The sequence below is a fragment of the Streptomyces sp. NPDC043726 genome, assembly GCF_056436565.1.
On record NZ_JBWKCI010000003.1, the window covers coordinates 169,843 to 281,935 of the forward strand.

Here is a 112,093-nt window from a genome sequence, read left to right on the forward strand (position 1 = left end):
CTTGAATGGCCCGAACGGACTATGGGTAAGCGGCAGATCACCCGGGGGAGTGAGCTGGTGACATGCGTGATCATCCCGGCAAACCGGGACAGTTCTGTTGAGTCACAACGGGCGCCAGGTGACACACAAGGCGGATTCGGACACGCCCCCATCAAAAACTTGATGGCCGACCGGAACGATTCGGGGTCGCCGGACGTATTGATACGTAGCCCTACTGCTGTGACAGTTGAGAGCAGCTTAGGCCAAGGCATATACGCGTGTCCGGCGAATGAGAACGTAGGCTGCCCTCATGCCAAAGAAGCGCTCGGGCGGTGGTCTGTCGCCAACGCAGCAGGCCGCCAAGTTCCTCGGTGTCAGTGTGCTCGCCGGAGCCGTCCTGGCGGGGATCGCCCTGCCGGCGGTCGGTGCGCTGGGGCTCGCCGCCAAGGGCTCGGTCGAGAGTTTCGACGAGCTCCCCGCGAACCTCAAGACTCCTCCGCTGAGTCAGCGCACGTCGATCCTGGACTCCGAGGGCGGCACGATCGCCACGGTCTACTCCCGCGACCGCACGGTGGTGGACCTCAAGGACATCTCGCCGTACATGCAGAAGGCGATCGTCGCGATCGAGGACGCCCGCTTCTACCAGCACGGCGCGGTCGACCTGAAGGGCGTCCTGCGCGCCCTCAACCGCAACGCGCAGAGCGGCGGGGTCGCCGAGGGCGCCTCCACGCTCACCCAGCAGTACGTGAAGAACGTCTTCGTCGAGGAGGCCGGCGACGACCCGACGAAGGTCGCGCAGGCCACCCAGCAGACCCTCGGCCGCAAGATCCGCGAACTGAAGTACGCGATCCAGGTCGAGGAGGAGCTGGGCAAGAAGAAGATCCTCGAGAACTACCTGAACATCACCTTCTTCGGCCAGCAGGCCTACGGCGTCGAGGCCGCCGCCCAGCGGTACTTCTCCAAGTCGGCGAAGAACCTGAAGGTCCAGGAAGCGGCCCTGCTCGCCGGCATCGTCCAGTCGCCCTCGCGCTACGACCCGGTCAACGACGAGGCCGAGGCCACCAAGCGGCGCAACACCGTGCTGCAGCGGATGGCCGACGTCGGCGACATCTCCCAGGGCGAGGCCGACAAGGCCAAGGAGAAGCCGCTGGGCCTGAAGGTCAGCAAGCCCAAGAACGGCTGCATCACCGCCGTGAAGGGCGCGGGCTTCTTCTGCGACTACGTCCGCGCGGCCTTCCTGAGCGACCCGGTCTTCGGCAAGTCCAAGGAGGCCCGGGCCAAGATCTGGAACCAGGGCGGTCTGACCATCCGGACCACCCTCGACCCGCAGGCCCAGGAGTCGGTCCAGCAGTCGGTCAAGGACCACGTCTACCAGAGCGACGAGGTGGCGACCGCCGCGACCATCGTCGAGCCCGGCACCGGCAAGATCCTGGCCATGGGCCAGTCCCGCCCGTACGGCTTCGGCAAGAACGAGACCCAGATCAACCTCTCGGTCGACGCGGCCATGGGCGGCGGCGCGGGCTACCAGCCCGGTTCGACCTTCAAGCCGATCGTGGCCGCGGCGGCGCTGGAGGGCGGCATGCCCGCCAACAAGGTGTACGGATCGCCGTACCAGATGGACTACCCGACCCCGGTCCAGGCCTGCGACGGCAAGATCTGGGACGAGAAGGGCGTCCCGCTGGAGAACGAGAACAGCTCCGAGGTCGGCCCGTACGACATGCGGGAGGCGACCGCGAAGTCGGTCAACACCTACTACGTCGAGATGATCAGCGAGATCGGCATCTGCCCGGTCACGGAGATGGCCGAGAAGATGGGCGTCGAGCGCGCGGACGGCGACAAGATGCAGCAGGCGCCCTCGATCGCCCTCGGCACCCAGGAGATGTCCCCGCTGACGATGGCGAACGGCTACGCCACCTTCGCCGCGCGCGGGATGTACTGCACGCCGATCGCCATCGAGTCGATCAGCCGGCGGATCGGCGGCGAGACCAAGTCCCTCGAGGTCCCCAAGTCGACCTGCTCGCGCGCGATGTCCGAGAAGACCGCGGACACCATCAACACCCTGCTGCGGGGCGTGGTCGAGGACGGTACGGGCCAGCAGGCGGGCCTCGGCGGCCGCCCGAGCGCCGGTAAGACCGGTACGACGGACGAGCGCTACGCCGCCTGGTTCGTGGGCTACACCCCGAACATGGCCGGCGCGGTCTGGGTCGGCGACCCCGCGCACAAGCGGAAGATGCAGAACATCACCATCGGCGGCGTCCCGCACGCCAAGGTCTTCGGTGGCCAGGTGCCCGGCCCGATCTGGCGCGACATGATGACCGGCGCGCTCGAGGGCTGGGAGGCCCCCGAGTTCAGCCTGGTCGACATCCCGCGCAGCGACCGGGGCGACGAGGACCGCGGCGACGACGAGGACAACGACAACGGCAACGGCGACGAGAACGGCAACAACGGCAACGGCAACGGCGGTCTTGTCGGCGGCCTCGTCGACGGCGGCACGAGCACCGGCGTCGACGGCGCCACGACCACGGGCACGGGCACGGACGGCGGCACGACCGTACCGACGCCGTCGTTCTCGATCCCCGAGGACTTCATCCAGGGCCAGACGAACAACGGGAACGGCAACGGGGGCGGATGGGGCTGAGCCCCGCGCCCCTCGCACGACCGCGGCCCCTTTCCCTCTTCTACGGAGGGGAAGGGGCCGCGGCTGTGTTGGGCCGTATGCCTGTGCTGGGCTGTGCCGGTGGGCTTGTACGCCTGTTCCGGTGGGCCTGTACAGCTGTGCCGGTGGGCTTGTTGTGCCGGTCGGCTTGTACGGCTGTGCCGGTCGGTTTGCCCCGCCGTTGAGCCGCGGCTGTGCCGTCGGTCAGCCCGCGAGGAGCTTCTTCACGGCGGCGGCGACCCGGCCGCCCTCCGCCTGGCCCGCCACCTTCGGGTTCACGATCTTCATGACCGCGCCCATGGCCCGCGGACCCTCGGCACCGCCCGCCTTCGCCTCTTCGACGGCCTGGGCGACGATCCGCTCCAGTTCCTCGTCGCCGAGCTGCTTGGGCAGGTACGCGGCGAGCACCTCGCCCTCCGCCTTCTCCCGCTCGGCGGACTCGGGACGACCGCCCTGCGCGAAGGCGTCGGCGGCCTCGCGCCGCTTCTTCGCCTCGCGGGTGATCACCTTCTGCACCTCGTCGTCGGAGAGCTCGCGCTTCTCCTTCCCCGCGACCTCTTCCTTGGTGATCGCGGCGAGCGTCAGCCGGAGCGTCGAGGAGCGGAGCTCGTCGCGCTCCTTGATCGCGGCGTTGAGGTCATCCTGCAGCTTCGACTTGAGCGTGGTCATGGGCACGATTGTCGCAGGTGCGGGTGAGCGGACGCCTGTTGATTTCCCGCGCGAGCGCTTGGCGGGCTGGGCGGGCAGGGGAGTTGGGGTGGCCGGGAGCGGAGTAGGGGGCGGCCCGGCACGGGAGTTCTGGGCGGCCCGGCACGGGAGTTGAGGGCGGCCCGGCACGGGAGTTGGGGGCGGTCTGACACGATGGAGGTATGCGCGCGCGATATGGAGTACCTCTGGGGATCGCGGCGGCTGGTGCCGCCGGACTGCTCTACTCGGCGGGTTTCGAGGCCCGCTCCTTCCGTCTGCGACGGGTGACGGTCCCCGTCCTGCCCGCGGGGATGGGACCGCTGCGTGTGCTCCAGGTCTCCGACATCCACATGGTCGGCGGACAGCGCAAGAAGCAGCGCTGGCTGCGCTCGCTGGCGGGCCTGCGCCCCGACTTCGTGATCAACACGGGCGACAACCTCTCGGACACCGAGGGCGTGCCGGAGGTGCTGGACGCGCTGGGCCCGCTGATGGAGTTCCCGGGCGCGTACGTCTTCGGTTCGAACGACTACTACGGCCCCAAGCTCCGCAACCCGGCCCGCTATCTGTTCGAGAAGGCGCAGGGGCGGCACGGCCTGAACGGCAACCCGCCGGCGGAGGGCGCGATCCACAACCCGTGGGAGGACCTGCGGGACGGCTTCGACACCGCGGGCTGGGTGAACCTCACCAACACGCGGGGCGTCCTGAAGGTCGACGGGGTGTCGGTGGAGCTGACCGGCCTGGACGACCCGCACATCAAGCGGGACCGGTACGCCGAGGTCGCGGGCGGCCCGTCCGGTACGGCGGACTTCTCGATGGGCGTGGTGCACGCGCCGTATCTCCGCGTCCTGGACTCGTTCACGGCGGACGGCTACCCCCTGGTCCTGGCTGGCCACACCCACGGCGGTCAGCTGTGCGTCCCCTTCTACGGGGCGCTGGTGACCAATTGCGACCTGGACACGGAGCGGGTGAAGGGCCTGTCGAGGCACACGGCGGAGGGCCGCACCTCCTACCTGCACGTCTCCGCGGGCTGCGGCACGAACCGCTACACCCCGTTCCGCTTCGCGTGCCCACCGGAGGCGACGCTGTTGACCTTGACGGAGAAGGTCTGAGGGAGCGGAGCCGGGGGCGGCGGGCGGCGAATGGGGTCGGCTCATGGCCGCCGAGTGCGCATGGGACCGGCCGTGGGTAACCCGCACGGACCGCCCGCATAGCCCCTTTTGTCCCCTCTGCTTAGCGTGAGGGACATGACCGCCCCCATACCCAGGGACATCCCGGACCTGCCCGCCGTGCCGGGCATCCCGGGACTGCTGCCCTCGCCCGTCCCCGCCACCGCCGTGGTGGACCCCGTACGCCGCCGGCTGGCCGCCGCCTTCCGCCTGCTGACCGCCCTGGCGGCGGCGGGGGCGGTGACGATCGACCTCGTCCTCGGCAGCCCGCTGCGCGTCCTGAGCTTCTTCACGATCCAGAGCAACATCCTGCTGGCGCTGGTCATGGTGTTCGCGGCACGACGGGCGTGGGCCGCCCGCAAACCGCTGCCGTCGGGGATCACGGGCGCGGCCCTGCTCTACGTCGCGGTCACCGGCCTGGTGTACCACCTGCTCCTGGCGAACGCGTCCAGCCCGTTCTCGATGACGGGAGAGACGGCACCGCCGACGGGCTGGCACGCGGTCACGAACGTCGTCCTGCACACGATCACCCCGATCGCGGCGGCCCTGGACTGGCTCCTGCTGACGGCACCGGGCGCCCTGCACCTGCGCCAGGCAACGGCATGGATGCTGTACCCCCTGACCTATCTGGCCTTCTCCCTCTCACGGGGTGAGCTCCTGGCGGAGGGCACGCCGGCCCGGTACCTGTACCCCTTCCTGGACGTGGGCCAGCACGGCTACAAGGGCGTCCTCGGCAACGCCCTCCTCGTCGGCCTCGCCATCTACGCCCTGGCGGTCCTCCTGATCGCCCTCGACCACGCCCGCCCGAACCCCGTCCGCCACCGCGCCCACCACCGCGCCAAAACCGGATTTCGTCTCCAGCCACCGGTGGGCTAAAGTAAACGACGTCACCGCGACGAGCGGCGACATCGGGGTGTAGCGCAGCTTGGCAGCGCGCTTCGTTCGGGACGAAGAGGTCGTGGGTTCAAATCCCGCCACCCCGACAGCTGAAACAACAGGTCCGCCGGCTACTCACATGAGTGGTCGGCGGGCCTGTTTTTGTTGGGGGGTGTGGAGGGTGGGGGCCGGGGAAGGTGGAAGGGATCGAGCTGAGGAGTTTCATGACCGACCCCGACGGGGAGCGCGATGAGTTGGAACGGTTGCGGGACGAGGTGCGTGATCTTCGTGCCCGGGCTCTGACGCATCCGCTGATCGCACACGCCCAAGGCATCGTCCAGGAGCGGTACGGCCTGCCCGACGGGGACAGTGCCTTCGCGCTCATGCGGCGGGCCTCGCAGCAGCACAACGTGCGGATGCGTACCCTCGCCGAGGCGCTGGTGACCCTGCCGCGGCCCGACGAGCGTGCGCCGCTGTGGTTCCCCCGGCGCGTCCGCACCGCCGAGCCGCCGCTGACCTACCCGGCCGCCCGGGAGTCCGGGACCGGCAACCGGGGCACCGTCCTGCGGGCCGTGCTGAGCCAGACGCTCGCCGTGATCGACACCCCGATGGGCAATGTGCAGCTCGCCGACCGGGCCCGGGGCGGGCTGCGCATGGAGGAGCACACGGGGCTCACCGAGGACTTCGTCGACTTCTTCGCCCACGTCGGCGTGGAGGGCACCTCGTGCGCCCAGGCTGCTCGGGACGTCGCCCAGGTCACCGTTCGGGACGTCGAGAGCGACCCCGTTTTCACCGAGCCGGCCCGGGAAGCCATCCTCGCGGCGGGCAGCAAGGCCTGTCACAGCGTGCCGCTCACCACCGCCGGCGGCCTGTGCATCGGCATGGTCTCGGCCCACCTCGACCACCGTGTCGAGAGCATGACGCCCGCCCAGTTGAAGGCCCTGGACGTGATCGGCGCGCAGAGCGGTCGCTGGCTCGCCTGGCACGACCGCACCGTGGTCCTGGGTGCCCTGGAGTATCTGCACTCCCTCGGCCGCCAGGCCGGACGGCGGCGCTGACCTCGGCCGATGTCTGTCACTGCCCCTCCCGCGCCCCGATCCGCGCCCGCCGGTCGGGGCCCCGAGCCGTTCTGAGGGGCCTGTTTCCACCGGCGTTCCAGGGATTCCCGAATGCCCCTCCAGGCCAGTCGACGAGGTTGAGTAGCGGCACGTCGATGTTGCCTGGCTAGGAGGGAGCGTCCATGGCCGGCTCGTTACTCAGGCCCGCCGGTACGTCCAGCGCCGTGCGGGAGGCCGTCGAGGTCGCCGGGCGGCATGCCGTCAGGGCGGACCGCGATCGACGGTTGCCCGGGGAGGTCGTCGAGGCCCTCGTCGTCGCCGGGGTCGCCCGGCACTTCGTGCCCGGTCGGTGGGGTGGGCGCGACGGCGGGTTCGAGGAGCTGCTCGATCTCGTGGCCGCCCTCGGAGAGGGGTGTACCTCCGCCGCCTGGGTCGCCTCCGTCACCGCCGGGGCCGCCCGGATGGGCGCCTGTCTGCCTGAGGACGGGCAGCGGGAGCTGTGGGGCGGGGGCGAGGGGGCCGACACGCTCGTCGTGGGAGCGCTCAACCCCGCCGGGCGGGCCGTCGCCGTCGGCGGGGGGTGGCGGCTCAGCGGGGAGTGGGGGCTCGTCAGTGGGGTGGACTTCGCCGACTGGGCGCTTGTGTGTGCCGTCCCCAGCGGGGGCGCACACAACAGCGGGGACGAACGCAACAGCGGGGGCGCACACAACAGCGGGGACGAACGCAACAGCGGGGACGAACGCAACAGCGGGGGCGCACACAACAGCGGGGACGCCCTCCCCAACGGGGGTGCGCTCTTCTTCGCCCTCCCCCGCCACGACTTCCACACCCGCGACACCTGGTTCAACGTCGGTATGCGGGCCACCGGCAGCAACACCCTCGTCGTGGACGACGTGTTCGTGCCCGCTCACCGCGGCGTCGCCCGGGACTCCATCTGGCGGGGGCTGGCCGTCGGGTCCGTCGCGCCCTGTCATACCGCGCCCTTGCGGACCATCAGCGGCACGCTGTTCGCCGCACCGGCGCTCGGCGCGGCGCGCGCGGCCGTGCGGGACTGGGCCGACCGGATGGCCGGCCGAGCGGCCCCCTCCCTCCACGCCGTACTCGCCCGGGCCGAGGGGGAGGTCGACAGCGCGGAGCTGCTGCTGCGCCGCGTGGCACGGGCGGCCGACGAAAGGGGCGACGGCACCCGCTCGCCCCGCGACTGCGCGCTCGCCGCGGACCTGCTCGTCGACGCCGTGGAACGGCTCTTCCGGTCCGCCGGATCCTCGGCGCAGGCGCAGGACGAGCCCCTTCAGCGCATCTGGCGCGATGTGCACTGCGTGGCCAGCCATGCCGCCCTGCGGTTCGAGACCGCGGGCGGTGCGCGGGGCGGCCAGCTGCTCGGCACCGCCGGCAAATCCGGCTGATCGGCCGCCACCAAATCCCAGAGAAGGGTGACAACGTTGCAGCGAGAGACCGCTCCGCCGTTCGCCGATCCTGGCCTCTACGCGGAGATCACCCAGTTCTACGCCTGGCACATGGCGCTGATGGACGATCAGCGGCCGGACGCCTGGGCCGACGCCTACACCGAGGACGCGGTGTTCGAGGAGCCGGGGCGTACCAACGTGCTGCGTGGCCGCGAGGCCATCCGGGCCTCCATCACCAAGCGCACCGCGGAGCTCGCCGCGGCCGGCACCGTCATGCGGCACTGGACGAGCAACCTGTCCGTCACCCCGCGGCCGGACGGCACCCTCAGCGCCCAGTACTACTCCCTGGCCATGCGGGCGCCCCGGGGAGAGCGGCCGGACATCTTCGCCCACGTCGTCTGCCGGGACGTGCTGGTCCAAGAGAACGGGCAGTGGCTCATACGGCATCGGCACGTCGGCATCGACGCCTTGGAGAAGTGAGGGGACATGCGGATCGGAATCGTGTTCTTTCCCACGGTGGGACCGGCCGACAAACCGGCCGACCAGTACTTCGACGAATGCCTGCGGCTCGTCGACCTGGCGGAGGAACTGGGCTACGACCACGTCAAGATAGTCGAACACTACTTCTTCACCTACGGCGGTTACAGCCCCGACGCCACGACATTCCTCGCGGCCGCGGCGGGCCGGACACGACGCGTCAGGCTCGGCACCAGCGCCACCATTCCGGCTTTTCAGCACCCCGTGAAACTCGCCGGAAAGCTCGCCATGCTCGACAACCTGTCCGGCGGGCGGCTCGACGCGGCCTTCGGACGGGCCTTTCTGCCCGACGAGTTCGAGGCGTTCGGCATTCCGATCGATGAGAGCCGTCGGCGTTTCACCGAGAATGTCGCGGCCATTCAGAAACTGTGGTCCGAGGAAAACGTCGTGTGGGACGGGGAGTTCCACCGGTTCGGGCCCGTCACACTGCTGCCCCGGCCCGTGCAGCGGCCGCATCCGCCCGTCTTCGTGACCACCGCGCAGAGCCTCGGCTCCGTCTCCGACGCCGCCCGGCTCGGCCACCACCTCCAGACGGTGCCGAACGCCATGTCCCGGGAGGCCCTGGAGGAGCGGCTGGAGCTGTTCCGCACGGAGTGGGCGGGGGCGGGCGAGCCCCGGATCCACCTCAGCTATCCGACCGTCGTGAACGAGGATCCCGAGGTCGCGCGCAAGGCCGGGCAGGCGGACGACGAGGCCAACACGGTGTCCTTCCGGACCGCGGTCGAGTCCTGGCGCACGGTGTCCAGTGAGGCGTATCCCGGCTACGGCAAGCTCGCCGAGAAGCTGGCCAAGGGCTCCGACTTCGAGGCCAAGGTGGCCGCGAACAAGCTGCTGGTGGGCACGCCGGACGCGGTGCGGGGCCAGCTGGAGACCATCGCCGAGTGGTACGGCGACGACATCACCCTCAGCCTGGGCGTCCACTCGGGGCATCTGTCGTACGACGACGCCGCCACCACCTTGCGGCTGCTCGCCGAGAGGGTGCTCCCGGGCCTCGCCGCCTGAACGCAGAGCCCGCTGAACGCAGAGCCGCCTGAACGCGGAAGTGCCGTCCCGGGGCAGCCACCAGCCCCCGGGACGGCACCGACCCGCACAGACCCGTCACACACTCAGCGCCGCACGGTCCAGCAGCGGCTTCCACCAGGACGGGTTGTCCCGGTACCAGGCGACCGTAGCGGCCAGGCCCTCGTCGAGGGAGATCGCGGGGCGGTAGCCCAGCTCCTCCTGGATCTTGCCGATGCTCAGCGAGTACCGGCGGTCGTGCCCCTTGCGGTCCTCGACCGGCCGCACCCGCTCCCAGCCCGCCCCGCAGGCCGCGAGCAGCCGCCCGGTCAGCTCGCGGTTGGTCAGCTCGGTGCCGCCGCCGATGTGGTAGACCTCCCCGGCCCGGCCGCCGCGCAGCACCAGTTCGATGCCGACGCAGTGGTCGTCGACGTGCAGCCAGTCGCGTACGTTGCCGCCGTCGCCGTAGAGCGGGACGTCCTCGCCCGCCAGCAGCCGGGTCACGAAGAGGGGGATGACCTTCTCCGGGAACTGGTGCGGCCCGTAGTTGTTGGAGCACCGGGTCACCACGACGTCCAGGCCGTGGGTGCGGTGGTGGGCGAGGGCCAGCAGATCCGAGCCGGCCTTGCTCGCGGCGTACGGCGAGCGCGGGGCCAGCGGCTGGTCCTCGCGCCAGGAGCCGGTGGGGATGGAGCCGTACACCTCGTCCGTGGAGACGTGCACGAAGCGGCCGAGGCCGTGCCGTAGCGCCGCGTCCAGCAGGACGCCCGTGCCGGTCACGTTGGTCGTGATGAACGGCAGCGCCCCGTGGATCGAGCGGTCCACGTGGGACTCGGCGGCGAAGTGCACCACCACGTCATGGCCGGGCAGTACGGAGTTGACGAGTTCCACGTCCCGGATGTCGCCCTCGACGAAGGTGAGACCGGGATGGTCGGCCACGGACCGGAGATTGGTGAGCGTGCCCGAGTAGGTCAGCGCGTCCAGTACCGTGACTTTCGGATCCGGGATCTTCGGAAATCGTCCCGAGAGTAAATTTCGCACGAAATGGGAGCCGATGAAACCGGCGCCGCCGGTGACGAGAATCCTCATGTTCGCAGAGACTGAGGACGTCGGCTCAATATGCGGTGGTGCCCAGCTCGGGCCGTAGTGGAATTCGGCTTTTCCCGTGTGCACCACGGCAGTTGGCGTGCCTATGCTGCCATACATGCGCGGCATACTTCTCGCCGGTGGCACGGGGTCGCGTTTACGGCCCCTCACCCAGGCGGTTTCCAAGCAGCTCATGCCAGTGTTCAACAAGCCGATGATCTATTACCCGTTGACCACCCTCGTCAATGCGGGGGTCTCGGAGGTTCTGATCATCACGACGCCCCATGAGCGGGAACAGTTCCAGCGCCTGCTGGGCGACGGTTCGCAGTGGGGACTCCGACTGGAGTACGCCGCCCAGGAACGCCCCGAGGGGATCGCGCAGGCCTTCCTGATCGGGGCCGATTTCATCGGCGACGACCCGGTGGCGCTGATCCTGGGCGACAACATCTTCCACGGCACCGGACTCGGCACGCAGTTGCGGTCCCGGCGGGAGATCACCGGCGGCTGGATCTTCGCCCACCAGGTGAAGGACCCGACCGCGTACGGCGTGATCGAGTTCGACGAGCAGGGCAGGGTGACCTCCATCGAGGAGAAGCCGGCCAAGCCCAAGTCCCCGTACGCCGTGCCCGGTCTGTACTTCTACGACAACGACGTCATCGACATCGCCCGCAAGCTGCGCCCCTCCGCCCGGGGCGAGCTGGAGATCTCCGACGTCAACGCGGAGTACATCCGGCGCGGCCGGCTCCAGGTCACCGTGCTGGAGCGGGGCACCGCCTGGCTCGACACCGGGACCTTCACCTCCCTGGTGGAGGCGGGCGAGTTCGTCCGGGTCCTGGAGGCACGGCAGCGGCTGATGATCGGCTGTGTCGAGGAGGCCGCCTGGCGCGCCGGGCTCATCGACGACACACAGCTCGCCCGGCTCGCCGAGCCGCTGCTGCAGAGCGGATACGGCCGCTATCTGCTCGAACTCCTCGAGCCCAACGCCCCGACTGCCACAGCCCATTAGGAGGCGCCGTGCGGATCCGACCGCTGTCGATCGAGGGGCTGTGGGAGATCACCCCCCAGCAACATGCCGATGCCCGGGGGCGGTTCATGGAGTGGTACCGCTTCGACCGGCTCGCCGAGTCGGTGGGGCATCCGCTGGACCTGCGGCAGGCGAACCTCGCGGTCTCCTCGCTCGGCGTGGTGCGCGGTATCCACTTCGCCGATGTGCCGCCCGGGCAGGCCAAGTTCGTGACGTGTCCGGCGGGTGCGGTCCTCGATGTGATCGTGGACGTGCGGGAGGGCTCGCCGACCTTCGGGAAGTGGGAGGCCGTACGGCTGGACGGGGAGACCCGCAAGGCCGTGTACATCTCGGAGGGGCTCGGGCACGGCTACTGCGCGCTGACCGACGAGGCCACCGTCGCCTACCTCTGCTCCGCCGTCTACGCCCCCGAGCGGGAGCGTGCCGTGCACCCCATGGACGCCGACCTGGACATCGACTGGCCGCGGCTCGGCGAGCCGTGCCTCTCCGAGCGCGACGCCGGTGCGCCCACCCTCAAACAGCTCGGCCAGGAAGGGCTGTTGCCCGACTACGCCGCCTGCCGGGCCTTCACCGCGTCCCTCGACACCCGAGCGAAAGAGGCCGCCTCATGAGCGCCGCCCCCGCCACCACGGACGTGGAACACCGCGCCGAGGTCGCCGCGCCGGCCGCGCTGGCGTACCGGCTGCTCGCCGACGTCAACCACGGCCCGCGGCTGTTCCCGAACATCGCGCACATGGAACGTTTCTCCAGTGAGGACGACGGCACCAAGGAACGCGTCGGCATCTGGCTCACCTCCGACGACCGCGTCTTCCCCTGGGTCGCCCTGCGCACCCTCCACGCCGACCGGCTCCGCGTCGACTACCGCCAGGAGACCACCCAGGCCCCCGTCGCCGACATGGGCGGCAGCTGGATCGTGGAACCGCTGTCGGAGCGGACCTGTCTCGTGCGGCTGCTGCACGACTACCGGCCGGCCTCCGACGACCCCGCCACCCTGGACTTCATCGCCGAGACGCTGGACCGCAACAGCGCCGCCGAGCTCGCCGCGTTCAAGGAGGCGGCCGAACGGGAGGCCGCCGACGAGCGGCTCGTCGTGGAGATCGAGGACACCGCGACGGTCGACGGCTCGGCCGCCGACGTGTACGAGTTCCTGGCGGACGCGGCGGCCTGGCCCGGGCGGATCCCGCACATCGTGTCCGTGGACGCGCGGGACGGCGGCGAGAACGTGCAGCTGCTGGACTGGGTCACGCACACCGAGAGCGGCGTGGACCACCCCTCCAAGGTCGTCCGCGTCTGCTTCCCGCGGGAGCGGATCGCGTACAAGCATCTGCTGATCCCGCCGCTCGCCGTCGTGCACACGGGCAGTTACGTCGTCGAGGGGGACGGGGACAAGACCCTCGTGGCCTCCCGGCACACCGTGGTCCTGGCCGAGGGCACCGACGATGTGCCGCGGGCCCGTGACTTCACCCGCCGCGCGCTGAGCACCAGCAGCCGCGAAGTGCTGGCCCGCGCCAAGGAGTTCGCGGAGCGCAGGCGGCACGGCGGGTGACGGTCCCGGAGCGGTCAGACGGTGAGCACCACCTTGCCGCGCACATGGCCGCCCTCGACCTCGCGGTGGGCTTCGGCGGCGGCCGTGAGCGCGTAGGACGCGCTGATCGGCAGCACCAGCTCGCCGGCCGCCGCGAGGCCCGCCAGTTCGGCCAGCACCTCGGCGGAACGGGCCCCTCGCAGCCGTACGATGCCGTGCTCGTCGGCCGCCTTCTGGTCCACGGTCGTACCGATCCGGGAGCGGTCGGCGACGAGTTCGAGCGACGCGTCCACGGCCTCCCCGCCGACGGCGTCCAGGACCACGTCCACGGGGGCGATGTCCCGGACGCGCGCGACGAGCCCCTCCCCGTAGACGACCGGTTCCGCGCCCAGGGACCGCAGGTACGCGTGGTTGCGCTCGCTCGCGGTGCCGATGACGCGCGCGCCGAGGCGCCGGGCGAGCTGGACCGCGACGGTGCCGACTCCCCCGGCCGCGGCGTGCACCAGCAGGGTGTCGCCGGCGCCGACCTTCAGCTCCCGCAGCGCGTTGTACGCGGTCTGCCCCACGGCGGACAGGGCGCCGGCCACCTCCCAGGACAGCGCCCCCGGCTTCACCGCGACCGCGTCGGCGGGGACCGTGAGGACCTCGGTGTAGGCGGCCATGGCGGTGAAGCCGAGCACCTCGTCGCCCACGGCGAAGCCGGTGACATCGGCGCCGACCTGGTCGATCACACCCGCGTACTCGTTGCCCAGCCGCTGCGGGAACGTGACCGGGACCATGCCCTCGAAGTCCCCGCGGCGCAGCTTCACGTCGACCGGATTGACCCCGGCGGCGCGGACCCGGACGCGCACCTCGCCGGGTCCCGCGGCCGGTTCCTCGAACTCCAGCGGGCGCAGTACCTCGGGACCTCCGTACGCGGAGAACGCGACTGCCGTGGCCATGTGGTGTTCCTCCCGTTGCCCATCCGGTCAGCGATTCCCAACCACCCTACGATGCTTGGCAGTTGAGGCGCTGGAGGTGCGTCTCGGAAGCGGGAGAGAGCCATGGCTGAGAAAGACGCCGGCGACAAGCTGGACGCGCGGCTGGTGCGACTCGGCGCGATCATCGTCTGCGGCGCGTTCCTCTCGGCGATGGACGCCACCATCGTCTCCGTCGCGCTGGACAGCATCGGCCGGGAGTTCGACGCGCCGCTCTCCTCGCTCCAGTGGGTCGCGGCCGGGTATCTGCTCGCGCTCGCGATGGTGGTCCCGGTCACCGGCTGGGCCGCGGAACGCTTCGGCGCCCGGCGCATGTGGCTGTTCGCGCTCTCGCTGTTCGTCGCGGCCTCGGCGCTGTGCGGCGCGGCCTGGTCGGTGGAGAGCCTGATCGTCTTCCGGCTGTTACAGGGCCTGGGCGGCGGCCTGATCCCGCCGCTCGCCCAGATCCTGCTGGTTCGGGCCGCCGGGCCGCAGCGGATCGGCCGGGTGATGACCCTGGTGAGCGTGCCCACCCAGCTCGCCCCGATCGTCGGGCCGAGCGTGGGCGGTCTGCTCATCCACGACCTGGGCTGGCGGTGGATCTTCTACGTCAATCTGCCCCTCGGCGCCGCCGCCCTCCTCTTCGCCTTCCTCGCCCTGGAGAAGGACACCCCCGGGCCGGGCACCCCGGGCCGGCTCGACGTGCTCGGCCTGCTGCTGCTCTCCCCCGGTCTGACCGCGCTGCTGTACGGCCTGTCCGTGCTGGAGGAGTCCCCGGACGGCTTCGGCTCCACGGAGGTGCTGGCCTACGTCGGCGGCGGTACGGCCCTGCTGGCGGCGTTCGTCGTGCGGGCCCTGCGGCAACGGGAGGTGCCGCCGGTCGTCGATCTGCGGCTGTTCGCCAACCGGGCGTTCGCCGTCTCCTCAGGGCTGCTGTTCCTGCTGGGCGCCGTCCTGTTCGGCGCGATGTTCCTGTTGCCCCTGTACTACCAGCAGGTGCAGGGGCACGACGCCCTCCAGGCCGGGCTCATGCTGGCCCCGCAGGGCGCCGGGACGGTGGTCGCGCTGGCGGTGGCCGGCGCGCTGGTGGACCGGCTCGGGCCGCGCTGGATCGTGCTGATCGGCATCGCGCTGACCCTCGTCGGCACCCTCGCCTTCACCCGGGCCGGCACCGACACCAGCGACGCGCTGCTGACCTGCTCGCTGGTGCTGCGCGGCCTGGGTCTCGGCGCGGTGGCCACCCCGCTGACCGCCTCCGCGTACCGCTCGCTGTCCCAGGAGGACGTGCCCCGGGCGGCCGGGGCGCTCGTGATCCTCCAGCGCATCGGCGGCTCCCTGGGCACCGCGGCCCTCGCCGTGCTCCTGCAGTCCCGGCAGGGCGGCGAGGAGCCGTCCGCCGCGGAACTCACCGACGCCTTCAACACCACCTTCTGGTGGACCGTCGGGCTCAGCGCGCTGGCCCTGGTCCCGGCGCTGTTCCTGCCCGGCCGCCCGCGTGAGGCCGAGGGCGCCCCGGAGTCGGACGACGGCTCAAGCCCCGCGTCAGCGGATTTCGAGCGGCGGCCGTAAGGCTGCGCGGCACCACACCGTACGAAGAAGGAGGGGCCGCCATGCCCGCCACCGCCACCCCGTCTCCCCGCGGCCGGACCCGCCGTCGCGCCCTGCGCACCCTGGCCGCCGCCGCACTGGTCGTCCCCTCGCTGCTCGCCGTGGGCGGCACCGCGCAGGCGGACGGCGAGGCGGCCAAGCGCTACTCGCCGGTCGGCACGTGGTCGGCCCAGGTGACCACCTCGATACCCAGCTCCGGCACCACCAGCTTCACCTTCCTCTCCGACGGAACCATGGGCAACGCCACCGACACCTGGTACCGCACGGGCCGGACGACGTTCTCGTACGACATCGAGCACCCGCACAAGGACGCCGCCGGGAACGTCGACGGCTCGGTCGTCGGGCACCAGGACGCCGTGCTGAGCGACAACGACCACTGGACCTCGCACGGTGTGTCCAAGGTCCTCGACCTCCAGGGCAATGTCGTGAGCAGCTTCACGGTGGACGTCGTCGCCACCCGCACCTCGTAACACCCCCCGAAGGACCCGGTGCCCCGAGCGCGACCCCCCTTCCCGCCTCGGGGCACCGCTCGTTCCCGCCCGACGAACGGAGTCCCGACCATGCGTGTGCTGTTCGCCTCCCCACCCGCCCTGGGCCATCTCTTCCCGGTCATCCCGCTGGCCTGGGCGCTGCGGTCCGCGGGCCACGAGGTGCTCGTCGCCTCCTCCGACACGGCGGTGGACGCTGCCGTGAAGGCGGGACTGCCCGTCGTCGACGTCTCGCCCGGCACCGACTTCGACCAGGTGTTCGGCGGTGGCCCCCAGCTCGCGCCGGACGAGCTGGCGCGGCAGATGAAGGTGCGCGGCCAGGCGATCGTGAAGGCGGGGGGCGCCACCACCCCGGCGATGCTGGAGCGGTTCGCGACCGTCAGCGACCTGATGGCGGAGGGCACGCTGCGGATCGCCGACCGGTGGCGGCCCGATCTGGTGGTCCACGGGCGGCTCCAGGGCGCGGGACTGCTCGCCGCGCGCCGGCTCGGGGTGCCCGCGGTGGAGCACGGGTTCGGGATGCTCCGGGAGGGCGGCTTCGCGGAGGGCTTCCTGCCGTATCTCGCCGCGTCCTTCGAGCGGCACGGCGTGCCCGTCGAACTGCCCGCGCACGCGGTCCTGCACGTCGGCCCGCCGAGCCTGATGCGGGGCGAGGGCGAGGGCTGGATGATGCGGTACGTCCCGTACAACGCCGGCGGTGAACTGCCGCAGTGGCTCACCGCGCCCCGGCCGCGGGCCCGGGTCGCCGTCTCGCTCGGCACCATCGTGCCGAGGATGCTGGGCACCGGCGGGCTGGAGAAGCTGCTGGGTGCCGCCGCCGAGACCGACGCGGACTTCGTCGTCACCGGCATGCGCGAGGACGACCTGCCGACGGTGCCGGACAACGTCCGTGTCGTGCGCTGGCTGCCGCTCAACGCGCTGCTGGAGCGGTGCGACGCCACCGTGCACCACGGCGGCTCCGGCTCCACCCTGACCGCGCTCACCTTCGGCCTGCCCCAGCTGCTGCTGCCGCACGGGGCGGACAACTTCGTCAACGCGGACGTCGTCGACCGGGCGGGCCTCGGTCTGTCCGTCGACCCGCACGAGGTCACCACCGACACCCTGGCCCGGCTGCTGACGGACCCGGAGTTGAGGGCGGCGGCCGGGCGGGTGGCCGAGGAGGTCGGGCGGCAGCCGTCACCCGCCCAACTGGTGGGCGAGCTGGAGGAGTTCGCGGCCCGCTGACACACGTGAGGGAGGGACCGACCGGCGTCGGTCCCTCCCCCGCGTTGTTCACAGGTTGTGGATGCCGCCGTCCACCAGCAGCACCACACCCGTGGAGTACGCGGCCTCGGCCAGCCCCAGCACGGCCTCGGCCACGTCCTCGGGCGTGCCGATCCGGCGCAGCGGCGCCCCCGCGGTGACGGCCTCGCGCGGCCCGGTGAAGTCCGCGGTCCAGGGCGTGTCGATCAGCCCCGGAGCGACCGCGTTGACCCGGACCTCGGGCCCGGCGACGTTGGCCAGCAGCCGCGTCAGATGGTTGATCGCCGCCTTGCTGACGGCGTACGGGATGGAACTGCCCGTCGGCTTGACGCCCGCGATCGAGGAGATGTTGACGATGGCCCCGCCGCCGTCCGCCTTGAGGTGCGGCATCGCGGCCACGCTCATCTGCCAGGTGCCGACCACGTTGACGTCCAGGATCTCCCGCCAGACGGCGGGCGAGGCGGCCTCGAGGTCGGCGTGCGGGATGAGCCGGGTGGCGCCGGCGTTGTTGACCAGCAGGTCGAGCCGGCCGAGCCGCTCCACCACCGTCTGGACGATCCGCGCCGCCTGCTCCTCCACCGCGATGTCGCCCTGGACGTAGACCGCTCCGGGCAGCGAGTCGGCGAGTTCCTTGCCCTCCTTGGGCGTGTTGCGGGAGTTGACCGCCACCCGGTAGCCCGCGGCGGCCAGGGTCCGGGCGGTCGCCGCGCCGATCCCGGAGGTCGAACCGGTCACCAGGGCGGCTCGCTGCGTCGACATGTGTGTGCCTCCTTGGGGAGTACGAGTCAGGCCGTGCCGTCGTGCGTGACCCGCCGGTACCGGACGAGCCAGTCCCCCTCGTGGCGGACCAGGGTGTCCTCGGCGTAGGTGCTCGCCGTGATCCGCGGCCGTCCGCCGCGCTCGGTGGCCATGGAGAAGGCGTAGTAGCGCGTCCGTACGACGCCCTGCTCGTCCTCCGGGTCCACTTCGAGCATGCCGAGCCAGTGGCGGCGGGTGATGCCCTCGGCGACGATCTGGTCCACCCGCTTCTGGGAGGCCACGGCGATGTTCACGCGGCCGGTCAGCGGTTCGGCCACGTTCTGGTCGAAGACGCCGTCCTCGGTGAACGTGTCCGCCCACTCCTCGACGGCGCCGTTGTCGAGCAGCCGCATCTGTCGGGCGTAGAACTGCTGGATCTGCTGGAACAGACTGCCCGTCATGGAGTGCTTCTCCCTCTTCTCGGCTGCCTGGCCGGCCGCGCGGAGGCCCTCGGTGTTCCGCAGAGACTGACACCGGGCTCTCAAGGTGAACTCGATTCATCGCACAGCGGCTGCCCCGACCCTTCCCCCACGACATCCACCTCGGAAGGGAGACCATTCATGAGGCTCGACGGAAGGGTCGCGGTCGTCACGGGCGGCACCAAGGGGCTCGGCCGGCGGATCGTCGAGGCGTTCGCGCGCGAGGGTTGCAAGGTCGTCGCGGTGGGCCGGGACAAGAGCGCCGGGGCGGACCTCGCGGAGGGCGCGGGCGAGGTGACCTTGCGCGAGGCGGACGTACGGGACCCGGAGTCGGTGAGCGAGCTGATGCGCGCGGTCGCCGAGTACTACGGCCACCTGGACGTCGTGGTCGCCAACGCCGGGGTCAGCCGTCCGGGTCCGGCGGCCACGCTCGACCCGGACCACTTCGCCCAGACGATGGCGACGAACCTCGGCGGTGTCTTCCACTGCACCCGGTACGCGGTGCCGTACCTGGAGGCGAGCGCGTTCGGCGGGCGGATCGTCAACCTGTCCTCGGCGCTGGCCACCCGCGTCGCACCGGGCGCGTCCGCGTACGCGGCGAGCAAGGCGGCGGTGGAGATGTTCACCAGGGTGACGGCGGTGGAGCTGGCGCCGAAGGGCATCACCGTCAACGCGCTCTGCCCGGGGCTGATCGACGAGGGCATGACCCGCTCGATCAAGGACAACGAGCGGGTCTGGGCGGTGTATCAGCCGAAGCTGGCCATGGGCCGGCTCGGCACCCCGGACGAGGTGACCGCCGCGGCGGTGTTCCTCGCGGGGGCGGAGAGCTCGTACGTGAACGGGCATGTGCTGGAGGTGAACGGCGGGCTCAACTGGTAGGACCCGCGACGGCCGGCGTGCTCGACGCCGGCCGTCGTGCGGGTCAGGCGCTCTCCGCCTCGGCGGCCGCGAACGCCTCGTTGACCACGGCCAGGAACTCGCGGGGTGTCTGCGCGATGGACGCGGCGTCCTCATTGACCTCGATCCGGTGCTCGCGCTCGATCCGGCCGGTGATCTGGAGCACGGCCAGCGAGTCGTACTTCAGCTCGATCCACGTCTTGTCGAGGATGTCGCCGTCCAGGTCGACGGACTCGTCCGCTCCGGCACTGTCCCGCAGCAGCTCGGTGAGTTGGGTGAGCGTGATTTCGTTCGGCATCGTCACTCCGTCTGTTGAAGTCGGTATCGCAATCTGCTGAGCCGTGTCTCAACCGGCGCGGCGGACCACCATCGCCGCGTTGAAGCCGCCCCGGCCGCGGGCCAGCACCAGGGCGGTGCGCAGCGTCGCGGGGCGGGGCCCGCCGGTCACCAGGTCCAGGGGCAGACCGGCGGCGGGACCGTCGACGTTGACGGTCGGGGGGATCACCTGGTCGCGCAGGGAGAGCAGGGCGGCGGCCAGGTCCAGGGAGGCCGCGCCCGAGGACAGCCGGCCCGTCATCGTCTTCGGTGCGGTGACCGGAACACCGTTCGGACCGAACAGCGCGGAAAGGGCGAGCGCCTCGGCACGGTCCGCGGCAATCTCGCCCGCGGCGTCCGCGAACACCACGTCCACGTCCCCGGCGGACAACCCCGCGTCCCGCAGCGCGAGTCCGGCCGCGTCCCGGAGCCTCGAGTCACCGCCGAGACCGGGCGCCGGGTCGAAGGTGGCCGCGTACCCGGCGATCGTCCCGTACACCTCGGCCCCCCGCTCCCGGGCGGCCCCCGCGTCCTCCGCGACCAGCAGGGCGCCCCCCTCGCCGACGACATGCCCCGAGGCGTCGGCGGAGAACGGCAGATAGGCGCGGGCCGGATCGGTGGCCGTGCTCAGCCGGCCGTCCGCGAGCTGCGCGGCCCAGCCCCAGGGGCACAGCGCGGAGTCCACCCCGCCGGTGACCACGAGGCGGATGCCCTTGCGCAGTTGCCGTCGGGCCTGGGCGACCGCGTCGAGCCCGCCCGCCTGCTCGGTCACCAGCACCCCGCTGGGTCCGCGCAGCCGGTGCCGGATGGAGATCTGGCCGGTGTTGACGGCGTAGAACCAGGCGAAGGACTGGTACGCGCTGACGTACCGCGAGCCCTTGCTCCACAGCGCCTCCAGCTCGCGCTGCCCGAACTCGAAGCCGCCCGCGGAGGCGGCGGTGACCACGCCCGCCGCGTAGTCGGGCAGCTCGGCGGTGTCGACACCCGCGTCGGACAGGGCCTCGTCGGCGACGGCGAGCGCGAGCCGGGTCATGTGGTCGGTCTGCGGCATCAGCCGCCCGGGGATGTGCTCGGCCGCGTCGAAGCCCCGCACCTCCCCGGCGAGGCGGGCCGGGTACTGGGCGGGGTCGAACCGGCTGATCTCCCGGATCCCGCTCTCCCCGGCCAGGGTCGCCCGCCACCACTCTTCCCGCCCGAAGCCGTTGGGCGCGGCCACCCCGATGCCGGTCACGACCGGGGGTGCGGTGGCCGGTCCGGCAGGCGTGGGCTCGGCGCGGGTCGCCACGTCCGTCATCGGGCGTCTCCCTTCTCGGGGCGGATGAGGACCATCGCGCTCTGGAAGCCGCCGAAGCCGCTGCCGACGCTGAGCACGGTGTCGGTGCGCTGCTCCCGGGCGGTCAGCGGGGTGTAGTCCAGATCGCAGGCCGGGTCGGGGGTGTGCAGGTTCGCGGTGGGCGGGATGACGTTGTGCTCGATGGTCAGGGCGCTGGCCGCGACCTCCAGCGAGCCGATCGCGCCGAGCGAGTGACCGATCATCGACTTGATGGAGCTGACCGGCGTCTCGTACGCGTGGCTGCCCAGGCTGCGCTTGAAGGCGGCCGTCTCGTGCCGGTCGTTCTGCTTGGTGCCCGAGCCGTGGGCGTTGACGTAGTCGACGTCCGAGGGGTCGGTCCGCGCCTCGTCGAGGGCGACCCGGATCGCCTCGGCCATCTCCTCGCCGTCCGGGGTCAGACCGGTCATGTGGTACGCGTTGCAGCGGGTGGCGAACCCGGCGATCTCGGCGTAGACGTGCGCCCCGCGCGCACGGGCCCGGTCCAGGTCCTCCAGGACCAGTACGGCCGACCCCTCGCCCAGCACGAAGCCGTTGCGGGAGGCGTCGAACGGCCTGGAGGCGGTCTCCGGCTCGTCGTTGCGCGGCGAGGTGGCCTTGATGGCGTCGAAACAGGCCATGGTGATCGGGGAGATGGGCGCCTCGGTGGCCCCCGCGATCATCACGTCCGCGCTGCCCTCCCGGATCAGTTCGACGGCGTGGCCGAGGGAGTCGAGCCCGGAGGTGCAGCCCGTGGACACCATGGACACCGGGCCCTGGGCGCCGGCGCGCCAGGCGACCTCGGCGGCCATCGACGACGGCACGAAGTAGTCGAAGAGATGCGGTACGGCGAGGGTGTGGTCCACCTGCCAGGTGGAGCCGCCGCGGCTGACGACGTCGTACTCGGTGTCCAGGCCCATCGTGCAGCCGACCGCGCTGCCGAGGGTGACGCCGGTGCGCAGCGGGTCGAGGCCCTGTTCGAGGCCGGAGTCCCGCAGCGCCTCGCGGGCGCTGACGAGGGCGAACTGCGCTGCCCGGTCCAGGCGTTCGGCCTCCTCGGGGGTGAAGCCGTGCTCCAGCGGGTCGAAGTCGGCCTCGGCGGCGATCCGGGACCTGAACTGGGTGGCGTCGAAGGTGGAGATGGACCGGGTGGCGGTCCGGCCGGAGGTGATCAGGGACCAGAACTCCTTCGTTCCCACCCCTCCTGGGGCGACCACCCCGATCCCGGTGATGGCGACACGACGGTTCATCGGCTGCCCTTCATAAGTGTCGGCTGCCCTTCATGAGTGAGTGCGCGCGTAAGACAGGCGGTGCACGTCCCGGCAGAGCCGGCCCAGCAGTTCGGGCAGGGCCGGGCCCCGCAGGAAGTGGTGGTCCCCGGTGACGGTCCGCTGCGCGTGGATCCCGTCGGCCCACGCCCGCCAGCCGGCCATCACCTCGGGACCGGCCACCGGATCCTCGGTGCCCGCGATCGTCACCAGCGGTGCGCCGAGCGGTCCGTCGGCGGCCCGGCGCAGTGCGCGGGCGAGCCGCAGGTCGTCCCGGATCACGTCCAGCGCCGTGCGCTGCCAGACACCGCGGCGCGGAGTGCCCGGCTCCACCGCGCCGAACGCCTCCAGCACGTCGAACAACTGGTCGTCGGGCAGCTCGCAGGCATCCGCGAGCGCGGACTCGGCGTCCGGCGGCGGACAGGCGCCCAGCACGACGAGCATCGGCGCGGTGCGGTGTACCCGCTCCAGGGCACGGGCCACGGAGTAGGCGATCAGCCCGCCCAGGCTGTGCCCGTACAGGATGTACGGCTCCTCGGGCGGCGGCCCGTGCTGCCGCAGCAGATCGGCGAACAGGCCCCGCGCACTGGTGACCCGGGCCTCCAGGCGCCTCGGGCCGCGTCCGGGGAGCAGCACCGGGACCGGCCGCGCCGAGTCGCCGAGCACCGTGGACCAGCCGCCGAACGCGGAGACGCCGGCACCCGCGTGGGGGAAACAGAACAGCTTCAGGCGCGCTCCCGCCGGCCGGGGAGGTGCCTCGGTGCGTGTCGTGATCCGGGAAGTACGGGTCATCGCCGCCTCTTGGGTCGTCGCGGGTCGGGTCAGTCTGGGAAGACGACCTCGACCACAGATGGAGCGGCAGTGGTGCCACGCCACAGCCGCGCCCGGCGTGAGGGACCGTCCGTCGTCCCCTGAGGCCCCTTCGAGCGCCCTTCCAGGAGCGGCTGTGAGCATCCCCGCGTTGTCGGGACCGTTCGGAGCACCGTCAGGAGGACGAATGTCGGAACAGGAGTCGCGGACCGCCGTGGTGACCGGCGCGACCAGCGGGATCGGCCTGGCCACCACCCGGCTGCTGGCGCGCCAGGGCTACCGGGTCTACCTGTGCGCCCGTACCGAGGACAGTGTGCTGCGTACGGTCAAGGAACTGCGCGAGGAGGGCCTCGACGTCGACGGCCGTCCCTGCGACGTCCGGTCCACCGAGGACATCCAGCGCTTCGTGCAGGCCGCCGTCGACCGGTACGGCACGATCGACGTGCTGGTCAACAACGCGGGCCGCAGCGGGGGCGGGGTCACCGCGGACATCGCCGACGAGCTGTGGCTGGACGTCATCGCCACCAACCTCAACAGCGTGTTCCTGATGACCCGTGAGGTGCTGAACACGGGCGGGATGCGCCACAAGGACCGGGGCCGGATCATCAACATCGCCTCGACCGCGGGCAAGCAGGGTGTGGTGCTCGGCGCCCCCTACTCGGCCTCCAAGCACGGCGTGGTCGGCTTCACCAAGGCCCTCGGCAATGAGCTGGCCCCCACCGGGATCACCGTCAACGCGGTCTGCCCGGGCTATGTGGAGACCCCCATGGCACAGAAGGTGCGCTCGGGCTACGCGGCCGCCTTCGACACCACCGAGGAGCAGATCCTCGCGAAGTTCCAGTCCAAGATCCCGCTGGGCCGCTACTCCACGCCCGAGGAGGTCGCCGGGCTCGTCGGCTATCTGGTCACCGACACCGCGGCCTCCATCACCGCCCAGGCCCTCAACGTCTGCGGCGGCCTCGGCAACTTCTGATCTCCGCAGAGGCTTTCGCGCGAGCGCACGGCCACAGGAGCTTCCCCGTCCGAAGACCGTCCGAAGCCCCGTCCGAAGACCGTCAGAAGACCCGTCCGAAGAGGTGACACCGATCATGACCGTACGCGAGGTCGAGCACGAGATCACCATCGAGGCCCCGGCGGCCGAGGTGTACCGGCTGATCGCCGATGTGGAGAACTGGCCCCTGATCTTCCCGCCCTCCGTCCACGTCCAGCGGGTGCCGCTCGCGGGGAACGAGGAGCGGATCGGGATCTGGGCCACCGCCAACGGCAGCGCGAAGAGCTGGACCTCCCACCGGGTCCTCGACCCCGAGGCGCGGCGCATCACCTTCCGCCAGGAGGTGTCCACGCCGCCCGTGGCCGCGATGGGCGGCACCTGGATCGCCGAGGAGCTGGGCCCGGAGCTGACCCGGGTGCGGCTGCTGCACGACTACCGGGCCGTGGACGACGACCCCGCCGGGCTGGAGTGGATCGACGAGGCCGTGGACCGCAACAGCCGGCAGGAACTCGCCGCGCTGAAGGCCAACGTGGAGCTGGCCACCGGCACCCCGGACCTGGTGCTGTCCTTCGAGGACAGCGTCGAGATCAACGGCTCGGCCAAGGACGTCTACGCCTTCATCAGCGAGGCGAACCTGTGGCAGGAGCGGCTGCCGCACGTCGCCAAGGTGGACCTCCAGGAGGAGACGCCCGGCCTGCAGGTGCTGCGGATGGACACGCTGACCAAGGACGGCTCGCAGCACACCACCGAGTCGGTCCGGGTCTGCTTCCCGCACCACCGCATCGTCTACAAGCAGACCACGCTGCCCGCGCTGATGGCCCTGCACACCGGGTACTGGCAGCTGGAGGAGGACGACCGGGGTGTCACCACCGCCACCTCCCAGCACACCGTGATCCTCAACACCGAGAACATCCCGGTGATCCTGGGCGAGGACGCGGACGTCCCGCAGGCCCGCACCTTCATCCGCAACGCCCTCGGCACCAACAGCCGGGCCACCCTGGGCCACGCCAAGAAGTACGCGGAAGACAAGGCCGGGCGGTGACTCCGCCGCTGGAGGACACCGGCGCCTTCCAGGAGTGGTTCGCCGACCGGCGGGCGGCGAACCACTACCGCGTCACGCGGGTACCGCTCGACGCCCTGGACGGCTGGCACTTCGACGCCACGACCGGGAACCTCGGGCACCGCAGCGGCGGCTTCTTCACCGTGGAGGGGATCGAGGCGTCCCTGGGCGGGGACAGCGGCACCTGGACGCAGCCGATCATCATCCAGGACGAGATCGGCATCCTGGGGATCCTGGTCAAGCGGTTCGGCGGGAAGCCGTACTTCCTGATGCAGGCGAAGATGGAGCCGGGCAACGTGAACACGCTCCAGCTGTCGCCGACGGTCCAGGCCACGCGCAGCAACTACACGCGCGTGCACCGCGGCAACGCGGTTCCCTACCTGGAGTACTTCGTGGACCCCCGGCAGGGCCGCCGGGTCTTCGACGCCCTCCAGTCCGAGCAGGGCTCCTGGTTCCTCGCCAAACGCAACCGGAACATGATCGTGGAGGTGCCGGAGAGCACCGAGGTGCCCGCGCACGACAACTTCCGCTGGGTGAGCCTGCCGCTGCTGAAGGACCTGCTGCGGATCGACAACGTCGTCAACATGGACTCCCGGACCGTGCTGTCCGGTCTGCCCTTCCTCCGCGACGAGCAGGACCGGGGCGGTCCGTGGCCGCACACGACGGCCGAGATCCTCAGCTGGTTCACCGAGGCGCGCAGCAACCACGTGCTGGAGCGGCGGCGCATCCCGCTGAACCAGGTGAAGGGCTGGAGCCGGGGCCCGGACCGCATCGAGCACGAGCGGGGCACCTTCTTCACCGTCCTCGGGGTCGACGTCGAGGCCAGCAGCCGGGAGGTGGCCCGCTGGTCCCAGCCGCTGCTGGCGCCGGTGGACCGGGGCGTGGTCGCCTTCCTCGGCCGGCGCACCGCACCGGACGCGGACTGGCAGCTGCTCGTGCACGCCCAGAGCGAGGCGGGCACCTCCGACGTGGTGGAGATGTCGCCGACGGTGAACTGCGTCCCCCAGAACTACGCGCACCTGCCCGCCGCACAGCACCCGCCCTTCCTGGACCAGGTGCTGTCCGCGCCGCCGTCCCGCGTCCACTTCGACACCGTGCTCTCCGAGGAGGGCGGCCGATTCCACCACGCGGAGAACCGCTACCTCCTGGTCGAGGTCCCGGACGACTTCCCGGCCGACGTACCGGACGACTACATCTGGATGACCCGCCGCCAGCTGACCGGCTTCGTCCGCTACGGCAACCACGTCAACGTCGTCGCCCGCTCACTGCTCGCCTGCCTCATGGACCAGGGAGACCCGGATGCTTGATCCCGTACGCCTGGGGCTCCTCGGCTGCGCCGACATAGCGACCCGCAAGGTCCTGCCCGCCCTGCCCTCGGTCCCCGGGACCGGGCTGCGGCTGGCTGCGGTCGCCAGCCGCAGCCCGGAGCGGGCCAAGGAAGTGGCCGCCCGCTTCGGGGCGCGAGCGGTGTCCGGGTACCCGGAGCTGCTCGCGGACCCCGAGGTCGAGGCGGTGTACGTCCCGCTGCCGCCCGCGCTGCGCGAGCCGTGGGTGCGCCGGGCCCTGGAGGCGGGCAAGCACGTCCTCGCGGAGAAGCCCCTGACCACGGTCCCGGAGGAGACGGCCGCCCTGGCGGCGCTGGCCGAACTGGCCGGTCTGGCGCTGATGGAGAACTACATGTTCGTCCATCACGCCCAGCACGCGTACGTACGAGATCTGCTGGCCGAGGGCGCGATCGGCGAACTGCGCACTGTCCAGACGTCGTTCACCATCCCGCCCCGCCCTGCCGCAGACCACCGCCTCCGCCCCGAACTCGGCGGCGGAGCCCTCCTCGACGGCGCGGGTTACCCGGTGCGGGCCGCGCAGTTCTTCCTCGGCGACGACCTCGCCGTGCTCGGCGCGAGCCTGAAACGGCACCCGGCGCACGGCGTGGACATCGCGGGCGACGCGCTCCTGCGCGGCCCCACCGGAATCACCGCCCAGGTCGGCTTCGGCATGGAGCACTTCTACACGGCCCGCTACCAACTCCTCGGCAGCACCGGCCGGATCACCGTGGACCACGCCTTCAGCACCCCCCGGGACCACCGCCCGCTGGTCCGCCTCGACCGCCAGGACCACCAGGAACTGCGCACCCTCCCGGCGGACGACCAGGTCGCGAACACCCTCGCCCGCTTCACCGAGGCCGTCCGCTCGGGCGGCCCCACCGGCATCGCGACGAGCGTCGCGCAGGCCCGGATCGTCGAGGCGATCCGAAAGTCCGCGGCCGGCCACCGATGAGTTCTCCGCCCGACCCCGGTCTACCCTCCGACCATCACACGCACCACGACAGGAGACGACCGACATGACCACCCCCGCCGTCAAGGGCCCCGCCAGCTACTTCCCCTCCATCGAGAAGAAGTACGGCCGTCCGATCGCGGAGTGGAAGGACCTGATCCGGAACTCCCCGCTCACCAAGCACATGGAGCTCGTCAACTGGCTCAAGTCCGAGCACGGTCTGGGCCACGGCCACGCCAACGCCCTGGTCGCCCACACCCTCGCCGAGTCCGGCTCCTGAGTCAGCTGTTCCAGGTCTCGTCGTACGGGTCCTGCGGGGCCCGCACCGGAACCGCCTCCGTCACCTCCAGGTACGGGACGGGGGCGCCGTTCACCGGGTCCTCGGTGGTGCGGGGGGTGTAGGTGCCGGTCACCCGGAGCCAGGTGTCCGGGCGGAGGACGGGCGGGACCTCTCCCGTCAGGGCGATCTTGACCGGCTGGGCGTCCGCCGCACAGCAGTTCAGGGTCATCCGGACCAGGTACGGGGTGCCGGAGGAGCCCGTGGCCACGAATCCCGTGATCTCCAGCCGGCGGCCCTTCAGGGTGCGGCCGTGGTCGTAGACCGCTCGGGCCGCGTAGTCGGCCACGGCCAGACGCAGGGTGCCGGTGGGCGGCAACTCGGCGTAGCCGTACGGCTTCTGCAGGGCCGTCCCGGCGCGTACGGCGCTGTAGGAGCCCAGAGCCGGCGGGGCGACCAGGATCAGGGCGAGGAGGGGCAGGGCCAGGAGCCAGCTGATGCGGGGCTCGGGGTGGTCGGCGTGGGCGGGGGCCCGGCGCTCGTACCAGACCGTCGCCAGCGCAGCGACGATCAGGACCACCGCCGACAGCAACAGCAGCGGACGCAGCCCTGACTTGACGTACCGCAGGTAGAGGTCGGTCGTCCCGGCGTGCAGCAGGGCCGCGCCCAGCAGGAACAGGAGCGCCGCCTGCGCCTGCCGCGTCACAGGAGCACCGCCCCGGTCAGCGCGGAGACCGCCACCGCCACCACGAAGGTCGCCGGGGCGAAACGCAGCGCGAAGGCGCGGCCGAAGGTGCCCGCCTGCATCGCGAACAGCTTCAGGTCGATCATCGGGCCCACCACCAGGAAGGTGAGCCGGGCCGTCAGGGAGAAGTGGGTCAGCGACGCGGCCACGAACGCGTCCGCCTCCGAGCAGATCGACAGCAGTACGGCGAGGCAGGCCAGGGAGAGGATCGCCAGCACCGGGCTGGCCGCGACCTCGCGCAGCCAGTTCTCCGGGACCGCCGACTTCAGGGTCGCCGCCGCCATCGCGCCGACCACCAGGAAGCCCCCGGCGTGCATCACGTCGTGCCGGACCGAGGACCAGAACGCGGCGCCCCTGCTCCGGCCGTCGTGGGACGGACGCGACGGCGGGCGCAGCCAGTCGGTGCGGCCGAGGCGCAGCCAGAGCCAGCCCATCGCGCAGGCCACCAGCAGACTCGCGACCAGCCGGGCCAGGACCATCTCGGGGTTGCCGGGGAACGCCACCGCCGTCGAGGTCAGCACGATCGGGTTGATCGCGGGCGCGGAGAGCAGGAAGGCCAGCGCGGCGGCCGGGGTCACGCCCCGGCGGACCAGCGCCCCGGCCACCGGCACGGACGCGCACTCGCAGCCCGGCAGGACCGCGCCCGCGGCGCCCGCCACCGGCACCGCGAGGGCGGGACGCGAGGGCAGGGCGCGGGCGAAGAACGACGGGGGCACGAACACCGCGATCGCCGCCGAGAGGAGAACGCCCAGCACGAGGAAGGGCAGCGCCTGGATCACCACGGCCACGAACACCGTCGTCCAGCTCTGCATCACCGGTGACGACAGCGCCCCGCGCAGCGGGTTCTGCAGCAGCACGGCGAGGACGAGCAGCGTGATGAAGGTGAGCGGGGTGCGGGTGTGGCGGTCGTCGTCCCGCTGGTCGGGGGGCCGGGTTCGGGTGATGGTCGCCACGGGTGGTCGCGTCCCTCCGGTGCGCTCTGTGCGGTCTTCCTCCCCTTTCTTACGGGGAGTTGGCGCCCATTGTTCAGATCCTTGCTGGAACCACCCGTCCCGGTGAGGCAGTCTTTCCCCTCGTGGGGAGCGTACCGAGTCAGGGTCAGCCGGGTGGTGCACCACCGGCGCACATGGTGGTGTGCGGCGACGACGGGCTCGCGCACCGGCTCGCCGCCGAACTCCGGGTCGTCTACGGCGAACAGGTCACGCTCGTCGTGCCGCCCGCCGAACGGGGGTTACTGCCGCCGGTGGTCGGACGGGCCCGGGCGGCTTCCGCCGCGCTGCTCGACCGGATGGTCAGTGCCGCCGTCGGCCGGGCCGGGGGCAACGGCACACCGTCGCAGCCCGACACCGAGCGCGTGGTCGAGGCCGCCGAGCTCACCGAGGCCGTGCTGGCGGACGCGGGCGTCGAGCGGGCCGCCGCACTCGCGCTCGTGTATGACGACGACGAGGCCAACATCCGCGCGGCCCTGACGGCCCGGCGCCTCAATCCCCGTCTCCGCCTGGTCCTGCGGCTCTACAACCGGCGGCTCGGGCAGCACATCGAGGAACTCCTCGACCAGGCGGCCGCGTTGGCCACGGGCGACGGGGTGACGGACGCCTCCACCACCGTGCTGTCCGACGCCGACACCGCCGCTCCCGCGCTGGTCGCCACCGCGCTCGTCGGCACCAGCAAGGTCGTCCAGACCGACGGCCTGCTACTGCGGGCGGTGGAACGCCAGCCCGCCGGACCCGGACAGGTGGCGGCACCCGGACTCGCCACGCTGGCACTGCTGTCCTCCCCGGGGACCGACGGGGAGCAGGAGCCGCGGTTGCTGCCCGACGAAACGGCGGTGCGGGAGGCGCGGGGGCGGGGAGCCGTCGTCCTGGAGCAGGTGTCGTACTCCGGGCCCTCCATGTCGGGCGGGCGGGGTGTCGTACCGGCGTTCGCGTCGCTGTTCTCGCGGCGGCTGCGGTGGTCGCTGGCGGGTCTGGTGGGCTGTGTCCTCGCCCTGGCGGTGGCGCTGACGGTGGTCACGGACGACCACCCGCTGCACGCCACCTACGAGACCCTCCTCGACCTCTTCGCGATCAACGAGCCCGCGCTGAACGAGTCCACGGGCCGGCAGGTGCTGCAACTCCTCTCCGGGCTGCTCGGTCTGCTGTTGCTGCCGGTGCTGCTGGCCGCCGTGCTGGAGGCGCTGGGCACCTTCCGCACCGCCTCCGCCCTGCGCAAGCCGCCTCGGGGGCTCGGTGGGCATGTGGTGCTGCTCGGGCTCGGGAAGATCGGGACGCGGGTGCTGACCCGGCTGCGCGAGCTGCACATCCCGGTGGTGTGCGTCGAGTCGGACCCGGAGGCGCGCGGGATGGCAACGGCCCGGCGGCTGCGGGTGCCGGTGGTGCTGGGGGACGTGACGCAGGAGGGCGTGCTGGAGGCCGCCAAGATCCATCGCGCGAACGCGCTGCTCGCGGTGACGAGCAGTGACACGACGAACCTGGAGGCCGTACTGGCGGCCCGGTCCGTCCGCCCCGACCTGCGGGTCGTGCTCCGCCTCTACGACGACGACTTCGCGACGGCGGTGTACCGGACGCTGCGCGCGGCACATCCGCACGCCTCGACCCGGAGCCGGAGCGTGACCCACCTGGCCGCGCCGGCCTTCGCCGGGGCGATGCTCGGGCGGCAGATCCTGGGGGCGATCCCGGTCGAGCGGCGGGTGCTGCTGTTCGCGTCAGTCGAGGTCGGCGGGCATGCGGAACTGGTCGGGCGGACGGTGGGAGAGGCCTTCCGGGCGGGGGCCTGGCGGGTGCTGGCGCTGGACACGGCGGCGGCCACGGAGGACGCGGCGGGCACGGACGCGGCGGGGCTGGTGTGGGACCTGCCCGACACGTACGTCCTGCGGGCCGAGGACAGAGTGGTGCTGGCCGCCACGCGGAGAGGGTTCGCGGAGCTGCTGGGGCGCAGGCGCCGGGAGCCGGCGGGGGCATGAGGGGGGTACGGCCGGACGTACCCCCCTTTCCCTTCCAGTTCCCTTGCAGCCCTTCTCCCTCTAGCCCTTCGCCAGATGCCGCTCAGCGAAGTCCAGCTCCAGTCTCACCTGCTTGATCCGCTCGTCCACGACCAGCGAACCGTGACCGGCGTCGTAGCGGTAGACCTCGTGGACCGCCCCCCTGGCCTCCAGACGCTTGACGTAGTTGTCGATCTGGCGGATGGGGCAGCGGGGGTCGTTCACACCCGCCGAGATGTAGACGGGCGCCTTGACCGCGTCCACGTACGTGAGCGGCGACGACGCCTCGAAGCGCTCCGGGACCTCCTCCGGCGTGCCGCCCAGCAGCGTGCGGTCCATCGCCTTCAGCGCCTCCATCTCGTCGTGGTACGCCGTGACGTAGTCCGCCACCGGCACCGCCGCGATGCCCAGCGTCCACGCGTCGGGCTGGGTGCCCAGGCCCAGGAGCGTGAGGTAGCCGCCCCAGGAGCCGCCGGTGAGGATCAGCCGGGCGGGGTCGGCGAGGCCGGACTCGACCGCCCATTCCCGCACCGCCGCGATGTCCTCCAGCTCGATCAGGCCCACCCGGTGCTTCAGGGCGTCCGTCCAGGCCCGGCCGTAACCCGTCGAGCCCCGGTAGTTGACCCGGACGACCGCGTAGCCGTGGTCCACCCAGGCCGCCGGGCCCGCCGCGAAGGCGTCGCTGTCGTGCCAGGTCGGGCCGCCGTGGATGTCGAAGACCGTGGGGAGCGGCCCGGTGGCGCCCGCCGGCTTCTGGATCAGGGCGTGGATCCGGCCGCCGGGGCCCTCCACCCAGACGTCCTCCACCGGGACCGAACCCGGGGACTTCATGCCCGGAGGGTCCAGGACGACCTTGCCCGTCGTCGAGCGGACCGTCGACGGCTCGGCGGCCGAGGACCACAGGAACTCGACCGTGCCGTCGGGACGGGCCGTCGCACCAGAGACAGTGCCCTGCGGGGTGGGGATCCCGGTCAGCTCATGGGTGGTGAGGTCGTAGCGGAAGAGCTCGCTGCGCGCCTCGTGGCTGTGCGCGACCAGCAGGCCCGAGCCGTCCGGGTACCACTCGGCGCTGACGTCGCCCGGCAGCTCCAAGGCCAGGTCCGTCTCCTCGCCCGTGACGACGTCCCAGACCAGCGGCTCCCAGCGGCCACGGCGCTGGTGGCCGACCAGGAGACGGCTGTCGCCGTCGACCGGGGCGAAGCCCAGCACCTCCAGGCCCAGCTCGACGGTGCCGCCCTTGGTGTCGTCCAGCTCGGCCACCGCCGAGCCGTCCGGGCGCAGCACCCGCAGCGCGGAGTGCATGGCGTCGCCGTGCTCGGTGTGCTCGACGGCGATCAGCGAACCGTCGTGGGAGAGATCGCCGACGCCCGCGGACTCGCGGTGCCGGTAGAGCTCGGCCGGGGGCTCGCCGAGGCGGGCGAGATGGATCGTCGTGCCCTCCTCGTCCGTGGAGCGGCCCACGATCGCCGTACGGCCGTCGCGGCCCAGGGCCAGGCCCGCGGGATAGGAGGGGTCCAGGCCCGGGGCCGCCAGCTCGTCCTCGCCGCCCGCGAAGGGCTGGCGGCGCCAGACGCCGAACTCGTCGCCGTCCTTGTCGTCGAACCACCAGATCCAGGCGCCGTCCGGCGAGAGCACGCCGTCCGTCGTGCCGTTCGGCCGGTCCGTCACCTGGCGCTGCTCGCCGGTGGCGCGGTCCCAGGCGTACAGCTCGTACGTCCCCGTCGCGTTCGACACGAACAGGGAGCGGTCCGGGGCGTCCTCCGCCCAGTCAGGCAGTGACACCCGCGGCGCCCGGAAGCGCTTCTCCCAGTCCGGCAGCTCCCGGCTCTGCTTCTGCTGATCCGGCGCGGCGGACCCGTTGCTCTCAGTCATGGCCCCATAGTGCCTGCCTGAGCCGACAATGCGCTGGCCCGGCCCTCAGCCTGTGGACAACTTCCCCCTGACCCCGCGGGCCCGGTGCCATCGGGGTGCCCGTACCGTGGTGGCGTGTACCGGTTTCTGCTGACGCCCCGTTGGTGGGGGATCAACGTCTTCGTGCTGCTCGCCATCCCCTTCTGCGTCTTCATGGGGTCATGGCAGCTGAGCCGGTTCGAGGAGCGGGTGGACGACCACCAGGGCGCCGAGGCGCGGGCCGCGTCCGACAAGCGGGAGGCCGCGCGGCCGGTGGCGGAACTGCTGCCGGTTAACAAGGCGACCGTGGGGAAGCAGGTCACGGCCACCGGGCGCTACGGCAAGCAGTTGCTGGTGCCGGACCGGGAGCTCGACGAGCGGCGGGGGTTCTACGTCCTCACGCTGCTGCGGACCGACGGCGGGGAGGCCCTGCCGGTGGTCCGGGGATGGCTGCCCGGGGACGCGGATCCCTCGAAGGTGCCGGCCGCGCCGACCGGTGAGGTCACGGTCACGGGGGCGCTCCAGGCGTCCGAGCAGCCCGGCGAGAACGGGGTGCCGGGCCAAGGGGGGCTGCCCTCGGGGCAGACCGGGGCGATCAGCGCGGCTTCCTTGGTGAACCTCGTGCCGTACGACGTGTACGACGCGTGGGTGACCCTGAACGACGGGGACGGGGACATGCGGGCCGTGCCGGCCGGCACGGCCCAGGGTTCGGGGCTGGATCTGAAGGCCTTCCAGAACCTCGGCTACACCGGGGAGTGGTTCGTCTTCGCCGGGTTCGTCGTCTTCATGTGGTTCCGGCTGCTGCGGCGCGAGGTGGAGTTCCTGCGCGACGCGGAGCTGGGGCTGGTGGAGCGGGAGGCCGAGGAGGAGCGGGTCACCGCCTGAGCGACGGCCGTAGGGGGCGCCCCCGCGTCCCGCTCACGCCCCCGCCAGTACCCCGGTCCAGTAGACCGTCCCCGCGCAGGCGCCCGAGATCGTGGTCTGGGCCGTGGGAGCCGCCGGAGCCGCGGTGTTGGACACCGTGACCGTGCCGTCCGTGCTGCCGTCCGCCCTGAGGAGCTGGGTGGACGTGCCGGTGTCGCCGCCGGTGGAGGTGCCCTCCGTCGTGGTGGAACTGTCCGTCGGGGTGGGGTCGGGGGTCGGGTCGCCGGGGTCGCCCGTCGTGCCACCGGAGTTCTCGCCGGTCGAGGGGCAGGTCTCCGAGGGGACCCAGGCGAACTTCACCTCGTACGCGGATCCCGGCTGGAGCAGCAGGGACGTCAGTTCCACGGACGGGTCGGGCAGGGCCGTCGCCGGGTCGCCGGAGATGTGGCGGGCCGTGGAGATCTTCGTCGGGTCCGCCGCGCCGCCGGCCAGCGCGCTGAGCGAGCCCGGGCTCGTGACCGTGCAGGCGTTCAGGGAGGAGTTGGTGAAGCGGAACGTGCCGTAGACCGTGCCGACCGCGTCCGGCGCGTCCGCGCCCGAGGCGGCGACCGCCAGCTGTTCCGCCGTACAGACGGCCGCGCCCGTCTCCGTCGTCGCCGACGGGTCCGCACTGCCGCCCGGGCCGGTGCTGCCGCCGTCGCCCTTGCCCTCGTTCTCCTTCTGCTCGCTCTCCTTGTCCGGGTCCTCGTTCGTGCCCGAGGACCCGCCGACCGAGCCGGAGCCGCCGTCGGGGTCCACGCCCTGACTGGCGCCGCCCTGTGCCTGGGTGCCGTGGCCCGCCATGGAGGGGTTGGCGCCCGGGCCCGTGGAGTTGGACACGTGCACCAGCGCCGGGACCGCCGTACCGACGAACAGCGCGGCCGCCGCCATGCCGACGAGGGCCTGCCGCTTGCGCGCCCGCCGCGCGGGCACCGCCCGCCGCAGATGCTCGAGCGTGCCGTCCCGCGGCTCGATCTCCTGCACCGCGTCCCGCAGCAGCCGTCGCAGATCCAGCTCGTCGGAGCCAGCCCCGGCCGAACCGGCCGGCCCCAGGGCGAGCGCCCGCAAGCGCTCCGGGCCGTCCGCTTCCGGCGTGGTCGTCCCACTGCCGCCCGAGCCGTGCGGGCCACCCTCGGCGGGGCCCAGGGCGAGCGCCCGCAGACGCTCCAGGCCGCTCGCCTCCGGCGTGGTCTCGCTGTCGTCGGCCTGCTCGGCAGGGGTCGCCGGGGTCGCCTCGTGCGGACCCTGGTCGTCGGGGTGGTGCCCGGTGGGGCCCTGGTCGTCGGGGCCGTGGTTCACAGTTCCGTTCCCAGCTTGCGATTGCTTCGGCGCCTGGTCGCGGCGCCGCCGTTCGTCGTGGTCCCCGCTCATGCCGGCGCCTCCATCGCGACCCGCAGCGCCGCGATGCCGCGCGAGCCGTACGCCTTGACCGAGCCGAGGGATATGCCGAGCGTCTCGGCGACCTGCGCCTCGGTCATGTCCGCGAAGTAGCGCAGCACCAGCACCTCGCGCTGGCGGCGCTGCAAGCCCTTCATGGCCTTGATCAGGGAGTCGCGCTCCAGCTGGTCGTAGGCCCCTTCCTCCGCGCTCGCCATGTCCGGCATCGGCTTCGACAGGAGCTTCAGGCCGAGGATGCGGCGCCGCAGAGCCGAGCGGGAGAGGTTCACCACCGTCTGGCGCAGGTACGCCAGCGTCTTCTCCGGGTCTCTGACTCGCTTGCGCGCCGAGTGGACGCGGATGAACGCCTCCTGGACGACGTCCTCGCAGGAGGCCGTGTCGTCGAGCAGGAGCGCGGCGAGACCCAGCAGCGACCGGTAGTGGGCGCGATAGGTCTCGGTGAGGTGGTCGACCGTGGTGCCGGCGGCCGCCGCCTCCTCGGCGTACGGCGCCTCGGAGCCGTCACGCTGACTGGGTATGCGGGCGGGCCGCGCTGCGGGCATGGGTGCGATCACCGGCATGCCGCCGGGCGTACCGGGCATGCGGGGTCTGCGGGAAGGGCGCGGGGGCCGTAGGGCCGTGCCGCGCGTCGCCGCATGGAAGTCGAGTACCTCTGCCACGCCTGTTGGACACGCTTCCCCCCGGGAGGGTTGTACGTGCCGGACGTCACTTTTGCGTCAGGCAGCACGACCGACGGTGCCTCACATGCACTCATGCGTCCCGCTCTTCCCCTATGTCCCATATGAACGGGCGTCCCCACGCCCTGTTCATGGCGTCCCCACGCCTGAAAACGCGTCCATCACACCCGCCGTAGGGCGACCGCAAAGACGCTCCCCGCCCTCCGCACGGTTGCGGAGGGCGGGGAGGAAATCTTCGAACGCCGAAGAGGTCCTGATCAAGTGGTACGGACCATCATCCGGCTCACATCTTTCACGCAGATCCTACAAACTTCGGCCACCCGAGCCCCCAGCTTTTCCGGCCACGGGCCGCCGTCACGCAAACTCCGCCGCCACCAGCTCGGCGATCTGCGCGGTGTTCAGCGCCGCCCCCTTGCGCAGGTTGTCCCCGCACACGAAGAGTTCCAGCGCCGTCGGGTCGTCCAGCGCCCGGCGCACCCGCCCGACCCAGGTCGGATCGGTGCCGACCACATCGGCGGGCGTGGGGAACTCCCCCGCCTCCGGGTTGTCGAACAGCACGACCCCAGGGGCCGTGGCGAGGATCTCGCGGGCCCGGGCGACGGTGACCTCGCCCTCGAAGCGGGCGTGCACGGTCAGGGAGTGCGTGGTGATCACGGGGACCCGCACACAGGTCACCGCCACCGGCAGGGAGGGCAGCCCGAGGATCTTGCGGGACTCGTCCCGCACCTTCATCTCCTCCGACGACCAGCCGTCCGCCCGCGGCGACCCGGCCCACGGCACGACGTTCAGCGCGACCGGCTCCGGGAACGGCCCGGTGTTGTCGCCGACGGCCCGCCGTACGTCACCGGGGTGGGTGCCGAGCTCCGTGCCCGCGACCAGCGCCAGCTGCTGCCGCAGCGTCTCCACGCCCGCCCGGCCCGCGCCGCTCACCGCCTGGTACGACGACACCACCAGCTCGCGCAGCCCGAACTCGGCGTGCAGCGCGCCCAGGGCGACGATCATCGACAGGGTCGTGCAGTTGGGGTTGGCGATGATGCCGCGCGGCCGCATCCGGGCCGCGTGCGCGTTGACCTCGGGGACGACGAGGGGCACGTCGGGGTCCATCCGGAAGGCGCCGGAGTTGTCGACGACGACCACGCCCTTGGCCGCGGCCACCGGCGCCCAGCGCTCGGCCACCTCGTCGGGGACGTCGAACATGGCGATGTCGACCCCGTCGAAGGACTCCTCCGACAGGGCCACCACCTCGACCTCCTCGCCGCGCACGGCCAGCTTGCGGCCGGCCGAGCGCGGTGAGGCGATCAGACGGATCTCGCCCCAGATGTCCGCGTGCTGGGACAGGATCTGGAGCATGACCGTGCCGACGGCTCCGGTCGCTCCCACGACCGCGAGCGTCGGCCGCAGGGACCCGGGCATCAGCGGCCGGTGCCGCCGTACACGACCGCCTCGTCGCTGTCGGAGTCGAGGCCGAAGGCGGTGTGCACGGCGCGCACGGCCTCGTTGACGTCGTCGGCGCGGGTGACCACCGAGATGCGGATCTCGGAGGTCGAGATCAGCTCGATGTTCACGCCCGCGTCGGACAGCGCGGTGAAGAAGTCCGCCGTGACGCCCGGGTTGGTCTTCATACCCGCGCCGACCAGGGAGATCTTGCCGATCTGGTCGTCGTAGCGCAGCGAGTCGAAGCCGATGCCGGCCTTGTTCTTCTCCAGGGCGTCGATGGCCTTGCGGCCCTCGGCCTTGGGCAGGGTGAAGGAGATGTCCGTCAGCCCGGTGGCGGCGGCGGAGACGTTCTGCACGATCATGTCGATGTTGATCTCGGCGTCCGAGATCGTGCGGAAGATCGCGGCGGCCTCGCCCGGCTTGTCCGGCACGCCGACGACCGTGATCTTGGCCTCGGAGGTGTCGTGCGCGACACCGGAGATGATGGCCTGCTCCACCTTCTGGTCCCCAATCGGCTGACTGCTGACCCACGTGCCCTGAAGTCCGCTGAAGCTGGACCGCACATGGATCGGGATGTTGTAACGGCGGGCGTACTCCACACACCGGTGGAGCAGCACCTTGGAGCCGGAGGCCGCGAGCTCCAGCATGTCCTCGAAGGAGATCCAGTCGATCTTCTTCGCCTTCTTCACCACCCGCGGGTCGGCGGTGAACACGCCGTCGACGTCCGTGTAGATCTCGCAGACCTCGGCGTCGAGGGCGGCCGCCAGCGCCACGGCCGTGGTGTCGCTGCCACCGCGGCCGAGCGTGGTGATGTCCTTCTTGTCCTGGCTGACGCCCTGGAACCCGGCCACGATGGCGATGTTGCCCGCGTCCAGGGACTGCCGGATCCGGCCCGGCGTGACATCGATGATCCGCGCTTTGTTGTGGACCGAGTCGGTGATGACGCCTGCCTGGCTGCCGGTGAAGGACTGGGCCTCGTGGCCCAGGTTTTTGATCGCCATGGCCAGCAGGGCCATGGAGATCCGCTCTCCGGCGGTCAGCAGCATGTCGAACTCACGCCCCGCAGGCATCGGTGACACCTGCTCGGCGAGATCGATCAGCTCGTCCGTCGTGTCGCCCATCGCGGAAACGACGACGACCACCTGGTGGCCGTTCTTCTTCGCTTCCACGATCCGCTTGGCGACGCGCTTGATGCCCTCGGCATCGGCTACGGAGGAGCCTCCGTACTTCTGCACGACAAGGCCCACGTGCGCTCCTCGCTCAATCCGTCTCTTTCCGCAGGCATACGTATGCGCTGCGGCCTGTTCAGTCTATCGAGCGCCCGAAATCAGCCATCGTGAAGCCACATGGTGAGACCCGGACACCCAAGACGGTCCCTGCCCCCACCTTCGCGTGAACACTCCGCAAAGTGGGCCAGGTCACCCGTTGACGCTCTGAGTAGTCGCTCGCTAACGTCGCGTCGTCGTCGCCACACCAGGAGCACACGGCTCCATCGGGACTAGCGACGCGCGAAGGATTTCCTTCCCTTGACGACTGCGACCGTCTCAGAGATCCAGCACGTCACCCCCTCCGGCCTCTTCGAGGTCCGCGCCTTCACCCCGCACTGCGAGGTCATCCGCGACGCAGGGGACCACGCCGTCATCGGGGTCTCCCCCGGCAACAGCTATTTCTCCGCGCAGCGGGTCCTGGACCTGGCCCGCTGGGGGATGGCCCTGTTCGACCGGGTGGACTTCGTCTACACCGATCTGCACATCGCGGAGATGTACGAGGCGTCCGGCTACAGCGCCGACGACGCCCGCCGCAAGGCGGTGAAGAACCTGCGCGGGGTCCGCGCCAAGGTGCGGGGCGCGGTCCGGGCCGTGGACCCCGGCGGCACCCGGGTGAGGGCCCACGCCATGTCGGACTTCCGCGCCAACCCCGCCTACCGCGACCTGCACGAGCACCTCACGGCCCGGCTCGGCACCGACGAGGAGTTCCGCACGACCTGCGAACAGCTCGTCGGCTCCTTCCTGTCCGGCAGGGCGGAGGACGCCACCGAGGCCCAGCGCGAGGTCTGCATGGCGTACGTCTGCGCCGAGGCCCCTCTCTTCCTGGACACGCCCGCCGTCCTCGGCGTCCCGTCCTCCCTGAACTGCTACCACCAGCTCCTGCCGATGGCCGAACTGCTCTACGCCCCGGGCGCGGGCCTGCGTGCCTCGCGCAACCAGGGCCACGCGATCGTCACCCCGGCGCAGGAGGCGACCGATGTCCACTGACCACCTGATCGACTTCCCCTTCTCCTGGCGCGGCGACCAACTCCCCTCGGAGGTCGAGGAGTTGCGCACGACCACCCCGGTCCGCCGGGTCCGCACCATCGCGGGCGACGAAGCCTGGCTGGTGTCCTCGTACGACCTGTGCAAACAGGTCCTCGAAGACCCCCGCTTCAGTCTCAAGGACACCGCGGCCCCGGGCGTGCCCCGCCAGTACGCGCTGACGATCCCGCCCGAGGTCGTCAACAACATGGGGAACATCACGGGCGCCGGCCTGCGGAAGGCCGTACTGAAGGCCCTCAATCCGAAGAGCCCGGGGCTCGTGGAGTGGATGCGGTCCTGCGCCGGCCGACTCGTCGACGACCTGGAACGCGCGGGAGCCCCGGTGGACCTGCGGGCCGGTTTCGCCGACCCCTACTCGGCGGGCATGCACTGCCACCTCCTCGGCATCCCGCAGGCGGACGCGCCCCGGCTGATGCGGAGTCTGGACATCGCGTTCATGAACTCCGCCTGCCCGGTCACGGGCGCCCGGCTCAACTGGGACCGGGACATCGCGTACATGGCCGAGCGGCTCGACGACCCGGCGACGACCGGTCTGATGGCCGACCTCGCGGCGTTGCGCGAGGACCCCGAATACGCGCACCTCACCGACGAGATGCTCGCGACGGTCGGGGTCACCATGTTCGGCGCGGGGGTCATCTCCACCTCGGGCTTCCTGAGCATGGCCCTGGTGTCGCTGATCCAACACCCCGAGCTGCAGGCCGACTTGGTGGCGGACCGCGGGAGGATCCCGGCGGCGGTGGAGGAACTGCTGCGCATCAACCTGTCGATCGGGGACGGCCTGCCGAGGCTGGCCCTGGAGGACGTCCGGCTGGGAGACGTCGACGTACGGGCGGGCGAGCTGGTCCTCGTCCTCGTCGAGGGCGCCAACTTCGACCCGGCCGCCTTCCCCGACCCGCACACCGTCGACCTGGACCGGCCCAACAGCGCCGCGCACCTCTCCTTCGGCGGCGGCCGCCACTACTGCCCCGCCACGGCCCTCGGCCGCAAGCACGCCGAGGTCGCCCTCGACGTCCTCCTGGACCGCATGCCGAGGCTCCGTCTCGCCGTACCCATCGAACAACTGGTGTGGCGAACCGGCTTCATGAAGCGCATCCCGGAACGGCTCCCGGTCATGTGGTGACCGCACGCAGAACGGCTCGGCGACCGGCCGCCGTCGACCGGTCGCCGAGCCGCCCGGCTGTGACTACTTCACCGTCCGCAGCCCCAACGGGCCCGCGATCTCCTCCGCCATGACCTTGCCCGCCTCGAACTCCAGGGTGTCGTCGCCCACGGACTGGTCCGTGTCGAGGCCGTCGAGTTCTTCCAGGGGCTGGTTCAGGCGGACATGGGCGAGGACGGACTGCAGGGCGCGCAGGGTCGCCGATGCCGTGGAGCCCCAGTTGGAGAAGTAGGAGAACTGCCACCACCACAGGGCCTCGGTGGTGCGGCCCGCGCGGTAGTGGGCCATGCCGTGCCGCAGGTCGGTGATGACGTCCGCCAGGTCGTCGGAGATCCGGGCGGGGACGGGCGCCTTGCGGGGCTCGTAGGGGTCGAAGACCTCCGAGTACACGTCCACCGGGTCCAGGATGCGGGCCAGGCGCTCGCGGAGTTCGTCGACGTCCGGTTCCGGGCCCAGGTCGGGCTCGTAGCGCTCCTCGGGGACGATGTCCTCGTGCGCGCCGAGACGGCCGCCGGCCAGCAGGAGCTGCGAGACCTCCAGGAGGAGGAAGGGGATCGCCGATTCCGGCTCGTCGCCCTTGGCCACCTCGGTGACCGCTACGAGGAAGCTCTCTACCTGGTCCGCGATCTGGACCACGAAGTCGTCCGGGTCCTGGTTCGTCGCGTGCAGCGTGGCGTCAGACATCTAGGAGTCGTCTCCCCTCGAAGGCGCGGCCGAGGGTGACCTCGTCCGCGTATTCCAGGTCGCCACCCACCGGGAGGCCGCTGGCCAGGCGGGTGACCTTGAGGCCCATGGGCTTGATCATGCGGGCGAGGTACGTGGCCGTGGCCTCGCCTTCCAGATTCGGGTCCGTGGCCAGGATCAGCTCGGTCACTGTCCCGTCGGCCAACCGCGCGAGAAGTTCTCGTATACGGAGGTCGTCCGGACCGACACCCTCGATGGGGCTGATCGCGCCGCCGAGCACGTGGTAGCGGCCGCGGAACTCGCGCGTGCGCTCGATCGCCACGACGTCCTTCGGCTCCTCGACCACGCAGATCACCGACGGGTCGCGGCGGGCGTCGCGGCAGATGTTGCACAGCTCTTCCTGCGCGACGTTTCCACAGGTCGCGCAGAAGCGGACCTTCGCCTTGACCTCCATGAGGGCCTGCGCGAGCCGCCGTACGTCCGTCGGCTCCGCCTGCAGGATGTGGAAGGCGATCCGCTGCGCGCTCTTGGGACCGACGCCGGGCAGCCGACCCAGCTCGTCGATCAGGTCCTGGACCACGCCTTCGTACAACGGACTGCCGTCCTTCCTGGGGTTCCCCGGTACTCGTGCTCAGTACCCACGGCCCTTCACTACGTACGGTAGAGGGCCGCGGCCTGTCTTAGAAAGGTCAGAAAGGCAGACCGGGGATGCCGCCGCCGAGGCCCTGGGCGAGCGGGCCGAGCTTCTGCTGCTGGAGGGTCTGGGCGTTCTCGTTGGCCGCGTGGACGGCCGCGACGATCAGGTCGGCGAGGGTCTCGGTGTCCTCGGGGTCGACCGCCTTCGGGTCGATCCTGAGAGCGCGGAGTTCGCCGGCGCCGGTGACGGTCGCCTTCACCAGGCCACCGCCGGACTGACCGTCGACCTCGGTCCTCGCCAGTTCCTCCTGGGCGTTCGCCAGGTCCTGCTGCATCTTCTGGGCCTGCTGGAGCAGCTGCTGCATGTTGGGCTGGCCACCACCGGGGATCACGATCAGCTCCTTGTCGTATGGCTTCTGGAACGAGCCTACGTGGTCTGCTCAGCCATCGCCCCGGCACTCTTTCGAGTGAGGCGAATGTGCGGCCTATACCTGATCAAGGGCCACTTCCGAGCGGAAAAGCGGTGAAAGCATCCCCTTCGCCACCCATTGGGCGGTAGGAAGGTCCCGCACATGAGCATCAGCCGTCACGGGATGTGATCGGCCAGGAGCAGGTTGGGACCAGGTAGGGAGTGCCGGGTGGGTCAGCCGGAGATGCAGCCCGAGTATCCGCCGGGCGATCTTGTGGGGCGGGCGTTTCCGCTGGGCGACTGGGGCGAGCCCGCGGTGCGGCTGGACGAGCTGTACCAGTGGGTGGAGCGCGGGGCGCTGGACACGGCGGCCTGGTATCTCGCGGACCGGGTGTGGAAGCGGCGCGGGGCCCGGGTGCTGCGCGGAGGCGCGGCGTTGGGGGCGGTGTCCGGGGCCGCGCTGCCGTTGCTGGATCTGACCGGGGTGCTGGGCGGGGTGGCGCCGTGGGGTTACCTGGCGCTGCTGCTGGCGGTGGCGTGTGTGGGGGTGGACCGGTTCTTCGGGGTGACGTCCGGGTGGATAAGGGACGTGGCCACGGCGCAGGCGGTGCAGCGGCGCCTGCAGGTGCTCCAGTTCGACTGGGCCTCGGAGAGCGTGCGGGAGGTGCTGGGGCCGGCGGAGGGCACGGCGAGCGAGGCGGCGGACCGGTGTCTCGGGGTGCTGCGGCGGTTCTCGGAGGACGTGACGGAGCTGGTGCGCACGGAGACGGCGGACTGGATGGTGGAGTTCCGGACCGGCTCGGCCCCGATGGGCATCCAGGGCGCCGTCACGGGAGGCGCCCGCCAGGACGGCACGGTGCTCCAGGGCCGCTTCCCCCTGCCCCCGGGAGGCCCGACCCGACCGAACATGCCCCGCCAGCGCCCACCGGAGCCGCGGTGACGGGGGGATGTGTCCAGGGGCCGGTTACGTGTCGTTGCACAGGCGTTCGCCCTCCGGGGCCGTGCAGGGGACGTGGTCGTGGTTGCGGATCAGGGTTTCGCCGTTGTTCCTGATGTAGTCGAGGAAGCTGCCGGCCAGGGAGCCGCCCGGCGGGTCGCCGTAGGTGTACGCGTACTCCACACCGAAGTACGGGTACGGATCCCGCTGCTTCTGTATCGCCGCCACCGAGGCCTCCGCGCCGTCCAGCGGCACCCGCGTCACATGCGCCTTGCCGGTGGCGTTGCTGAGCTCGCTGTAGCCGATAGCACCCCTGATCTCCGCGACCTTCTCCACGACCTCGTCCGTGGAGTCCAGCTCGCAGCGCACCGGCGCCGCACGGTCCGTCCTGATGTCGCACTCCAGGGAGGTGCTCGGGACGCCTTCCCAGGTGCCGTCCAGCACCTGGTCCTGGAAGACCTGGCGGGTGCCGGAGTCGGCGTCCCGGCTCACCAGCACCACCCGCCAGTGCGGCAGCCGGGGGTCCAGCTCGTCCCAGTACGCGACGTCACCGGCGTAGATCCGCCGGACGTCCGCCGTGGACAGGCCCCCGGGCAGCTTCAGGCTGTCGTTCACCACCAGCGCGAACACCGACAGGGCGACGGGCAGCGGGGTCAGCGAACCGTCCGCGCGCTTGCCGGCGCCGTCGTGGAAGGCGATCATCGACGCCTGCCGGCCTCGCGACTCGTCCTTCAGGCCCATCAGCTCGCCGACGCCCGCCGAACTGCCGCGCGTCTCCACCGAGATGTCGGCGCCCTCGCAGTCCTTCTCGTACTCCTTTGCCAGGTCCTCCACCACCGGCTCGAACGCGGTCGACCCCGTGATCGTCAGGGAGCCCTGCTCGCAGCCGAGCGGGGGCGGGGAGTCGTCACGGACCACGACCATGGTGGAGAGCGTGACCACCGAGACCGTGAGCATGATGGTGATCAGCCTCGCCGCCCGGCTGAACAGCGGCGGCTTGTCGTCGGGGGTGGCGCTGCGGTTGGGGTGCACCTCGCCGTCCCGGATACCGCCGATGAGGCGGATGTCCCGGCCCACGTCACCGCCCGACAGCAGCACCAGCAGCTTGAAGTGCTCGCCCCGGTTGAGCGGGACGCGCGGGATGCGCAGGGTGTTGCCGCCGGTGTCGTAGCCGAAGCCCGCGTGCGGGGTGAAGTGGCTCATCAGATGGTCGGTGCCGGGCGGCTGGGTGACCGAGACCCCGCGGATGCTGCGGTCGGTGAACACGGCGGTCAGACCGTGGAGTTCACGGCTCGTGTAGTCGTCGTGGCCGATGCCCTGCGAGCCGTCGTTCTCGACGCGCAGCAGCACCAGGGTGGCCTGGTGCATGCCCGGGGCCTCGTCGAACAGGCCCATGCGGACGTTGGCACGGCCCGAGGCGACGTCGTCGCCGATCGGGTTGTCCATCTGGACGCGGTAGCCGATCCGCTTGCGGCGGGGCACCCGGCGCTCGTACCACACCATGACGGCCGAGGCCGCGATACCGGCCACGGCCGTGGCGACGGCGACGACGTTCTCCGCGCTCAGCAACTCCATCGGGTGCCCCCGCAACTCCCTGGAGCCGGACAAGTGTGCGGACACCTTATGTTCGGCGGGCGGGGCATTCCGGGCACGTCCGCTGATGTTCGCCCAGCATTCAACTAGCCCGGCGGACCAGCCGAGTCGCTCACTCCCGGACGTACGTCAGCTTCTCCCCCGTGCTCGCGTTGACCCGCTCCAGCCGCCCGTCCCCGAGCAGCGTCAGCTCCGTCGCGCCGCCCGGGGTGCAGGACGAGGCCGGTTCGCCGACGCTGACGGTGGACGGGCCGATCTCCAACGGGCCGCCCGGCGCGGGCGCTTCGGCCAGCGTCGCCTGGAAGACGCAGTGGTAGTCCGCGCCGTCGGCGACGAGCGAGAGCACGGTGTCACCCACCTCGCCCTGCTGGAGGGTGAGCCGGCGGGTGTGGTGTCCGGCGTCGTTGTCGAGGGCGGCGGACCAGGTGCCGAGGTAGTCGGCCGGGACGGTGCCCGTGTCCGGGGACTGCGAGGACGCCGTCGGGCTCGGCTCCTCGGTCGTCGGACCCGGTGTGACGGGCGCGCTCGTCCGCTGGGTCGCGTTCGTGTTCTTGCCGTCGTCCTCGGTGCCGTTCATGAGGGCGTAGACCGAACCCCCCGCGGCGAACGCCACGACCAGGGCCACCGCGAGGAGCAGGGCCGTGGAACGGCCGTCGCGGCGCGGCGGCCGGGGCGGGGGCACGATCGGGCCGTACGGCGCGGTGGAGCCGTAGGGCGGGGGCGGGTACGCCGGGTGGGGGTGGCCGTACGCCGGGTGGGGCGGGGCGCCGAAGGGCGGCGGCGGCGACTGTGGGGGCGGGGACTGCGGGGGCGCCACGGCCGTGGGGAGATGGCCCATCGGCCCGCCGGCCCCGGGCTGTCCCGGGACGGGCGGCCCCAGTACGGCCGTAGGTGCGGAGTCGTCCGCCGCCGCGGCGTGCTCCGGAGATCCGCCGGCCGCCCCCGCGGACCCGGGCGGTCCCGGCTCACCCGCCACCGGATCCTCCGCGTCGAGCAACCCCACGGCGTGCCGCCCGAGTTGGGCCACCAGCGCGCTCGGCAGCCAGGGGTCCCGGGAGCGGCCGTCGGAGACGGTGGCCTCGGCGCCCGTGCGTTCCAGGATCCGCGCCAGGCTCGGCCGGGACCGCGGGTCCTTGCGCAGGCAGTCCCGGACCAGGTCGGCGATGCCCTCCGGGACGCCCTCCAGATCCGGCTCCTCCTGGGCGATGCGGAACATCAACGCGTGCACGCCGCTGCCGCCGGAGCCGAAGGGAAGGCGGCCGGTGGCGGCGTAGGCGAGGACGGAGCCCAGGCAGAAGACGTCGCAGGCGGGGGTGATGCGGTCGCCGCGCACCTGCTCGGGCGCCATGAAGCCGGGCGAGCCGACGAGCGCCCCGGCGCGGGTGAGGCCGGACTCGGTGACCGTCTCCAGGGCCCGGGCGATGCCGAAGTCGATGACGCGGGGGCCGTCGATGGTGACGAGGACGTTGGAGGGCTTCAGGTCCCGGTGGACGATCCCGGCGGCGTGGATGTCGGTGAGCGCGTGGGCGAGCCCGGCGCCGAGGATCCGTACCGACCGCTCGGGCAGCGCCCCGTGGTCGTGGCCGACGACCCGCTCCAGGCTCGGCCCGGCGACGTATCCGGTGGCCACCCACGGCACGGCGGCCTCGGTGTCGGCGTCGAGCACCGGCGCGGTCCACGCGCCGCCCACCTGCCGCGCGGCCGCCACCTCCTGCCGGAACCGGGCCCGGAACTCCTCCTGCGCGGCGAGCTCCTCCCGCACCAGCTTGACGGCGACCGTGCGCCCGCGCTCCGACCGGGCGAGATAGACCTGCCCCATCCCGCCGGCCCCGAGCCGTGCCAGCAGCCGATACGCGCCGATGCGCTGCGGATCCCCCGGCCCCAACTGGTCCATGCAGGCCCTCCCCCGACATGCCCCCGTATGACGGATCCACGATAGTGCGGGCATACCGGGAGGTGAGCGGGCCGGCGCCTACGGTTCCGTAACGGCCGGGCCGGTCTCCTCCAGGACCTTCGACAGCCGTTCCAGCAGCCGTACGGCGTCGGCGAGTTCGGCCTCCCCGAAGGCCTCCGCGAGCCGGTCGGCGAAGGCCGCGTGGCCGGGGTCGATCCGGCGGACGGCGGCGAGCCCCTCCTCGGTCGGCGCGAGCAGCTTGGCGCGGCGGTGGGCGGGGTTCGGCCGGTACTCCGCCAGCCCCCGCTGCACCAGCAGATCGGCGATCCGCTGCACGCTCTGCCGGGTGATCCCCATCGCCCGCGCGATCCCGGCGACGGGCAGCGGCTCGCGCAGCACCGCCCCGAGCACCTGCCACCAGGCGGCGGTGAGCCCGGCGGGCCTCGCCAGCTCCTCGGCCACGGAGAGGAACTGTCCGTTGAGCCGGAACACCCCGAGAGCGCTCCGGCTCAGCAGGTCCTGACGCTCCCGGCTCACCGGACGCCCGCCTGCTCCAGGACGGCGAACGCCTCGGCGTCGGAGTCGTGGAACAGCCGGTACCAGGCGTCCAGCACCTCGCCCTCGTAGACCCCGAGGAGCCGGAGGATCTCGCGGGCGAACGCGACGGGTTCGGTGGGTCCGGCGGTGACGAGTCCGCGGTCGGTGACGGCGTCGGAGTCGACGTAGTGCCCGGCTCCCCGGTACCCGGTGGCCGCGAGGTAGAAGGACACGGCACTGGTGTGCGCCCGGTCGTCGAGCAGCCCTTCCCTCGCGAGACCGGCGGTGGCGCCGCAGATCGCGGCGACGGGCACCCCCGCGTCGAGGAACTCGCGGGCCTTGCGGGCGAAGGGGGCGAGGTCGTCGGTCGTGTCCCACAGGTCGGCGCCCGGCAGGATCAGCAGCGCGCTGTCCTCGGGGCGTACGGCGTCCAGCGCGAGGTCGGGCTGGACGCGCAGTCCGCCGACGCTGCGGACGGAGCCGGCGGTGGGCCCGAGCGTGCGGATCTCGTGGCCGCCCCGGGCGAGGTAGGCGGTGGCGTACCCGGTCTCCCAATCGGCATAGGTGTCGTAGACGGCGAGGTGTACGGGCTTGCTGCTCATGACTGCCTCCTCGGTGAACCCCTGAAGCCTTATGACAGAAGACTGTCATGAAGACAGCATGCTGTCAATCTCCGGGGCGGCCGTGGACCCTTGTCGACAACCTGTCGTGGAAAGCCGCATCCCGCAGACAGGACGCCGATACCGATTCCGTATCGCGGACATTTACCCTCGGCCGCATGACCCCTCAGCCAAACCCCGAGGTCGGCGCCGCCGTGAAGGCCGCGGACCGTGCTCATGTGTTCCACTCCTGGTCCGCGCAGGAGCTCATCGACCCGCTCGCCGTCGCCGGCGCGGAGGGGTCGTACTTCTGGGACTACGACGGCAACCGCTACCTCGACTTCACCAGCGGGCTCGTCTACACGAACATCGGCTACCAGCACCCGAAGGTCGTCGCGGCGATCCAGGAGCAGGCCGCCAGGATGACGACCTTCGCCCCCGCGTTCGCCGTCGAGGCGCGCTCCGAGGCGGCGCGGCTGATCGCCGAGCGGACGCCCGGCGACCTCGACAAGATCTTCTTCACCAACGGCGGGGCGGACGCGGTCGAGCACGCCGTACGGATGGCCCGGCTGCACACGGGCCGTCCGAAGGTGCTCTCCGCGTACCGCTCGTACCACGGCGGCACCCAGCAGGCCGTGAACATCACGGGTGACCCGCGCCGCTGGGCCTCCGACAGCGCGAGCGCCGGTGTCGTGCGCTTCTGGGCGCCCTACCTGTACCGCTCCCGCTTCTACGCGGAGACGGAGGAGCAGGAGTGCGCCCGGGCGCTGGAGCACCTGGAGACGACGATCGCCTTCGAGGGGCCGTCCACGGTGGCGGCGGTCATCCTGGAGACGATCCCGGGCACGGCGGGGATCATGGTGCCGCCGCCGGGCTATCTGGCCGGGGTACGTGAGATATGCGACAAGTACGGCATCGTCTTCGTCCTCGACGAGGTCATGGCCGGGTTCGGGCGCACCGGTGAGTGGTTCGCGGCCGATCTGTTCGGTGTGGTGCCGGACCTGATGACCTTCGCCAAGGGCGTGAACTCCGGCTATGTGCCGCTCGGTGGCGTGGCGATCTCCGGGGCCATCGCGGAGACCTTCGGCAAGCGGCCGTACCCCGGTGGCCTCACGTACTCCGGGCATCCGCTGGCCTGCGCCGCCGCCGTCGCGACGATCGAGGTCATGGCGGAGGAGGGGGTCGTCGCGAACGCGGCGAAGCTCGGCGCCGAGGTGGTCGAGCCCGCACTGCTGGAGCTGGCCGAGCGGCACCCCTCGGTGGGCGAGGTGCGGGGCGTGGGCATGTTCTGGGCCCTGGACCTGGTGAAGGACAAGGAGACGCGCGAGCCGCTCGTCCCCTACAACGCGGCCGGAGAGGCCAACGCGCCCATGGCCGCTTTCGCCGGCGCCGCGAAGAAGCACGGCATCTGGCCCTTCGTGAACATGAACCGCACGCATGTGGTGCCGCCGTGCAACGTCTCCGAGGCCGAGTTGAAGGAGGGTCTCGCGGCGCTGGACGCGGCCCTGTCGGTGGCGGACGAGTACACGGCCTAGCCGGGGCCTGGCCGTGGCCCGGCCGTCAAGAGGCCTGTGCTGTGGCCGGGGTCACCCCCGAGCGACCCCGGAGGGCGAACGCGTAAGGTGGCGTGCTCGTAGACATAGGCGAGCACGCCATCCAGCGCGACGAGGAGAACGCCCGACCATGCCCGGCTCCAGCGGCAACGGCGCGGTGACCCGCAGCACCCTGCGACAGCAGATCGCGGACGCGCTGCGGGACGAGGTGCTGGCCGGGCGGCTCCAGCCGGGGCAGGAGTTCACCGTCAAGGAGATCGCCGAGCAGTACGGCGTCTCCGCCACCCCGGTCCGCGAGGCCCTCGTGGACCTCTCCGCGCAGGGCCTGCTCGAAGCCGACCAGCACCGCGGCTTCCGCGTCCACGAGTACTCCGCCGAGGACCACCGCGGGATCGTCGAGGCCCGCAGCCTGGTCATCGACGGCATGTTCCAGGCCCTCGACGAAGGGCGGGCTGGCTACCGGGAGTCCGGCGACCCCCGCACCGTCGCCGCCCTCGCCGGCGTACGGCGCCGCGGCGAGGAGGCCCAGCGGGCCGCCAGCGCCGGTGACCTCACCGTCCTCATAGGCTATGACCTGCGCTTCTGGCGCGAGTTGGGCGCACTCTTCGGCAACCCCTACCTCGCCGACTTCCTGCACCGTCTGCGCGTGCAGTCCTGGGTGTGCACCGTGCAGCGACTGCGCCTGCTGACCGATCTGCGCGGCCGCCTGTGGTCCGGCCACACCGAACTCGTCGACGCGCTCTCCCGCCGCGACACCACCGCCGCCCGCTCGATCATCGCCGCGTACGACACCCACTCCCTGTCGCTGATCGAGCGTCTCGCGCCCTGAGGGATGGGTATGGGACCTGCACGGCCGTACCGGACCGGTGCTGCCGTCCGTACCTCCGACCGGTACTAGGGGGTACGACCCCGGCCGTACCGATTACTCTTCCCTGACCAACGCGCTACACCGCGCTACACCGTGCTACACGAGGAGTCCTCTTTTGGCCTGTGACCTGTGGCTGGTACCGCTCGTCGACGTGTTGTGCCACACCCCCGACAACCCGTTCGCCGAGGAACTCGCGCAATACAACAAGGTGCTCGCCGAGGCCGGGCTTCCGCCGGTGCCGGTGTACCAGTACATGCCGGGCCTGTCCGGTGAGGTCGCCCCGGTGGCCGGATTCGACTACGACGCCCTGCACTTCCTGCGCCGGGCCTATCTGCTCCAGGTCTGCGGCCTGCCGGTGACGCCGGTGGACGAACTCGGCGGCGACTACGAACAGCTCCTGGAGATGTTCGAGACGACGGCCCAGCAGTCCCACCTGGTCTGGCACTACGACCACGCGGGCGCGTACGTCCCGGTGGACTTCCCGCACCCCCTCTCCAGCCACGAACTCCTCGCCGGTGGCGGCCCCTTGGGCTCCTCCCAGACCCTGCTGAGGGAATTGGAGTTCGTGGCCCCGTCGATCGGCATCGACCCGGCCAACCCTCCGGCGGCACCCCAACCGCCTCCGTCTCCCACGGACTTGGAGGAACCGGCGGTGCCGGCCCCCTACGACCCCAGCCCCTTCGCCCGCGAACGCCATGTCTGGCTGGGCCTGCACGCGGCGGCGACGCGGAGCCTGGCGCAGGGCTCGATGATCATCTTCAGCTGAGCGGCGGACCGGCCACCGGGCGCGGCGGATCAGCCTCCGAGCTGGGACAGCCCCTTCTGGAGATCCTCCGGGTTCATCACCGGGATGAACTCCACCTCAGCGTTGAGCTCGGTGAAGAACGGCTCGGCGGTGGACGGCAGTTGGGAGCTGTCCTGGAGATCGACGACGAGCCAGCAGGTGCGGCGGCCGCCTTCCGGACCGAAGTACGCGGCCTCCGGCCTGAGCTTCTCCAGCGCTCCCTGGATCACCTCGGGCAACCGTCCACTGCGGATGGCCTCGTTCCCCTTCTCCGTGTCCAGCGTGGCTTTCATCAGCATGCGCATGAGGCTCACCTTCACCTTCTCCCTGCTTCAGGATATGCCCCGAATGTCCTGGTTCGCAGAGGGAGCGGTCAGGGGGACACCGCCTGTGTGTAGGCCGCGTTGACCATCTTCTGGGCCACTTCGGCGTCGGCGCGGGGGACGAGTGCGCGGAACCACAGGTCGTGCCTTCCGTCGTGCGCGGTCACGACGAGGATCAGTTCGTACCGGCCGTCCGCGTACCGCTCCCGGTACCGGCCGTTCCCGTCCTCCGTCTTCTTCCAGGTCCCGGCCGCCCCGCCCGACCACCGCTCACGGAACGCGTCGGTGTCACATCTGAACCAGGTGCACGGCAGGTCCGCGATGTCCAGCAGGGGCGGATCGTCGCCGTTGTCGCCGCACCGGGCGGTCCACTCGCCGTCCTTCAGCGGCTTGTCCGCCTCGAAGCACCGGAACCCGGACGGAACCCGTACGGGCACGGTCAGCCGGTCGAAGGTCTGGATGTCCGAGTACTCCGTGTCCCCCCAGACCGGTCCGACCACCGACCTCTCCGGCACCCTCCGGAACACGTCGGTGCGCAGCCGTCCGGGCACGTCGGCGGGGGGTACGTCGGCGAGGCGGCCGCGATCAGGTCCGACCCGGTCCTCGGGGACCCCGGCACTGAGCAGGGCCTCCCGGGCCACGATGCCGGCCACCTCGGAGACGCGGTCGAGGGTCGCGTACTCCTCGCGGTACTGCACCCACAGCGTGATGTTCCCGGCCCGTACGTGGACCGTGGCCATCGGCTCGTCGTGCGGGCCGGCGCGGGCGGCCACGATCGTCGCCTCGTCGCCCAGTCCGGGCAGCGGCCTGGCCCCGTCCAGCGAATCCTCTCGCATCCCCCGCCGGGCCTCGTCGACGGCGCTGCCGCCGCCGCCCCATTCCGACACCCACACGTACGGGCTCACCACGAGCCTGCGGTCGGGCCGGAACGGCGACTTCTCGTCGAAGGCGCACGTGTCCGCGTCCGGCTCGCTCCGGACGTGGTGTGCGATCAGTTCCCTGACCTGGGCCTGGCTGACCAGCGCACAGGCCTCCGGGATGTCCCGGTAGGGGTGCCTCAGATCGGGCATGAGCAGGGCCGCCGACAGCCCGAAGCCGAAGCCGAACATCGACACCCCGGAGGACAGCAGGGCGAAGGTCGGCGGCCGTACGTCCTCCCGCCGGACCCAGTCGCCGCCACCGGTGCCGTCCTCGGTGACGCCGGCCGCGTCGGCGAGCCGGTTGCGCAGCTCGATGTGGCGGAAGCGGTACAGGCCACCGGACTGGCGCAGCACCCCCCTGCGGTGCGCGTCGCGCAGAAAGGTCATCACGCGCCACGGCAGCGCGCCCGTCCAGGCCAGATACAGCCGGGCCACGGACAGCCGCCCCGACGCCGACACCGACCACCGGCACACCATCCAGGCCAGGAGCACCAGCCCCCCGGTGTACAGCCACTCGAGGACGGTCACCGTGCCGCGGTCCGCGACGAGTTGCCAGGCCACCACCGTGAACGTGACGACGAACAGCAGCCACTCGGTGACATGACGGCGCGGCGGCAGCCGGAACGGGGCGAAGACCCCGAGGACGAGTTGCGTGCGGTGGTCGGCGCGGAGCAGTTCGGCGGGCTCGGGTGCGTCGGCGGGGTCGGCGAGCAACCTGAACAGGTCGATCACCAGGGTGAGGACGACCAGGAGGAGCACGGCACCGAAGTAGAGCGCCGTGCGCCACACCGAGTCGTGCCGCAGCACCATCAGCACGCCGACCCCCACGCCCCCGCCCAGCAGGACGAACCGGAGCGGGCGCACGTCCGCGCGTAACGACCTGAGGTCCGCGAGCCCCGGCCAGGACAGGCGTTGCGGCGCGTCGTCGGGCCGGCGCAGCGCCCAGTCGATCAGCGCCGCCGCCGTGCCCAGGACCAGCACCGCCGCCCACGGCGGAAGGGGGAACCGGTCCTGCCACCAGGGGTGGTCGTAGTCCGTCACGCCGACGGCGAGAGCGGCGATCACGACCGACAGACCCGTGCCGAGCCAGCGCACCGACCACGGCACGACCTCCCCGAGCCGCCACCAGGCGATGTCCTGCTCCCCGGTGGAGCGCAGCCGCCCGGCGAGGAACCCCGCCCAGGCCCGGGCCTGTTCGCCGGTCCAGCCCGACCGGCCGGTGCTGTCCTCGTAGGCGGCGGAGAGGAAGGCGTCGTACAAGTGCCGTTCCACGGTGGTCCGGCTGCGGTACCGCTCGTCCTCCAGCAGCTCCATCGGGTCGGCGCGGGCTCCCTTGTAGACGACGCGGGCGAGGCTGACCATGAGCGGCGTGCTCAGGACCGAGCGCAGGGTCTCGACCTCGGGGGCCCGGTTCTCGGCGTCGGCGAGCCGGTCCAGCACCGGGGTCCAGTTGGTGGCCGCGCGGGCCGGCCCGGTGGGGCGGGCGGTGCGCGGGAGATAGTGCTCCAGGTCGGCGACGGCGAGGGGTTCGAGCTGGACGACCGCGGCGGCGGGCAGCACGGTGTCGGCTTCGTCGACGGCGGCCTCGTACTCCTCGATCCGGCAGGTGAGGACCAGCCGGGCCGGGTCCTTCAGGCTGGCGCGCAGTCGGGCGAGGGCCTTGGGGCGGGCGGGTTCGGGGAGTTCGTCGAGGCCGTCGAGGATCGGCAGGAGGCGGCCCGAGGTGATCAGGTCGTGGGCGATGTGAGGGCTGCGCAGGATCGCGGGGTGCAGGGCGGCCAGGCGGGAGGCGGCCCAGTTCCAGGTGTCCTCCCCGGCACAGTTCCAGGAGGCGATGGGCAGCAGGACGGGTACCGGTGCGCCCGGTGCCCGGGTGTCCAGGATGCGCCGGGCCAGATGCAGGACGAGGGCCGACTTGCCCGCGCCGGGGGCACCGAGCACCACCAGGCGCTGACTGGGGATCGTGCCGAAGAAGGTGCCGATGGTGCCGAAATCGCCCGACAGGTCGAGAGGTTGACCGCCCCCGTCGTCCCCGGAGATCGGGCTGCGCCGGATGTTGGCCGGGTGATCGCTCAGCAGAGGGCCGGCCGCCGACCACCGTACGGGTATGGGCGCCGGGTCGTGCACATGCAACTGCTGCTCGTCGCGGGCGTACTCCTCGTCGAGTACGGCCGCCAAAGCACTTGCCGCGGCGTCGAGTTCGGCGGCCGTGGGCTTGCGGCGCGGAGCGCGGTGCCGCCGTATCCACGCCGGGACGCCGAGCAGGGCGGCCAGCCACCACAGCGCCCCGGCGACCGCGCAGGCCCCGCCCGTGAGCGCGACGATCCGCTGGACGCCCAGCGACATGATCTCCTCGCCGCCCTGGAGCGAGGTCAGGGCGAAGACGAGCAGGCCGAGCAGCACCACGGCGCCGGCCGTGCGCTGCGGCCCCGCGCGGTCACCGGCGAGCTGCTCCTCGGGGCGAGGGCTGTCGAAGTGCACGGGACCGCTGATGTCCCGCACCATGACGACCGGGCCCTCGAAGTCGCCGCCCGAGATCTCGTGCTTCGTGCCGAAGCCTTCGTCGTGCTCCTCCGGCATGGCCGCCGCCCGTTTCCTAACGGCCGAAGTTCAGGGGGCCGTTGATGTCCCGTGCCTGGATCACCGGGCCCCTGAAGTCGCCGCCCTTGATCTCGTTGTGCGTGTCGCCGGAGCCGGTCGCACGGGCGGCCCCTTCCCGCCATGCCTCGGCCTCACCGCGCCACGCGTCCAGTGCCCGCGCGAACGCCGGGTCCCGGGCGGCGCGCAGGGCGAGCACGTTGGCCAGCTCCCGGGCCCGTTCCGTGTCGTCCGCGCGCTCGGCGAGGGCGGTCAACTCGCCTTCGGCGCCGGCTTCTTCACCGGCCGGATGCCGGCCCACCAGCCTGCGCAGCGACTCCCAGACCTGCTGCCCCGCGGCCCCCGCGGTGCCCGAGGCCAGGGCCATCAACAGTTCGGGCGCGATGTCCACGACCACCCCTCCCCCGTGCGTCGGTGCGTCGTGCGTCGAGGGTAGGGCAAAGGCAACCGCTCGGGGAGGAGTTGGACACATAAGGCGCTACCGGCCGCCCGCCCCCGGTGTGATCAGCCCCGTCTCGTACGCCACGACCACCGCCTGGGCCCGGTCGCGGAGGCGGAGTTTGGCCAGGATCCGGGCCACGTGGGTCTTCACGGTGGCCTCGCTCAGGGTGAACCGCTCGGCGAGTTCGGCGTTGCTCAGGCCGGTGCCGAGGGCCTGGAGGACCTCCACCTCGCGCGGGGTGAGGACGGACAGGTCGCGGTGCAGGGCGGCGGTCCGGGTGTCCTGCGAGACGAACCGCTCGACCAGACGCCGGGTGATCGCGGGCGCGAGCAGCGCGTCCCCGGAACGGGCCAGGCGGACGGCGGCGACCAGGTGTTCGGGGGTGACGTCCTTGAGCAGGAAGCCGCTGGCGCCCGCGGTGAGGGCCGCGTAGACGTAACGGTCCAGGTCGTAGGTGGTGAGGATCAGCACGCGCGGGGGCGGATCGGGGACGACGGTGCCGGAGAGGATGCGGCGCGTGGCCTCCAGACCGTCCAGGCCCGGCATGCGTACGTCCATCAGGACGAGGTCGGGACGGGTGCGCCGTACCGCCTCCAGGGCCTGCTCGCCGTCGGCCGCCTCCGCCACCACGTCGATGCCGTCGGCGCCGAGGATCATGGCGAACCCGGTGCGCACCAGCGCCTGGTCGTCGGCGATCACCACGCGGGGTGCGGGTACGGGCGCGGTCACGGTGCCGCCGCCGGGATCACCGCGCGGACCCGGAAGCCGCCCGTGGGACGGCTGCCCGCCTCCAGGGTGCCGCCGTACACCGCGAGGCGTTCGCGCAGCCCGGTCAGGCCGTGCCCGCCGCCGGGGCCGGCCGGCGCGGCGGTCGTGCCGCCGGTGTCGGTCACCTCGACGCGCACCGCGTCCGGGGCGTGCTCGACGCTGACCCGGACCCGCGCGCCGCCCGCGTGCCGGACGACGTTGGTCAACGCCTCCTGCACCACGCGGTAAGCGGCCAGGTCGGCCCCCGGAGCCAGCGGGGCCGGGGCTCCGGTGACGGTCAGCTCGACGGGGACGCCGGTGGCGCGGACCCGGTCGGTGAGCGCGGTGAGCTGCCCGAGTCCGGGCTGGGGAGCCAGCCCGGGATCCAGGTCCCGCGCGGGGTCGTCCGGCTCGTCCATCGTCAACAGGCCCATCACATGGCGCAGTTCGGCCATCGCCGTGCGCCCGCCCGCCTCGACGGCCAGCAGCGCCGCACGGGCCCGGTCGGGCGCGGCGTCCATCACCTTGCGGGCGGCGCCCGCCTGGATCACCATCACGCTCACATTGTGGGTGACGACGTCGTGCAACTCCCGTGCGATCCGCGCCCGTTCCAGCTCGACCGCGAGCCGGGTGGCGGCCTGCTGCTGTTCCTGGAGGTCCTGGACGCGCTGCTGCCAGATGTGCAGCGCGTTCGCCGCGAGCCCGATGCCGAGCAGCACCAGGAACGGCACGAAACCGGGGGTGAAGGACGGCAGGTACCGCTCGTGGAGCACCGCCATCAGCACCGCGCCCACCAGCAGGCCGAGCAGGGTGTGCGCCCGGTGCGGACTGTGCAGGGCCGCGCTGTACGCGGCGACCGTGCAGGTCAGGAAGGTGTACACGGTCGGGTCGGCCGTCCCGGAGTGCTGGTTGAACAGCAGCGTGAGCACGAGTACGGCCCAGAAGGCGGCCAGCGGATACCGCCGGCGCGCGATCAGCGGCAACGCGGTCAGCGCGGCCAGCACGAGCGTCCCGGCGTCCGGTGCCAGGCCCTCCAGCGGCGGGACCGGACCCTCGGGCGGCGGCGGGGGCGGGAAGACCGGCTCGCCGAACGGCGCCACGACCGCGGCCTGGTCCTGGCCCTGGCCCTGGACGCCGCCCACCGTGCACAGGGCCAGCACCAGGGCGAGCACCGTGTCCGCCGTCCACATCCACCGTGACGGCCTGGGCGGCGGGCCCGGCCGCAGCAGCGCCGCGAGACCCGTCCGCCATCGCCGTACCCCCGCCCCGTTCATGGGCCCAGTCTGGCAACCGCCCGGCGCCGTGACATCCCTCCGGCCGCCGAGCCGCCGTACATCCACCGCGTACATCCCCAGGATGACGTGCCCGCCGGGTCCTCCCGGTACGGCAGCCGCGCTCACCGCCGCGGGCGACGCCCCGGGGCCGGGCCCGCTCCTAGCGTCTCGCTGAACCGTCCGACGCAGACCGGGGAGAGGCCATGGAGACACCCGTCATCGACATCCGCGAGGTGAGCCGGAGGTACGGAGAGGGACCGCCGGCGCTGGACGGGGTCGGGCTCACCGTGCGGGCCGGGGAGGCGGTGGCCGTCCTCGGCCCCTCGGGCAGCGGCAAGTCGACGCTGCTGAACCTGATCGCGGGACTCGACCGGCCGGACACCGGCAGCGTCACGGTGGACGGGCTGCGGGTGGACGAGCTGGGCGAGGCGGCCTCGGCGCGGTACCGGCGGGCGCGGATCGGCATGGTCTTCCAGTTCTTCAACCTGCTCGACGACCTGACCGTCGCCGAGAACGTGCTGCTCCCCGCCCAACTGGCCAAGGTGCCCCGCGCCGAGGCCCGCCGCCGTGCCGCGGACCTGCTGGCGCACCTCGGCATCGACCGGCACGCCGACACGCACCCCGGCCGGCTGTCCGGCGGGGAGCGGCAACGGGTGGCGGTGGCCCGGGCCCTGATGAACCGTCCGGCGCTGCTGCTGGCCGACGAGCCGACGGGGGCGCTGGACTCCGCGTCCGGGGAGGACGTACGGGAGCTGCTGACCGCGCTCAACGCGGACGGGCAGACGATCGTGCTGGTCACCCATGATCCCGTGCTCGCCGCGTCCTGCACGACCCGCACGATCGAGCTGGTGGACGGGCGGATCGTCCGGGACACGGCGGCGGTGGCGCGGTGAGCGCGCTGGGCGGGGTGGTGCGCGCCGGGCTCGGGCGGCGCCGCCTCCAGACGACCGTGATGATCCTGACGACACTGATCGCGGTCACCGCGTCGGTGCTGGCGGCCGGGGTGCTGGTCGCCTCCCGGGCGCCCTTCGACCACGCGATGGCCGAACGGTCCGGCGCGCATCTGGCCGCGTGGTTCGACGCCCGCAAGGCCACGGCCGCGCGGCTGGCGGCGACGGCACGGGTCCCGGAGGTCTCCGCGGCGGCCGGTCCGTTCCGGACGGTGTCGGTGAGCCCGCGGACGGACGACTCCGTGCCGCTGCCCGAACTGACGGTCGTCGGACGGGCGGAGGCGGGCGGCCCGGTCGACCGGCTGGACCTCGCCGACGGGCGGTGGGTGACCGGGCCGGGCGAGATCGTGCTGGCGGAGGGGGACACCGCGCTGTCGCCGGGCGCGGAGCTGCGGGTCGGCGGCTCGACGCTGACGGTCGTGGGCCTGGCCCGCTCGGTGACCGGCACCGCCGACGCGTGGGTGACCCCGGCCCAGGCGAAGGCCCTGGCGGCGGAGGGCGGGGCGTCGGGGTACGAGATGCTGTACCGGCTGCGCGCGGCCGGAACCGAGTCGGAGCTGTCGGCGGGCCGGGCGGCGATCGAGGCGGCCGCTCCCCAGGGCGCGCTGACCGGCACCCTCTCCCACCTCTCCGTCCGCCGGGAACAGCTCGCCAACGCGCTGGCGTTCGTGCCGTTCGTGGCCGCCTTCGGGGTGCTCGGCCTGGCCATGTCGGTGCTGATCATCGGCGTCGTCGTCAGCGGCTCGGTCGGTTCCGCCACGCGCCGGATCGGCGTCCTGAAGTCCCTCGGCTTCACCCCGGCGCAGGTCGTCCGGGCCTACGTCGCCCAGGCCCTGGTCCCGGCCGCGATCGGCTGCGCCCTGGGCGTGGCCCTCGGCAACGTCCTGTGCGGCCCGGTCCTGGGCGGCGTCGAAGACGTCTACAACGGCGCCCCGGCGACCATCCCGTGGTGGCTCAACGCGACGGCCCCGGCTCTCGCCCTGACCCTGGTCACCGTCGCGGCCCTGCTACCGGCCCTGCGCGCGGGCCGACTGCGCCCGCTCGAAGCCCTCACCCCGGGCCGCGGGCCGCGAACACGACGCGTCCGCGTCGGGCACCCGACCCGGCGGCTGGTCTCCCGGCTTCCGCTCCCCCGCCCGCTCACCCTCGGTCTCGCTCAGCCCCTCGCCCGGCCCGCGCGAGCCCTGACGACCGGTGCCGCCGTCGCGCTCGGCGCGCTCACCGTGACCTTCGCCGTGGGGCTGGCGCTCACGCTGGGGGCCGTACAGGAGCAGCGGATGCTCGACTCCGCCGCGCCGGTCGTCGTGGAGACCGGGCGGGGGCAAGGGGGTCCGGGCGGGGCCGTGACCATGCCCGCGCCGGGGCAGCGGCCCGCGCGGCAGGCAGACCCGGCCGACGTCGCCGCCGCCCTCGACGGCCAGTCCTCGACCCGGCGTTACTACGGTGCCGCCCGGGCCGAGGTGAGCGCCTCCGGGGTCCCGGGGCGGACCGCGGTGACCGCGTACCAGGGGGACGCCTCCTGGGGTGCCCCGGCGATGGTGGCGGGCCGGTGGATCAGCGGAAGCGGGGAGGCCGTCGTCACCGAGCGGTTCCTCGACACCGCCGGGGTCCGGGTCGGCGACACCCTCACCCTCTCCGCGAGGGACCGCAGCACGACCGTACGCATCGTGGGCGAGGCCTTCTTCACCGAGGACCAGGGCATGACCCTGCTCACCGGGACCGTCACGCTCACCGCCCTCGGCCTCGACGCCGCCCCGGCCCGCTTCCACGTGCAGCCCGGACCCGGCACCTCGACGTCGGCCTACGTCGACGCGCTGAACGAGGCCCTCGCCGACACGGGCGCCCTCGCCCACACCGACGCGGGCAACTCCTCCAGCGTCATCGCGGCCATGGACGCGCTGATCGCCACGCTCACCCTGCTGCTCGTCGCGGTCGCCGGACTCGGCGTGCTCAACACCGTCGTCCTGGACACCCGCGACCGCGTCCACGACCTGGGCGTCCACAAGGCCCTCGGCATGACACCCCGGCAGACCGTCGCCCTGACGCTCACCTCCGTCGGCGCCCTCGGCCTGCTCGCCGGAGCCGTCGGCGTCCCCGCCGGAGTGGCGCTGCACCACTACGTCGTCCCGCTCATGGGCGACGCCGTGGGCATGAACCTGCCCCCGGTGCACATCGACGTGTACGCCCCGGCCGCCCTCGCCCTGCTCGCCCTCGGCGGACCGCTGATCGCGATCGCCGGCGCCCTCCTCCCGGCCGGCTGGGCCGCGAGGACGGACACGGCACGGGCGCTGCGCACGGAGTGAACGAGGAGGGGCGCCCCCGTCGTACGGAGACGCCCCTCTTCGGCTTCGACGAGCCGCAGCTACACCCGCAGCCGCAGCCGTCAGATGAACGAGTTGATCTCGATCGTCTCGTCCCGGCCCGGGCCCACGCCGATCGCGGAGATCGGGGCGCCGGACATCTCCTCCAGCGCCTTGACGTACGCCTGGGCGTTCTTCGGCAGGTCGGAGAACGACTTGGCCTTCGAGATGTCCTCGGACCAGCCGGGCAGCATCTCGTAGACCGGCTTCGCGTGGTGGAAGTCGGTCTGCGAGTACGGCAGCTCCTCGACCCGCTTGCCGTCGATCTCGTAGGCCACGCAGACCGGGATCTGCTCCCAGCCGGTGAGCACGTCGAGCTTGGTGAGGAAGAAGTCGGTCAGGCCGTTGACGCGGGTCGCGTACCGGGCGATGACCGCGTCGAACCAGCCGCAGCGGCGGTCACGGCCGGTGGTGACACCCCGCTCGCCGCCGATCCTGCGCAGCGCCTCGCCGTCCTCGTCGAACAGCTCGGTCGGGAACGGGCCCGAGCCGACCCGGGTCGTGTAGGCCTTGAGGATGCCGATGACCCGGTTGATCTTCGTCGGACCGACGCCCGCGCCCGTGCAGGCACCGCCCGCGGTCGGGTTCGAGGAGGTGACGAAGGGGTACGTGCCGTGGTCGATGTCCAGCAGCGTGCCCTGGCCGCCCTCGAAGAGCACGACCTTGTCGTCCTCCAGGGCCTGGTTCAGGATCAGCACGGTGTCGGCGACGAACGGCTTGATCTGCTCGGCGTAGCCCAGCAGCTCCTCGACCACCTGGTCCACGGCGATGGCGCGCCGGTTGTAGAGCTTGGTCAGCAGCTGGTTCTTGACGTCGAGCGCCGCCTCGACCTTCTGCTGGAGGATCGACTCGTCGTAGAGGTCCTGCACCCGGATGCCCACGCGGTTGATCTTGTCCGCGTAGGTCGGTCCGATGCCGCGCCCGGTCGTGCCGATCTTCCGCTTGCCGAGGAAGCGTTCCGTCACCTTGTCGACGGTGACGTTGTACGGCGTGATGATGTGCGCGTTACCGCTGATGAGGAGCTTGGACGTGTCGACGCCTCGCTCGTTCAGCCCGCTCAGCTCGGAGAGCAGGACCGACGGATCGACGACGACGCCGTTGCCGATGACCGGCGTGCAGCCGGGGGAGAGGATTCCGGAGGGGAGGAGGTGCAGGGCGTACTTCTGGTCGCCCACGACCACCGTGTGACCGGCGTTGTTTCCGCCCTGGTAGCGGACCACGTAGTCGACCGATCCACCGAGGAGATCGGTGGCCTTCCCTTTACCCTCGTCACCCCACTGAGCACCGAGCAGCACAAGTGCGGGCACGCGCGTACACCCCTTCCGGGCGGGGCATGTCCAACGTCAGGGGTGTACGCCGCACGTGTGCGGGTGATACACCAGCGACCTCCATTGGCCGCAAACCGTCGGACCGGATGCCCCGGAATAGACGAAGCCCCTGGCGCAATAGCGCAAGGGGCTCTTGCACAAAGATGCTACCCGAGGAAGCGAGGCATGGCCGAGGTGGCGACTTCCGCGACGTCCGATCAGCTGCTGGTGGTCATCGACCCGGTCGCCCGGCATACGGACGGGGAGTCCGTCAGGATCGCGAAAGACGTGCTCAGCGCGGGTGCCGCGACGAAGGTGTGCCTGCCGGAGGGGCCCGAGGAATTCGCCCGGGCGCTGGCCCGCAGGGGCTCGCGCCGGCCTGTCGTGGTCGGCGACGACCGGGCACTGGTGCGCGCGGTGTCCCTGCTGCACCGGCAGCGGGAGCTGGCCGGATGCGCGCTGTCGGTGGTCCCGGTGGGCCCCGTGCTGTCGCTGGCCGGGGCGCTGGGGGTGCCCACGGGCGCGGTGGCGGCGGCGCGGGCGGTACTGGACGGGGTCGAGCGGCGCATGGACGTGCTGGTCGACGACAGCGACGGGGTGGTGCTGGGGGCGCTGCGGATCCCGCCGCTGCCGCCGACGGGCGGCTCGGAGACCGTGGAGGGGCGGCCCTGGCTGCGGACGTACCAGTCCCTGGTCCGCACCCTGGCGCCGACGCGTCCGGTCCCCGTCGTCCCCCGCCCGGGGCCCGCCCGGCTCCGGGTCGAGGTGGACGGGGTGACCCTGGTGGACCTGGACCAGCCGGTGGAGGGCGTCTCGGTGACCCCGCGCGGCGCGGGCACGGCGTCGGTGGAGGTCCGCCCGGCCTCGGTGGGCGCGGAGGCGGCGCCCCTGCTGGCGCGGGGCCGTCGGGTGACGGTGTCCGGGGCGGACTTCAGGTACCGGGCGGACGCGCTGGTGGCGGGCCCGGTGCGCAGCCGGACCTGGACGGTGTGGGAGGACGCGCTGGGGCTGGTCGTACCGGCCTAGACGGGGGCCCTCTCCCGTCGCAGGCGGGCACCGGTGTGACCTCTCGCTCCCGGCAGTCCCCCGGGACCGCTCAGTGATCGGCCGAACCGGTGATCACCCCACCTCCACGCTCAGCCCCTCCAGCCCCCGGATCACGAAGTTCGGCTTGCGCTCCGGTTCGGCCGCCAGGGCCAGCGTCGGTGCCCTCTCCAGCAGGGCCGCCATCGATGCCGCCAGCTCGATGCGGGCCAGCGGTGCGCCGATGCAGTAGTGGATGCCCGCGCTGAAGGAGATGTGCGGGTTCTCGGCGCGGGCCAGGTCCAGGCGCTCGGGGTTCTCGAACACCTCCGGGTCGTGGTTCGCGGAGCCGAAGAGCATCGCGATCTCCGCGCCCCTCGGGATCGTCGTGCCGGCGATCTCGATGTCGTCCAGGACCCAGCGTTCGAAGAGCTGGAGCGGGGTGTCGTAGCGCATCAGCTCCTCGATCGCCGAGGGGATCAGGGAGTGGTCCGCGCGCAGGGCCGCCAGCTGGTCCGGGTTGCGGAAGAGGGCGTACCAGCCGTTCACCGTGGCGTTGACCGTCGCCTCGTGGCCCGCGTTCAGCAGGAGCACGGCCGTCGAGATCATCTCCTGCTCGGTCAGCCGGTCGCCCTCGTCGTGCGCCGCGATCAGCCCGGACATCAGGTCGTCGCCGGGCTCCTTGCGGCGCAAGGCGATCAGCTCGCGCAGGTAGTCGGAGAACTCCACCGACGCGCGCACCGCCTTCGCCGCGGTGTCCTCCGACGGATTCAGCTCGTACATCCCGCAGATGTCCGCCGACCAGGGCCGCAGGGGCGCCCGGTCCGCCTCCGGGATGCCCAGCATCTCGGCGATCACCGCGACGGGCAGGGGCTCGGCGACATCGGCGAGCAGATCCCCGCCGCCCGCCTCGACCAGCCGGTCCACCAGCTCCCCGGCGAGCCGGGCCACGTACGGCTTGAGCCGCTCGACCGTCCGGGGCGTGAACGCCTTCGACACCAGGCGCCGGATCCGGGTGTGGTCCGGCGGCTCCAGATCCAGCATCCCGTGGTCGTTCAGCGTGTGGAACGGCTCGTGCTCGGCCGGCGGGGCCGTCCGCCCGAAGTCCTCGTGCGTGAACCGGTGCTGGTACGTCCGCCCGAGGCGCCGCTCCCGCAGCAGCGCCGAGACATCGGCGTGCCGCGGGACCAGCCACTGGTTCGTGGGCTCGAAGTAGTGCACACGGCCCTTGGCACGCAGCTCGGCGTAGGCGGGGTAGGGGTCGGCGAGAAACGCCGCGTCCCATGGATCGAAGGCTCCCATGAACGGACGCTAAGCGCTTCGCTGGAAGTGCCGCAATACGCAGTCGTTCATCGGCGGCGCCATCGTGGCTGGTCGCGCCCACGCGGCAGAGCCGCATGCCGATCCCGCGCCCCCTGTCGCCCGCCGTGCTCAGCCCGGCGTCACCAGGCGCGCCTCGTACGCGAACACCGCCGCCTGGGTGCGGTCCCGCAGGCCCAGCTTCACCAGGATCCGGCTGACGTGGGTCTTGATGGTGGACTCGGCCACCACCAGCCGCTCGGCGATCTCGGCGTTGGACAGGCCCTGGGCGATCAGGACCAGGACCTCCGTCTCGCGTTCGGTGAGCTCCCCGTAGGCCGCCTGAGCTCCGGCGAAGGCCCGCGGCGCCTCGGACAGCTTGGAGAACTCCGTGATCAGGCGGCGGGTGACCGAGGGCGCGAGCAGTGCCTCCCCGGAGGCCACCACCCGCACGCCGTCGGCGAGTTGGCGGGCGGACGCGTCCTTCAGCAGGAACCCCGAGGCCCCGGCCCGCAGCGCCTGGTACACGTACTCGTCCAGGTCGAACGTGGTCAGGACCAGCACCTTCGCCGTGCCGTCCGCCGCCACGATCTCCCGGGTCGCCTCGATGCCGTTCAGCTCGGGCATCCGGATGTCCATCAGGACGACGTCCGGGGCGAGTTCGCGGACCTTCGCCACCGCCTCGCGGCCGTTCACCGCCTCGCCGACGACCTCGATGTCCGGCATCGCGTTCAGCAGGACCGAGAAGCCCTCGCGGACCATCATCTGGTCGTCCGCGATCAGTACACGGATGGTCATGCCTCGTCCCCCGCGAGCGCCGGGACCGGGAGGAACACCGCCACCTCGTACCCGCCCTCGTCCGTCGGTCCCGCCGTCATCTCGCCGTTCAGCATGGTCACGCGCTCCCGCATGCCCGTGACGCCGTGCCCGGCGCCGGGCGAGGGCTTCACCAGCGCGGGTGCGGGCGGCGCGGTGTTGACGATCCGCAGGCCGAGCCCGCCGAGCACATACCCGATCTCCACCTTCGCGCTCGCGCCGGGCGCGTGCCGCAGGGTGTTGCTCAGGGCCTCCTGCACGATGCGGTACGCCGACAGCTCCACGCCCTGCGGCAGTTCCCGCACCGCGCCGGTCACCGTCTTCGCCACGTCGAGACCCGCGTCCCGCACATTGGCCAGCAGCGCGTCCAGGTCGGCGAGCGTGGGCTGCGGGGCGTCGGGCGCCTCGTAGTCCTCGGCCCGTACGACGCCCAGGACGCGGCGCAGTTCGGTCAGGGCAGCCACCGCGTTCTCCCGGATCGTGGCGAAGGCGCGCTCCAGCTCCTCCGGCGGGTTCTCCACCCGGTAGGGGGCCGCCTCGGCCTGGATGGCCACGACCGACATGTGGTGGGCGACCACGTCGTGCAGCTCGCGGGCGATGGTCGTGCGCTCCTCCAGCAGGGTCCGCCTGGAGCGCTCCTGCGCGGTCTCCGTCGCCTGCGCGGTCACCTCCTGCTCGGCCGTGCGCCGGATGTGCCAGACGGCGACACAGAGCAGGACGAGCGCGGAGACGACCAGCATGGGGCCGGTGTTGGTGCCGTAGTAGTAGCTCGGCCCGAAACCGGCGTCGGCGACGAGGCCGTACGCCGCCGTCAGCAGCCACATCCAGGCCGCCGTACGCGGCCTCGTGCGCACCGCCACGATCGTCAGGACCGCCAGATGGCTGACCATGGCCCCGGCCATCCACGGCCATTCGCTCCAGCCGCCGCCCAGAATCCCGGCCACCGGAGTGGCCGCCATGGACAGCCAGAACGCGCCGAGCGGCCGCACCAGGGTGACCAGCACGGGTATCGCGCAGACCAGTGCGGCGAGCAGCGGCACGCTCTCGCCGTCCTCGGCGGCGGCGAAGGCCGCGATCAGGGCGGCGCCCACGATCAGGGCGTGCGGGGTCCAGCCCGCGTACTCCCGCAGCCGGCCGGGCAGCCGCCGGGTCAGCGGGCCGTCGACGCGCATGCGCGGCAGCGGGCGGTAGGCGAAGGCGTCGGTGAGCAGGTCCTGCCGCAGCCCGCGCAGGGCGTCCGCGGCCAGCCGGAACTCCGGGCTGTGATCTTTGCTGGTCGTCTCGGTCACGTACAGCACGGTAGGGCGCGGCCCGGGCCCCCGTCGTCACCTGCGAGAAGGGTCCTTCCGGGTCCGTCTCAAGTACTACGGCGGCCCGGGCGCGCTCACCAGGCGAGCTGGGCGATCTCCTCGGCGACGACCGCGCAGGCGTCGGCCGCCGGGTCGATCAGCGGGAAGTGGCCCACGTCCTCCAGCAGCGTCAGCCCCACCACCTCGCCGGCCTTCGCCGCCGCGTCCGCGTAGGACTCGGCGACCATCTGCGGCACGTCGAGGTCCCCGCGGCCCTGCACGAGGGTGGTGGCGATACCGGTGGGCAGCAGCAGCGCGGGGTCGGCATACGGCCGTCGGTCGGCGAACCCCTCGTCCCCGCCGAGGAGTTGGCGGGCCGCGCCGCCGCAGACGTCCAGCTTGTCGGCGACCGCGAAGTCGGCGATCGGGGCGAGGGCGACGACACCGCGCAGCAGCGGCGGGCCGTCGACGCGCCAGGGGGCGTCGACGGGCAGGAGGTGCCTGGCCGCCGCCCACAGGGCCAGGTGGCCGCCGGCGGAGTGGCCGGTGACGACGGTCCGGCGGGGGTCGGCCTGCGGAAGGGTCTCGCGGACGAGCGCGGGCAGGGCGTCCATGGCGGCGGCGACGTCGTCGAAGGTGTCGGGCCACCGGCCGGCGAGTTCCGCCGAACCCTCCGCGCCCTTGCGGTACTCGACGTTGGCCACGGCGAAGCCCCGGCGGGCCAGGAAGTCCGCGAACGGGGTGATGTGGCGGCGGTCGTAGGGGGCGCGCCAGGCGCCGCCGTGCAGCACGACGACGAGCGGGGCGGGGGCGCCGGAGCCGGACGGGACGCGCGGGGCGTAGAAGTCGATCACCTGGTCGGGGTGGTCGCCGTACGCGGAGGTGGCATCCGGATCGACGGGCGGGTGCGAGAAGGCCGACTGCTCCTCGGCGGCGGCCCGGGCAGCGGCGGCGTCGTCCGGCATGCTCCAACCTCTCAAAGGCGAAACGGAAACGGGCGGACCAGGTGGGTTCCCGCACCGTGTGCCGGGACGGTATCAGCCCCGTGACGTGCGCCGACACGGGGCTGTGACCCTGGGTGAGGGGTAACGGTTCAGCGGAACTCACGCCGCTACGGACGCAGCAGTTCCCCGAGCACCCGCGCCGCCTTCTCCACGTCCGCGAACCCGACGTACAGCGGCGTGAAGCCGAAGCGGAGGACGTCCGGGGCCCGGAAGTCGCCCACCACCGACCGCTCGATGAGCCGCTTCATCACCGTGCCCGCGTCCTCGCAGCGCAGCGCGACCTGGCTGCCCCGCTCCCCGTGGGCGACCGGGGTGAGGGACTCGACGGCGCCCTCGGGGACGTACTCCCGGACGCACTCCAGGAAGAAGTCCGTCAGCGCCAGCGACTTCGCGCGCACCGACTCGATCGAGACGTCCGCCCAGACGTCCAGCGCCGCCTCCAGCGCGAGCATCGAGAGGATGTCCGGCGTGCCCACCCGGCCGCGCAGGGCGCCCGGTGCCGCTTCGTACTCCGGGCGCATGCCGAAGGGCTCCACGTGGGAGTTCCACCCGGGCAGCGGGGAGTCGAAGCGGGACTGCAGGTCCGACCGGACGTACAGGTACGCCGGTGAACCCGGGCCGCCGTTGAGGTACTTGTAGGTGCAGCCGACCGCCAGGTCGACGCCGTGCTCGTCGAGCCCGACCGGCAGCGCCCCCGCGCTGTGGCACAGGTCCCACACCACGTACGCGCCCGCCGCGTGCACCGCCGCCGTCAGCGACGGCAGGTCGTGCAGCCGCCCGGTGCGGTAGTCGACGTGGTTGAGCAGCACGGCGGCCGTCCGGTCACCGAGCACTGACGGCACCTCGGACGGCCGCACCGGACGCAGCCGGCACCCCGTCATCCGGGCCGCGGACTGCGCGATGTACCCGTCCGTGGGAAAGGTCGTCGCGTCCACGACGATCTCGTCCCGGCCCTCACCGGCGAGCCGCACCGCCGCCACCAGCGCCTTGAAGACGTTGACGCTGGTGGAGTCGCCCACCACGATCTGCCCTGGCGCCGCCCCGACCAGCGGAGCGATCCGGTCGCCGATCCGCTCGGGCGCGGTCCACCAGCCGCTCTCGTCCCAGGACCGGATGCGCAGGGCGCCCCACTGCCGGCGCACGACGTCCTCGACCCGGCCGGGGACGTGCGCGGGCAGGGCGCCCAGGGAGTTGCCGTCGAGGTACACCACCTCGTCGAGCACGAACCGCTCGCGGACCCCGGCCAGTTCGTCGGCGGCGTCGAGCACGGCCGCCCTGGTCACCGGCTCAGACATGGGACCTCGCCGTCCACAGCTCGGGGAAGACGTTCTTGCGGGCCCGCTTCTCCAGCCAGGCCACCCCGGCCGAACCACCCGTGCCGGCCTTCGCGCCCATGGCCCGGCGGGTGGCGACCAGATGGTCGTTGCGCCAGCGCCACACCAGCTCCGCCACGTCCGTCAGCGCCTCGCCCAGCCGGGCGACCTCGTCCCCGGCGTCGCCGGAGTAGACGGCGGTCCAGGCCGCCTCGACCTGCTCGGACGGCTCGTAGCGCTGCGAGACGTCCCGCTTCAGCACCGCCTCGGGGATCGCGTGCCCGCGCCGCGCCAGCAGCCGCAGCACCTCGTCGTACAGGCTGGGCTCGTGCAGCGCCTTCTCCAGTTCCGCGTGGACGCGCGGGGCGCCGCGGTGCGGGACGAGCATGGACGCGGACTTCTCGCCGAGCAGGAACTCCATCCGCCGGTACATCGCGGACTGGAAGCCGGAGCCCTCGCCGAGGGCGGAGCGGTAGGAGTTGAACTGGGCCGGGGTGAGCTGGCCGAGCGGCTTCCAGGAGGCGTTCAGCGCCTCCAGCTCGCGCACCGAACGCTTCAGCGCGTCGATCGCGACCGGCACCCGGTCCTCGCGCAGCGCGTGCGCCGCGGTCTCCCACTCATGGACGACGACGGTGAACCACAGCTCCATGACCTGGGTGGTGACCAGGAAGACCATCTCTCCGGGATCGTCGGAGAGGGTGTGCTGGAGGTGGGTGAGCACGTCCGCCTTGACGTAGTCCTCGTACGGCGTCGTGCCTGCGAAGTCGAGATGCGGGGTCTCGGGCTCCTGGGTTTCGTGAGCCTCGTGGGACATCGCTGTCTCCTGTTGTGTACTCCGGGTAGCGGTCCGCCCCTGCCGTTACCGACACGGGGGCCCCGGTCCCCACCGCGAATCCTCCGGGGTCACCCCTGAAAAGTGCAAGGCCCGACTGGATCACAGCCGGACCCGCACTCGAGACCCCGGCTAGCCCAGCGTCTGGGCCGCCGTCGGCGAGGAGTCCTTCAGGAACTGGCTGCAGCGCTCGTACTCCTCCTGCTCGCCGATCGACCCGGCGGCGCGGGCGAGGGCGTGCAGGGCGCGCAGGAAGCCGCGGTTCGGCTCGTGCTCCCACGGCACCGGACCGTGGCCCTTCCAGCCGTTGCGGCGCAGCGAGTCCAGGCCGCGGTGGTAGCCCGTACGGGCATAGGCGTACGACTCCACGACGCTGCCCCGCTCGTACGCCTCATCGGCGAGCTGGGCCCAGGCCAGCGAGGACGTCGGGTACTTCGCGGCGACATCGGCCGGGGCCGTGCCGGACGCCAGGAGCTCACGCGGCTCCGGGTCGTCGGGGAGGTGGGTCGGGGGCGGCCCCCCGAGGAGGTTCTCGTGAATCGTCATGGGTTCCAGTCTGGTGCATCGGCTGGCCGATGCGCCCCTTGGGCCGTTCCCCCTCCAAGGGGGGCGCGGTGATCGAGCCGTGGGTGAGGCATTCGGGCCGCCGGCAGTCCGGCGGGAGGCTGCGTACGGTGGCGAAGGCCAGGACCGAGCCCGCCACGAGGATGCCCGCGCACCAGAGCATGGCCTCGCCGAAGGCGTCGTCGAAGGCGGTCGGTGAGCGGTAGGCCTCCTCGCCCATACCGGTCAGCAGGGGGAGCGCGGCCACCGCGACCAGGCCGGCGGCGCGGGCGGCCGCGTTGTTGATGCCGCTGGCCAGGCCCGCCCGCGTGACGTCGACCGAGGCGAGGACGGTGGCGGTCAGCGGGGCGACCAGGGTGACCAGCCCGGCCCCGAAGACCAGCACGGCGGGCAGCACGTCGGTCAGGTAGTTCGCGTCCGGGCCGACCCGCAGCATCAGCAGCAGCCCGGCAGCGCTGACCAGCGGGCCCACCGTGAGCGGGATCCGCGGGCCGATCTTGACGGCCAGCTCGCCGGAGCGGGCGGAGAGCAGCAGCATCAGCACGGTCGTCGGCAGCAGTGCCGTACCGGCGGCCAGGGCCGAGTAGCCGGAGACGACCTGGAGCTGGATCACGGCGAGGAAGAAGAACCCGCCGAGGGCCGCGTACACGCACAGGGTGACCAGGTTGACCGCGGTGAACTGACGGGACGCGAAGATCCCGAGCGGCATCATCGGGTCGGGGCGCCGCTTCTCGACGTACACGAACGCCACCCCGAGGCCCACGCCCAGCACCGCGGTGATCCAGTCCGCCTCGATCAGCGCGTACGTCACCAGCGCGAGCGCCAGCGCGCCGAGGGCGGCGCCGAGCACGTCGAAGCGGCCGTGCCGGGACCCGTCCCCGGACTCCGGCACGTGCCGCAGCGCGACGGGGACGCACAGCAGGGCCAGCGGGACGTTCAGCAGGAACACCCAGCGCCAGCCGGGCCCGTCCACCAGCCAGCCGCCCAGGAACGGGCCGACGGCCGCCCCGATGCCGCCGAAGCCGGACCACAGGCCCACCGCCCGCCCCCGGTCGTCGGGATGGAAGGAGGCCTGGATCAGGGCGAGGGAGCCGGGGGTGAGCAGCGCCCCGCCGACCCCTTGCAGGGCGCGGGCGGCGATGAGGACCTCGGCGTTCGGGGCGAGGCCGCACAGCAGCGAGGCGGCGGCGAACCACACGACACCGATGACGAAGACCTTGCGCCGGCCGTACCGGTCGCCGAGGGACCCGCCGAGCAGGATCAGCCCGGCCAGGGTGAGCATGTAGGCGTTGACCGTCCACTGGAGCGCGGACAGGTTCGCGTCGAGGTCCTCACCGATGCGGGGCAGGGCGACGTTGACGACGGTGGAGTCCAGCAGCGCCATGCTGGAGCCCAGGACGGTGGTCAGCAGGATCCAGCGGCCCTGCGGGGAGGCGAGCCGTACGTCGGGCATGCACCCAGGTATACAGCGAGCCCGGCGCCTGTGGCAGGCGCCGGGCTCGGCAGTGCACTCGGGGACTACTTGATCTTCGTGCCCGTGGAACGCAGGTTGCCGCAGGCCTCGACGACACGCGCGGCCATGCCGGCCTCGGCCAGCTTGCCCCAGGTGCGCGGGTCGTAGGTCTTCTTGTTGCCGACCTCGCCGTCGACCTTCAGGACGCCGTCGTAGTTCTGGAACATGTGCGCGGCGACCGGACGCGTGAAGGCGTACTGGGTGTCCGTGTCCAGGTTCATCTTCACGACGCCGTTCTCCAGCGCGGTGGCGATCTCCTCGGCGGTGGAGCCGGAGCCGCCGTGGAAGACGAAGTCGAACGGGCTGGTCTTGCCGTACTTCTCGCCGACGCCCTGCTGCAGGTCCTTCAGCAGCTCGGGACGCAGGACGACGTTGCCCGGCTTGTACACGCCGTGCACGTTGCCGAAGGAGGCGGCGAGCAGGTAGCGGCCCTTCTCGCCCAGGCCCAGGGCCTCGGCGGTGCGCAGGGCGTCGTCGACCGTGGTGTAGAGCTCGTCGTTGATCTCGTGGGTGACGCCGTCCTCCTCGCCGCCGGTCGGGGTGATCTCGACCTCGAGGATGATCTTCGCGGCGGCTGCGCGGGGCAGCAGCTCCTGGGCGATGGCCAGGTTGTCGGCCAGCGTCTCGGCGGAGCCGTCCCACATGTGCGACTGGAACAGCGGGTTGCGGCCGGCCTTCACGCGCTCCTCGGAGACCGCGATCAGCGGGCGGACGTAGCCGTCCAGCTTGTCCTTCGGACAGTGGTCGGTGTGCAGCGCGATGTTGACGTCGTACTTGGCGGCCACGATGTGCGCGAACTCGGCCAGGGCGACGGCGCCGGTGACCATGTCCTTGCTGTGCTGACCGCCCAGGAACTCCGCGCCACCGGTGGAGATCTGGACGATGCCGTCGCTCTCGGCCTCCGCGAAGCCGCGCAGGGCAGCGTGCAGGGTCTGGGAGGAGGTCACATTGATGGCCGGGTAGGCGAACTTGCCTGCCTTCGCCCGGTCGAGCATCTCGTTGTAGACCTCGGGGGTTGCGATGGGCATCTGTCCGCTCCTTGTGATGTGCGGGTTGCGTTCTGCGTCCTACGGCCCTGACCTAGACCTGGGAGGCGACGTCATCGTCGTCGGGCCCATCTTTCCAGACGAACCGGGATGCTCCGAGAGCTGTCTCAGCCCTGACCTCAGTCCAGGCCGAGCTCGTCCTTGGAGTAGGCGAAACGGTAGGGCACGCCCGCGCCCTCCTCGATCTTCTCGGCGGCGCCGGTGGCCCGGTCGACGATCGTCGCGACGGCCACGACCTCGGCGCCGGCCTCGCGCACGGCCTCCACGGCGGTGAGCGGGGAGCCGCCGGTGGTGGAGGTGTCCTCGACGACGAGCACCCGGCGGCCGGAGATGTCCGGGCCCTCGACGCGGCGCTGCAGCCCGTGCGCCTTGGCGGCCTTGCGCACGACGAAGGCGTCCAGCTTCCGCCCGCGGGCCGCGGCGGCGTGCAGCATGGCGGCGGCGACCGGGTCGGCGCCCATGGTGAGGCCGCCCACCGCGTCGAACTCCAGGTCGGCGGTGAGGTCGAGCAGCACCTGGCCGACCAGCGGGGCGGCCTCCCCGTCGAGGGTGATGCGCCGGAGGTCGACGTAGTAGTCCGCCTCGAGCCCCGACGACAGGGTCACCTTGCCGTGCACCACGGCCTTGTCCTTGATCTGCTGCAGCAGCGCGCCGCGTACATCCGTCATGCCGACCAGCTTAGATGCGGGTCCAGCTCCAGACGGTCGTGGCCTCCAGCGGCTCCAGCGGGGTGACCAGGCGCGGCAGCGTGTTCAGCCCGTTGGGCGGACCGGTCTGCGGCTCCACGCAGACGGCGGCCTCCTGCTCGTCGTAGACGACGACCCACTCCTCACCGCTGGTCACCTTCAGCCGGAGCTGTCCGGGCCACGTGAGGGTGACGTCGACACCGCCGGGCATGCCGAAGCAGTCGTCCCAGGGGCCGGGCTCGGGGTCGACGCGGTTGCCCGTGGGCAGGTGGTCGTCCCCGCGCTCCTCCTGCCAGGCGGCGGTGAAGTCGAGGGTGACGTCCTCGCCGCCGAGGTTCCGGTTGAACCACGGGTGCCAGCCGATCTGGGCCGGGAAGGAGTCCTCGTACGTCTCCACGGACATCGTCAGCGTCAGGGCGTCCTCGGTGAGGGCGACGACCTGGGTGACGCGTCCGGTGTGCGGCCACGGGTCCACGAGGTCGTACGTGATCACCGCCTCGTCCGCGGTCGCGCGGGCGGTGCGCCAGGCGCCGTCACGGGCGGTGCCGTGGATGGCGTGCGGGGAGGCGTTCAGCGGCATCTGGCGGACGGTGGCGCCGTCGCGGAAGCGGCCGTCCCTGATCCGGCCGCACCAGGGGACCATGGGGAAGCAGCCGAAGCGGTCCCCCTGGCGGAGGAGTTCGGTGCCGCCGACTCTCAGGCCGCCGATCCGTCCGCCGTTGCCCGGTTGTACGGTCACCTCCGCGTCGCCCGCGGTCAGCGTGATGTCTTCGGTACTCACGGGACGACCCTACTGGGGCGATCAAGGGGGCGTGGGCCGCTGGTTCAGCGGCGCTTTCTCAGCACCCGGCTGACGACGATCGCGGACGCGACGGCGAGCGCGGCGGCGGGCGCCGCCCAGCGCAGGGTGCCGGCCTGGGCGGTGGGGGTCGGTGCCGGGACGGGGGCGTACCGGCCGCGGGGCGGGGCGTGGTCGACCTCTTCGGCACTGCGGCCGATCATGGTGCGGCGGGCGTGGGCGGCCTCGGGGGCGGATTCCTGCGGGGCTTCGGCCGTGGGGTCCTCGGCTTCGTCCTCGGCCCCGGGTGCCCCCTGCGGGGCTTCCTCGTCGTCGGCACCTGCCGGTCCGGCTGCTTCGGGGGTTGGCTCAGCGGCTGTGAGAGGCGCTTCTGCTCGCTCCGCCTCCGGCTCCGGCGCTTTCTCCTCGCTGTCCACCGTCCCCAGGTTCTCCGCGAAACGGTTCAGCAGCCGCGTCACCGCTGAACTCACCTGTTCCGCCGGGAGTTGCGCGATGCGGCCGTCCGCCTTGGCCGTGGCGTCGAAGGTGAGGGTCGTGCCGTCCTCGGTGTCGTCCAGCCGGAGCGTCAGGGACAGTTCGACCGCACCCGTGCCCCTCGCCTCCGTCGCCTCGCCCTCCACCGCGAAGGAGCCGTCCCGCTGGGGCGAGACCCGCAGCGCGCCCCGGTAGGTGACCGAGTGGCTGCCCACCCTCAGCTTCAGGCGGCCGCTCACCGGTGTCTCGGCGCCCGCGTCCTGCTGGAGGCCGGGGAGTGCCCGGGCCACCCGGGCGGGGTCGGAGAGGGCCTGCCGCACACGAGCCGTGGCCACCGGGACGAACACCTCAAGCTCCATGTCAGCGGAGCCTACCCACGAGACGCGGGCTCGCACCCCCCGTCGGCGTAATCTCGCGGCACGTCCGGGTATCCCCACGTGACGCTTCAGTACCGCGGATGCACCAGCGTCGACGTCGGCAGTCCTCGCACCCGCAGGTCCTCCGCCGCCCGCACGTCCTCCAGCAGCCGTGCCTCGGTCAGCGTGCGCAGTCGCGGGCCGTGCGGGGACAGGCCCGGCGACGGCGGCCTCGGGCCCTTCGTCGCGAGGATGAAGCCCCAGTCGTGCGGGGCGTCCGCGCGGCCGGAGGAGCGGTCGGGTCCGTCCGCGAAACCGGGGGCGCGGCCCGCCACGCAGTACGGGGCCGTCGCGAGACCCGCCGCGCGCAGGGTCGTCTCCACCGTCCAGAAGACCCGGGGCCGGGAGGCGACCGGACCCGCGTGCACCACCAGGCGTCCGTCGTCGGCGAGGACGCGGCGCGCCAGGCCGTAGAACTCCTGGGCGTACAGCTTGGTGCTCGCCGTGATGCCCGGGTCGGGGAGGTCGGAGACGACCACGTCGTAGCGGACGTCCGGCGGCCGGCGCAGCTGGCGGAACGCGTCCGCCGTGGTGACCCGGACCCGCGGATCGTCGTACACCCCGCCGTTGAGGCTGGTCAGGGCCGGGTCCTCGCGGGCGAGCCGGACCACCTCGGCGTCGAGTTCGACGACGTCCACCCGCTGGACGCCCGGATGCCGCAGCACCTCCCGCGCGGCCAGGCCGTCGCCGCCGCCGAGGATGAGGACGCGGGCGTGCGGGCCGTTCATCGCGGGGTGGACCAGGGCCTCGTGGTAGCGGTGTTCGTCCCGGCCGCTGACGCGGAGCCGGCCGTCGAGGAAGAGGTTTGCCGAGCGGCCGTCGGTGCCGCCGGTGAGGACGATCTCCTGGACGTCGGTCTGCAGCGCGACGCGTACGTCGGCGCCGTACACCGCCCGCCGGGCGGCCCGTTCGAAGTCGTCGACGTGGAGCGCGGCCGCCGCGAGGAGGCCGAGGACGGTGAGGTTGGCGGCGAGCAGCAGCCAGCGCCCGCGCCGGGTCAGGTCGCCGCGGAACAGGCCGAGGACGAGGGCGCCGCCCGCCAGCGCGTTGACCGCGCCGGTGATCAGCGCGCCGGTCAGCTGGCCGAGCAGGGGCAGGAGGAGGAAGGGGAAGGCGAGGCCGCCGACGAGCGCGCCGACGTAGTCCGCGGCGAACAGGTCGGCCACCGCGCCGCCCGCGTCCTGGCGCCGGATGCGCTGGATCAGCTCCATCAGCAGCGGCACTTCGGCGCCGATCAGCAGGCCGATGGCGAGCGAGAAGGTCACCAGCAGCACCCGGGGCCCCTGTCCCCACATCCCGCCCCAGCCGCCGGTCCAGGCGAACGCGGCGTACAGCGCCAGCGCGCTGCAGCCGCCGACGAGGGCGAGGACCGCCTCGATGGCGCCGAAGCCGGCGGCGGCGTGCCAGCGCAGCCGTTTGGCGACGAGCGAGCCGAGACCCATCGCGAAGACCATGACGGACAGCACGACCGAGGCCTGGGTGACGGAGTCGCCGATCAAGTACGACGCCAGGGCGACCAGTTCGAGTTCGTACACGAGTCCGCAGGCGGCGCAGACGAAGACGCACGCGAGGACCAGGAACCGTCCCGTCCCCGGCCGCACGGGCAGCCGCGCCCGGCCGCCCCAGGGTGGCGGGGTGCCGGGCGGGGCGGGCGCGTGCGGTTCGATCACGCTGCGACGTTACGTCACGGCGGCGTCACGCTTCGTCACCCACACGTGTGGAACTGCCCCTTGAAACCCGCGAGTAGCTCACACGCTCGCCGGAATCCGCACCCCGACCCGGGTGCGGGTCGCCACCAACTGGCCGTCCTGCGGGTAGGCGTGCCAGGTCCGCCAGTGCATCTGACCCTCGTGCCGCTGTGCGAGCAGGGCGGTGAAGGCGTACGGGCTGCCGGGGAAGACCCCGGCCAGGCCGTTGGGGTGGTCGGCGACGAGCGCCAGCAACTCCTGCGCTCGGCCCGCGAACTGACCCGGCGCCAGTCGCTCGACGCGGGCGGCGAACTCGTACTCCCAGTCCCCGATCCGCTTGGCGACGCCGAGCGGGAGGGGGGTGCTGCTGCCCGGGATGCAGGCCACCGTCTCCGAACAACTCCCCCGCTCCTCCTCCAGAAGTACCTGATGGGACGCGCCGAGCAGTCTCAACTGGAGCTTCGAACCGGACAGTTCGAGGTCGAGCGTGGCCAGTGCGGGGAGCGGCTCGCGCCCCAGGGCCCAGGCGAGGTCGGCCGCGCGCGTGTCGGTGTAGGAGGTGTTCAGGGTCGTGAGCATGGATCGGCTCCGCTAGCACGCAAAGAAAGGAGGGGGGAAGGGAAGTGTGCGTCCGGCGCACCCCGGTCGGCACCTGGCGAACGGTCCGGTCAGCCCAGTCGGCGAGTCGAGGGGATGGCCGCGGGACGTCCGAGGGGCTGCGTTGGTGATTTAGAGGGAATCATGAACGGTGGTGCCACCACAGCGTTTTTACCCAACTTCGTGGGGTTTCCATCCCTCAGAGGGCTCCACAGCTCAACTGTTCAACCACGGCGTGCGCCGTGTCGGCTGGGGCGTACGCCGGAGCGGACGACAGAGCCGTGGGGCCCGCCCCGACGAGCGGACCCCACGGCCCTTGATGCGGTTCCCCCTGAAGGAGCTCAGCTGCCCCGTGTCAGCTGCCTCCCCCGCATCCGCCTCCGCCACCGCCACCGCCGCAGGACGACGAGGAGCCGCCACCACAGGAGTGCCCGGACGACCCGCACGACGCGCCGGTGTCACCGGTGCCGACCCACCAGCCGCTGCTGCCGTCGTGACTGTCGCGACGGCCGTGGGAGCGCCGGCGCCCCTGCGCCATCTGCCGGCGCCCCGCGCCGACGATCGCCAGCGTGACCAGACCCGCGAACAGAACCACCAGGATGATGCCGAGAGCCATGGGCATGACGTCACCCTCCGTTTCTCCGCAGCGCCCCCGAAGCGGCCCCCCGTGGGCGCCTCGCCGGCTGCGTGACCGGGGAATGCCCTGCCCACTCACAGCCCAAAGCAGAGTTGAGGAACTCCAGAGCTTCGGCGCAGGATGGCCGGCATGACTTCTGGTGCGCGTCCCCTTCTCAACCGCAGTCTCGCCGAGTTCGGAACGACGATCTTCGCGGAGATGTCGGCGCTGGCCCTGCGGACCGGATCGATCAATCTGGGCCAGGGTTTCCCGGACACCGACGGGCCCGAGGAGGTACGGGAGGCGGCGGTGCGGGCGCTGCGTGACGGACGCGGCAACCAGTACCCGCCGGGCCCGGGCGTGCCCGAGCTGCGGCTGGCGGTCGCCGCGCACCAGCGGCGGCACTACGGGCTGACGTACGACCCGGACACCGAGGTGCTGGTGACGGCGGGCGCGACGGAGGCCATCGCGGCGGCCCTGCTCGCGCTGCTGGAACCGGGCGACGAGGTGGTGGCCCTGGAGCCGTACTACGACTCCTACGCGGCCTGCATCGCCATGGCGGGCGCCCGCCGCGTCCCGGTCACCCTGCGCCCGTCGGAGGGCCGCTTCCGGCTCGACCTCGACGAGCTGCGTGCCGCCGTCACCGACCGCACCCGGCTGCTGCTGATCAACACCCCGCACAACCCGACCGGCACGGTCCTCACCCGCGAGGAGCTGGCGGCGGTGGCGGAGCTGGCCGTGGAGCGGGATCTGCTGGTCGTCACGGACGAGGTCTACGAGCACCTGGTCTTCGACGGCGCCGAGCACGTCCCGCTGGCGACCTTCCCCGGGATGCGGGAGCGCACGGTCACCATCGGCTCCGCGGGCAAGACGTACTCGTTCACCGGCTGGAAGGTGGGCTGGGTGACCTCGGCGCCCGGCCTGGTGACGGCCGTACGCTCGGCGAAGCAGTTCCTGACCTACGTCACCTCCGGGCCGTTCCAGTACGCCGTCGCCGAGGCGCTCGCGCTGCCCGACTCCTACCTCGCCGACTTCCGCGCCGATATGCGGGCGAAGCGGGACCTGCTGGCCTCGGGGCTGCAGGAGGCCGGGTTCGAGGTGTTCCCCTCGGCGGGCACCTACTTCATCACCACCGACATCCGCCCGCTGGGCGAGAGCGACGGTTTCGCCTTCTGCCGGGCCCTGCCCGAGCGGGCCGGGGTCGTCGCCGTCCCCAACGCCGTCTTCTACGACCACCGGGACGCGGGCGCGCCCTTCGTCCGGTTCGCGTTCTGCAAGCGGACCGAGGTCCTCCAGGAGGCGGTACAGCGGCTGAAGCGCCTCGCGGGCTGACGGGGCCCGGTACGGCGAAGATCCGCGGGCCCAGTACGGCAAAAACCCGCCCCCGGCACGCGACCTCGGTGGTCGGTGCCTCGGGCGGGCTCTCGTCCGGCTGCGGGGCCTGACTACTCCTCGTCGCCCTCGGGCTTCTCGGCGTCGTTGATCTCCTGCTCCAGACCGAGCTGCTCGACGAGCCACTTGTCGAACTCGATGGCGGCCCGCACCCAGCTGACGGTGGAGGAGACGAAGTGCTCCAGGCTGACGCCGGTGCCGATCAGCATCTGCGCCTCACCGATCAGACGGACCGTGCCGTCGTCGTGGGTGTGCGTGTAGAGCTTGGGCCACAGGGTCCGCCGGTTCCAGTCGTCGATGGACTCCAGCAGCTGCGGCTTCTCGTCGATCTTGTGGGGCCGGTCGTAGAACGTCCGCACCGAGAAGACCTGCTGGTCACCCTCGCCACGGAACATGAAGTACGTACGGAACTGCTCCCACGGCGCGACGAGGTCACCCTCCTCGTCCACGAGGTGCTTGAGCTCCATCTGGTCGAGGAGCTGCTTCACGAGGTCCTGATCCGGGACGACGGGGCCCGCCGGTCCTTGCGGCTGCGGCTCGGGCTGGCCCCCGAAGTTCGGAATCGAGGACGGGTCGATGGTCACCGTGAATTTCCCTTCGTACGGATTCCGCCATCCTCCCCCATGCAGGGAGGGGGGTGGCAAGCCCCGGCCGGGCCTGTCAGCCTTCAGCTGACAGGATCTGGCCGACAGGCACGGCGGACGGGTGAAAGGGCGGTCTCATGGCGACCTCACAGATGACGGCGACGGCGGGACGCACCCGGTGGTGGGTGGTCGCCGCCATCCTGGGCCTGCCCGCCCTCGCCGTGGGCGGATTCCTCACCCTGGTCGCGATCTGGGTCATGACGGCCTGAGCGGGCGCCCGCGGCCGGGCGCCCGGACCGTCAGAGCGTCTTGCCCGTGCCCGGCCCCACGATCAGGCCGTCGCCGAAGGTGTCCACCCGGACCGTGTCACCGTCCTTGATCTCGCCCGCGAGGATCTCCTTGGCGAGCCGGTCGCCGATGGCCGTCTGGACCAGCCGGCGCAGCGGGCGGGCGCCGTAGGCCGGATCGTTGCCCTCGTCGGCGAGCCAGTCCAGGGCCTCGTCGCTGATCTCCAGGGTCAGCCGGCGCTCCGCCAGGCGCTTGGCCAGCCGGTCGATCTGGAGCCGGGCGATCCGGCTCAGCTCGTCCTTCGACAGCGCGGAGAAGACCACCAGGTCGTCGAGCCGGTTCAGGAACTCCGGCTTGAAGGCGGTCCGCACCACCTCCAGGACCTGCTCCTTCTTCTCCTGCTCGCTGGTGAGCGGGTCCACGAGGAACTGGCTGCCCAGGTTCGACGTCAGCACCAGGATCGTGTTGCGGAAGTCGACCGTACGGCCCTGCCCGTCCGTGAGCCTGCCGTCGTCCAGCACCTGGAGCAGGACGTCGAAGACCTCCGGGTGGGCCTTCTCCACCTCGTCCAGCAGCACCACGGAGTACGGCCGCCTGCGCACCGCCTCGGTCAGCTGGCCGCCCTCCTCGTAGCCGACGTAGCCGGGCGGCGCGCCCACCAGCCGGGCCACGCTGTGCTTCTCGCCGTACTCCGACATGTCGATGCGGACCATCGCCCGCTCGTCGTCGAAGAGGAAGTCCGCCAGCGCCTTGGCCAGCTCGGTCTTGCCCACGCCGGTCGGTCCGAGGAAGAGGAAGGAACCCGTCGGGCGGTCCGGGTCGGCGATGCCGGCGCGGGTGCGCCGTACCGCGTCCGAGACCGCCTGCACGGCCTCCGCCTGGCCGATCAGCCGGCGGCCCAGCTCCTCCTCCATGCGCAGCAGCTTCTGCGTCTCGCCCTCCATCAGGCGCCCGGCCGGGATGCCGGTCCAGGCGGCCACGGTGTCGGCGATGTCGTCGGCGCCGACCTCCTCCTTGACCATGGTGTCCCGGGCGGCCTCCTCCTCGGCCTCGGAGGCTTCCTCCAAGTCCCGCTCCACGCCCGGGATCTCGCCGTACAGCAGCTTGGAGGCGGTGTCGAAGTCGCCGTCGCGCTGGGCCCGTTCGGCCTGTCCGCGCAGTTCGTCGAGCTTCTCCTTCAGCTCGCCGACCCGGTTCAGGGACTGCTTCTCCTTCTCCCAGCGGGCGGTCAGGCCGCGCAGCTCCTCCTCCTTGTCGGCGAGGTCGCGGCGCAGCCGCTCCAGGCGCTCCCGGGAGGCCGGGTCGGTCTCCTTGCTCAGCGCCAGCTCCTCCATCTTCAGCCGGTCGACGGCGCGCTGGAGTTCGTCGATCTCCAGGGGGGAGGAATCGATCTCCATGCGGAGCCGGGAGGCGGCCTCGTCGACCAGGTCGATGGCCTTGTCCGGGAGGAAGCGGGAGGTGATGTACCGGTCGGAGAGGGTGGCGGCGGCGACCAGCGCGCTGTCCGCGATCTGCACCTTGTGGTGGGCCTCGTAGCGGCCCTTCAGACCGCGCAGGATCGCGATCGTGTCCTCGACGGTCGGCTCGGCCACCAGCACCTGCTGGAAGCGTCGCTCCAGCGCCGGGTCCTTCTCGATCCGCTCGCGGTACTCGTCCAGGGTCGTGGCGCCGACCATGCGCAGTTCGCCGCGCGCGAGCATCGGCTTGAGCATGTTGCCCGCGTCCATGGCCGAATCCCCGCCGGCCCCGGCGCCCACGACGGTGTGCAGTTCGTCGATGAACGTGATGATCTGGCCGTCGGAGTCCTTGATCTCCGCGAGCACGGTCTTCAGCCGCTCCTCGAACTCACCCCGGTACTTGGCCCCGGCGACCATCGCGCCGAGGTCCAGCGCGACCAGCCGCTTGTTCTTCAGCGACTCGGGCACGTCCCCCTTCACGATCCGCTGGGCGAGCCCTTCGACGACGGCGGTCTTGCCGACGCCGGGCTCACCGATCAGTACGGGGTTGTTCTTCGTACGGCGGGACAGCACCTGCACGACCCGGCGGATCTCCTGGTCCCGGCCGATGACCGGATCCAGCTTGCCCTCCCGCGCGGCGGCGGTGAAGTCGGTGCCGAACTTCTCCAGCGCCTTGTACTGCCCCTCCGGGTCGGCTGTGGTCACCCGGCGTCCTCCCCTCGCGTCCTGGAACGCCTCCAGCAGCTTCTTCGCGGTGGCGCCCTGCTGGGAGAGTACGTCCCCGGCCGGGCTGCCCTTCGCGGCGATCCCGATGAGGAGGTGCTCGGTGGAGAGGTACTCGTCGCCGAGCTCCTGGGCCTTCGCCTGTGCCTCGGCGATGGACGAGAGCAGCTCCCGGTTGGGCTGCGGCGGCGCCACGGTGGACCCGGTGACGCTGGGCAGCGCGGCGAGCGCCTTCTCGGCACCGGCGCGGACGGCGGCCTGGTCGGCCTCGACGGCGGCCAGCAGATCGGTGATGTTCTCGTTGTCCTGCCCCTGGAGCAGAGCCAGCAGCAGGTGAGCGGGGGTCAGGTCCGGGTGTCCTTCGGTCACGGCCCGGTTGCTGGCCGCGTTGATGGCGTCCCGGCTCCTGTTGGTCAGCTCTGCGTCCACGTATCCGTTCTCCTCCTGATCAGAGCACTCATCCACGCTGACTCAGTCAACGTACACAAAGTTGAGTCTATTCCACTCAAGTACGGTCCGGGAGGCCTGTCGGGGCACAAGCGCCTAGGGTTCCGCGCATGAACTACTCCCAGGACCCGGGTGCCCCCGACGACTCGTTTCTCAGCTTCTGGCGGGAACGGCACCTGTGCACCCTGACCACCCCGCGCCCGGACGGCAGCCCGCACGTGGTGCCGGTGGGCGTGACCTACGACCCGGAGGCCGGGCTGGCGCGGGTGATCGCGAACAAGGCGAGCACGAAGGTGGCCAACGTGCGGGCCGCCGGGGAGGCCGGCGCGCGGGTCGCGGTCTGCCAGGTGGCCGGACGGCGGTGGGCGACGCTGGAGGGACGGGCGTACGTCCGCACCGAGCCGGAGCGGATCGCGGAGGCCGAGCGGCGGTACGCGGAGCGCTATGAGCGCCGGCCCTCGCCGAATCCGGCCCGTGTGGTGATCGAGATCGAACTGGAGCGGGCCATGGGGCGCGGCTGATGCCGCGGGACTGACGGTTTTCAGCCAGGCGCCGTACCGGTGGATACGCCGACATGTCCCGTAAAACTGCAGCGGCGTCACCGTGTTCAGGTCACGGTGACGCCGCTGCGGGGGGAAGCACCTGAGCGATCTGTTACGACGGGGGAATCGCGTCAGGCACTGCGGGGGGTGGCTGAGATGGTCCGGGGCACCGGGACCTCCGGGTCCACCAGTTGCTGGTGGTCCCGCTGGTCCAGGTTCACAAAGATCATTCCGTATCGGATGGCACATCGCACGGGCTGCGGCGCCCCCCGGGGCCGCCGCAGGCAGCGATAGGCCCGCAGGTCCTCGTCCTCGTCGCGGGTGACGACGACCGGCTCTCCGAAGACAGTCACCATCAGCGAGTCACCGGCGTGGGGGATGGCGGTGACCAGATCGATGAAGTGCCAGCCGGAGCGGTAGGCGGTGGCCATTTCGCGACGGAAGGAGCGGTCGTCAGGTGGGGTCGTCACGTCAACTCCACGCACTGTCGTCCGTACGGACAGGAGCATCGCCCCCAGCCGCGGTAGCGGCCGGACTCGACCAGGCACTGTCTGCCTTCCCACTCGAGAGGCCACTCAGCGATCCGAAGGCCACAACGGCGGAGAAGGTGGCGACAAGCACCGAGCGAAGCATTCTCTTACGCATAGTCGGCTTCGTCCTCACTTGAAGGTCCCCTCTTCCCCCGTCGAGTAAGACGATGGCTCATTCGGGCACGTCATGGCCACACGATCGGTGCATCATGTTCCTGCATGTTCAGGACCCTGGGGGGTGGAGATTTAGCAATGAATCGGACTAAAGCGACGCATCCCCACGCTGTGACGGAGTTGTGCGAGGAAGGCGGTCGTCTTTACGCGAACGCGCTGCGCACGGGACGTATCGCCCGCTCGGACGTGGAATCCGCCCCTTGTCTGATGGAGTTCGCCCTGCTCCACCCCGATCCCGACGACGCCGACTGGCTGCGTCCGGTGCCGCCCGCGGTCGCCCTCGCCCAACGGCTCAATCCGATAGAGCGGGAGATCACCGAGCACCGGCGCCTGTCCATCGAGCTCGCCAGCGCTTTCGAGCCGTTCATGGCCCTCAGCGCCCAGGGCGAGCCGGCGTCCACGCACTCGATCACCGTATTGGAAGGCCTGGACCGCATCAACGCGGCGCTCGATCTGGCCATCGCCCAGTGCCGCAACGAGATGCTCACCGTCCAGCCGAGCCACCGCCATCCCGAGCGGCAGCTCGTCCAGGCGCTGGAGCGGGACAAGCTGCTGATCGAGCGCGGGGTCCGGATCCGCACCCTCTACCAGCACACCGCCCGCTACAGCCCGGAGCGCCTGGCCTGGGTGGACCACTTCGCCGACGGCAAGGCGGAGTACCGCACCATCGACGAGCTGGTCGAGCGGCTCATCATCTGTGACGAGTCGGTCGCCTTCATCCCCATCCGGGACGACCGCCAGGTCGCCCTGGAACTGCGCCACCCCGGGCTCGTGGGCTATCTCCTCAAGGTCTTCGAGTTCATGTGGAGCCGCGCGGTCCCCCTCAGTGCCGGCGCCCCCTACGAGACCGACCCCGACGGCATCACCGACATCCAGCACTCCATCGCCAAACTCCTCGTGGAGGGCCATGTCGACGAGGCCATCGCCCGCCGCCTCGGCATGAACGTGCGCACCTGCCGGGCCCACATCGCCAAGCTCGCCAACGCCCTCGGCAGCGGCAGCCGGGCCCAACTGGGCTACCTCATCGCGCAGTCCGGGATCCTGGACCGCGAGCAGTGAGCGGGCCGGTGAACGGGACCCCCCACCCCGAACACGGCCTGGACGAGCTGTGCGCGCCCGGCGCACGCCTGTACGAGCACGCCCTGCGGCACGGCCCGATAGGCGCCCAGGAGGCCGCTGAGGCCCCTTGCCTGGTCGATTCTGGGCTGCTCCAGCCCACCGTGGAGGACATCACCCTGCTGGAGCCCGTGGCCCCGGCCACCGCCCTGCACCGGCTGCTGCGCTCCTCCGCGGAGCGCGTCGCGGAGGAACGCCGGCGCGAGCTGCGGCTGACGGAGACCTTCGAGCAGTGGATGCGCATCGACGGGCGCCGCACCACCGGCTCCCAGTCCCCGCTGATCAAGGTGGTCACCGGCAAGCAGCGCATCAACGACACGCTCACCGAGGCCATGGCCGAGGCCGAGCGCGAGGTCCTCAGCATCCAGCCGGCCATCAGCTACGGCTCCCGCACCAACCCGGCCACCCATCTCACCGCCATGGCCCGCGACCAGGACCTGCTCGACCGCGGGGGCCGCATCCGCAGCCTCTACCCGCACACCCTGCGCCACTCCCCCCAGGTCATGGCGCGGTACGAGGAGCTGGTGGGCGATGTCGCGGCGCGCAGCCTGGACGAGGTCACCGACCGGCTGATCTGCGTCGACCGCACGGTCGCCTTCATCCCGGCCAACGCCGAGCGCACCCACGCCCTGGAGATCCGCCACCCGGCGCTGGTGCACTACCTGTTCACGGTCTTCGACCGGCTGTGGCACCTGGCCACGCCCATGTATCCCGAGGCCGTCCAGCAGCCCACGCTCAACGGCATCACCCCGCGCCAGCGCGCCATCGCCCGGCTGCTCGTCGAGGGCCACACCGACACCGTGATCGCCGACCGGCTCGGCATGAACGTCCGCACCGCCCGCGTCCACATCGCCAAGCTGGCGGCCACCCTGGGCAGTGAGAGCCGGGCCCAACTCGGCTATCTCATCGGACAGTCGGGGATCCTCGGCCAGGAACATCGGGCACGCTGAGCGGGCCGAGGCCGCTCGGGCGGGGCGGGCCGTCGAGGCCGGCCTGGGCGATCCGGACGCCGAGCTGGGTCCGGCTGGCCGCGCCGAGGGTCTCCGAGAGCCGCGCGATATGGGCCCGGCAGGTACGGACGCTGATCCCCAGGCGCTCGGCGATCACCGCGTCCTGGTGGCCCTCGGCGAGCAGCGCGGCGATGGACCGCTCGCGGTAGGAGATGCCCTCGATGCCGGTCTCGGGCAGTGGTGCGGTCAGCGGGATCGCGAGGCGCCACAGCCGCTCGAAGACCGTGACCAGGTACTGCACCAGCGCGGGATGGCGCAGCTCCAGGGCGAGCGTGCGGTCGGAGTTGGCCGGGATGAAGGCGACCGTGCGGTCGAAGAGGATCAGCCGGTCGATGACCTCCTCCAGGGTCCGCGCCTCCACCGCGTCGCCCATCAGCTCCAGGTAGTTGAGCAGCCCCTGCCCGTGCCGGGCGACATGCGTGTACAGATCGCGCATCCGCACCCCGCGCCCGCGCAGGGACATCGCCCGGTGCAGGCCCTCCGTCAGCTCGTGCTCGGGGCGGATGCCGCCCGGCTGCACGGTCAGCACCTCCGCCGTGCAGGCCTCGGTCGCCGCGTCCATGGCCGCCTGGATCCGGGACAGCCCGTCCAGGACCCGGATCGCGCTGCCCTCCGCCGAGGCGTTCTGGGCCGGCGGGCCGAGGCCCGCGTACCACTCGAAGGCCGCGACCGCCGAGCCCATCCGCCGCTGGCTCGCGCTGACCTCGTCGTAGACCCCGCGCAGCAGCCGGGTCATGACCTCCTGCGGGGACGTGGGCACCAGCCAGGCCATGTCGTCGGGGTCGGGGTGCAGCAGAGCGAGTTCCAGCAGACAGGGCACCGCCTCCGCGTCCTCGCGGGGCACGCGACCGCGCCGTACGGCCCGGGAATACACCCGATCCCCGGCCTCGCACAGTCGGTCAGCACCGTGTGGATGCCCGTCCGTCCCGTGCCCGGCCATCGCCCATCCCACCCCCGGTTCCCGCGTGTTCCGATGCAGCGCAACTATGCGCGGACGGGACGTGCTCCGCAACACGCCTCGACGCCCCGCACGGCCCGCCTGGCCCGGGTGTGTCCCCTTATGAGAACCCTCCGCGAAGGCTCCGTTTCCGGACACGCGAAACGGCCCGGTCCGCTGTCGGACCGGGCCGTGATCAGGCCTTCGTACGGCTCTTGTACGGCCTACTCGTTCAGGCCGATCTCCGCGCACGCCTCCTGGTACTTGGCGGCGCAGATCTCGGAGAGCTTGTAGATGCCGTCGTTGACGACGGTGTCCTTGATGTTCTCCTGGGTCAGCGCGACCACGGGGACGAGCTGGGCCGGGATCTCTTTGGTGGTGGGGCTGTCGACCCGGTCCGCGGTGAGGGAGTCGAACTTGATGTCCTTGCCCTGGACCTTCGCCACGGCCATCTCGGCGGCGGCCTCGGCCTCCTCCGGGTAGGACTTGTACACGCTCATGTACTGCTCGCCGGTGACGATCCGCTGCACGGCGTCGAGTTCGGCGTCCTGGCCGGTGATCGGCGGCAGCTCGGTGACGCCCGCGGCCTCCAGGGCCTTGATGACACCGCCGGCCATGCCGTCGTTGGCGGAGTAGACGGCGGCGATGTTGTCGACGCCGATCGCCTCGATCGCCTGGGTCATGTTGGCCTCGGCGTTCTCCGGCTTCCAGTCCTTGGTGTCGTAGGACTTGGCGATCGTCACCTGGCCGTTGAGCTCGGAGAGGGCGCCCGCCTTGAACTGCTTGGCGTTGGGGTCGGTGGGCGAGCCGTTCATCATGACGACCTTGGTGGAGGTGTCGACGTCGGCGCCGAGCGCGGCGATCAGGGAGCGGCCCTGGACCTCGCCGACCAGCTCGTTGTCGAAGGAGATGTACGCGTCGATCGGACCCTCGGCGAGGCGGTCGTAGGCGATGACCGGGATGCCGGCGTCCTTGGCCTTCTGGACGTCGGGCGCGATGGCCTTGGAGTCCACGGCGTCCAGCAGGATGACGTCGACCTTGTCGTCGATCATCTTCTGCATCTGGGTGCTCTGCGTGGCGGCGCTCGCGTCGGCGTTGGCGTAGGCGACCGAGCCCTTGTTCTCGGTGAGCTCGGCCACCTTCGCGCGGATGATGGGGTGGTCGAACTTGTCGTACCGGCTGTTGGCCGTCTCCGGCAGCAGCAGTCCCACCGTGATGTCGTTGCCCTTGGTCGGGCTCGCGTCGGCGCTGTCCCCCGTCACCCCGAGGGCGCCGCAGGCGGACAGCGAGAGGGTCATCGAGGACGCGGCCACGCATATGGCGATACGACGCATTGGGGAGCTCACTTCTGGTGCCTTCCGGACGCGGGCGCAGCATTGCGACCCAGCTGACTGAAAAGCCAACGCGGCACCGCCCCCCAGCGTCAAGCGGAATCACTTAACGAGTCCGCAACACCACGCTCCGCTTGGCTTGTGAAGGTCTGGCGGAACCCCCTCCAACTGGCCTTTACCTCCCCTCCGTACAACCAACCCGATCCTCCGTGAGTCGTGATCACGACAGTCCACGACCCACCAGAGGACCGAATGAACCCAGCCAGAAGCGCGGCCGTCACGGTCGTGCTCGCCACCGCGGCAGGCCTTGTCACCGCCGTCGCGGCACCCGCCTCCGCGGCGACCACCTGCACCTCCCCGGTCTTCAAGCGGACGTTCTACGCGAACACCACCTTCTCCGGCACACCGAAGAAGACCGACTGCGACAGCACGATCGACCAGAACTGGGGCACCGGCGCCCCGGCCACGGGTCTGCCGGGCAACGGCTTCGGCGTGCGGTGGAGCGTGACCCGGGACTTCGGGTCCGGCGGGCCTTTCACCCTCAGCGCCTCCGGGCTGGACGGCATCCGGGTCTACGTCGACGGCGACCTGAAGATCAACCTCTGGAAGAACGTCTCGACGACGGTGTCCAGGACGGTCAACCTCGACCTCCCCAAGGGCAAGCACGCCCTGCGGATCGACTACGTCAACTGGACCGGCTCCGCCAAGGTCAAGTTCGGTTACACGCCCCGCACTTCGGCCTCCGTCGACAAGGTCGCCCCGCTCACCCCGGCGGGCGCCGCCGTCTCCTACGACCAGGCCACCGGCAAGGCCGGGCTGACCTGGACGAAGAACAAGGAGATGGACCTCGCGGGGTACCGGGTCTACCGGCGGGCGAAGGGCGGCTCGTTCCCCGGCACTCCGCTGGCGACGACGACGTCGACGTCGTACACCGACGCGACCCTCCCCGTGACCGGCGCCGCCTACGAGTACACCGTCCGCGCCTACGACAAGGCCGGGAACGTGTCGTCGGGAACGGCTCCCCTGGCCGTCACCACCGCGGACCGGACGGCGCCGGGTGTGCCGGGCGGGCTGAGCGCGGCCTCCGAGATGGACGGGCTCCGGGTCAGGTGGACCGCCGTCGCGGGGGCGGACTCCTACCGGGTGTACCGGGCGACGACGGCGGACGGGACGTACACGAAGGTCGGCGCCACCGCCGAGACCTCCTTCGCCGACACCTCGACCACGGAGGACGCCACCTACCACTACCGGGTGACCGCACTCGACGCGGCGGGCAACGAGTCCGCGCGGTCCACCTCCGTCAGCGGCGAGGGCCCGGACCTCACCCCGCCGTCCGCGGTGACCGGGGTGACCGTCGTCCCGACCGAGTACGGCTTCCACGTCAGCTGGGACCCCAACCCCACGCCCGACCTGGCGCGTTACGTCGTCCGCCGGGGCGAGCTGTGGGGCGACGAGGAGGAGCGCGTGTGCTCCCTGTACCCCGGCTTCTACGTCTCCGCCGAGACCACCTCGTACGCGTACGAGACCGTCCCTGACGGCGAGGAGAGCTGCTTCATCGTCGACGCCGTCGACGACGACGGCAACTCCTCCTTCCAGTGGACCGGCGAGGCCCAGATCGTCATCGCGACGGAGCTGGACCTGACGCAGTAACCGGAAGAAGCCGGGCCCGTGGAGACGGGCCCGGCTTCCTTCACCGCTGGTGACGCCTCACCAGAGCGAGATGTACGGCGACATCGCCGGGTACCACGCCAGCGCGAGGCACGGCAGCAGGCACACCCGCGCCGCCGTCAGCGACCAGCCGACCCGCCGGGGCCACAGCTGCTCGCGCGTGACCAGGGCCAGGGTCAGCAGCAGCGAGACCGCGAGCCCGACGCTGGACCACTCCATGTACGGGACGTCCGCGAGGAAGACGTACGGGTCATCACGCCAGGTCCACAGGGTCCGGGCGACGAGAAGGGTCAGGACCGCCTCCGCGGCGACGATCCACACCTTGGGTCCCGGCCGCATCAGTACCACTCCGGCTGGGGACGGTAGATCCAGATCTTCATCTTCGGCTGGGCGCTCTTCTGGGCCGACAGGGCGCGGTACTTGTAGTTCTTGTTGTGCTGGGTCACGTAGATCTTCCCGTTGCTGATCTTGCTGATGATCGAGGCGTGGTCGACCTTTCCGTCGTTCGTCCAGTCGTAGAAGACGATGTCACCGGTGAACGCGTTGCTCGTGTTCCGCTTGGAGTGCAACATGTGCCGCTCCATGAAGGTCTTCAGGTAGGACGCGTTGATCCAGGTCCAGGTCTCGTCGTGGATCCAGTTGTTCGGCTTGCGCCACCAGTAGTCCTTGCTCTTGTGGTTCTCGTCCCCGGAGCCCTTCATCCTGATGCTGCCGCCATGGTGCATCGCCCGGGAGACGAAGTTGGTGCAGTCCTGGCCGTACATGGCCGGCGCGTTCCAGTTGCTCACGGCCCAGGTCGCCGCGCCGGTGCGCAGGTAGGAGCCGGCCTGCTGAGCCCCGTAGGCGACCTGCGTGGTGTCGCTGCCGGTGTCCGTGGAGTCGCCGTCGAACGCCGAGGGTTCGAGACCGTCCGCGGGGAGGCCCGCGTCGACGGCGTTGGCGAAGTCGTCCAGTGCGGCGGCGGTCGGCCGCACCACTACCTCCTTGGCGGACGCGGTGACCGCCGAGAGCAGCACCGGTTCCGCGCCGGCGGAGAAGGTGTAGCGCATCTCGGTCGCGCCGGTCTGGTCGGTCGGATCGGCGGTCGCGGTGCTGACGTCGGTGACGATGGTGTCCGCGGTGTGCACCGTCGCGCGCAGGGTGACCTTCGTGCCGTCGGCCGACGGGATGGCCAGGACGTCGGTGAAGGTGGCCTCGGGCGAGACGTTGTCCGAGTCGTCCTCGGAGCCCGCGACCCGCTCCCGCAGCAGCGCCTCCTGCTCCTTGGCGAGCCGGCCGGCGAACTGGGCGCCGTACGCGCTGTTGGCGGCGGCGTCGTTCGCGTCCACATAGCTGCCCTGGACGAGGCCGCCCCGGGCGGAGTGGTACGCCTGCACGGCCGTCGAGTACACGTCCGTACCGCCCGGCACGGCCGCCGGGACGATGCCGCCCGACGTGGCCGCCGGCCCGGTGCCGTAGGCGTTCTTGCCGGTCACCTTGAAGGTGTGGGTGACGTCTCCGGCGTCCGCGTTCAGGTCGTCGAAGACGGCCGCCAGGCCCGTAGTGGTCCTGGTGCCGACCGTCGTGCCGTCGGAGGCCAGCGCGGTGACGGTGTAGGTCACCACGTCGTCCGGCTCACCGGTGAACTCGGCCGCGGACCACGTCACCAGGGCGCCGTGCTCCCCGGGCACCGCCTTGAGGTCGGTCACCGCCGCGGGCGCGGTGCCGGTGGTGCCGGTGGGCGCGGGCTCCTCGGTCACGTCGAGCGTGAACGTCTGCAGCGCGCCGTAGGCCGAGCAGACGGCGCCCGCGCAGGCCCGCATCTTCCACCGGTACGTCGAGCCGTCGGTCAGCAGCCCGTCCGGAACCTTGGCAACCGCCCGGTCGCCGTCCTGCACGGAGGCGGTGAGGGGCTCGCCCACGGCGGTGCCGGAAGCGTCGTAGAGCAGGTACTCGGCGGACACGGCTCCCCGGCCGGCGGCCGAGACGATGCCGGTGAGCAGTGGCGTCGCGGTCTCGGTGGCACCGGTCGCGAGGTCGCTCGGCACCTCGGGCACGGCGGCCTTGGAGGTGTCGACGGTGAACGTCTTCCACGCGCTCCAGGCCGTCGAGTAGTCGGTCCCGTCGAAGGCCCGGGCCCGCACGCGCAGGTGCTTGCCGTCCGGCAGCGGGTTCTCCACCGGTACGGCGAGGGTGGCGACCTCCATGGTGTCGACGTACGGGGTGTCCGTGGTCAGCGTGTACGTCGTGTCGTTGTACGCCGGGTCCGGCTCGATGGCGTACTGGGCGCGCGCCCGCTGCGGATCGCCGTCGTTCACGAGCGTCGACAGCACGGGCGTGGTCGAGGTGACGACGCCGGTGCCGGTGACAGGGGCCGGCGTGGGGGCGGCCGGGACCTCCGGGTACGTGTTGTACGTGATCGTCAGGTGCGGTTCCGTCGAGCCGTCGCCGGAGACGTGGTTCGCGGAGTGGAAGCGCCGCCAGGTGTAGGAGTCGGTCTCGTCCACGCCCCGGACCATCAGGCCGTGGTTGGCGGTGCCGCTCGTCCACGCCTTGACGATGGTGTCGATGTCGAAGTTGAGCGTGCCGGCCGGGCAGTCCGCCGAGTAGCCCTTGGCCGCGGTGTTGATCACCTGTCCGGTGGTGGTCGCGGCCGGCGGGTCGGCCCAGGTGACCGCGGACGACGTCCAGGGCTCCGTGACCCGGCGCACGGCGGTGCCGGTGCCCACCGTGCAGGCGGAGGACCAGTACGAGTACAGGGCCAGGTTGGTGTCGATGACGTGGACGCCCTCGTAGCCCGACAGGTCGAACTTCAGGAAGGAGCGGGCGACGGTCCCGCCCGCGTTGTACGTGCCCGACTTCAGCTCGGTCGAGGAGACCTGGGAGTCCGGGTAGTTGGTGGCCACCCAGGTGTCGGTGCTGACCGCGAGCGTGGTGGTCGGGTCGACGGTGACCGGGTAGGTCAGTTCCTGCTCGAAGTAGGCGGCCTCGGGGCGCAGGACGAGGGTCTGCGAGCCGTCGGCCGCGGTCTCGATCTCGGTGTCCACCGCAGCGAGGTGCTTCGACTCGCCGGACCGCTTGTCGACGGAGGAGTCCCACATCATCGGCGCCGGGGCCTCGGCGACCAGCTTGCCCGCGCTGTTCTTCAGCAGCAGCCGCCCGGAGTCCGCCTCGGAGAGGGTCAGGCCCTCGAGGGTGACCGGGATGCGGTAGGTGAGGTCTTCGCTGGGCGCCTCGTCGAGGAGCACGTTCTGGGAGAAGCCCTGCTTGAGGGCGGTGACCGTCAGGGTCTGCCCGTCGCCCAGGTCGTAGGAGGCGGTGTCGTCCTGCACCGTCGGCGTGGGCAGGGTCTCCTCCCAGCCCAGCGCCATGGAGGCGCCGCCCTTGGCGACGGAGGCCAGCTTCCTGTCGCCGCCGTCGGAGACGGTGATGTCGGCGGCCGCCGTCTCCGGTTCCAGTGCCGTGCCCTCGTCGGCGAGCTCGGTGTCGATGTAACTCCAGGACCCGTCGGCCTGCTTGACCCGCACCGGCCCCGCGTAGGTCTCGGCGGTCAGCGTGCCGTCGGGGTTCACGTACACCGAGGAGGTCTCGGTGCGCTGGGAGAGCAGCTCGATGCGCCGGTTCTGGATCCTGGCGTTGCGCCGGGCGGCCTCCTCCTCGCTCAGCCCGAGCAGCTTGGCTATGTCGGGCTTGTCGTCGCCGAGCGTGACAGCCTGGGCGGGGCTGTTCACGATGGGGTCGGCGGCCGGCGCTGGGAGGGACGCGAGCGAGGGGTCGCCGGTGAGAAAGCCGGCCAGCGTCAGCGCCGCGGCGGCCTGGAGCCACCGTCTTCGGTTGGTGCGTGGCACTCCAACTCCTTGTCAGGGCCCCCTGTGGTCATGAGGGGGCGGAGTGCGAGGTATACCGGTGATCTTGGCCGGATGGAGATTATGTGACTGAAAAGTGATCATGTTCGGGGCGCCGCGTGGCGGAATGCCGAAGGGGCCGTGGGTGTGAAACCCACGGCCCCTTCCAGGATGTGATCCGGCGTCAGTCGTTCTGCTGTCGCTTCGGTCGCCACACGACCAGCGCGCTGGTCTGCTGCACCTCCTGGTACGGCACCAGGTCACGGCGGTACGAGGCGTGCACCGCGGCCTCCCGCTGCTGCATCGTGGCGGCGGCGCCGTCGAGGGCCGACTGGAGCTCGGCCACCCGGTTCTGCAGAGCGGCGACCTGGTTCTCCAGCTCGATGATCCGCTTGATGCCGGCCAGGTTGATGCCCTCGTCCTGCGACAACTGCTGGACGGTGCGCAGCAGTTCGATGTCGCGGGCCGAGTAGCGGCGGCCCCGGCCGGCCGTGCGGTCCGGAGACACCAGGCCAAGACGGTCGTACTGGCGCAGTGTCTGCGGGTGCAGGCCGGACAGCTGGGCCGCCACCGAGATGACGTAGACCGGGGTCTCCTCGGTCAGTTCATACGGATTGCGTCGACGGCCGTCCATCTGGCATCAAGCTCCCTTCGCGGCCTGGAACAGCTCCGCCCGCGGATCCTCACCCGCGGTCGCCTCGCGATACGCCTCAAGCGCGTCACGAGCCTTCCCCGTCACGTCCTTCGGGACACTCACCTCGACGGTGACCAGCAGATCCCCGCGGGTGCCGTCCTTGCGGACCGCGCCCTTGCCCCGGGCGCGCATGGTGCGGCCGTTGGGCGTGCCGGGCGGCAGCTTCAGGGTGACCGGCGGTCCGCCCAGGGTCGGGACCCTGACCTCACCGCCGAGAGCCGCCTCCGGATACGTCACCGGAACCGTCACCGTCAGGTTGTCGCCCTTGCGGCCGAAGACCGGGTGCGTGTCCACGTGCACCGTGACGTACAGGTCACCGGACGGGCCGCCCCGCTCGCCGGGCGCGCCCTTGCCGCGCAGCCGGATGCGCTGGTTGTCGCTGACCCCCGCCGGGATGCGCACCTGCATGGTCCGCGAGGACTTCGCGCGACCGCTGCCCTTGCAGACCTCGCAGGGGGTCTCGGCCATCAGACCGCGGCCCTTGCAGTCCGGGCAGGGGTCGGTCAGCGAGAATCCGCCGCCCGAGCCCCGGGCCACCTGTCCGGTGCCGACACAGGTCGGGCACACCCGCGGGTTGCCGTTCTTGTCGCCGGTGCCGGAACAGGCCTTGCAGGGAGCCTGCGAGGACATCCGCAGCGGAACGGTCGCGCCCTCGATCGCCTCGGTGAAGGTGAGCGTCACCTCGGTGTCGATGTCCTGGCCCCGCCGGGGCTGCACCCGGCCGGTGCCCGAGCCGCCCCGGTTGAACAGTCCCCCGAAGACGTCACCGATGCCGCCGCCGAAGCCGCCGGAGGCCCCGCCGCCCTGGGCGCCGCCTCCGAAGAGGTCGCCCAGGTCGAAGTTGAACGAGCCGCCGCCCGCCCCCGGCCCCGGACGGAACCCGCCGTTGCCGAAGAGGGCGCGCGCCTCGTCGTACTCCTTGCGCTTCTTGGGGTCGCCGAGGATGTCGTTGGCCTCGGAGATCTCCTTGAAGCGCTCCTCGGCCTTGGCGTTGCCCTTGTTGGCGTCCGGGTGGAACTCGCGGGCGAGCTTCCGGTACGCCTTCTTGATCTCGGCCTCGGTGGCGTCCTTGGGGACGCCGAGGACCTTGTAGTAGTCCTTCTCGATGAAGTCCTTGGTGCTCATCCCCGACGTCCCTCCTTCCTGTCGGAAACTACGACCTCAGCCCTCCTCAGGGCCGTTGTCCTTCTCCTCGGCGGCCTCGGACGCCTCCTCGGCCTTGACGGTCTGCGCGCCCGGCTGCGGTTCGGCGACGGCCACCCGCGCGGGGCGGATGGTGCGCTCGCCGATGCGATACCCCGGCTGGAGGATCGCGACGCAGGTCGTCTCGGTGACGTCCGGGGCGTAGCTGTGCATCAGGGCCTCGTGGATCGTCGGGTCGAAGGGCTCGCCCTCCTTGCCGAACTGCTGCAGACCCATCTTCGCCGCGACGGTCTCCAGCGACTCCGCGACGGACTTGAATCCGCCGAGGAGCTCGCCGTGTTCCCGGGCGCGGCCGATGTCGTCGAGCACGGGCAGGAGCTCGGTCAGGAGGTTCGCGATGGCGATCTCCCGCACCGTGATCCGGTCCCGCTCCACGCGGCGGCGGTAGTTCTGGTACTCGGCCTGGAGCCGCTGGAGGTCCGCGGTGCGCTCACCGAGCGCGGTACGGACCTGGTCCAGCTGCGCGACCAGAGCGGCATCTGCGGTTACGTCCCCGGCCGGGGCCGCCCCCTCACCGCTGGGCGGGGTGGCGGCCTTCGCCTCGGCGTCTTCGGGGGTGGCGCCGGAGGGGACGTCGGGCTTCTCCTCGAAGCCCGGGGTCTCCTCCGTCACGCGGCACCGTCCTTGCGCTCGTCGTCGACGATCTCGGCGTCGACGACGTCGTCGTCGGCCTTCGGGGCCTCGTCACCGGCGGCGGCACCGCCGGCGGCCTGGGCGCCCTGGGCGTCCGCGTACATGGCCTGGCCGAGCTTCTGCGAGACCGCGGCGACCTTCTCGGTGGCGGTGCGGATCTCGGCGGTGTCCTCGCCCTTGAGCGCGGCCTTCAGCTCCTCGACGGAGGCCTCGACCTCGGTCTTGATCTCGCCCGGGACCTTGTCCTCGTTGTCCTTGAGGAACTTCTCGGTCTGGTAGACGAGCTGCTCGCCCTGGTTGCGGACCTCGGCGGCCTCGCGGCGCTTGTGGTCCTCCTCCGCGTACTGCTCGGCCTCCTGGCGCATGCGGTCGACCTCGTCCTTCGGCAGCGAGGAGCCGCCGGTGACGGTCATCTTCTGCTCCTTGCCCGTGCCCAGGTCCTTGGCGGTCACGTGCATGATGCCGTTGGCGTCGATGTCGAAGGAGACCTCGATCTGCGGGACGCCACGCGGGGCCGGCGGCAGACCGGTCAGCTCGAACATCCCGAGCTTCTTGTTGTACGCCGCGATCTCGCGCTCGCCCTGGTAGACCTGGATCTGCACGGACGGCTGGTTGTCCTCGGCCGTCGTGAAGATCTCGGAGCGCTTGGTCGGGATCGTGGTGTTGCGCTCGATGAGCTTCGTCATGATGCCGCCCTTGGTCTCGATACCGAGGGACAGCGGGGTGACGTCGAGGAGCAGGACGTCCTTGACCTCGCCCTTGAGGACACCGGCCTGGAGCGAGGCGCCGATGGCGACGACCTCGTCCGGGTTCACACCCTTGTTGGCCTCCTTGCCGCCGGTCAGCTCCTTGACGAGCTCGGCGACGGCGGGCATGCGGGTGGAGCCGCCGACGAGGACGACGTGGTCGATCTCGCCGAGGGCGATGCCGGCGTCCTTGATGACGTTGTGGAACGGCGTCTTGCAGCGCTCCAGCAGGTCCGCGGTCAGCTGCTGGAACTGGGCGCGGGTGAGCTTCTCGTCGAGGTGCAGGGGGCCCTCGGCGGAGGCGGTGATGTAGGGCAGGTTGATCGAGGTCTCCGTCGAGGAGGACAGCTCGATCTTGGCCTTCTCGGCGGCCTCGCGGAGGCGCTGGAGGGCCATCTTGTCCTTGGACAGGTCCACGCCGTGGCCGGACTGGAACTGCTTGACCAGGTAGTCGACGACGCGCTGGTCCCAGTCGTCACCACCGAGGTGGTTGTCGCCGTTGGTGGCCTTCACCTCGACGACGCCGTCGCCGATCTCCAGCAGCGAGACGTCGAAGGTGCCGCCACCGAGGTCGAAGACGAGGATCGTCTGGTCGTCCTTGTCGAGGCCGTAGGCCAGGGCGGCCGCGGTGGGCTCGTTGACGATGCGCAGGACGTTCAGACCGGCGATCTCGCCGGCCTCCTTCGTCGCCTGACGCTCGGAGTCGTTGAAGTACGCGGGAACGGTGATGACCGCGTCGGTCACCTTCTCGCCCAGGTAGGACTCGGCGTCGCGCTTCAGCTTCTGCAGGATGAACGCGGACATCTGCTGCGGGTTGAAGGGCTTCCCGTCGAGCTCGACCTTCCAGTCCGTGCCCATGTGACGCTTGACGGAGCGGATGGTCCGGTCCACGTTCGTGACCGCCTGGCGCTTGGCGACCTCGCCGACCAGCACCTCACCGTTCTTCGCGAAGGCGACGACGGACGGCGTGGTCCTGGCACCCTCGGCGTTGGTGATGACGGTGGGCTCGCCGCCCTCCAGAACGCTGACGACGGAGTTAGTCGTGCCCAGGTCGATGCCGACCGCACGTGCCATGGTTGATTCCTCCAGCTGACTTGAGTGGAACGGACTCAAGTGTGCATGAGCCGCCCCGCTCGGTCAACAGACCTGAGTCTGTGAGGCTCAACTCTTATCCGTTCCTTACACGCAACTGCGGCCTGACCTGCACAGACGTGGTTCGCCGAGGCTGCGTCCGCTTGACTCTCAGCAGCAGGAGTACGGCGATCAGGGCGCCCGCCCCCACCCACCACACCCCCGAGGCGGCGAGCCATCCCAGGTGCACCAGCACCCCGGTGAGCACCCCGCCGAAGGCCCCGGCACCGAGGACGACGGTCGCGCCCTGCGGAGTCAGCCCGAGCCGCCGCAGCCGGTGGGCGAGATGGTCGGGGCCCCGGCGCAGCAGTGGCCGGCCGCCGAGCCGCCGCGCCAGGACGACCAGCACGACATCGGCGCTCGCGACGGCGGTGAGCGCGTACAGCACCCCGGCGCTCGTGGCCCCTTCGTGCCCCGTGCGGGTCAGCACGGCCGCCGCGGCGAGCACGAACCCGGCGAACAGCGAGCCACAGGCACCGAGGCCCACGCGCGCGGGATGCCAGTTGTGCATCAGGAACCCGGTGAGCGCGGCGGCCAGCACGCTCAGCAGCACCGCGAGCCCGTCCATCACCTCCGCCGCCGCACAGGCGCCGACCCCGAAGGCGGTGACCACCCCGACGGTCCCGGCGAGCGCGTCGGCGTGGTCCAGGGCCCGGAAGGCCAGGGTCACGGCCACGATCCAGCAGACGGCGGCGACACCGCCGGCCACCCCGGTCTCCTCGTGCGGCACCGCGCAGGCCGCCGCCACGGCCGTACCGCCGACCAGGAACCGCGCCTTGACCCGGCGCGCGTCGGCGACCAGGCCGAGGGCGGCGACGGCGGCGCCCGCGACCAGCAGCCGGGGGATGCCGGAGCCGAGCGGGGCGACGCCGGTCCAGTCGCCGGCCGCCGCGATCAGGCAGGTGACGAGGACGACGGCCGCGCCGCCGCCGAGCGGCAGGGCCCGCTGGCGCCGCCGGTCCAGCAGTCCCAGGCGCAGGGCGGGGGCGCGGACCAGGGCAGTGAGGACGGCGGCGAGGAGCAGGGCGGTGGTGGCGGCGGCGATCCCGTAGAGCACGGATCTAAATTAGTGGCGTAGGTACTAATTTGGCGTGAATAACACGATCGGTTCTTAAGGCAACCCTCAGCGACACAGATCACCGAGTGGCTGACTACAGTGCGACGGAGGATGCGGGTAGTCTCAGACGGACTGCATAAGTTACCGCTTAGTAATCTCGAAGCACCCTTTCGAAGCACCCTTCCGAAGAACCCCCTGAAGACCCCTCGCAGGCCCGAGGAGAGCCCCAATGCAACTCGCCGCGATCATCGTGTCGATGGTCCTCATGGCGGTCGGCATCGCCCTGTTCGGCCGAGCCGTCCTGCAGATCGTCCGCTTCATGATGCTCGGCCAGCCCCTCCCGGCCGGGACCCGGACCAACGACCCCGTCCTGCGGACCATCACCGTGGCCAAGGAGTTCCTCGGCCACACCCGGATGAACCGCTGGGGCGTCGTCGGCATCGCGCACTGGTTCGTGGCGATCGGCTTCTACACCCTGCTGCTGACGATCGTGAACGCCGTCGGCCAGCTCTTCCAGGCCGACTGGCTGCTGCCGATCGTCGGCGAATGGGCGCCGTACAACGTCTTCGTCGAGTTCATCGGCACCATGACCGTGCTCGGCATCCTGGTGCTGATCGTGATCCGGCAGCTGTCGCGGCCGGGCGGAGCGGGCCGCAAGTCCCGGTTCGCGGGCTCCAACACGGGCCAGGCGTACTTCGTCGAGACGATCATCCTCATCGTCGGCGTCTGCATCTTCATGCTGCACGCGCTCGAGGGCGCCCAGCACCACGTGGACAGCTACGAGGCCTCCTTCTTCATCTCGTACCCGGTGGTCTCCGCGCTGGAGGGCCTGGACCTCTCCACGCTGCAGAACCTCACCTACTTCTTCGCGGCGCTGAAGATCGCGGCCTCCTTCATCTGGATGATCACGGTCTCCCTGAAGACCGACATGGGTGTGGCCTGGCACCGCTTCCTCGGCTTCCCGAACATCTGGTTCAAGCGCAACGCCGACGGCGGCACCTCGCTGGGCGCGCTGCTGCCGATGACCTCCGGCGGCAAGCCGATCAACTTCGAGGACCCGGGCGAGGACGACGTCTTCGGCGTCTCCCAGGTCGAGCAGTTCTCCTGGAAGGGCCTGCTGGACTTCTCCACCTGCACCGAGTGCGGCCGCTGCCAGTCGCAGTGCCCCGCCTGGAACACCGGCAAGCCGCTCTCCCCGAAGCTGCTGATCATGTCGCTGCGGGACCACGCCCACGCCAAGGCGCCGTACCTGCTGGCCGGCGGCGGCAAGACGATGGAGGGCGAGGAGAAGGCGTCCGAGGAGCAGCTCAAGGACGTCCCTGCCACCGCCCTGGCGGAGGCCGAGCGGCCGCTCATCGGCACCGCCGAGGAGAACGGCGTCATCGACCCGGACGTCCTGTGGTCCTGCACCACCTGCGGCGCCTGTGTCGAGCAGTGCCCGGTGGACATCGAGCACATCGACCACATCGTCGACATGCGCCGCTACCAGGTGATGATCGAGTCCGCGTTCCCGTCCGAGGCGGGCACGATGCTCAAGAACCTGGAGAAGAAGGGCAACCCCTGGGGCCTGGCCAAGAAGCAGCGCCTGGAGTGGACGAAGGAAGTCGACTTCGAGGTGCCGGTCGTCGGCAAGGACATCGAGGACCTCACCGAGGTCGAGTACCTGTACTGGGTCGGCTGCGCCGGCGCCCTGGAGGACCGCGCCAAGAAGACCACCAAGGCCTTCGCCGAGCTCCTCCACATGGCGGGCGTCAAGTTCGCGATCATGGGCGGCGACGAGAAGTGCACCGGTGACTCCGCCCGCCGCCTCGGCAACGAGCCCCTGTTCCAGGAGCTCGGCATGGAGAATGTCGCGGCGCTGAACATGGCGTTCGGCGAGGAGATGGACGAGGACGGCAAGGTCACTCCGGAGTCGGCGAAGCCGAAGTCCGCGAAGAAGATCGTCGCCACCTGCCCGCACTGCCTCAACACGATCGGCAACGAGTACCCGCAGATCGGCGGCGACTACGAGGTCATCCACCACACCCAGCTCCTCCAGCACCTGGTGGACGAGGGCAAGCTGGTCCCGGTGACCCCGGTCGAGGGCATCATCACCTACCACGACCCCTGCTACCTGGGCCGCCACAACAAGATCTACACGCCTCCGCGCGAGATCATCGCCAGCGTCCCGGGCCTCAGGAACGAGGAGATGCACCGCCACAAGGAGCGCGGCTTCTGCTGTGGCGCCGGTGGTGCGCGGATGTGGATGGAGGAGCGGATCGGCAAGCGCATCAACAACGAGCGCGTCGACGAGGCTCTCTCCACCAACCCGGACATCGTGTCCACGGCCTGCCCGTTCTGCCTGGTCATGCTCACGGACTCGGTCAACGGCAAGAAGAACGACGGCAAGGCCAAGGAGTCGATCCAGGTCGTCGACGTCGCCCAGCTCCTGCTGGAGTCCGTCAAGACCCCGGTCGACCCGGAGGACGCGACGGAGCCGGAGAACGAGCCGGAGCCGGAGCCGGTGAAGTAGCGGCCCCTTCCGTACGCCGGACGCCCCCTGCCCGACCGGGTGGGGGGCGTCCGTCGTTGCTCGCGCAGTGCTCGTGCACATGGCCGAGGCGGGCAGTATGGAGAAGGAACCGATCGAGAGGGACCCTGAGATGATCATCTTTGGTACCAAGAGCTACCTCTACCAGCTGGCGATCCTCACGCTGGTCTGCGGGCAGTGCGGCAACCCCGCCGCGCACACCCTGCGCAAGCGGGTCACCAAGTTCACCCTGTTCTTCGTGCCGTTGTTCCCGTTCTCGACGAAGTACCAGACCCAGTGCACCTTCTGCGGCGCCGAGCAGCAGGTGACGAAGGAACAGGCGGAGCAGCTTCAGGCGCAGTCCGCCGGGGGCGGTCAGCAGCCGTACGGGCAGCCGCAGCGGCAGCCGTATCAGTGACCGGCGGGCCGGGGCCGCGGAGTGCGCAGGCCGCGGGCCAGCAGACCGAGCAGCCTGGCGTTGACCAGGCCGGCGGCCGCCGTGGCGGCGCTGAAGACGGCCGGGCTCAGCCACTCCACGCCCATGACGGGCGTGGTCACGAAGAAGGCCAGGAAGCCGAGGGGGGCCGTGGTCATGACCGGCCAGATCGCGGCGAATCCGGTGTCGGGCGTCAGGTAGGCCGCGTAGAGGAAGAAGCCGATCGAGGCCGCGACAACGGCGAGGTAGCCGCGCGAGAGCCAGTTGTCCGTCGCGGGCGCCAGCAGGGCCCGGATGCTACGGCGGCGAGGGCGGGCGGAACGCTCCATGTCAGGTCCTTTGCGGGGTCGGTTCACGCGTGCCGCGCGGCACGGCTGTCGCGGACGTGGTGGGTGAGGGCACCGAACGCGGCGGCGTTCACCAGCGCGCACAGCAGCAGCCAGACGGCCCCGCCGGACAGGGCGAGCACCTGGACCGCCCCGGTGGCATCGGCGCCGGGGTCGACCGGGACGAACATCGCCAGGCCGGCCCAGGGCGCCGTGAGCAGCAGCGGGAGCGAGGCCGCGAGGCTGTCCGGGGCGACGAGGGCGACGCCGACGGAGGCCGTGAAGAGCGCCCAGTAGCCCCGGGCCGCCCAGTTGTCCGAGGCCAGCGCGAGCAGCCGCCGTATTCGAGAGTCCTTGCCCATCGCGGGTCCCCCTGATGTCGGTCCGTGGGTTGACGCTGTCCACAGTGGACCGCCGAGAGCGGCCGGACATGAGTACGAGTACTCAGCGGCGGCCGTGCGCGGCACCTACCTACCCCTGTCGCCCTCTCTCGAACAGATGCATCATGGGGCGTTACTCCTGAGGCAGACGAGGTGCATGGTGCGCATACGGAACCGGTCCGCGGCTCTGGGCTGTTCCGCCCTGCTGCTCCTCGCCGCCTGCGGTTCCCACCCGGACACCGCGGCCCCGGTGCCCTCCCCCTCGGTCCAGGTCGCCCGCGGCCCGGCCCAGCTCCCGGTCCCCCGCGGCGACGGCAGTCGCACCCAGGACGACTTCAACGGCGACGGCCACCGCGACCTCGTCCTCGACGACCTGGTCAAGGCACAGGCGCACGCCGACGACCCCGGCATCGGCATCGTCTACGGCGGCGCCCGCGGACTCGTTCCCGGCACCCGGCGACTGCTCGGCCCCGAGCGGAACGCCGCCCCGGTCGACGGCCGGCTCCCCGCCCTCTTCGACGCCGAGGCGAGCTGCGACCTGGACGGCGACGGCTTCACCGACCTGCTCGTCTCCACCGATCCGCCCTACGACGGCCAGGGGCGGCCCCCAGTCCCGCTCCAGGTGCTGTTCGGCTCCCCGAAGGGCCTGACCGGCAAGGCCGTCACCCTCGTCGTCCCGGCCCGGGCGCGCGTCGGCAACGACTGGCCCGACTACCCGGTGTGCGGCGACTTCGACGGCGACGAGGCCGCCGACCTGGTCCTGCACGCCTCGGGCGGCCGGCTGAGCTTCCTGCGCGGCCCGTTCAGCCGCGAGGGCGCCCCCAGGGCCGCCACCGCACCGGTCGCCGCACTGGGCAACGTCCCCACCGGCCCCGCCGCCGACGTCGACCGCGACGGCTACGACGACCTGCTCGTCCGTACCGCCGAGGGAACCGGTCCCAGCGCCGTCGTCCTCGGCGGACCGGACGGCCCGGCCCGTACCGGCGCCGTCCTGCCCGCCGGCATCGACGTCGCGCTCGGCGCCTTCGGCAGGGGCACCGCGCTGGACGCGGCCGTCGGGGCCATGGGGGAAACGTCCCTGCGCTACGACCTGCCCACGGCCGTGCGCGGCACCCTCGGCTCCCCCGGCTCGATGCTGGACGCCGCCGACTTCGACGGGGACGGACTGAGCGAGCTGGTCTCCAGCGGCTCCCGGCTGCGGCTCTTCCCCGGCCGGACGACGGGCCCCTCCCCGGCCGGCCTCGTGACCGTCGAGCCGCCCGCGACCGGCACCACCCGCGTGCTGTCGGTCGCCGATCTCGACGGCGACGGACTGGCCGACCTCACGGTACGGACGTATCGGAGCGAAACGCGCGACACCGTCGCGGTGTATCCGGGGCGGAAGAAGGGCCTGGTCGCGCGTGAACCGGCGGTCACCTTCTCCACCGCCGCCTTCCTGAGCCACTGACGCGCCACCGGCTCACAGTTGGTTCAAAAATTTACCGAACTCACGTACAACCCTTGGTCATCTGTGCGGGTCTTGTGATCGCCGACCGAGGCGTGAACCGCGGGCCAACGCCCGGAGAACGTGCCCGGCCGCACCCCCATCGACTGCGGATGCCCCGCCAGGCATCCCGCATGCAGCAGGAGAACCCGCATGCACCAGACGCTGCGACTCGCCCTCGCGACGGCCACCGCCGCCGCTCTGACGGGCGGTCTGCTCACGTTCACGGCCGCGACCGCGACGGCCGCGGACTCCACCACCACCGCGAAGGCCGACTTCAACGGCGACGGGGTCGGGGACGTCGCCTTCTCCGCGAGCGGCGCCTACGTCAACGGCAAGAAGAACGCCGGTCAGCTGGTCGTCCTCTACGGCTCGGCCTCCGGTGTCTCCGCCACCAAGCGCGTCACCGTCAGCCAGAACACCACCGGCACCCCGGGCACCGCCGAGACCGGCGACGCCTTCGGCGTCGACACCGCGTTCGCCGACTTCAACGGCGACGGCTACGACGACATCGCCGTGGGCTCCCCGGGCGAGGACATGGGCAGCGACACCGACGGCGGTTCCCTCGCGATCCTGTGGGGCTCGGCCTCCGGCATCACCGGCAGGGGCGCCACCGTCGCCGACCCGGCCGCCTCCTCGCACGACTTCTGGGGCAACAACCTCGCCGCGGGCGACTTCGACGGCGACGGCAAGGCCGACCTCGCCGTCGGCGCGAACAGCGCCACCGTCCACGTCCTCAAGGGCGGCTTCTCCGCCACCGGCACCCCGGGCAGCCGCTCCACCGTCAAGCCCCCGATCATGGGCTCGGACGCGGGCGGCCCGATGAACCTGACCGCCGGTGACGTCAACGGCGACGGCCGCACCGACCTCGTCGTCGACGGCTACGAGACGCAGACCCAGTACGGCTGGAACACCAACTACTTCATCCCCGGCTCCTCCGGCGGCCTGACCGGGTCCGGCATCAAGACCCTCAAGCCCGGCGTCATCACCGCGATCGGCGACATCGACCAGGACGGCTTCGGCGACATCGTCAGCGGCGCCTACTGGAACAACACCCTCGACAACGGCACCACCGTCCCCAACGCCGCCAAGGGCGGCAAGGTCTGGGTGACCTACGGCACCGTCGACGGCCCCGGCACCGCCACCGGCATCACCCAGGACACCGGCAACGTCCCCGGCACCTCCGAGGGCAACGACTACTTCGGCCACGAGCTGGACCTCGGCGACATCAACGGCGACGGCTTCCTCGACCTGGCGATCGGTGTCGCGGGCGAGAACATCGGCGCCGCCACCAACACCGGGGCGGTCACCCTCCTCTACGGCGGCCCCAGCGGCCTGAACACCTCCTCGGGCGCCCAGTCCTTCGCCCAGTCCACCGCCGGGGTCCCCGGCAGCGACGAGGACGACGACTTCTTCGGCATGGACCTCAAGCTCGACGACCTCACCGGCGACGGCAGGGCCGACCTGATCGTCGGCTCCGGCGAGAACTCCGGCGACGGCTCGGTCGTCCACCTGCCCTCCAACGGCACGAAGATCACCACCACCGGCGCCAGGACCGTCTCGCCGGGCAACGCGGGCGTCTCGACCACCGGTTCGCCGTACTTCGGCGCCAACTTCGCCGACTGACCAGCCGTACCACCTCATGGGGCCCGTCGACGCGGGCCCCCTACTGGAGCCCGTCTTGAAGCGCACCCTCGTGATCGCCGCCGCCCTCACCACCGGCGTGCTCACCGCCCTGCCCGCCACCCCCGCCCTCGCCGCGCCCTCGGGGCTCGCGAGCGACTTCAACGGCGACGGGTACCGGGACCTCGCCATCGGCGCGATGGGCGCCGACGTCGGCTCCACGCACAGCGCCGGAGCCGTGGTCGTGCTGTACGGCTCGTCCTCGGGCGTGCCGTCCACCAAGAAGACCGTCATCACCCAGAACTCCGCCGGCGTCCCCGGCACCGCCGAGACCGACGACCGCTTCGGCGCGAGCCTCGCCGCCGGCGACCTCAACGCCGACGGCTACGCCGACCTGGTCGTCGGCGCCGAGTTCGAGAGCATCGGCACGCGCCAGGGCGTCGGCAGCGTCACCGTCCTCTGGGGCGGCTCCTCGGGCCTCGCCGGCGGCTCCGCGCTGCCGCAGCCCTCGGCGGACGAACTCGCCGAGTGGGGCGGCTTCGGCCGTGGCGTCGCCACCGGCGACTTCAACGGCGACGGCAAGACGGACGTGACCGCCACCGGGCAGACCCACACCCACCTCTACCGCGGCCCCTTCACCCGCACCGGCACCCCGCTCACCCACACCCAGGTCGGCGAGGTCGGCACCACGTACGAGGTCATCGCCGGTGACCTGACCGGCGACAAGGCGGCCGAGCGCGTCTACCCGATGCACCACGACGGCGACCCGGCCGGTGACATCCGCTACTTCCACTACGACCCCTTCGGCCACGCGGACCACCCCGAGTCCGACTACGCCCTCACCGCCCTGCCGAACGCCGACGGCGCCCTCGGCGCGACCGGCGACATCAACGGCGACGGCTACGGCGACCTCGTCCTCGGCGACTACACGGCGCGCAAGGGCGGCCAGATCTCCGTCTGGTACGGCGGCCCGAACGGCCCCGACCCGCAGCAGACGCCGACCGTCGTCCACCAGGACACCCCGGGCGTCCCCGGCGCCGACGAGACCGACGACCTGTTCGGCTCCGCGGTCGACGTCGGCGACATCAACGGCGACACGTACGCCGACGTCGTCGTCGGCGCCTGGGGCGAGGACATCGGCTCGGCGCGCGACGCGGGCTCGGTGACCGTGCTGCTCGGCTCCGCCACGGGTCTGAGGACCACAGGCGCCACGTCGTACTCCCAGAACACCGCGGGCGTGCCCGGCACCGCCGAGAGCGGCGACGCCTTCGGCATCTCCGTGCGCCTGCTCGACCTCGACAAGACCGGCAAGGCCGACCTGGTGACCGGGGCGGGCTACGAGAACGAGAACGGCTCGATCACCTACCTGCGCGGCTCCGCCTCCGGCCTGACGACCAGCGGCGCGAAGTCCCTGACCGCCGCCGGGGCCGGCGTCAAGGGCAGCTCGACCTTCGGCTGGGACCTGGCCAAGTGACCTACAGGGAGACCCCGTTCATGACCCGACGCACGGGCGCCCTCCTCGCCGCGACCCTCCTCGCCGGCGGCCTCACCCCGCTGATCACGACCGCCCCGGCCGCGGCGGCGGTCGCCAAGCACTACGACGACTTCAACGGGGACGGGCACCGGGACCTCGCCTACGGCGGCTACAACGACGTCGACCGCGAGGGCGGCACCGTCACGATCGTCTACGGCACCGCGAACGGCCCTGGCTCCCGTACCCAGTTCGTCCACCAGGACAGCCCCGGCGTCCCCGGCACCGGCGAGGAGGACGACCGGTTCGGCGACAGCATCGCCGGCGCCGACCTGAACAAGGACGGGTACGCGGACCTGGTCGTCGGCAATCCCACGGAGCAGGTGGGCAGCGCGCAGTCGCACGGCTCGGTGACCATCGTGTGGGGCTCGGCCTCGGGTCTGTCCGGCGGTACCGCCGTCACCCCGAAGTCCGGCGCGAAGAGCTTCTTCGGCCGCGACGTCGCCACCGGCGACTTCACCGGGGACGGCTCACCCGACCTCGCGGTGATCGGCGGCTCCGAGACCTGGCTGTACCGGGGCGGCTTCACCAGGTCCGGCTCCACCGGCAGCGTCAGCAAGATCGACAAGGAGGGCGCGGGCTGGTACTCGAACAGCCTCGCCGCCGGCAAGGTCAACGGCGACGGCAGGACGGACCTGGTCGTCCTGGGCGAGCAGTTCGTCAACGGGCAGCCGGTCGAGCGCGCCTGGTTCCTCAAGGGCACCTCGGGCGGCCTGACTTCGGGCGCCTCCAAGACGGTCGCCGCGTGGACCGCCGCGATCGGCGACTTCGACAAGGACGGCTACGGCGACATCGCCTTCGGCCGGCCCGACTCCCACGACGGCAAGGGCTCGGTCCTCGTCTGGCGCGGCACCTCCGCCGGACCGAGCGGCTCGGCCATGTACAACCAGGCCGGCTCCGGCGTCTCCGGCAGCCCTGAGGCCGACGACAACTTCGGCTACGCCCTCGCGGCGGGCGACGCGAACGGCGACGGGTACGCGGACCTCGCGGTCGGCGTCCCGCACGAGGACGTCAGCGGCAACGAGGACCAGGGCGGGGTGCACCTGTTCCGCGGCGGCTCCGGCGGCCTGTCGGGCCTGCGCTCCTCCTGGATCCCGCAGACCGTGAGCGCACCGGCCGACTCCCACGTCTCCTTCGGCTACACCCTGCGCCTGCGCGACGTCACCCACGACGGCAAGGCGGACCTCGGCATCGGCGGGCAGCCGTCGGTCGTGCTGCGCGGCGCCTCGGGCGGGACGACGGCGACGGGCGCCTTCGTCCTGCCGGAGTTCGGCGGCTCGTTCGCCGACTGAATCTCTTAGGACTCTCTCCTCGGCCTCTCCCCGGATCTATCTCCTCCGCCTCTCTCCGGATTTCTCGAACGGAACCCTGATGCGCAAGAAGACAACCCTCCTGCTGGCCACCGCCCTCACCACCGGCCTGCTCACCGCCCTCCCGGCCGCCACCGCGTCCGCCGCGCCCTCGGGCCTGTCCGGCGACTTCAACGGCGACGGCTACCGCGACCTCGCGATCGGCGCGCCCCTCGCCAAGATCGGCGGCAAGTCGAACGCCGGTTACGTCGGCGTGGTCTACGGCACCGCGAACGGCCTGGACACCACCAAGCGCCAGGTCATCAGCCAGGCCACCACCGGCATCCCCGGCACCCCCGAGACGGACGACAAGTTCGGCGACCGCCTCACCACCGGCGACCTCGACGGCGACGGCTACATGGACATCGTGGTCGGCGTGTACAGCGAACGGATCGGCTCCACCGGCGACTTCGGCACCCTGACGGTGCTGTGGGGCGGAGCGAGCGGGATCAAGAGCGGTACGGACATCGCCTCGCCGCTGCCGGAGTACCGCAACGACCTCGGCTGGTCGGTGGCGACCGGCGACTTCGACGGTGACGGAGACACCGACCTCGCGGCGGAGAGCAACAGCTTCGACGGCCTGAACGTCTTCACGGGCCCCTTCACCCGCACCGGCCAGGCCCAGGGGCGGGTGGGCATCGACACCCAGGAGCAGACCGGCGTCAGCAGCGACCAGTTCGTCGCGGGCGACGTGACCGGCGACGGGAAGACCGACCTGCTGGTCCTCGGCCAGCAGGAGATCACCGACGGCTACCGCACCCGCGGCGTCCTCTACAAGGGCTCCGCGAGCGGCCTCGTCCCCGGGGCGAAGACCGCGGGCGGCTACGACGCGGTCATCGCCGACGTCGACAAGGACGGCTACGGCGACATCGTCACCGGCAACTTCTCGGAGAAGTCCACCGACGAGCCCAACGGCGGTCTCGGCGGCGCGATCACCGTCACGTACGGCGCCGCGGGCGGCCTGAGCACCCGCACCCCGGTCCGGATCACCCAGGACACCGCGGGCGTGCCCGGCACGGCCGAGAAGTACGACCGCTTCGGCTGGAGCGTCGCCGCCGGCGACACCAACGGCGACGGCTACCAGGACATCGCGGTGGGTGCCGCCGACGAGTCCCTGGGCTCGAAGGCCGACGCCGGCACGGTGACCGTCCTGCGCGGCTCCGCCTCCGGCCTGACCGGCTCCGGCGCCAAGTCCTTCTCCCAGGACACCTCCGGCGTCCCGGGCACGGCCGAGTCGTACGACTACTTCGGCGACTCGGTCTTCCTGACCGACGCCAACAAGGACGGCCGCGCCGAGCTGATCACGGGCGCCCGCGGCGAGAACTCCGGCGCGGGCGCGCTGTGGGTGCTGCGCGGCACCTCCACGGGTACGACGGCGACCGGCGCGAAGTCCTTCAGCAGCACCACGCTGGGGGGACCGTCGGGGCTGGCGTACTTCGGGGCGGTGCTGGAGGGCTGAACGGTCCTGGGGGTTCGAGCAGGGCGGCTGTGACGGCCGTACGACCCTGACATGTCCCCTAAGGGATGTCACAGCTCGGCAGCAAAGCCGGGCCCGGACCGCCGGGCCCGGCACGTCACTCTCCGGGACCAGGTACGTTCGAAGACGTGGCTGGATTCAGGATCGGACGCGGCGGCCGGGACAACCGGACCCCGCAAGCGCGCCCGCAACAACCTCCGTACGGGCAGCAGGGGCCGTCGGGACCGTCGTACGGCTATCCCCCGCCGCCGCAGCAGCCCTACGGCGGCGGCTACGGCGGTCAGGGCGGTGGCTACGGCGGCCATGGCGAGCCGGAGTACTTCGGTGACGGCGGACACCACCACCCGCAGGGGCACGGCGGCGGGCCGGACCCGTACGCGGCGAACAACCCGGGCCACACCCAGGCGTTCTCCGTCCACGAGGACCCCTACAACCAGGGGCAGACCTACCACGCGGGCGCGGCCCCGGCGGCCCCGATCGGCCCCCGCCTGCACTGGAAGGACCTGCTGAAGGGCATCTTCCTCGCCCCCGGGAGGACCTTCCTGCAGATGCGGGACTACGCGATGTGGGGCCCCGCCCTGATCGTGACGTTCCTCTACGGCCTGCTCGCGGTGTTCGGCTTCGACGGCGCCCGCGAGGACGCGATCAACGCGACCCTCTCCAACGCGGTCCCGATCGTGCTGACCACGGCCGTGGCGATGGTGCTGTCCTCGTTCATCCTGGGCGTGGTCACCCACACCCTGGCCCGCCAGCTCGGCGGCGACGGCGCCTGGCAGCCCACGGTCGGCCTGTCGATGCTGATCATGTCCCTCACGGACGCCCCGCGCCTGGTCGTCGCGATGTTCCTCGGCGGCGACGCGACCTTCGTCCAGCTCCTCGGCTGGGCCACC

102 protein-coding genes and 1 tRNA gene (1 of these 103 cut by a window edge) are annotated in these 112,093 nt (G+C 71.7%); 45 read left to right on the forward strand and 58 right to left on the reverse strand.

The window, feature by feature from the left end:
* Positions 1-289: 289 nt before the first annotated feature.
* Complete coding sequence (locus AC068Z_RS09730; protein WP_478554043.1) at positions 290-2,617, forward strand: transglycosylase domain-containing protein; 2,328 nt, start codon at positions 290-292, stop codon at positions 2,615-2,617.
* Between the two features lie 222 nt (positions 2,618-2,839).
* Here the strand turns inward: AC068Z_RS09730 and AC068Z_RS09735 are convergent, their stop codons facing one another.
* Complete coding sequence (locus AC068Z_RS09735; RefSeq protein WP_478554045.1) at positions 2,840-3,304, reverse strand: GatB/YqeY domain-containing protein; 465 nt, start codon at positions 3,302-3,304, stop codon at positions 2,840-2,842.
* Between the two features lie 200 nt (positions 3,305-3,504).
* Here AC068Z_RS09735 and AC068Z_RS09740 point away from each other — a divergent pair, with 200 nt between their 5' ends.
* The 7 genes from AC068Z_RS09740 (at position 3,505) to AC068Z_RS09770 (ending at position 9,367) form a co-directional block, all read left to right on the forward strand.
* Positions 3,505-4,431, forward strand: coding sequence for a metallophosphoesterase (locus tag AC068Z_RS09740; protein WP_478554046.1), 927 nt, complete (start codon positions 3,505-3,507; stop codon positions 4,429-4,431).
* 135 nt (positions 4,432-4,566) lie between these two features.
* The gene (locus tag AC068Z_RS09745; RefSeq protein ID WP_478554048.1) at positions 4,567-5,364 is read left to right on the forward strand and encodes a Pr6Pr family membrane protein; all 798 of its coding nucleotides are present in this window, start codon (positions 4,567-4,569) and stop codon (positions 5,362-5,364) included.
* A gap of 33 nt (positions 5,365-5,397) precedes the next feature.
* A tRNA-Pro gene (locus AC068Z_RS09750) sits at positions 5,398-5,471 on the forward strand.
* A 117-nt stretch (positions 5,472-5,588) separates the two neighbouring features.
* A complete protein-coding gene (locus AC068Z_RS09755; protein WP_478554050.1) occupies positions 5,589-6,422 on the forward strand; it encodes an ANTAR domain-containing protein in 834 nt (277 codons plus the stop codon).
* A gap of 182 nt (positions 6,423-6,604) precedes the next feature.
* Complete coding sequence (locus tag AC068Z_RS09760) at positions 6,605-7,828, forward strand: acyl-CoA dehydrogenase family protein (protein WP_478554052.1); 1,224 nt, start codon at positions 6,605-6,607, stop codon at positions 7,826-7,828.
* 36 nt (positions 7,829-7,864) lie between these two features.
* Positions 7,865-8,308 carry a nuclear transport factor 2 family protein gene (locus AC068Z_RS09765; RefSeq protein WP_478554053.1) on the forward strand — a complete coding sequence of 148 codons (444 nt, stop codon included), beginning with the start codon at positions 7,865-7,867 and terminating at the stop codon, positions 8,306-8,308.
* 6 nt (positions 8,309-8,314) lie between these two features.
* Positions 8,315-9,367, forward strand: coding sequence for an LLM class flavin-dependent oxidoreductase (locus tag AC068Z_RS09770; protein WP_478554054.1), 1,053 nt, complete (start codon positions 8,315-8,317; stop codon positions 9,365-9,367).
* 96 nt (positions 9,368-9,463) lie between these two features.
* Here AC068Z_RS09770 and rfbB read toward each other — a convergent pair whose 3' ends face one another.
* Positions 9,464-10,453, reverse strand: coding sequence for a dTDP-glucose 4,6-dehydratase (gene rfbB, locus AC068Z_RS09775; protein ID WP_478554055.1), 990 nt, complete (start codon positions 10,451-10,453; stop codon positions 9,464-9,466).
* Positions 10,454-10,568: 115 nt separating this feature from the next.
* Here rfbB and rfbA point away from each other — a divergent pair, with 115 nt between their 5' ends.
* From rfbA to AC068Z_RS09790, 3 genes are read left to right on the forward strand one after another with little or no spacing between them, the layout of a single operon-like run.
* Positions 10,569-11,456 carry a glucose-1-phosphate thymidylyltransferase RfbA gene (gene rfbA, locus AC068Z_RS09780; protein ID WP_478554056.1) on the forward strand — a complete coding sequence of 296 codons (888 nt, stop codon included), beginning with the start codon at positions 10,569-10,571 and terminating at the stop codon, positions 11,454-11,456.
* Between the two features lie 14 nt (positions 11,457-11,470).
* Positions 11,471-12,085 (forward strand): dTDP-4-dehydrorhamnose 3,5-epimerase family protein, encoded by a 615-nt coding sequence (locus AC068Z_RS09785; RefSeq protein ID WP_478554533.1) that lies wholly within the window; start codon positions 11,471-11,473, stop codon positions 12,083-12,085.
* Positions 12,082-13,020: an aromatase/cyclase gene (locus tag AC068Z_RS09790; protein ID WP_478554057.1), complete on the forward strand. Its 939-nt coding sequence runs from the start codon at positions 12,082-12,084 to the stop codon at positions 13,018-13,020. Before AC068Z_RS09785 ends, AC068Z_RS09790 begins: the two co-directional genes overlap by 4 nt.
* A gap of 14 nt (positions 13,021-13,034) precedes the next feature.
* Here the strand turns inward: AC068Z_RS09790 and AC068Z_RS09795 are convergent, their stop codons facing one another.
* Positions 13,035-13,940, reverse strand: a complete 906-nt coding sequence (locus AC068Z_RS09795) for an NADP-dependent oxidoreductase (protein ID WP_478554059.1) — start codon at positions 13,938-13,940, stop codon at positions 13,035-13,037.
* Between the two features lie 102 nt (positions 13,941-14,042).
* On the opposite strand from AC068Z_RS09795, the gene AC068Z_RS09800 reads away from it, so the two are divergent.
* The 3 genes from AC068Z_RS09800 to AC068Z_RS09810 all read left to right on the forward strand — a co-directional run bounded on the left by AC068Z_RS09800 (position 14,043) and on the right by AC068Z_RS09810 (position 17,275).
* Entirely contained in the window at positions 14,043-15,524 is a 1,482-nt protein-coding gene (locus AC068Z_RS09800) for an MDR family MFS transporter (RefSeq protein WP_478554061.1), read from the forward strand.
* Between the two features lie 41 nt (positions 15,525-15,565).
* Positions 15,566-16,033, forward strand: coding sequence for a hypothetical protein (locus AC068Z_RS09805; protein ID WP_478554063.1), 468 nt, complete (start codon positions 15,566-15,568; stop codon positions 16,031-16,033).
* A gap of 90 nt (positions 16,034-16,123) precedes the next feature.
* Positions 16,124-17,275, forward strand: a complete 1,152-nt coding sequence (locus AC068Z_RS09810; protein WP_478554064.1) for a nucleotide disphospho-sugar-binding domain-containing protein — start codon at positions 16,124-16,126, stop codon at positions 17,273-17,275.
* A 48-nt stretch (positions 17,276-17,323) separates the two neighbouring features.
* Here AC068Z_RS09810 and AC068Z_RS09815 read toward each other — a convergent pair whose 3' ends face one another.
* Entirely contained in the window at positions 17,324-18,052 is a 729-nt protein-coding gene (locus AC068Z_RS09815; RefSeq protein ID WP_478554066.1) for an SDR family NAD(P)-dependent oxidoreductase, read from the reverse strand.
* Positions 18,053-18,078: 26 nt separating this feature from the next.
* Complete coding sequence (locus AC068Z_RS09820) at positions 18,079-18,492, reverse strand: nuclear transport factor 2 family protein (protein WP_478554068.1); 414 nt, start codon at positions 18,490-18,492, stop codon at positions 18,079-18,081.
* 159 nt (positions 18,493-18,651) lie between these two features.
* On the opposite strand from AC068Z_RS09820, the gene AC068Z_RS09825 reads away from it, so the two are divergent.
* Positions 18,652-19,389 carry an SDR family NAD(P)-dependent oxidoreductase gene (locus AC068Z_RS09825; protein ID WP_478554070.1) on the forward strand — a complete coding sequence of 246 codons (738 nt, stop codon included), beginning with the start codon at positions 18,652-18,654 and terminating at the stop codon, positions 19,387-19,389.
* Positions 19,390-19,432: 43 nt separating this feature from the next.
* Here the strand turns inward: AC068Z_RS09825 and AC068Z_RS09830 are convergent, their stop codons facing one another.
* The 4 genes from AC068Z_RS09830 to AC068Z_RS09845 are packed head-to-tail and all read right to left on the reverse strand — an operon-like array spanning position 19,433 to position 23,091.
* On the reverse strand, positions 19,433-19,705 hold the full coding sequence (locus AC068Z_RS09830; protein ID WP_478554071.1) for a phosphopantetheine-binding protein: 273 nt from the start codon (positions 19,703-19,705) through the stop codon (positions 19,433-19,435).
* Positions 19,706-19,753: 48 nt separating this feature from the next.
* Entirely contained in the window at positions 19,754-21,016 is a 1,263-nt protein-coding gene (locus AC068Z_RS09835) for a ketosynthase chain-length factor (protein WP_478554072.1), read from the reverse strand.
* The gene (locus tag AC068Z_RS09840; protein ID WP_478554073.1) at positions 21,013-22,281 is read right to left on the reverse strand and encodes a beta-ketoacyl-[acyl-carrier-protein] synthase family protein; all 1,269 of its coding nucleotides are present in this window, start codon (positions 22,279-22,281) and stop codon (positions 21,013-21,015) included. Before AC068Z_RS09840 ends, AC068Z_RS09835 begins: the two co-directional genes overlap by 4 nt.
* A gap of 30 nt (positions 22,282-22,311) precedes the next feature.
* Complete coding sequence (locus tag AC068Z_RS09845) at positions 22,312-23,091, reverse strand: thioesterase II family protein (RefSeq protein WP_478554074.1); 780 nt, start codon at positions 23,089-23,091, stop codon at positions 22,312-22,314.
* Positions 23,092-23,296: 205 nt separating this feature from the next.
* Between AC068Z_RS09845 and AC068Z_RS09850 the strand changes: the two genes are divergently transcribed.
* The 5 genes from AC068Z_RS09850 (at position 23,297) to AC068Z_RS09870 (ending at position 27,714) form a co-directional block, all read left to right on the forward strand.
* Complete coding sequence (locus AC068Z_RS09850) at positions 23,297-24,082, forward strand: 3-oxoacyl-ACP reductase (RefSeq protein ID WP_451730041.1); 786 nt, start codon at positions 23,297-23,299, stop codon at positions 24,080-24,082.
* A 115-nt stretch (positions 24,083-24,197) separates the two neighbouring features.
* Positions 24,198-25,142: an aromatase/cyclase gene (locus AC068Z_RS09855; protein ID WP_478554076.1), complete on the forward strand. Its 945-nt coding sequence runs from the start codon at positions 24,198-24,200 to the stop codon at positions 25,140-25,142.
* Entirely contained in the window at positions 25,139-26,467 is a 1,329-nt protein-coding gene (locus tag AC068Z_RS09860) for an NDP-hexose 2,3-dehydratase family protein (RefSeq protein ID WP_478554078.1), read from the forward strand. Before AC068Z_RS09855 ends, AC068Z_RS09860 begins: the two co-directional genes overlap by 4 nt.
* Positions 26,460-27,437 (forward strand): Gfo/Idh/MocA family protein, encoded by a 978-nt coding sequence (locus AC068Z_RS09865; RefSeq protein ID WP_478554080.1) that lies wholly within the window; start codon positions 26,460-26,462, stop codon positions 27,435-27,437. Before AC068Z_RS09860 ends, AC068Z_RS09865 begins: the two co-directional genes overlap by 8 nt.
* Positions 27,438-27,501: 64 nt before the next feature.
* Positions 27,502-27,714: a DUF4287 domain-containing protein gene (locus tag AC068Z_RS09870; RefSeq protein WP_478554082.1), complete on the forward strand. Its 213-nt coding sequence runs from the start codon at positions 27,502-27,504 to the stop codon at positions 27,712-27,714.
* Between the two features lies 1 nt (position 27,715).
* On the opposite strand, the gene AC068Z_RS09875 is transcribed toward AC068Z_RS09870, so the two are convergent.
* Positions 27,716-28,417 (reverse strand): TIGR03943 family putative permease subunit, encoded by a 702-nt coding sequence (locus AC068Z_RS09875; RefSeq protein WP_478554084.1) that lies wholly within the window; start codon positions 28,415-28,417, stop codon positions 27,716-27,718.
* Positions 28,414-29,409 (reverse strand): permease, encoded by a 996-nt coding sequence (locus AC068Z_RS09880; protein WP_478554086.1) that lies wholly within the window; start codon positions 29,407-29,409, stop codon positions 28,414-28,416. The genes AC068Z_RS09875 and AC068Z_RS09880 overlap by 4 nt, the downstream gene beginning before the upstream one ends.
* Positions 29,410-29,582: 173 nt before the next feature.
* Here AC068Z_RS09880 and AC068Z_RS09885 point away from each other — a divergent pair, with 173 nt between their 5' ends.
* Entirely contained in the window at positions 29,583-31,418 is a 1,836-nt protein-coding gene (locus AC068Z_RS09885) for an NAD-binding protein (RefSeq protein ID WP_478554088.1), read from the forward strand.
* A gap of 60 nt (positions 31,419-31,478) precedes the next feature.
* Here AC068Z_RS09885 and AC068Z_RS09890 read toward each other — a convergent pair whose 3' ends face one another.
* A complete protein-coding gene (locus AC068Z_RS09890) occupies positions 31,479-33,308 on the reverse strand; it encodes a S9 family peptidase (protein ID WP_478554090.1) in 1,830 nt (609 codons plus the stop codon).
* 114 nt (positions 33,309-33,422) lie between these two features.
* Between AC068Z_RS09890 and AC068Z_RS09895 the strand changes: the two genes are divergently transcribed.
* Positions 33,423-34,211 (forward strand): SURF1 family protein, encoded by a 789-nt coding sequence (locus AC068Z_RS09895; protein ID WP_478554091.1) that lies wholly within the window; start codon positions 33,423-33,425, stop codon positions 34,209-34,211.
* A gap of 33 nt (positions 34,212-34,244) precedes the next feature.
* Here the strand turns inward: AC068Z_RS09895 and AC068Z_RS09900 are convergent, their stop codons facing one another.
* The 4 genes from AC068Z_RS09900 to AC068Z_RS09915 all read right to left on the reverse strand — a co-directional run bounded on the left by AC068Z_RS09900 (position 34,245) and on the right by AC068Z_RS09915 (position 38,988).
* A complete protein-coding gene (locus tag AC068Z_RS09900) occupies positions 34,245-35,528 on the reverse strand; it encodes a hypothetical protein (RefSeq protein WP_478554092.1) in 1,284 nt (427 codons plus the stop codon).
* Positions 35,529-35,596: 68 nt separating this feature from the next.
* Positions 35,597-36,208, reverse strand: coding sequence for a SigE family RNA polymerase sigma factor (locus AC068Z_RS09905; RefSeq protein WP_451730016.1), 612 nt, complete (start codon positions 36,206-36,208; stop codon positions 35,597-35,599).
* 450 nt (positions 36,209-36,658) lie between these two features.
* Positions 36,659-37,717, reverse strand: a complete 1,059-nt coding sequence (locus AC068Z_RS09910) for an aspartate-semialdehyde dehydrogenase (RefSeq protein WP_478554093.1) — start codon at positions 37,715-37,717, stop codon at positions 36,659-36,661.
* The gene (locus AC068Z_RS09915; RefSeq protein WP_478554094.1) at positions 37,717-38,988 is read right to left on the reverse strand and encodes an aspartate kinase; all 1,272 of its coding nucleotides are present in this window, start codon (positions 38,986-38,988) and stop codon (positions 37,717-37,719) included. Before AC068Z_RS09915 ends, AC068Z_RS09910 begins: the two co-directional genes overlap by 1 nt.
* A gap of 279 nt (positions 38,989-39,267) precedes the next feature.
* On the opposite strand from AC068Z_RS09915, the gene AC068Z_RS09920 reads away from it, so the two are divergent.
* Both AC068Z_RS09920 and AC068Z_RS09925 read left to right on the forward strand, forming a co-directional pair.
* Positions 39,268-39,996: a cyclodityrosine synthase gene (locus AC068Z_RS09920; protein WP_478554095.1), complete on the forward strand. Its 729-nt coding sequence runs from the start codon at positions 39,268-39,270 to the stop codon at positions 39,994-39,996.
* Positions 39,986-41,173, forward strand: a complete 1,188-nt coding sequence (locus AC068Z_RS09925; protein ID WP_478554096.1) for a cytochrome P450 — start codon at positions 39,986-39,988, stop codon at positions 41,171-41,173. Before AC068Z_RS09920 ends, AC068Z_RS09925 begins: the two co-directional genes overlap by 11 nt.
* Positions 41,174-41,236: 63 nt before the next feature.
* On the opposite strand, the gene AC068Z_RS09930 is transcribed toward AC068Z_RS09925, so the two are convergent.
* From AC068Z_RS09930 to AC068Z_RS09940, 3 genes are all read right to left on the reverse strand, one after another.
* Positions 41,237-41,896, reverse strand: coding sequence for a DUF5063 domain-containing protein (locus AC068Z_RS09930; RefSeq protein WP_478554097.1), 660 nt, complete (start codon positions 41,894-41,896; stop codon positions 41,237-41,239).
* A complete protein-coding gene (gene recR / locus AC068Z_RS09935; protein ID WP_361275583.1) occupies positions 41,889-42,488 on the reverse strand; it encodes a recombination mediator RecR in 600 nt (199 codons plus the stop codon). Before recR ends, AC068Z_RS09930 begins: the two co-directional genes overlap by 8 nt.
* A gap of 97 nt (positions 42,489-42,585) precedes the next feature.
* Positions 42,586-42,924 carry a YbaB/EbfC family nucleoid-associated protein gene (locus tag AC068Z_RS09940; RefSeq protein WP_478554098.1) on the reverse strand — a complete coding sequence of 113 codons (339 nt, stop codon included), beginning with the start codon at positions 42,922-42,924 and terminating at the stop codon, positions 42,586-42,588.
* A gap of 246 nt (positions 42,925-43,170) precedes the next feature.
* Between AC068Z_RS09940 and AC068Z_RS09945 the strand changes: the two genes are divergently transcribed.
* Positions 43,171-43,881: an SLATT domain-containing protein gene (locus AC068Z_RS09945; RefSeq protein ID WP_478554099.1), complete on the forward strand. Its 711-nt coding sequence runs from the start codon at positions 43,171-43,173 to the stop codon at positions 43,879-43,881.
* A 24-nt stretch (positions 43,882-43,905) separates the two neighbouring features.
* Here AC068Z_RS09945 and AC068Z_RS09950 read toward each other — a convergent pair whose 3' ends face one another.
* From AC068Z_RS09950 to AC068Z_RS09965, 4 genes are all read right to left on the reverse strand, one after another.
* Positions 43,906-45,453 (reverse strand): PstS family phosphate ABC transporter substrate-binding protein, encoded by a 1,548-nt coding sequence (locus tag AC068Z_RS09950; protein ID WP_478554534.1) that lies wholly within the window; start codon positions 45,451-45,453, stop codon positions 43,906-43,908.
* Between the two features lie 130 nt (positions 45,454-45,583).
* A complete protein-coding gene (locus tag AC068Z_RS09955) occupies positions 45,584-47,365 on the reverse strand; it encodes a serine/threonine-protein kinase (RefSeq protein WP_478554100.1) in 1,782 nt (593 codons plus the stop codon).
* A gap of 78 nt (positions 47,366-47,443) precedes the next feature.
* A complete protein-coding gene (locus AC068Z_RS09960) occupies positions 47,444-47,902 on the reverse strand; it encodes a MarR family winged helix-turn-helix transcriptional regulator (RefSeq protein WP_478554101.1) in 459 nt (152 codons plus the stop codon).
* On the reverse strand, positions 47,899-48,504 hold the full coding sequence (locus tag AC068Z_RS09965; protein ID WP_478554102.1) for a type 1 glutamine amidotransferase family protein: 606 nt from the start codon (positions 48,502-48,504) through the stop codon (positions 47,899-47,901). Before AC068Z_RS09965 ends, AC068Z_RS09960 begins: the two co-directional genes overlap by 4 nt.
* A 176-nt stretch (positions 48,505-48,680) precedes the next feature.
* On the opposite strand from AC068Z_RS09965, the gene AC068Z_RS09970 reads away from it, so the two are divergent.
* From AC068Z_RS09970 to AC068Z_RS09980, 3 genes are all read left to right on the forward strand, one after another.
* On the forward strand, positions 48,681-50,036 hold the full coding sequence (locus AC068Z_RS09970; RefSeq protein WP_478554103.1) for an aminotransferase class III-fold pyridoxal phosphate-dependent enzyme: 1,356 nt from the start codon (positions 48,681-48,683) through the stop codon (positions 50,034-50,036).
* 148 nt (positions 50,037-50,184) lie between these two features.
* On the forward strand, positions 50,185-50,883 hold the full coding sequence (locus AC068Z_RS09975; RefSeq protein ID WP_478554104.1) for a GntR family transcriptional regulator: 699 nt from the start codon (positions 50,185-50,187) through the stop codon (positions 50,881-50,883).
* A gap of 154 nt (positions 50,884-51,037) precedes the next feature.
* Positions 51,038-51,688 carry a hypothetical protein gene (locus AC068Z_RS09980; RefSeq protein WP_478554105.1) on the forward strand — a complete coding sequence of 217 codons (651 nt, stop codon included), beginning with the start codon at positions 51,038-51,040 and terminating at the stop codon, positions 51,686-51,688.
* A gap of 29 nt (positions 51,689-51,717) precedes the next feature.
* Here AC068Z_RS09980 and AC068Z_RS09985 read toward each other — a convergent pair whose 3' ends face one another.
* The 5 genes from AC068Z_RS09985 to AC068Z_RS10005 all read right to left on the reverse strand — a co-directional run bounded on the left by AC068Z_RS09985 (position 51,718) and on the right by AC068Z_RS10005 (position 58,010).
* Positions 51,718-52,011: a DUF3303 family protein gene (locus tag AC068Z_RS09985; protein WP_478554107.1), complete on the reverse strand. Its 294-nt coding sequence runs from the start codon at positions 52,009-52,011 to the stop codon at positions 51,718-51,720.
* Positions 52,012-52,079: 68 nt separating this feature from the next.
* A complete protein-coding gene (locus tag AC068Z_RS09990; protein WP_478554109.1) occupies positions 52,080-55,529 on the reverse strand; it encodes an NACHT domain-containing protein in 3,450 nt (1,149 codons plus the stop codon).
* 16 nt (positions 55,530-55,545) lie between these two features.
* On the reverse strand, positions 55,546-55,938 hold the full coding sequence (locus AC068Z_RS09995) for a hypothetical protein (protein WP_478554111.1): 393 nt from the start codon (positions 55,936-55,938) through the stop codon (positions 55,546-55,548).
* Positions 55,939-56,025: 87 nt separating this feature from the next.
* The gene (locus AC068Z_RS10000) at positions 56,026-56,646 is read right to left on the reverse strand and encodes a response regulator (protein ID WP_478554535.1); all 621 of its coding nucleotides are present in this window, start codon (positions 56,644-56,646) and stop codon (positions 56,026-56,028) included.
* 68 nt (positions 56,647-56,714) lie between these two features.
* A complete protein-coding gene (locus AC068Z_RS10005; RefSeq protein WP_478554113.1) occupies positions 56,715-58,010 on the reverse strand; it encodes a sensor histidine kinase in 1,296 nt (431 codons plus the stop codon).
* Between the two features lie 203 nt (positions 58,011-58,213).
* On the opposite strand from AC068Z_RS10005, the gene AC068Z_RS10010 reads away from it, so the two are divergent.
* Positions 58,214-58,903 (forward strand): ABC transporter ATP-binding protein, encoded by a 690-nt coding sequence (locus tag AC068Z_RS10010; RefSeq protein ID WP_478554115.1) that lies wholly within the window; start codon positions 58,214-58,216, stop codon positions 58,901-58,903.
* A complete protein-coding gene (locus AC068Z_RS10015) occupies positions 58,900-61,263 on the forward strand; it encodes an ABC transporter permease (protein WP_478554117.1) in 2,364 nt (787 codons plus the stop codon). Before AC068Z_RS10010 ends, AC068Z_RS10015 begins: the two co-directional genes overlap by 4 nt.
* Before the next feature lie 80 nt (positions 61,264-61,343).
* Here the strand turns inward: AC068Z_RS10015 and AC068Z_RS10020 are convergent, their stop codons facing one another.
* Complete coding sequence (locus AC068Z_RS10020) at positions 61,344-62,627, reverse strand: adenylosuccinate synthase (protein WP_478554119.1); 1,284 nt, start codon at positions 62,625-62,627, stop codon at positions 61,344-61,346.
* Between the two features lie 186 nt (positions 62,628-62,813).
* Here AC068Z_RS10020 and AC068Z_RS10025 point away from each other — a divergent pair, with 186 nt between their 5' ends.
* Complete coding sequence (locus AC068Z_RS10025) at positions 62,814-63,653, forward strand: diacylglycerol kinase family protein (protein ID WP_478554121.1); 840 nt, start codon at positions 62,814-62,816, stop codon at positions 63,651-63,653.
* Between the two features lie 93 nt (positions 63,654-63,746).
* Here the strand turns inward: AC068Z_RS10025 and AC068Z_RS10030 are convergent, their stop codons facing one another.
* The 15 genes from AC068Z_RS10030 to AC068Z_RS10100 form a co-directional block, all read right to left on the reverse strand.
* A complete protein-coding gene (locus AC068Z_RS10030; protein ID WP_478554123.1) occupies positions 63,747-64,952 on the reverse strand; it encodes a cytochrome P450 in 1,206 nt (401 codons plus the stop codon).
* Positions 64,953-65,081: 129 nt separating this feature from the next.
* Positions 65,082-65,747 carry a response regulator gene (locus tag AC068Z_RS10035; protein ID WP_451729187.1) on the reverse strand — a complete coding sequence of 222 codons (666 nt, stop codon included), beginning with the start codon at positions 65,745-65,747 and terminating at the stop codon, positions 65,082-65,084.
* Positions 65,744-67,063: a sensor histidine kinase gene (locus AC068Z_RS10040; RefSeq protein ID WP_478554125.1), complete on the reverse strand. Its 1,320-nt coding sequence runs from the start codon at positions 67,061-67,063 to the stop codon at positions 65,744-65,746. Before AC068Z_RS10040 ends, AC068Z_RS10035 begins: the two co-directional genes overlap by 4 nt.
* An 86-nt stretch (positions 67,064-67,149) precedes the next feature.
* The gene (locus tag AC068Z_RS10045; protein ID WP_478554127.1) at positions 67,150-68,019 is read right to left on the reverse strand and encodes an alpha/beta hydrolase; all 870 of its coding nucleotides are present in this window, start codon (positions 68,017-68,019) and stop codon (positions 67,150-67,152) included.
* A gap of 146 nt (positions 68,020-68,165) precedes the next feature.
* On the reverse strand, positions 68,166-69,353 hold the full coding sequence (kynU, locus tag AC068Z_RS10050) for a kynureninase (protein ID WP_478554129.1): 1,188 nt from the start codon (positions 69,351-69,353) through the stop codon (positions 68,166-68,168).
* Complete coding sequence (locus AC068Z_RS10055) at positions 69,346-70,185, reverse strand: tryptophan 2,3-dioxygenase family protein (protein WP_478554131.1); 840 nt, start codon at positions 70,183-70,185, stop codon at positions 69,346-69,348. Before AC068Z_RS10055 ends, kynU begins: the two co-directional genes overlap by 8 nt.
* 150 nt (positions 70,186-70,335) lie before the next feature.
* Positions 70,336-70,749 carry a DUF3151 domain-containing protein gene (locus AC068Z_RS10060; protein ID WP_478554133.1) on the reverse strand — a complete coding sequence of 138 codons (414 nt, stop codon included), beginning with the start codon at positions 70,747-70,749 and terminating at the stop codon, positions 70,336-70,338.
* Positions 70,679-72,220, reverse strand: coding sequence for an MFS transporter (locus AC068Z_RS10065; RefSeq protein WP_478554135.1), 1,542 nt, complete (start codon positions 72,218-72,220; stop codon positions 70,679-70,681). Before AC068Z_RS10065 ends, AC068Z_RS10060 begins: the two co-directional genes overlap by 71 nt.
* Positions 72,221-72,285: 65 nt before the next feature.
* Positions 72,286-73,308 (reverse strand): class II fructose-bisphosphate aldolase, encoded by a 1,023-nt coding sequence (fbaA, locus tag AC068Z_RS10070; protein WP_478554137.1) that lies wholly within the window; start codon positions 73,306-73,308, stop codon positions 72,286-72,288.
* Positions 73,309-73,445: 137 nt separating this feature from the next.
* Positions 73,446-73,994: an orotate phosphoribosyltransferase gene (gene pyrE / locus AC068Z_RS10075; RefSeq protein WP_478554139.1), complete on the reverse strand. Its 549-nt coding sequence runs from the start codon at positions 73,992-73,994 to the stop codon at positions 73,446-73,448.
* A 10-nt stretch (positions 73,995-74,004) separates the two neighbouring features.
* Positions 74,005-74,793, reverse strand: coding sequence for an aldose epimerase family protein (locus tag AC068Z_RS10080; RefSeq protein ID WP_478554141.1), 789 nt, complete (start codon positions 74,791-74,793; stop codon positions 74,005-74,007).
* 44 nt (positions 74,794-74,837) lie between these two features.
* A complete protein-coding gene (locus tag AC068Z_RS10085) occupies positions 74,838-75,644 on the reverse strand; it encodes an SRPBCC domain-containing protein (protein ID WP_478554142.1) in 807 nt (268 codons plus the stop codon).
* A gap of 86 nt (positions 75,645-75,730) precedes the next feature.
* Positions 75,731-77,371 carry a polyamine aminopropyltransferase gene (locus tag AC068Z_RS10090; RefSeq protein ID WP_478554144.1) on the reverse strand — a complete coding sequence of 547 codons (1,641 nt, stop codon included), beginning with the start codon at positions 77,369-77,371 and terminating at the stop codon, positions 75,731-75,733.
* A 78-nt stretch (positions 77,372-77,449) separates the two neighbouring features.
* Positions 77,450-77,968: a DUF2617 family protein gene (locus AC068Z_RS10095; RefSeq protein WP_478554146.1), complete on the reverse strand. Its 519-nt coding sequence runs from the start codon at positions 77,966-77,968 to the stop codon at positions 77,450-77,452.
* A 373-nt stretch (positions 77,969-78,341) separates the two neighbouring features.
* Entirely contained in the window at positions 78,342-78,608 is a 267-nt protein-coding gene (locus AC068Z_RS10100) for a hypothetical protein (RefSeq protein WP_478554148.1), read from the reverse strand.
* A 135-nt stretch (positions 78,609-78,743) separates the two neighbouring features.
* Between AC068Z_RS10100 and AC068Z_RS10105 the strand changes: the two genes are divergently transcribed.
* Positions 78,744-79,934: a pyridoxal phosphate-dependent aminotransferase gene (locus tag AC068Z_RS10105; RefSeq protein WP_478554150.1), complete on the forward strand. Its 1,191-nt coding sequence runs from the start codon at positions 78,744-78,746 to the stop codon at positions 79,932-79,934.
* A 113-nt stretch (positions 79,935-80,047) separates the two neighbouring features.
* Here AC068Z_RS10105 and AC068Z_RS10110 read toward each other — a convergent pair whose 3' ends face one another.
* Positions 80,048-80,578 (reverse strand): YbjN domain-containing protein, encoded by a 531-nt coding sequence (locus tag AC068Z_RS10110; RefSeq protein ID WP_451729237.1) that lies wholly within the window; start codon positions 80,576-80,578, stop codon positions 80,048-80,050.
* A 137-nt stretch (positions 80,579-80,715) separates the two neighbouring features.
* Here AC068Z_RS10110 and AC068Z_RS10115 point away from each other — a divergent pair, with 137 nt between their 5' ends.
* Positions 80,716-80,847, forward strand: a complete 132-nt coding sequence (locus tag AC068Z_RS10115) for a hypothetical protein (protein WP_478554153.1) — start codon at positions 80,716-80,718, stop codon at positions 80,845-80,847.
* A 30-nt stretch (positions 80,848-80,877) separates the two neighbouring features.
* Here the strand turns inward: AC068Z_RS10115 and clpB are convergent, their stop codons facing one another.
* On the reverse strand, positions 80,878-83,475 hold the full coding sequence (gene clpB, locus AC068Z_RS10120; RefSeq protein WP_478554155.1) for an ATP-dependent chaperone ClpB: 2,598 nt from the start codon (positions 83,473-83,475) through the stop codon (positions 80,878-80,880).
* Positions 83,476-83,603: 128 nt separating this feature from the next.
* Between clpB and AC068Z_RS10125 the strand changes: the two genes are divergently transcribed.
* On the forward strand, positions 83,604-84,014 hold the full coding sequence (locus AC068Z_RS10125; protein ID WP_478554157.1) for a pyridoxamine 5'-phosphate oxidase family protein: 411 nt from the start codon (positions 83,604-83,606) through the stop codon (positions 84,012-84,014).
* Between the two features lie 152 nt (positions 84,015-84,166).
* On the opposite strand, the gene AC068Z_RS10130 is transcribed toward AC068Z_RS10125, so the two are convergent.
* Positions 84,167-84,505: a hypothetical protein gene (locus tag AC068Z_RS10130; RefSeq protein WP_478554159.1), complete on the reverse strand. Its 339-nt coding sequence runs from the start codon at positions 84,503-84,505 to the stop codon at positions 84,167-84,169.
* A gap of 279 nt (positions 84,506-84,784) precedes the next feature.
* On the opposite strand from AC068Z_RS10130, the gene AC068Z_RS10135 reads away from it, so the two are divergent.
* Positions 84,785-85,798, forward strand: coding sequence for a helix-turn-helix transcriptional regulator (locus AC068Z_RS10135; RefSeq protein WP_478554161.1), 1,014 nt, complete (start codon positions 84,785-84,787; stop codon positions 85,796-85,798).
* Positions 85,799-85,806: 8 nt separating this feature from the next.
* Positions 85,807-86,805 (forward strand): helix-turn-helix transcriptional regulator, encoded by a 999-nt coding sequence (locus AC068Z_RS10140; RefSeq protein ID WP_478554162.1) that lies wholly within the window; start codon positions 85,807-85,809, stop codon positions 86,803-86,805.
* Here the strand turns inward: AC068Z_RS10140 and AC068Z_RS10145 are convergent.
* Positions 86,759-87,805 carry a helix-turn-helix transcriptional regulator gene (locus tag AC068Z_RS10145; RefSeq protein ID WP_478554164.1) on the reverse strand — a complete coding sequence of 349 codons (1,047 nt, stop codon included), beginning with the start codon at positions 87,803-87,805 and terminating at the stop codon, positions 86,759-86,761. The two genes, AC068Z_RS10140 and AC068Z_RS10145, sit on opposite strands and share 47 nt — an antisense overlap.
* A 221-nt stretch (positions 87,806-88,026) precedes the next feature.
* Positions 88,027-89,136 carry a sugar ABC transporter substrate-binding protein gene (locus AC068Z_RS10150; RefSeq protein WP_478554536.1) on the reverse strand — a complete coding sequence of 370 codons (1,110 nt, stop codon included), beginning with the start codon at positions 89,134-89,136 and terminating at the stop codon, positions 88,027-88,029.
* A 249-nt stretch (positions 89,137-89,385) separates the two neighbouring features.
* Here AC068Z_RS10150 and AC068Z_RS10155 point away from each other — a divergent pair, with 249 nt between their 5' ends.
* Positions 89,386-90,783, forward strand: a complete 1,398-nt coding sequence (locus AC068Z_RS10155) for a fibronectin type III domain-containing protein (protein WP_478554166.1) — start codon at positions 89,386-89,388, stop codon at positions 90,781-90,783.
* A 57-nt stretch (positions 90,784-90,840) separates the two neighbouring features.
* Here the strand turns inward: AC068Z_RS10155 and AC068Z_RS10160 are convergent, their stop codons facing one another.
* From AC068Z_RS10160 to AC068Z_RS10190, 7 genes are all read right to left on the reverse strand, one after another.
* Positions 90,841-91,140: a hypothetical protein gene (locus AC068Z_RS10160; protein WP_478554168.1), complete on the reverse strand. Its 300-nt coding sequence runs from the start codon at positions 91,138-91,140 to the stop codon at positions 90,841-90,843.
* Positions 91,140-94,628: a DNRLRE domain-containing protein gene (locus AC068Z_RS10165; RefSeq protein ID WP_478554169.1), complete on the reverse strand. Its 3,489-nt coding sequence runs from the start codon at positions 94,626-94,628 to the stop codon at positions 91,140-91,142. Before AC068Z_RS10165 ends, AC068Z_RS10160 begins: the two co-directional genes overlap by 1 nt.
* A gap of 181 nt (positions 94,629-94,809) precedes the next feature.
* Positions 94,810-95,259, reverse strand: a complete 450-nt coding sequence (locus AC068Z_RS10170; protein WP_478554171.1) for a heat shock protein transcriptional repressor HspR — start codon at positions 95,257-95,259, stop codon at positions 94,810-94,812.
* Positions 95,260-95,265: 6 nt separating this feature from the next.
* Positions 95,266-96,444, reverse strand: a complete 1,179-nt coding sequence (dnaJ, locus tag AC068Z_RS10175) for a molecular chaperone DnaJ (RefSeq protein WP_478554172.1) — start codon at positions 96,442-96,444, stop codon at positions 95,266-95,268.
* Between the two features lie 36 nt (positions 96,445-96,480).
* The gene (grpE, locus tag AC068Z_RS10180) at positions 96,481-97,134 is read right to left on the reverse strand and encodes a nucleotide exchange factor GrpE (RefSeq protein WP_478554173.1); all 654 of its coding nucleotides are present in this window, start codon (positions 97,132-97,134) and stop codon (positions 96,481-96,483) included.
* A complete protein-coding gene (gene dnaK / locus AC068Z_RS10185; protein ID WP_478554174.1) occupies positions 97,131-98,975 on the reverse strand; it encodes a molecular chaperone DnaK in 1,845 nt (614 codons plus the stop codon). The genes grpE and dnaK overlap by 4 nt, the downstream gene beginning before the upstream one ends.
* 94 nt (positions 98,976-99,069) lie before the next feature.
* Entirely contained in the window at positions 99,070-100,089 is a 1,020-nt protein-coding gene (locus AC068Z_RS10190; protein ID WP_478554175.1) for an MraY family glycosyltransferase, read from the reverse strand.
* 229 nt (positions 100,090-100,318) lie between these two features.
* Here AC068Z_RS10190 and AC068Z_RS10195 point away from each other — a divergent pair, with 229 nt between their 5' ends.
* Both AC068Z_RS10195 and AC068Z_RS10200 read left to right on the forward strand, forming a co-directional pair.
* Entirely contained in the window at positions 100,319-102,601 is a 2,283-nt protein-coding gene (locus AC068Z_RS10195; RefSeq protein WP_478554176.1) for a (Fe-S)-binding protein, read from the forward strand.
* Positions 102,602-102,731: 130 nt separating this feature from the next.
* Positions 102,732-103,016 (forward strand): zinc-ribbon domain-containing protein, encoded by a 285-nt coding sequence (locus AC068Z_RS10200; protein ID WP_478554177.1) that lies wholly within the window; start codon positions 102,732-102,734, stop codon positions 103,014-103,016.
* Here AC068Z_RS10200 and AC068Z_RS10205 read toward each other — a convergent pair.
* Together AC068Z_RS10205 and AC068Z_RS10210 are read right to left on the reverse strand one after the other, a co-directional pair.
* A complete protein-coding gene (locus tag AC068Z_RS10205; RefSeq protein ID WP_478554178.1) occupies positions 103,010-103,363 on the reverse strand; it encodes an SCO4225 family membrane protein in 354 nt (117 codons plus the stop codon). The genes AC068Z_RS10200 and AC068Z_RS10205 overlap by 7 nt on opposite strands.
* Positions 103,364-103,386: 23 nt before the next feature.
* Positions 103,387-103,722 carry an SCO4225 family membrane protein gene (locus AC068Z_RS10210; protein WP_478554179.1) on the reverse strand — a complete coding sequence of 112 codons (336 nt, stop codon included), beginning with the start codon at positions 103,720-103,722 and terminating at the stop codon, positions 103,387-103,389.
* Between the two features lie 175 nt (positions 103,723-103,897).
* On the opposite strand from AC068Z_RS10210, the gene AC068Z_RS10215 reads away from it, so the two are divergent.
* The 6 genes from AC068Z_RS10215 to AC068Z_RS10240 form a co-directional block, all read left to right on the forward strand.
* Positions 103,898-105,187 carry an FG-GAP repeat domain-containing protein gene (locus tag AC068Z_RS10215; protein ID WP_478554180.1) on the forward strand — a complete coding sequence of 430 codons (1,290 nt, stop codon included), beginning with the start codon at positions 103,898-103,900 and terminating at the stop codon, positions 105,185-105,187.
* Positions 105,188-105,376: 189 nt separating this feature from the next.
* A complete protein-coding gene (locus AC068Z_RS10220) occupies positions 105,377-106,849 on the forward strand; it encodes an FG-GAP repeat domain-containing protein (protein ID WP_478554181.1) in 1,473 nt (490 codons plus the stop codon).
* 55 nt (positions 106,850-106,904) lie between these two features.
* Positions 106,905-108,320, forward strand: a complete 1,416-nt coding sequence (locus tag AC068Z_RS10225; protein ID WP_478554182.1) for an FG-GAP-like repeat-containing protein — start codon at positions 106,905-106,907, stop codon at positions 108,318-108,320.
* 20 nt (positions 108,321-108,340) lie between these two features.
* The gene (locus AC068Z_RS10230; RefSeq protein WP_478554183.1) at positions 108,341-109,669 is read left to right on the forward strand and encodes an FG-GAP and VCBS repeat-containing protein; all 1,329 of its coding nucleotides are present in this window, start codon (positions 108,341-108,343) and stop codon (positions 109,667-109,669) included.
* A 79-nt stretch (positions 109,670-109,748) separates the two neighbouring features.
* Positions 109,749-111,185 carry an FG-GAP-like repeat-containing protein gene (locus AC068Z_RS10235; RefSeq protein ID WP_478554184.1) on the forward strand — a complete coding sequence of 479 codons (1,437 nt, stop codon included), beginning with the start codon at positions 109,749-109,751 and terminating at the stop codon, positions 111,183-111,185.
* Between the two features lie 65 nt (positions 111,186-111,250).
* A protein-coding gene (locus AC068Z_RS10240; protein ID WP_478554185.1) for a Yip1 family protein crosses the window boundary here: on the forward strand, positions 111,251-112,093 show its 5' portion. Its footprint extends 132 nt past the window's final position; only the first 843 of its 975 coding nucleotides appear in the window; its start codon is at positions 111,251-111,253; the stop codon falls past the right edge of the window.

What these genes read in the sequence shown, in the direction of transcription:
- AC068Z_RS09795 (WP_478554059.1), bottom strand. Translation starts at nt 13,940, where the DNA reads ATGGCCACGGCAGTCGCGTTCTCCGCGTACGGAGGTCCCGAGGTACTG.
- AC068Z_RS09840 (WP_478554073.1), bottom strand. Translation starts at nt 22,281, where the DNA reads ATGAACCGTCGTGTCGCCATCACCGGGATCGGGGTGGTCGCCCCAGGA.
- AC068Z_RS10115 (WP_478554153.1), top strand. Translation starts at nt 80,716, where the DNA reads ATGGCGACCTCACAGATGACGGCGACGGCGGGACGCACCCGGTGGTGG.
- AC068Z_RS09790 (WP_478554057.1), top strand. Translation starts at nt 12,082, where the DNA reads ATGAGCGCCGCCCCCGCCACCACGGACGTGGAACACCGCGCCGAGGTC.
- rfbB (WP_478554055.1), bottom strand. Translation starts at nt 10,453, where the DNA reads ATGAGGATTCTCGTCACCGGCGGCGCCGGTTTCATCGGCTCCCATTTC.
- dnaJ (WP_478554172.1), bottom strand. Translation starts at nt 96,444, where the DNA reads ATGAGCACCAAGGACTTCATCGAGAAGGACTACTACAAGGTCCTCGGC.
- AC068Z_RS09910 (WP_478554093.1), bottom strand. Translation starts at nt 37,717, where the DNA reads ATGCCCGGGTCCCTGCGGCCGACGCTCGCGGTCGTGGGAGCGACCGGA.
- AC068Z_RS10105 (WP_478554150.1), top strand. Translation starts at nt 78,744, where the DNA reads ATGGCCGGCATGACTTCTGGTGCGCGTCCCCTTCTCAACCGCAGTCTC.
- AC068Z_RS10205 (WP_478554178.1), bottom strand. Translation starts at nt 103,363, where the DNA reads ATGGAGCGTTCCGCCCGCCCTCGCCGCCGTAGCATCCGGGCCCTGCTG.
- AC068Z_RS10215 (WP_478554180.1), top strand. Translation starts at nt 103,898, where the DNA reads ATGGTGCGCATACGGAACCGGTCCGCGGCTCTGGGCTGTTCCGCCCTG.
- fbaA (WP_478554137.1), bottom strand. Translation starts at nt 73,308, where the DNA reads ATGCCCATCGCAACCCCCGAGGTCTACAACGAGATGCTCGACCGGGCG.
- AC068Z_RS10035 (WP_451729187.1), bottom strand. Translation starts at nt 65,747, where the DNA reads ATGACCATCCGTGTACTGATCGCGGACGACCAGATGATGGTCCGCGAG.
- AC068Z_RS10095 (WP_478554146.1), bottom strand. Translation starts at nt 77,968, where the DNA reads ATGCTCACGACCCTGAACACCTCCTACACCGACACGCGCGCGGCCGAC.
- AC068Z_RS10135 (WP_478554161.1), top strand. Translation starts at nt 84,785, where the DNA reads ATGTTCAGGACCCTGGGGGGTGGAGATTTAGCAATGAATCGGACTAAA.
- AC068Z_RS09975 (WP_478554104.1), top strand. Translation starts at nt 50,185, where the DNA reads ATGCCCGGCTCCAGCGGCAACGGCGCGGTGACCCGCAGCACCCTGCGA.
- AC068Z_RS09845 (WP_478554074.1), bottom strand. Translation starts at nt 23,091, where the DNA reads ATGACCCGTACTTCCCGGATCACGACACGCACCGAGGCACCTCCCCGG.
- AC068Z_RS09950 (WP_478554534.1), bottom strand. Translation starts at nt 45,453, where the DNA reads ATGGAGTTGCTGAGCGCGGAGAACGTCGTCGCCGTCGCCACGGCCGTG.
- AC068Z_RS10060 (WP_478554133.1), bottom strand. Translation starts at nt 70,749, where the DNA reads ATGACGATTCACGAGAACCTCCTCGGGGGGCCGCCCCCGACCCACCTC.
- AC068Z_RS09770 (WP_478554054.1), top strand. Translation starts at nt 8,315, where the DNA reads ATGCGGATCGGAATCGTGTTCTTTCCCACGGTGGGACCGGCCGACAAA.
- AC068Z_RS09815 (WP_478554066.1), bottom strand. Translation starts at nt 18,052, where the DNA reads ATGTCGACGCAGCGAGCCGCCCTGGTGACCGGTTCGACCTCCGGGATC.
- AC068Z_RS10025 (WP_478554121.1), top strand. Translation starts at nt 62,814, where the DNA reads ATGGCCGAGGTGGCGACTTCCGCGACGTCCGATCAGCTGCTGGTGGTC.
- AC068Z_RS09850 (WP_451730041.1), top strand. Translation starts at nt 23,297, where the DNA reads ATGTCGGAACAGGAGTCGCGGACCGCCGTGGTGACCGGCGCGACCAGC.
- AC068Z_RS10005 (WP_478554113.1), bottom strand. Translation starts at nt 58,010, where the DNA reads ATGAACGGGGCGGGGGTACGGCGATGGCGGACGGGTCTCGCGGCGCTG.
- AC068Z_RS09985 (WP_478554107.1), bottom strand. Translation starts at nt 52,011, where the DNA reads ATGCGCATGCTGATGAAAGCCACGCTGGACACGGAGAAGGGGAACGAG.
- AC068Z_RS10210 (WP_478554179.1), bottom strand. Translation starts at nt 103,722, where the DNA reads ATGGGCAAGGACTCTCGAATACGGCGGCTGCTCGCGCTGGCCTCGGAC.
- AC068Z_RS10235 (WP_478554184.1), top strand. Translation starts at nt 109,749, where the DNA reads ATGCGCAAGAAGACAACCCTCCTGCTGGCCACCGCCCTCACCACCGGC.
- dnaK (WP_478554174.1), bottom strand. Translation starts at nt 98,975, where the DNA reads ATGGCACGTGCGGTCGGCATCGACCTGGGCACGACTAACTCCGTCGTC.
- AC068Z_RS10160 (WP_478554168.1), bottom strand. Translation starts at nt 91,140, where the DNA reads ATGCGGCCGGGACCCAAGGTGTGGATCGTCGCCGCGGAGGCGGTCCTG.
- AC068Z_RS09965 (WP_478554102.1), bottom strand. Translation starts at nt 48,504, where the DNA reads ATGAGCAGCAAGCCCGTACACCTCGCCGTCTACGACACCTATGCCGAT.
- AC068Z_RS09955 (WP_478554100.1), bottom strand. Translation starts at nt 47,365, where the DNA reads ATGGACCAGTTGGGGCCGGGGGATCCGCAGCGCATCGGCGCGTATCGG.
- AC068Z_RS09970 (WP_478554103.1), top strand. Translation starts at nt 48,681, where the DNA reads ATGACCCCTCAGCCAAACCCCGAGGTCGGCGCCGCCGTGAAGGCCGCG.
- AC068Z_RS09905 (WP_451730016.1), bottom strand. Translation starts at nt 36,208, where the DNA reads ATGCCCGGTACGCCCGGCGGCATGCCGGTGATCGCACCCATGCCCGCA.
- AC068Z_RS09835 (WP_478554072.1), bottom strand. Translation starts at nt 21,016, where the DNA reads ATGACGGACGTGGCGACCCGCGCCGAGCCCACGCCTGCCGGACCGGCC.
- AC068Z_RS09745 (WP_478554048.1), top strand. Translation starts at nt 4,567, where the DNA reads ATGACCGCCCCCATACCCAGGGACATCCCGGACCTGCCCGCCGTGCCG.
- AC068Z_RS09825 (WP_478554070.1), top strand. Translation starts at nt 18,652, where the DNA reads ATGAGGCTCGACGGAAGGGTCGCGGTCGTCACGGGCGGCACCAAGGGG.
- AC068Z_RS10195 (WP_478554176.1), top strand. Translation starts at nt 100,319, where the DNA reads ATGCAACTCGCCGCGATCATCGTGTCGATGGTCCTCATGGCGGTCGGC.
- AC068Z_RS09855 (WP_478554076.1), top strand. Translation starts at nt 24,198, where the DNA reads ATGACCGTACGCGAGGTCGAGCACGAGATCACCATCGAGGCCCCGGCG.
- AC068Z_RS10010 (WP_478554115.1), top strand. Translation starts at nt 58,214, where the DNA reads ATGGAGACACCCGTCATCGACATCCGCGAGGTGAGCCGGAGGTACGGA.
- pyrE (WP_478554139.1), bottom strand. Translation starts at nt 73,994, where the DNA reads ATGACGGATGTACGCGGCGCGCTGCTGCAGCAGATCAAGGACAAGGCC.
- AC068Z_RS10220 (WP_478554181.1), top strand. Translation starts at nt 105,377, where the DNA reads ATGCACCAGACGCTGCGACTCGCCCTCGCGACGGCCACCGCCGCCGCT.
- AC068Z_RS09805 (WP_478554063.1), top strand. Translation starts at nt 15,566, where the DNA reads ATGCCCGCCACCGCCACCCCGTCTCCCCGCGGCCGGACCCGCCGTCGC.
- AC068Z_RS10045 (WP_478554127.1), bottom strand. Translation starts at nt 68,019, where the DNA reads ATGCCGGACGACGCCGCCGCTGCCCGGGCCGCCGCCGAGGAGCAGTCG.
- AC068Z_RS10145 (WP_478554164.1), bottom strand. Translation starts at nt 87,805, where the DNA reads ATGGCCGGGCACGGGACGGACGGGCATCCACACGGTGCTGACCGACTG.
- AC068Z_RS09865 (WP_478554080.1), top strand. Translation starts at nt 26,460, where the DNA reads ATGCTTGATCCCGTACGCCTGGGGCTCCTCGGCTGCGCCGACATAGCG.
- AC068Z_RS09830 (WP_478554071.1), bottom strand. Translation starts at nt 19,705, where the DNA reads ATGCCGAACGAAATCACGCTCACCCAACTCACCGAGCTGCTGCGGGAC.
- AC068Z_RS09760 (WP_478554052.1), top strand. Translation starts at nt 6,605, where the DNA reads ATGGCCGGCTCGTTACTCAGGCCCGCCGGTACGTCCAGCGCCGTGCGG.
- AC068Z_RS09740 (WP_478554046.1), top strand. Translation starts at nt 3,505, where the DNA reads ATGCGCGCGCGATATGGAGTACCTCTGGGGATCGCGGCGGCTGGTGCC.
- AC068Z_RS09885 (WP_478554088.1), top strand. Translation starts at nt 29,583, where the DNA reads ATGGTGGTGTGCGGCGACGACGGGCTCGCGCACCGGCTCGCCGCCGAA.
- kynU (WP_478554129.1), bottom strand. Translation starts at nt 69,353, where the DNA reads ATGTCTGAGCCGGTGACCAGGGCGGCCGTGCTCGACGCCGCCGACGAA.
- AC068Z_RS09730 (WP_478554043.1), top strand. Translation starts at nt 290, where the DNA reads ATGCCAAAGAAGCGCTCGGGCGGTGGTCTGTCGCCAACGCAGCAGGCC.
- AC068Z_RS10100 (WP_478554148.1), bottom strand. Translation starts at nt 78,608, where the DNA reads ATGCCCATGGCTCTCGGCATCATCCTGGTGGTTCTGTTCGCGGGTCTG.
- AC068Z_RS10150 (WP_478554536.1), bottom strand. Translation starts at nt 89,136, where the DNA reads ATGCGTCGTATCGCCATATGCGTGGCCGCGTCCTCGATGACCCTCTCG.
- AC068Z_RS10055 (WP_478554131.1), bottom strand. Translation starts at nt 70,185, where the DNA reads ATGTCCCACGAGGCTCACGAAACCCAGGAGCCCGAGACCCCGCATCTC.
- AC068Z_RS09925 (WP_478554096.1), top strand. Translation starts at nt 39,986, where the DNA reads ATGTCCACTGACCACCTGATCGACTTCCCCTTCTCCTGGCGCGGCGAC.
- AC068Z_RS10000 (WP_478554535.1), bottom strand. Translation starts at nt 56,646, where the DNA reads ATGATCCTCGGCGCCGACGGCATCGACGTGGTGGCGGAGGCGGCCGAC.
- AC068Z_RS10155 (WP_478554166.1), top strand. Translation starts at nt 89,386, where the DNA reads ATGAACCCAGCCAGAAGCGCGGCCGTCACGGTCGTGCTCGCCACCGCG.
- AC068Z_RS10065 (WP_478554135.1), bottom strand. Translation starts at nt 72,220, where the DNA reads ATGCCCGACGTACGGCTCGCCTCCCCGCAGGGCCGCTGGATCCTGCTG.
- AC068Z_RS09870 (WP_478554082.1), top strand. Translation starts at nt 27,502, where the DNA reads ATGACCACCCCCGCCGTCAAGGGCCCCGCCAGCTACTTCCCCTCCATC.
- AC068Z_RS09810 (WP_478554064.1), top strand. Translation starts at nt 16,124, where the DNA reads ATGCGTGTGCTGTTCGCCTCCCCACCCGCCCTGGGCCATCTCTTCCCG.
- AC068Z_RS10170 (WP_478554171.1), bottom strand. Translation starts at nt 95,259, where the DNA reads ATGGACGGCCGTCGACGCAATCCGTATGAACTGACCGAGGAGACCCCG.
- AC068Z_RS09735 (WP_478554045.1), bottom strand. Translation starts at nt 3,304, where the DNA reads ATGACCACGCTCAAGTCGAAGCTGCAGGATGACCTCAACGCCGCGATC.
- AC068Z_RS09990 (WP_478554109.1), bottom strand. Translation starts at nt 55,529, where the DNA reads ATGCCGGAGGAGCACGACGAAGGCTTCGGCACGAAGCACGAGATCTCG.
- rfbA (WP_478554056.1), top strand. Translation starts at nt 10,569, where the DNA reads ATGCGCGGCATACTTCTCGCCGGTGGCACGGGGTCGCGTTTACGGCCC.
- AC068Z_RS10030 (WP_478554123.1), bottom strand. Translation starts at nt 64,952, where the DNA reads ATGGGAGCCTTCGATCCATGGGACGCGGCGTTTCTCGCCGACCCCTAC.
- AC068Z_RS10085 (WP_478554142.1), bottom strand. Translation starts at nt 75,644, where the DNA reads ATGGAGCTTGAGGTGTTCGTCCCGGTGGCCACGGCTCGTGTGCGGCAG.
- AC068Z_RS09820 (WP_478554068.1), bottom strand. Translation starts at nt 18,492, where the DNA reads ATGACGGGCAGTCTGTTCCAGCAGATCCAGCAGTTCTACGCCCGACAG.
- AC068Z_RS09890 (WP_478554090.1), bottom strand. Translation starts at nt 33,308, where the DNA reads ATGACTGAGAGCAACGGGTCCGCCGCGCCGGATCAGCAGAAGCAGAGC.
- AC068Z_RS09800 (WP_478554061.1), top strand. Translation starts at nt 14,043, where the DNA reads ATGGCTGAGAAAGACGCCGGCGACAAGCTGGACGCGCGGCTGGTGCGA.
- AC068Z_RS10200 (WP_478554177.1), top strand. Translation starts at nt 102,732, where the DNA reads ATGATCATCTTTGGTACCAAGAGCTACCTCTACCAGCTGGCGATCCTC.
- AC068Z_RS10230 (WP_478554183.1), top strand. Translation starts at nt 108,341, where the DNA reads ATGACCCGACGCACGGGCGCCCTCCTCGCCGCGACCCTCCTCGCCGGC.
- AC068Z_RS09755 (WP_478554050.1), top strand. Translation starts at nt 5,589, where the DNA reads ATGACCGACCCCGACGGGGAGCGCGATGAGTTGGAACGGTTGCGGGAC.
- AC068Z_RS10125 (WP_478554157.1), top strand. Translation starts at nt 83,604, where the DNA reads ATGAACTACTCCCAGGACCCGGGTGCCCCCGACGACTCGTTTCTCAGC.
- AC068Z_RS09930 (WP_478554097.1), bottom strand. Translation starts at nt 41,896, where the DNA reads ATGTCTGACGCCACGCTGCACGCGACGAACCAGGACCCGGACGACTTC.